Origin of the sequence: Cryobacterium soli (assembly GCF_003611035.1) — a bacterium.
Lineage (GTDB): Bacteria > Actinomycetota > Actinomycetes > Actinomycetales > Microbacteriaceae > Cryobacterium > Cryobacterium soli.
In genome coordinates, this window is the sequence record NZ_CP030033.1 from 4210909 (window position 1) to 4326251 (window position 115343).

The window sequence follows — 115343 nt, forward strand, 5'->3', positions numbered from 1 at the left end:
GTGGCCGTCGATTACCTGCATGTCGATGCGGCGACGATCTTCCTCGTCACAAATCCGGGTAGATTTGATGTCATCGTCACGGACAACCTCTTCGGCGACATTCTCACTGACCTGGCAGCGGCAATCAGCGGCGGCATCGGCCTGGCGGCATCCGGAAATATCAACCCGGACGGCCGTTTCCCCAGCATGTTCGAGCCGGTACACGGCTCGGCACCCGACATCGCGGGCCGGCAGTTGGCCGATCCCACGGCGGCGATCCTCTCGGTCGCGCTCCTGCTCAACCACCTTGGGCTCCAGGATGCGGCGGCTCGGGTGAGCGCGGCCGTCACGGCCGACATCGTGGCCCGCAGCGCCAACACGGGCAGTGTCGACACCGGCAGCGCCGCCTCGGGTTCACGATCCACCAGCGCCGTCGGCGATGCCATCGTGGCCCGCCTCACCGGCACGTCCGCTTAATCGCATTCCCGTCTACTCACAAGGGACTCCCATGAGCCAGCAGAGCACCACCTTCCCCCTCGAATTCGAACTGACCCCGTCTGAGACGGCCCGATCCAGCGCCGAGCGCGAGACGATCCTCTCCGACCCGGGTTTCGGCAAGCACTTCACCGACCACATGGTCACGATCGACTGGACCGTCGAGGCCGGCTGGCAGAACGCTCGGGTCACCCCGTACGGTCCGCTGCTGCTCGACCCGGCCTCCTCGGTGCTGCACTACGGCCAGGAGATCTTCGAGGGCATGAAGGCCTACCGCCACGCGGACGGTTCCATCTGGACCTTCCGGCCGGAGAAGAACGCTGAACGCCTGCAGAGCTCCGCTCGCCGGCTCGCGTTGCCCGAGCTGCCTGTGGCCGACTTCATCGAGTCGATCAAGCAGATGATCGCCGTCGATGGCGCCTGGGTGCCCAACGCTCCGGAGGCCAGCCTGTACCTGCGCCCGTTCATGATCGCGAACGAGAGCTTCCTCGGGGTGCGGGCCGCGCACAAGGTGGGCTACTACGTCATCGCCAGCCCGGCCGGAGCCTACTTCACCGACGGCGTCGCCCCGGTGAGCATCTGGCTTTCCACTGAGTACTCCCGCGCCGGCCGCGGTGGCACCGGTGCCGCAAAATGCGGCGGCAACTACGCCGCCTCACTGCTGCCCCAGCGTGAGGCCTACGACAACGGTTGCGCCCAGGTACTCTTCCTCGACGGCGAGACCGGCACGCACATCGACGAGCTCGGCGGCATGAACGTGTTCTTCGTGCACGGCACCGACACCCTCGTCACCCCGCGCCTGACCGGCACGATCCTCGAGGGTGTCACCCGCGACAGCATCATGCAGCTCGCCCGGGACCGCGGCATGACCGTTGAGGAGCGGGACGTGACCGTGGACGAGTGGCGCGACGGTGTCGCATCCGGTGAGATCACCGAGGTGTTCGCCTGCGGAACGGCCGCCGTGGTCACGCCCATCGCCCAGCTCAAGGGCGTCGGCTTCGAGATCGGGTCGGCCGATGCTCCGGCCGGGGAGATCACCATGGCGCTGCGCCAGGAACTCACCGACATTCAGTACGGCCGCCTGCCCGACCGGCACGGTTGGCTGATGCGGCTGGATGCTGCGCCGGCAGATGCAGCGACCGAAACTGAGGTGACCGCGTGAAGATCGCACGGTTCAGCCACGCCGGCACCATCGCGTTCGGCATCATCGACGATGACGAACTCGTCGTGCTCACCGGCGACCCCATGTTCGCCGGTTACAACCCCACCGGCCAGCGCCTTCCTCTGGTGGATGTGGCCCTGCTCGCTCCCGTGATCCCGCGGTCCAAGGTCGTCGGCCTCGCCGGCGCCTACTTCGCCGATGCCGTGGAGAAAGCCGCCGCGCAGGACGGCGGGGCCGTCGAGCCGCGCTTCTTCCTCAAGCCCAACACCACAGTCGTTGGCCCGAACGACCCCATCGTGTTGCCCGCGCAGTCCGACGACGTGCGCGTGGAGGGTGAACTGGCCATTGTGATCGGCCGGGTCGCCAAGAACCTCAGCGTGGCCGATGCGGCCGGGGCCATCTTCGGTTATACCATCGCCAACGACGTCACAGCGGTCGACGTGCAAGCGCTGGAGGGGGACGGTGCCCGGGCCAAGAGCTTCGACTCGTTCTGCCCGCTCGGCCCGGTGATCGATACCGAGTTCGACCCGGAGAGCGCCCACATCAACGGGCGGGTGAACGAGACGGTCTTCGAGAACAGTGACGTGTCACTGCTCGCATTCTCGATGGCCGAGATCGTGGCATCCGTGTCCAGCGCCTTCACCCTGCTGCCCGGAGACGTGATTCTTACCGGCTCACCGAGCGCCGCCCAGCGAGTGACGCACGGCGACAGCGTGAGCATCGAGATCCCGGGTCTCGGCGTGCTGACCAACCCGGTGCGAAGCGCGGCCTAGCCGTCCGCGTACGGCAACTGTTGCCACAGCGGACGAGTGCGCCCGGCGCACCGGGCGCACTTGTCCGGACGAGGAACAGTTAGAGCGGGAACCAGGCGCGCACCTGGTCGGCGGCCGTGGAGAGCAGCGCGGCCGATTCGGTGGCGTTGACCCGGGCCAGGAGCATGGCGCTCATGGAGAGGGACGCAAGAGTGCGCACCCGTTCCTCCGCGCGGTCGGCCGGGCTTCCGGCGCCGGCCAGCGCATGGCCGAGGGCGGCGGCGAGGTCGGTGCGGTACCCCTCCACGACCTCGCGGGCCGGTTCGTCGTGGGTGGCGAGGCCCGTGGCGCAGTTGACCAGAAGGCATCCGCGGCGGGGGGAGTCCAGCGGCAGAGCGGCGATGGCCTCCCGCAGCCTGTCGAAGTAGGCCAGCAGGGCGTCGCGACCTGCATCCGGTGCCTCAAGGACGCTCAGGCGCGGGCGGATGACGGTGTCCCGATAGTCGGCGACCGCGGCGTCGAAGAGCCCGCGTTTGCTGCCGAAGGCGTGGTACAGGCTCGACCGGTTGAGCCCCGTGGCTGTCTCGAGGTCGGCCAGCGAGGCACCCTCGTAGCCGAGGTCCCAGAAGACGTCGCGGGCGGATTGCACGACCGTCGTGCTGTCGAACGTCTGGAGCCGTCCCATGAGCTGCCTGCCTTCCGCCCGCGGACGTCTGGTCCGGGTGTTTCGCGGTTTCGCTCCGCGGGTGTTCCTGTGAATGTTCTGTACTGCTCGTTTCACTATAACCGATAGCCCGGCTATAGTAAAACGATCGGTGCAGAAAACGAGCGGCGCCTCAAGCGCCCGGCACCCACCACGAACAGTTAGGACGTTTCGCATGACGACAGCCACCAGTACCCAGATCCAGCTCGCAGCCCGGCCGACCGGCTGGCCCACCGACGCGGACTTCAGCACAGCCGTCGTCGAGCTACCCGAGTTGACCGCCGGTCAGGTGCGCGTCGTCAACGACTTCATCTCGGTCGACCCGTACATGCGCGGCCGCATGAACGACGTCAAGTCCTACATCCCGCCGTTCGTGCTCGGTGAGACCATGGGCGGCGGCGCCGTCGGCCACGTCGTGGCGTCCACCGTCGAGTCCGTGCCCGTCGGCAGCCTCGTCGTGCACCAGTACGGCTGGCGCGATGTCGTGCAGGAGGACGCCGCCGGCTTCCGTGTCGTTCCCGAGATCCCGAACGTTCCGGCATCCGCCTATCTCGGTGTGCTCGGCATGACGGCACTGACCGCCTATGTGGGCCTGCTCGAGGTCGCCAAGTTCAAGGAAGGCGACACCGTTTTCGTCTCCGGTGCCGCAGGCGCCGTGGGCAGCATGGTGGGCCAGATCGCCCGGCTCAAGGGTGCCGCTCGCGTCATCGGCTCCGCCGGAACCGACGAGAAGGTGGCCCTGCTCACCGAGAAGTACGGCTTCGACGCCGCGTTCAACTACAAGACCGGTGACATCGCCGCGCAGCTGGCCGAGGCCGCACCCGAGGGCATCGACGTGTACTTCGACAACGTCGGCGGCGACCACCTCAGCGCCGCGCTCGGTGCTTTCAAGGACGGCGGCCGCGCGGCACTCTGCGGTGCCATCTCACAGATGAACCGCACGGATGGCCCCACCGGCGTGCAGAACATGGTCAACATCGTCACCCGCGGGCTCACCCTCACCGGCTTCACGGTCGGCAACTACCTGCAGCACTTCCCGGCCTTCACCGAGCAGATGGGCACCTGGTTCGCAGCCGGCGACATCGTCTTCGACGAGACCGTCGTCGACGGAATCGAGAACGCGGTCGACGCGTTCCTGGGCATGCTCCGCGGCGAGAACACCGGCAAGATGGTCGTCAAGACCTCCGTCGCCGCCAACTGACCGGCCGCGGCCCACCGGCCGCCCCGGCATCCGTTTCACTGAATCCGACTCTTGGAGAGAATATGACTTCCGTACTTTTTGTCGTCAGCGCCGCTGACCACTGGACCCTCAACGACGGTTCGCTGCACCCCACCGGCTACTGGGCCGAAGAGCTAGCCGAACCGCACCGCCTGTTCACCGAGGCCGGCTGGTCGATCACTATTGCCACGCCGCAGGGCGCTGCTCCCACGGTGGACCTGGGCAGCCTGGCCGCCGGCGCGACCGGTAGTGACGAGCGCTCCGCCGAGCTGCGCAGCTACCTCGAATCCCTGCCCGCGTTGCAGAGCCCGAACTCGCTCGACGACGTGACGGTGTCCGACTACGACGTGGTCTTCTACCCCGGCGGCCACGGCCCCATGGAAGACCTCGCTGTCGACGCGACCAGTGGTCAGATCATGACGGATGCCATCAGCTCCGGCAAGATCCTCGGCGTGCTCTGCCACGCCCCGGCGGCACTGTTGGCCTCGGTCGACGCCGACGGCACCTGGCCGTTCCTGGGCTACCGCATGACCGGTTTCACCGACGCCGAGGAGGCCCTGGGCGGACTCGCACCGAAGGCCAAGTGGCTCGTGCAGGCGCGTCTGGTCGAACTGGGTGCCGACTTCGTCGAGGGTGCGTCCTTCGGGGAGCACATCGAAATCGACCGCAACCTCTACACGGGCCAGAACCCGGCGTCGTCGGTCAAGCTCGCCACGGCGATCATCGACGCGGTGGCCGCCCAGAAGTAGTGGCGCCCGCGCGGTTCGCGCTGAGCAGTTCGCACTGAGCAGTTCGCATTGCGCAGTTCGCACCGAGCAGTTCGCACTGCGCACGACGCATCACCCAGTCTCGCGAAAGCGGTCCTGTGGTCACCTCCCGGATCCGGAGGCGACCGTGGGGCCGCTTTCGTGCGTTCCCGCTCTCATTTCCACCTTCAGACCTTCAGTGCCCACGCTAGAACGGTGGGTTTTCGGGGACGGGCGCCGTGGGGCGGCGCGTGGGTTGGTGTCGGGGCTGTAGGTAGCTGTCGTCGGCGGGGCGGGTCCGGGTTTTCGGGCCGGTGGTCGGCGGCAGGGGCCGGGGTGGTGCCACGGGGTTGGCGGGGTCGGTGCGGTAGCTGCGTTGTCCGGGCGAGGTCCAGAGCAGGATTCCACCGGGCTCCTGGGTGACCCGCCACCGGGACAGGTGCTTGAGCCGGTGGTGGGCTTCACAGAGGTGCGCGAGGTTGTCGCTGTCGGTGGTGCCGCCGCCGGCCCAGGGGTCGGTGTGGTCGACGTCGCTCTTGACGGCGGGGCGGGAGCAGCCGGGAAAACGGCAGGTTTCATCGCGCATCCGCAGCCATTTGCCCATGGCTTTGGTCTTCTTGTACTGGGTTTTGCCCAGGGAAAGCACCACCCCGGACTCCGGGTGGGTCAGCAGCCGGGTGAAGCCTGGTGCGTTCCCGGCGATCTCGCGGGCGGTTTCGGGGGAGATCGGTCCGTAGCCTTCGAGGGTGGCGGGTTCATCGTCCAGGCCCAGGAGGGTGAGGACGGGAACGGTGATCATGACCTTGCCGCGGATTCCGACGCCCATCCCGTCAGGGGTGACGCCGTCCAACAAAAGGGCGCGGGTGATGTCGGCGCGCAACTGGTCGAGCGTGCGCCGCTTCTCCTCCTCGTCCCTCATCGCGGCCGTGCCCAACCCGAAGCCCGTGCCGGCACCCGGGCCGAAGCTCTCGCCAGCTCCGGCGGCTGCTGTCGCTGTCGCCTCCGCCGCGGTCGAGGCGTCGGTCTTCTTCAGCCGCACGGCCATCGAGTCGATGCGGTCGAAGGCGGCTTTGGTGTCGTGGGCGGTGCCGTACCAGTGCAGCCAGCCCATCCCGTCGGGTGCGGCCTCCCAGTAACTGCGGCGGTCGGCGAAAGCGTTCCTGTTACGGATCGCGATCGATTCCGGGTGCGTGCGTTCCCGCACCCGGCGGGCTCTGTCGTTGAAGCGGCCCACGGGTAGCTTCTTCGCGGCCGGGAGGACCGCTTCCACGAACGCGGCCTGGTCTTCGTCCGGGAGGGTGCGCATCTGGTCCAGGAGCACGGTCGCGTGGCGGTAACTGATCTCACCGGCGGAGAGGGCCTGAAACGCGGCGGGGGTCGACAGCAACCACAGGGACTGGTCCAGCAGCCGTTCCACGGCCCGTTCGGCGAGCTTGAGCAGGCACGCGAGTTCGCTCACGATGGTGCGGCGGGCCACTTCCCCGTCCTCCCACCGTGAGTACGCGGCGGCGCGGGCTTGGTACGTGGTCATGGTCGCCGTGTTCCGGGCGGCCGCCCGGATGAGATCCGGGCTGCCGTGCAGGCGGGAAGACACCCGCGGATCCTCGCTCCACGTCTGCAGGTCGACCATATGCTCGGCCTGCCGGGCCTGGACCTGGGCGATCAGGCGGGCGTCGGCCGCGATGAGTTCGGTGCGTCGGGCGAGCTCCGTCTTCACGAACTCGTCCAAAGCTACATCGGGCACGTATTCGTCGGGCTCAGCCGCCTCGGCGTGCGGTGTCTGTGTGATCGGGTCGGTCGGGGTGATAGCGGTGGGGGTGATGCCGGGTGGAGCGGACTCCGGAGAGTAGTCGTCATCGTCCGGAGTGGGCGGTGGAGCCTGGTCTGGGCTACTCATAGTGAGATCGTCTCACCGACCACTGACATTCGAGCGACCCGCACACGCGCCTAGAGTGCCCATCCGCGAACTGTGACATAGGCCCCCACAACGCGACGGGTCGGTGCTTGAGTTACAGCTCGCGATTGGTGCGTAGGGAGATGGGGTGGGACAGCCTGGCGAGAGGGGCCAGCGGGCGGAAGGGGTTAGCGGGCGAGGGTTATCAGAGCTGCTTCGACGTCGGAGGCGTCGTTCCAGAGATGGAAGGCGACTCGGGCTCGGCCCGCGCGTCCGGAGGCCGTGATGCCGGCGGCGGTCAGGCGGGCCAGGTCGGCGCCCGATGGGTCCGCCCACGTGACGATGGCCTGGGATCGTTGCGGCAGCCCGAGTCCGGCACAGAGCGCATTGCCGAGGCCTGTGTCGTGGGCGTAAACCGCGGCCGGATCGAGCCGCGCGAAGAATTCCAGGGCAACCCTCGTGCCCACCCACGCCGGCCAAGCCGGAGAAACGTCGAAGCGGCGCGCATCCGTGGCCAGTGTCATGGTGGGGCCGTAGCAGGATGCCCACGGGTCGTCGCCGGCGAACCAGCCGGCCTGCACCGGGCGCAGAAGCTCCGCCAGCGCGGGCTGCACGGTGAGGAACGCGGCCCCACGCGGCGCCCCCAGCCACTTGTAGGCGTGGCAAATGGTGGCGTCGAAGTCGCCGGCCGCCACGGGCAGCCAGCCGGTGGCCTGGGTGGTGTCGCAGAGCGTGTAGGCGCCCACCTCGGCGGCGGCCGTGCGGATCGCCGGCGCATCCGCGATCTCGCCGGTGGCGGATTGCACGAGGGAGAAGGCCACCAGCCAGGTGCGCTCGGTGAGCGACGCCGCCAGCTCGGCCACCGGCACGTGGCGCACGGTGACGCCGCGGTGTTCCTGCTGCAGGAACGGGAAGACCATGGAGGTGAAGTCCCCGTCGACGCAGACTACTTCCCGGCCGTCGGGCACGGATGCCGCCACAACCGCGGCCATCACCGACGCCTGCGACCCGATCGCCACCCGGTCGGCACCGACCCCGACCAGACCGGCGTAGAGTGCCCGGGCGCGGTCGATCTCCACCTGGTAGTGGGCGGGGGAGGCCTCGCCGCGAGCCCAGATGTCGGCGTCAACCTGCAGCGCCCGCACGGTTTCGATGGTCGGCCGGCCCGAGGTGCACGCCGCCAGATAGCGGGTCGTGCTGGGGGAGTACGCGGCCCGCGCCTCCGTCAGGCTGAGGGTGGCGAGTGGAGTACGGGGCGGAGCGGTGGAACTCATGCTTCCAGCGTCCCGCGCCCCGATCCATTCGGCAATGGCCAGTGCTCGATCTTTCCCATAACGAGCGGTTATGCTTCGAGCATGCCCGACACCGTTCACCGTGCACTCGACGTAGATTCCCACGCGCTGCGCATCGTGCACCGCATCAACGAGCTCGGCTCGATCACCGCCGCCGCGCGATCCCTCGGCTACAGCCAACCGGCGGTGAGCCAGCACCTCAAACGCCTCGAGGCTCGGCTCGGGCTGCCCCTGGTGGCCAAGTCGGGCCGCGGCGTGCGACTCACCGAGGCCGGCCGCATCCTGGCCCGGCACGCGGCCACGGTGACCCAGGCGCTGGATGCCGCGGCGGGCGAACTCAGCGACCTGGCCGGCCTGCGCAGTGGCCGGGTGACACTCGCCGCCTTCCCTTCCGCGTCGGCCACGGTCATCCCCACCCTGTTGCGCGGCCTGTCCCAGCGCCACCCCGGCGTGCAGCTGAGCTATCTCGAGGCCGAACCGCCCGAGGCCGTGCGCGCCGTGCGGGACCGCGCCGCCGACCTCGCGATCACCTTCAGCTATACCGGCGACCAGGCCGACCCGCACCGGCAGAGCGCCCAGGGGCTCACCGTGGTGCCGCTGTGGCGCGATGAGATGCTCGTGGTGCTTCCTCGCGAGCACGCTCTGGCCGGTCACAGCCGCATAGATCTGGCCCGGCTGGCCGAGGACCAGTGGATCGGCGGCTGCCCGCGCTGCCGGGCGCACCTGCTCGACCTCGCTGCCCGCAGCGGCTTCACGCCGGGTATCTCCTACGAGACCGACAACGTCGTGGCCGTGTTCGGTATGGTCGCCGCTGGCCTGGGTGTGGCCCTGGTGCCCGCCCTCGCGATCGCGGCCTCCCCGCTGCCCGCCGGCATCGTGGCCCGGCCCACCACAGCGGGTGACTTCCGCACGATCCACCTCGTCGGCGCCGAGGGCGCGGAGTCGGTTCCTGCGGTGGCCGCCACCATCCGCGCCATCGGTGTGATCGACGCGGCACCGTGGTCGCTGTTCGGCGCCGGCCCTGGGCCACATTCCGCACACGCCGGTGCGGGCCACCCTCGGTAGGATGAATGCCGTATGTCTACTACAACAGCGCACCCGTTCTCGACCGCAACCGGCACTGATGTGCGTGTGCGGTTCTGCCCCTCGCCCACCGGCACGCCGCACGTCGGCCTGATCCGCACGGCCCTGTTCAACTGGGCCTACGCCCGGCACACGGGCGGCAAGTTCATCTTCCGCGTGGAGGACACCGACGCCGCCCGCGACAGCGAGGAAAGCTTCACCCAGCTCCTCGAGGCCATGCGCTGGCTGCGCCTGGACTGGGACGAGGGTGTGGAGACCGGGGGACCGCACGAGCCGTACCGCCAGTCCCAGCGCTACGACATCTACCGCGACGTGATCGCAAAGCTTGTCGAGTCCGGCCATATCTACGAGAGCTTCGCCACCGGCGAGGAGATCGCCGAGCGCAACATCAAGCTCGGCCGCGACCCCAAGCTCGGCTATGACAACTACGAGCGCGACCTCACCGACGAGGAGAAGGACGCGTTCCGCGCCGAGGGGCGCCAGCCGGCGCTCCGCCTCAAGGTGCCCGACACCGAGCTCTCCTTCGACGACCTGGTGCGCGGCGAGATCACCTTCCCGGCCGGCTCGTTCAGCGACTTCGTCGTGGTGCGGCCCAACGGGCATCCGCTCTACCCGTTCGTGAACCCGGTCGACGACGCGCTCATGGGCGTCACCCACGTGCTGCGCGGCGAGGACCTGCTCTCCTCCACCCCGCGCCAGATCGCCCTGTACCACGCGCTGATCGACATCGGACTCACCACCTTCGTGCCCCGCTTCGGCCACCTGCCCTACGTCATGGGCGACAAGAACAAGAAGCTCTCCAAGCGTGACCCCGAGTCGAACCTGTTCCTGCACCGCGAACGCGGCTTCATCCCCGAGGGCCTGGTCAACTACCTGTCCCTGCTGGGCTGGTCACTCACGCATGACCGCGACGTGTTCTCCATCGAGGAGATGATCGCCGCGTTCGACGTCGTGGACGTGAACCCCAACCCGGCGCGCTTCGACCTCAAGAAGGCCGAATCGCTCAACGGCGACCACATCCGCCTGCTCGAGCCGGCCGACTTCGCCTCCCGCGTGGTGCCGTACCTGGTGCACGCCGGCATCGTCACCGAGCCGCTCAGCGACGCCGAGCAGGCCATCCTCACCGCCGCCGCCCCGCTCGTGCAGGAGCGCATCGCCCTGCTCGGCGAGACGCCCGACATGCTCGGCTTCCTGTTCCACAGCGCCGACACCCTCGAGTTCCAGGCGGATGCGCTGAAGTCGCTTCCGCAGAACGCCGCCGAGATCCTCGCAGCCGCCACGGACGCCCTCCGCAACATTCCCGAAGCGGAATGGAAGCACGAGCTCCTGCACACGACCCTCGCGGACACCCTGATCGAGGGCCTCGGCCTCAAGCCCCGGGTCGCGTTCGGCCCGCTGCGCGTGGCCGTGTCCGGCCGCAAGATCTCGCCGCCGCTGTTCGAATCCATGGAGATCCTCGGCCGGAGCGACACCCTGGCCCGCCTGGACCGGCTCTCGGCGACCCTGGTGTCATGAGCCCGGACGGTTCAGTGAACGCCGGCGGCGGCGCCTCCGCTGCCGGCGCCGCCGAGACGCCATACGACGTCGTCATCATCGGTGCCGGCCCAGCCGGCCTGGCCGCGGGGCTCAACCTGGTGCGCGCCCGCCGGCGCACCCTGATGATCGACAGCAACCGGCCCCGGCATTCGGCCACTCTCCGGTCGCACGGTTTCATCACCCGGGACGGCGTTCCGCCCCTGGAGCTGAGGCGCATCGGCCGTGAGGAGTATGAGGCTTATCCGGCCGCCGAGTTCCACATGGGGCTCGTGCGCGCCGTGGAGGCCCTGGCGGGCGCCGAGGCGACGGACGCCACAGTGGCCCGCTTCACGGTGTCGACCAAGGGCATGCGCGGCGAGAAGAACCGGGTGGTCACGGCGCGCACCGTGCTGATCGCCACCGGCCTGGCCGAGACGCTGCCGGCGCTGCCGAGCATCCGCGCCTGGTACGGCACCAACCTGCACAGCTGCATCGCCTGCGACGGCTACGAAGAGGCCGACCGCGCCCTCGCCCTGATCGGCGAGACCGACGACCTCGCCGAGCACGCCCTGCTCATCTCGCAGTGGACCGACGACCTCATCGTCTTCACGAACGGTGTCGGCCAGGTCACCGACGCCGACGAAGCGGCACTTGCCGCACGCGGCATCCGTGTCGACCGGCGCGCCCTCACCGACGTGGTGGGGGAGCGCGGCGCCATGACTGGTATCGAGGTCGCCGACGGTGAGTTCGTGGCCAGGGAGGGCGGTTTTGTGCGTCCCCGGTACGAGGCAGCCGCGACGTTCGCGGGTGCGCTTCATCCGGCCACGGATGCGTCCGGCCTGATCGTCGTCGACCCGCAGGGCCGCACCTCGGTGCCCGGTCTCTTCGCCGCGGGCGACACCACCCCGCCCGGACCGGAGCAGTTGCTTGTCTCCGCAGGCGAGGGTGCGCGCGCCGCGGTGGCCATCAACCGCGAGCTTCTCGGCCCGCTCGCGACACACCCTCCACTCAATTTGGCTGGTCGCACCGAAGTGGGCTAGAGTTACTTTTCGGCGCGGTTCTCGGACTACGCCATTGGGGTATGGTGTAATTGGCAACACGGATGATTCTGGTTCATTTGTTCTTGGTTCGAGTCCAGGTACCCCAGCAGTAGCAAAACCCCCGGTCATGCGGGGGTTTTTTCATGTGGACTCCGTCGTTGGGTCATGTCCGAAAACCGCTAGAGCGACGGGCCGGTTTGGGGCGCTTCTCATCATTTATGCCGGTCAGTAGTGAATTGACGTTTCGGATCCTATGAGAAGTCTGAATGGTTGCGAGGTTCTTGGTTCGAGTCTTCCGACAAAGTGGCGCTCATCAGGGAATGCTGTGCCCGGGTAGAGAAGAATATTGGCTCGGCCCGCCCACGATGCCTGGTATTCCGGGCGTTTGTGTGACCAGAAACGCACCACAATCGACGTTGGTTTCTGGTGTCGCATTCGGCCGTGGCTGTTAGCGCTGAGGGGTGCGTGTTACCTGTTGGTTGTTCGGCGCATCCAGCGGACTGCCTGCTGCGAACTGGTAGCAGCCGTCAGTACGTTCGCCATCCTTATGTTGATGTGTGCGAGTAGAATATGTTCTAGGAGTCATATTGCGATTGGGAGGTGGTGATCGTGGCAGCGTCATCCACCCTGGTTAGGGCCGCCCGACGGAGCCGTAATCTCACACAGGCGCGCCTTGCAGAGTTGACCGGCATCGACCAGGCCAGCGTCTCTCATCATGAACGGGGAAGAGACGCCGCCTACAGCACCGTTGATCGGCTCCTCGCTGGCACCGGGCATCGACTGTACGCCGCTCCCACACGACGGGACGACGCAGCCAGTTCGGCAGTGGCAATTCGTGAACATCTGCGCGCCCGTGACACAGACCGGGCCCTGCGGGCGCTCCTCCAATTGAATGACAACCTCACCGCCGAACACGGACTCGTCCGAGGAATCCTCGGCCTGACAGAGCCGGAAAACACCGGGGATCGGGTGTGGGACGCGGCGATCGCGGCCCTGGTGGCTTGGCGACTCAACCAGGAAGACATCCCGCTCCCTGGATGGGTCAACAACCCCGATCGCACGCTCACCGTACCTGTCGTTTTCCGGGTCGACCCGGCCGACCCGGCGCCTGAGCGTGATGACGTGCCGGTTGAGTTCGCCGAACGCGGTGTCTTCGCTTGGGCAGATACCTTCGCAAGTGTGTGATGACAGCCACTCCGCTAGATCGTGACGCGATCATCCTGGGCCTTTGAGATCTCGTCGCCGAGCTACACGATGCGGGCGAGGTCGCTGGCATCCGGCTCGTGGGCGGCGCTGCACTCGCCCTGCGCTACTTCGACCGGGGGACGACGCAGGACCTAGATGTCCTTCACGTCAATCCCGGCTCAGATGAGCCAGTCGCCGCCGCCGAGAGGGTCGCCTATAAGCGCGGATGGGACGCGAAATGGCTGAACTTCGAGGTCACAAAGGCCGACGCCCTCCCCACTCTCGGCCGCGCCGTTGAGTGGGAAACGATCCACGACGCGGATGGCATCGTTATCGAAGTGGCATCCAAGGAGGCGATGCTGGCTATGAAGCTTCGAGCGAACCGACCCGGGCGCGACACCCGCGACATCAGGCTCCTCCTCGCACTGTGTGACGTCCACACGCTTGAGGACGCGGGCGAACTCTACGAGCAGTTCTACCCCGGCGATGTTCTCACGCCACGTGCGGAGAAGATCGTGAACGCCATCCTCGACGGTGAACCCACGGTAGCGCCGCATTCGCCAGGTCCGATCAACATCTGATCCGAGGTCCGTCCCCTCCTTGCAGGCTGGTCAGCGGGGGAAGCCAGTTTCACCTGCATTCTGGTCGCGCATCTGACGCACCTTAGGACCGTCAGGTCTGAAACTCTGCTGGACGCTGGAGCGGACCTTCAGGCGGTGCTCGCCGCGGGCCAGGAGGCAGGCCGCCGGGCCGGCGGGGTACCGCCAGACGCAACAAGAGCGCATACTGGCCAAATGCCCCGCGCCGCCACGAGCTACAGAACGCTCGCCTCCATCAGCAGGATCACCCTGCTCTGGCACCTTCAGCGCCGCGGCACCATGACCGTGACCGACCTCGCCGACGCCGCCGGGCTACACCCGAACACCGCCAGGGAACACCTGCAACGACTGGTCGACGACGGCTTCATCACCTGCCAGCCCGAAAACCGCGAGACCAAGGGTCGTCCCCGGATGCTGTACAGCGCGGCCGCCCGCGCCATCGAACCCGGGTCAGTGCGGGCCGCCAAGGCGGAAGCCGCACACCGCCGCGGCGAACTGGTGCGCAAGCTTCTGCCTCTTGAGGCCATCACGAGCACGCCTCGTCAGAACCAGATCGATGCGCTCGACGACCATCTCGACCAGAGCGGCTTCGACTCCGACCACGACCCTGACGGCACCCACGTGCATCTCCACGACTGCCCGTACAGCGAGATGGTGAAGCTGCACCCCGAGGTCTGTGCGGTGCACTACGGCCTGATCCAGACACTCCTCGAGCAGACGGACGGCCCGCTCGAGGCCGAGCGGATGCATCCGCTGGTCGGCCCGGACACCTGCACCCTTGACTTGCTCGTTCGGGTGCTGGAGCCGGCGAGAGCCCCGGTCCTGGGTCCGCCGCCGATTATTCACGGTGTTTCGCGGTTGTAGCGATTTTCAGCAACGGTCAGGCTTACCCCCGAGGGTGTCACTGACCGTGGTGACTCCCACAGGGCAAGGGGATCACCGTGAAATCACTGAAGAACTCCATCTTCGCGAGGTCTGGTCAGGCCAGCGCTCGGGCCGCCAAGCCCGGCACCGACGGCCCCCTCACAGACACGATCCTCAACTTCGGCCGGTTCCTCCGCCGCGGTGAGACCTCGCCAGACCTCCGCTCGGTGTTCCTCGAGGGCGGCCGCGACGCCGACTCCTTCTACCGTGACCGCTGGACCCACGACAAGGAAGTCCGCTCCACCCACGGCGTGAACTGCACGGGCTCCTGCTCCTGGAAGGTGTACGTCAAGGACGGCATCATCACCTGGGAGACCCAGCAGACCGACTACCCCTCCGTTGGCCCGGACTCGCCCGAGTACGAGCCGCGGGGCTGCCCCCGTGGTGCCGCGTTCAGCTGGTACACCTACTCGCCCACCCGGGTGCGTTACCCCTACGTGCGTGGTGTGCTGCTTGAGCTGTACCGTGCGGCCAAGGCCCGCACCGGTGACCCGGTTCTCGCTTGGGCCGAGGTCACCGACAACCCCGAGAGCGCCAAGGCATACAAGAGCGCCCGCGGTCAGGGCGGCCTGGTGCGCGCCAGCTGGGACGAAGCCTCCGAGATCGTCGCTGCCGCACACGTGCACACCATCAAGAAGTACGGGCCGGACCGCATCGCCGGCTTCTCGCCGATCCCGGCCATGTCGATCGTGTCGCAGGGTGTCGGCAACCGGTTCATCTCCATGCTCGGCGGCACCATGCTCTCGTTCTACGACTGGTACGCCGACCTGCCCGTCGCCAGCCCGCAGGTCTTCGGCGACCAGACGGATGTGCCCGAATCGGCCGACTGGTGGAACTCCAGCTATCTGATCATGTGGGGCTCGAATGTGCCCGTCACCCGCACCCCCGACGCGCACTTCATGGTCGAGGCCCGTTACCGGGGCCAGAAGGTCATCACGGTCTCACCCGACTACGCCGACAACTCCAAGTTCGCCGACGAATGGCTCGCCGTTCACCCCGGCACCGACGGCGCCCTCGCCATCGCGATGGGCCACGTCGTGCTCAAGGAATTCCTGGTCGACCGCCGCACCACCCGCTTTGTCGACTACATGAAGCGCTACAGCGACTCCGCCTACCTGATCAGCCTCACCCCGCGCGGCGACGCCTACGTGCCCGGCAAATTCCTCACCGCGGATGCCCTGCCCGGTCTGGCCACGACAGTCGCCAGCGCCGCTTTCAAGACAGTGATGCTCGACCAGAACGGCCAGGCCGTGGTGCCCAACGGCTCCATCGGACACCGCTTCAGCGAGACCGACGCCGGCAAGTGGAACCTCGACCTCGAGGGCATCGACCCACTGCTCTCGATCGCGGATGCACCCGGCTACGACCAGGCATCCGTCGCCATCGACATGCCCCGCTTCGACGTGGCTCCGGAGACCGACGAAATCGGCGAACAGCACGCCGGCGGCGCCGGTATCGTGCGCCGCGGCGTGCCCGTAAGAATGGTGGCCGGCCAGCTGGTCACCACCGTGTTCGACCTGCTGCTCGCCCAGTACGGCGTGGGCCGGGACGAACTGAACCTGCCCGGCTACTGGCCCACCGGCTACGACGACGCCACCTCGCCCGGCACCCCCGCCTGGCAGGAGAGCATCACCTCGGTGCCACGCCAGGCCGCCGAACGCATCGGCCGCGAGTTCGCGCAGAACGCCGAGGACTCCGACGGTCGCTCGATGATCCTGATGGGTGCCGGAACCAACCACTGGTTCCACTCCGACACCATCTACCGCGCCTTTCTGGCGCTGACCACCATGACCGGTTGCCAGGGGGTCAACGGCGGCGGTTGGGCTCACTACGTGGGCCAGGAGAAGGTCCGCCCGCTCACCGGCTACGGCCAGTACGCCTTCGGCCTGGACTGGGTGCGGCCGCCGCGTCAGATGATCGGCACCGGATTCTTCTACCTCGCCACCGACCAGTGGCGCTACGACGGCCTCTCCGCCGACACCCTCTCCAGCCCGCTCGGCTCCGGCGTCTTCAAGGACCGCACCACGGCCGACTGCCTGGTCGAATCCACTAAACGCGGCTGGATGCCCGGCTACCCGACTTTCAACCGCAACTCGCTCGACCTCGTCGATGACGCCGCGGCGGCCGGAGTCGAACCGGCCCAGTACGTCGTTGACTCCCTGGGCGACGGCAGCCTGGAGTACGCCATCGAAGACCCGGATGCGCCGGAGAACTTCCCGCGCGTCATGGTCGTCTGGCGGGCCAACATCATCGGCTCCTCGGGCAAGGGCAACGAGTACTTCCTCAAACACCTGCTCGGCACCAAGAGTGCCGTGCGGGCGCCGGAGTCGCCGCCCCAGAAGCGCCCGAAGACCATGAAATGGCACGAGTCCGCCCCGGAGGGCAAGCTCGACCTGATGGTCACCAGCGACTTCCGCATGACGTCGACCACGATCTACAGCGACGTCGTGCTGCCGCCGGCCACCTGGTACGAGAAGAACGACCTGTCGACCACCGACATGCACCCGTTCATCCACTCGTTCAATCCGGCCATCGACCCGCCGTTCCAGTCCAAGACCGACTTCGACATCTTCCACATCCTGGCGGAGAAGATCTCCCAGATGTCGGTGAAGCACCTCGGTGTGCGCAAAGACCTCGTCGCGATCCCGTTGCTGCACGACACCCCGGATGCCATGTCGAGCCCGCACGGCATCGTCGAAGACAACCTGCCATTGGTCCCCGGTGTCACCATGCCCAAGCTCGTGGTGGTCGAACGTGACTACCCGGCCTTCTACGAGAGGCTCGGCTCGCTGGGTCCGCTCACCGAGAAGCTCGGCATGGTCACCAAGGGCGTCAAGTTCAATCCCGACGTGGAGGTGGCCTACCTCGGCCAGAAGAACGGCCTCATCGCCAGCGGCCCCACCGCAGGCCGGCCGCAGCTGAAAACCGCCATCCAGGCCTGTGAAATGGTGCTGGCCCTTTCGGGAACCACAAACGGGCGGCTCGGTACCCAGGGCTTCCGCGACATGGAGAAGCGCACCGGTGTGAAGCTGGCGCACCTGGCCAGCGACAACGAGGGTCGTCGGTTCTCCTACCCGGACGTGCAGGGCGCGCCGGTTCCGGTGCTCACCTCCCCGGAGTGGTCGGGTAGCGAGCACGGCGGCCGCCGCTACAGTGCCTTCACGATCAACGTTGAACATCTCAAACCGTGGCACACCCTCACCGGGCGGCAACACTTCTACCTCGACCACGACTGGATGGTGGAGCTCGGCGAGCAGTTGCCGATCTACCGGCCGCCGCTGGACATGCACCGCCTGTTCGAGGACTCCATCGTCGGCTCTACCGCCGCCACCGGAGCCCCTGGCTCGAAGGGTCGCGCCGAGGTTGCCGTGCGATACCTCACGCCGCACTCCAAGTGGTCGATCCACTCTGAGTACCAGGACAACCTGCTGATGCTCTCGCTGTCCCGCGGTGGTCCCACCATCTGGATGTCCCCGCAGGACGCCAACAAGATCGGCGTGCGCGACAACGAGTGGATCGAGTCCTACAACCGCAACGGTGTGGTCGTGGCCCGGGCCATCGTCTCGCATCGGATGCCCGAGGGCACGGTGTACATGTATCACGCGAAGGACCGCACCATCAACGTGCCCGTCGCCGAGACCAGCGGAATGCGCGGTGGCACCAACAACTCGCTCACCCGCATCCTGCTCAAGCCTTCTCACCTGATCGGCGGCTATGCCCAGCTGTCGTTCGCTTTCAACTACCTCGGCCCGACCGGGAACCAACGCGACGAGGTCACCGTGATTCGTCGACGCAGCCAGGAGGTTGAGTACTAAATGCGCGTAATGGCTCAAATGTCGATGATCATGAATCTCGACAAATGCATCGGGTGTCACACCTGTTCAGTCACCTGCAAGCAGGTCTGGACCAACCGCACCGGCGTCGAGTACGCCTGGTTCAACAACGTGGAGACCAAGCCCGGCGTGGGCTACCCGCGCCAGTACGAAGACCAGGAGAAGTGGAAGGGCGGCTGGGTGCGCAACAAGCGCGGCCGGCTGAAACTGCGCGCCGGCGGTCGGCTGAGCAAGCTGCTGCACATCTTCGACAACCCCGATCTTCCCGTGATCGACGACTACTACGAGCCGTGGACCTACGACTACGACATGCTCACCACGGCTCCGGCCGGAACCCAGAGCCCGGTCGCCAGGCCCAAGTCGCTCTTGACCGGCAAGAACATGGACATCAAGTGGTCCGGCAACTGGGATGACAACCTCGGTGGCTCGCAGGAGACCGCGGCTGACGACCCCATCCTCGCCACCATGAGCGAGCACGTGAAGATGGAGTTCGAGAACACCTTCATGTTCTACCTGCCGCGCATCTGCGAGCACTGCCTCAACCCCGCCTGTGTCGCGGCCTGCCCCTCGGGTGCCATGTACAAGCGCGAAGAAGACGGCATCGTCCTCGTCGACGAGGACGGCTGCCGCGGCTGGCGCATGTGCGTCTCGGCGTGCCCCTACAAGAAGGTGTACTTCAATCACAAGACCGGCAAGGCCGAGAAGTGCACGCTCTGCTACCCCCTGATCGAACAGGGTAAGCCCACCATCTGCTCCGAGACGTGCGTGGGACGCCTGCGCTACCTCGGTCTGATGCTCTATGACGCCGACGCCGTGCTTGCGCAGGCCTCGGTCGAGAACGAGCACGACCTGCTCGACGCCCAGCGCGCCTGCTTCCTCGACCCGTTCGACCCCGAGGTCATCGCGGCGGCCAAGGCCGAGGGCATGGAGGACGACTGGATCCTCGCCGCGCAGAACAGCCCGATCTACAAGATGATCTCCGAGTACAAGATCGCGCTGCCGCTGCACCCCGAATACCGCACCATGCCCATGGTCTGGTATATCCCGCCGCTCTCGCCGGTCGTCGACGTGGTTTCCACCACCCAGGCCGACAGCGAGGACGCCCGCACTCTGTTCGCCGCGATCGACCGCCTGCGCATCCCGGTCGAGTACCTGGCCGGGCTGTTCTCGGCCGGCGACGTGCGGCCCGTGGAGGCGTCGCTGAAGAAGCTCGCCGCCATGCGCTCCTACATGCGCGACATCAACCTCGGCAAGCCAGCAGACGAGCGGATTCCAAAGGCCGTGGGCATGACGGGCGAGACGATGGAAGCCATGTACCGGCTCCTCGCGATCGCCAAGTACGAGGACCGCTACGTCATTCCCAAGGCTCACGTGGAAACCGCGCGCGAACTCGACGAGCTCGCCTGCTCGCTCGACACCGACGGTGGCCCCGGAATGGGCGGACCCGGCCAGAATGCCGGACCGTTCGGCCAGGAACCCGGCATGCCACTGGCCGGCACAGTCTCGAACTACAACGAGATGACCGGCCGCGGCGGTGAGAAGACCAAGCCCACCACGCCGGGCCGGGTCAACCTGCTCAACTGGACCGGCGGCGCCGTGCCCCAGGGAATGTTCCCGCCCAAGAAGAGCCCAGAGGCCACAGCGTGAGAATGCCCAAGCTCGCGCCCCGGCGGGTGACGGCGCTCACTCTTGGCGACGGCGACCGCCACATCGCGCACATGGCGGCATCTTTGCTGATGGACTACCCCGACGAGGCGCGCCGCGGCCGGTTCTCGGCCGTGGCCGCGTCGGTCGAGAAGCTTCCGGATGGCCTGCGGGCCGCGTTCGGCGCCTTCCTCGACGCCGCGGGGGAGATGAACCAGCAGGAGTTGGAGGTGCACTTCACCGCTACCTTCGACCTCAAACGCAAGTGCTGTCCGTACTTGAGCTACTACGCGGCCGGCGACACCCGTCGCCGCGGGATGGCTCTGGTGCGCTTCGTCGAGGCCTACCGGGCCGCCGGCTGGGAGGTTGCGGCCGACGAGTTGCCCGACTACCTGCCGATGGTGCTCGAGTTCTCGGCGCTGAGCGATTCACCGATCGCCGGCGAGCTGCTCTCGGCGCACCGGGACGGCATCGAGGTGCTGCGTTCGGCCCTCGAGAAGGTCAACAGCCCCTACATGCACCTCGTCGAGGCCGTTTGCCTTTCGTTGCCGCCGATCGACGACGCCACCCGCCAGCGCTACCTCGACCTCGTCAACGAAGGTCCCCCTACCGAAACGGTCGGCATGACGTTCCTCGGCAATCTCAAACCATTCTCCGCCGATGGCGGTTCCAGTGAGGACGTAAGGGTATGACCCCGCTCGACTATCTCCTGTGGGTGGCGTTCCCCTACATCGCCGCCGCCACCTTCGTGGTCGGCCACATCCTGCGCTACCGGTTCGACCAGTTCGGTTGGACCTCCCGTTCCAGCCAGACGTACGAGAACCGGCTGCTGCGCTGGGGGTCGCCGATGTTCCACTACGGCATGCTCATGGTGATCGGCGGCCACGTGGTCGGTCTGTTCATTCCCAAGCCATGGCTGGAATTCTTCGGGGTCACCGAGCACATCTACCACATCGGGGCCACCTGGCTCGGGAGCATCGCGGCCGTGCTGACCATCGCTGGACTGGTCATCCTGATCATCCGCCGGCGTCTGGTCACCCGGGTACACCTGGCCACCACGGTGATGGACAAGGTGATGTACATCTTCCTCGGCGGCACCATCCTGTTCGGCACCACCGCCACCGTCCTGCACCAGGTGCTCGGCGCCGGCTACGACTACCGCGGCTCGATCTCACCGTGGATCCGCAGCCTCTGGGGTTTCCAGCCGCAGCCGGAGCTGATGAGCGATGTACCGTTCTTCTTCCAGCTGCACGTGCTCACCGCCACCGCGCTGTTCCTGCTCTGGCCGTTCACCCGCCTGGTGCACGTGTTCTCGGCGCCGATCGGCTACATCTGGCGCCCATATGTGATCTACCGCTCCCGCGACACCCACAAGGGCTCCGGCGCCCGCACGGTCAAGCGTGGTTGGGAGAAGGCCGAGCTGCCCAATGTGCGCGTCTCTCCACGCGCCGATGAGCCCGCCCGGCCGTCCCGTTCCCGCACGAACATCCGCCGCTAACCGCCCGGCGCGGAGCTGGTCGAGCTTCTCAGCCGGCCAGCTCCGACGCCTCATACAGGAGGTCGGACGCGTCGGCATCGCCGCGAGCGGCCAGGGCGACGACCTCACCGATCACCACGACGGCGGGGGAGCGCACGCCAGCGCCGGTCGCGAGCGCGGTTATGGTGTCCAGCCGGCCAAAGGTCGAGCGCTGGTCGTGAGCGAAGCCGCGCTCCACAATGGCGACGGGCATGTCGGCCCGCATGCCGAGCCGGTTCAGCCCGGCGATCATCTGCAACAGGGTACCAATGCCCATCAGCACCACGATGGTGCCGTCCAGGCCGATGAGGTGGGTCAGTTCAGTATCGGTGATCGGGGCGTGACCGGAGATCACGGTGAATGACCGGCTCACCTCGCGATGCGTCACCGGGATACCGGCGGCCGCGGGCACGGCGATCGCGCTCGTCACTCCAGAGATCACGCTCACCGGCACGCCGGCGGCACGGCAGGCGAGCACCTCTTCGCCGCCCCGGCCGAACACGAACGGGTCACCGCCCTTGAGCCGCACGACGGTGCGCCCGGCAAGGGCGGCGGACACCATCATCCGTTCGGCGTCACGTTGGGGGATCGCGTGGTGCCCCGGTGCTTTGCCGACGTCGACGAGTTCTGCCCCCGGAGCCCACTGGGCGAGCCGGGCGGTGGGACCAAGCCGGTCATAGAAGACAACGTCGGCGGTGTGCAGAGCGGTCATGGCGCCGACCGTGAGCAGGCTCTCGAGGCCGGGGCCGCCGCCGACCAGAGTGACCGACCCGACCGGTGCGGTCGACGCGGCGGCCTCCCGGGTGAGCCAGGTGCGGTGCCGGGCGCATGCCGCGCTGATGCGCGCATCGATGTCCGGCGAGGCCTGCACGACGGCCACCAGGTCAACGGCGGCTATGAGCGCGTTCCACGCACCCGCGGACCGGGGAAAAGCGGGGGTGCTGACCCCGGATACGGGGCGCCCCACCAACGCGGGGCCGGGCCCGGTCAGGTGGTAGACGTGTGCGCTCGAGGCCAGGTAGCGCGCGATAACGCGCCGGGCCGCCTGGGCACCGCCCACCACGAGCACCCGCTTGCCCGTGTAATCGAGACCGAGGTCCACGGGCTACTCCGCGCCGGTCGACGGAACGCGGGAGATGTCGACGCCGTCGATGCTCACCGGAATACGGCGGCCGGTGCGCCTGATCGACCCGGCAATGGTGGCGTGGTCACGCTCGTCGGGCCGGGCCGGGCGCGGCTGGTCGCGCTCGATGACCTGCAGGAGCGACGGGTCGGGGGTGTCGGAGTTGACGAACGGACGGAACCGGCGCAGCCGATCCGGGTCGGCCAGCGTGGCCGCCCACTCGTCTTCGTAGACGTCGACGTGGGCGGCCATTGCCGCCTCGAGGTCGGCGGCAATGCCCAGGTAGTCGTTCACGACCACGTCGCGCACGTGGTCGATGCCGCCTTCCAGGTCTTCTTGCCAGCGCGCGGTGCGCTGCACACGGTCGGCGGTGCGGATGTAATACATCAGGTAGCGGTCGATGTATTGCACCAGGGTGGCCTCGTCGAGATCCTTGGCCAGCAGTACGGCGTGTACCGGCTGGAAGCCGCCGTTGCCGCCGACGTAGAGGTTCCAGCCGAGCTCGGTGGCGATCACGCCGATGTCCTTGCCGCGGGCTTCGGCGCACTCGCGGGCGCAGCCGGAGACACCGATCTTGAACTTGTGCGGCGATCGCAGCCCGCGATACCGGTTCTCCAGCATGATCGCCAGGGCCACGGAATCCTGCACGCCGAAGCGGCACCAGGTCGACCCGATGCATGATTTCGCCGTGCGCAGGCTCTTGCCGTAGGCCTGGCCGGATTCGAAGCCGGCGTCAACGAGGGCGCGCCAGATGTCGGGCAGCTGGTCGAGCCGAGCACCGAAGAGGCCGATGCGCTGGGCGCCGGTGATCTTGGTATACAGGTTGAATTCCGCGGCGACCTGGCCGATCACGATGAGCTTTTCCGGGGTGATCTCACCGGCGGGGATGCGGGGCACCACCGAGTAGCTGCCGTCCTTCTGCATGTTGCCGAGGGCCCGGTCGTTGGTGTCCTGCAGTCCGCCACGGCCGGCATCCAGGATGTAGGCGGAGGACTGCGAGGCGAGGATGGAGGCAATGGTGGGCTTGCAGACGTCGCAGCCGAGGCCGGTGCCGAAGCGTTCCATGATCTGGTCGAACGAGCTCAGCTGTAGCACTCGCACCGACTCGAACAGTTCGCTGCGGCTGATCGAGATGTGCTCGCAGAGTGCCTTCGAGATCTCGAGGCCCGCGGCGAGCAGCTCGGTTTCGAGCACCTTCTTGAGCAGCGGCACGCACGAGCCGCACTGGGTGCCGGCCCGGGTGCAGGCCTTGAGGGCGCCGAGCTCGGTTATGGGGTCGCCGTGGTCACCTCGGATGGCGGCGCGCACGGTTCCGAAGGAGACGTCGTTGCAGGAACACAGCTGGGCGTCATCGGGCATGTCCGAGCTGGAGGGGAGTTCGGCGCCGGACGCGGAGAGGTACGCGCCGGGTTCGGTGGGCAGTTCCCGACCGAGCAGCGGGCGCAGTGACAGATACGGTGACGCGTCACCGACGAAGATGCCGCCGAGCAGGGTCTTGGCATCGTGGGAGACGACGACCTTCTGGTACAGGCCGCGGGCGGGGTCGGCGTAGACCACCTCGAGGGCGCGCTCACCGGTGCCGAAGGCGTCACCGAAGCTGGCCACCTCCACTCCGGAGAGCTTGAGCTTGGTGGCGTCGTCGATGCCGGGGAACACGGCTTCGCCGCCGTTCAGCCGGTCGGCGACGACCTCGGCCATGGCGTTGGCCGGGGCGACCAGGCCGATGCAGCGCCCATCGACGCTGGCGACCTCGCCGATCGCCCAGATGCCGGGCACCGAGCTGGCGCAGTCGTCACCGATCACGATGCCGCCGCGCGGGCCGATCTCCAGGCCTGCTGCGCGGGCGAGTTCGTCGCGGGCACGGATGCCGATGGACCAGACGATCAGGTCGGCGTTGATCTGGCGATCGTCGTCGAGGGTGAGGCCGAGAACCTGCCCGGTCTCGGCGACGAGGATCTCGGTGGGGCGGTGGCCCAGTTCCAGCTGGATGCCCTGCGCGTCGATGAGACGGCCGAGGGCCATGCCGGCGCCCTGGTCGAGCTGGGTGGGCATCAGCCAGGTGGCGCCATCCACGATCGTGGTGTTCGCGCCGAGGCGCTGCACGCCGCCGGCGGCCTCGAGCCCGAGCAGCCCGCCGCCGATCACGGTGACGTTCGCGGGCCGGCCGAACTTCGCCTTCAGGCGGGCGGTCTCGCTGACCAGGAAGTCCACGTCTTCAATCGTTCGATAGACCACACCGCTGTCGGCGCCGGGCACCGGCGGCACGAAGGCGCTCGAACCGGTGGCGAAGACCAGGTCGTCGTAGGAGAGCACGTCACCGGCGTCGAGGGTCACGGTCTGGGCCGCGGGATCGACGGCGGTGACGCGGCCGCCGCCGCGATAGTGCATGGTCTCGGACTGCCAGAAGGACGGGTCGCCCAGCGTGAGGTCTTCGGGGCCGCCGAGTCGGTGTGAGAGGGAGACCCGGTCATAGGGGAGGTGCACCTCTTCGCCGATGACGGTGACGTCGATCGGGCGAATGTTGTCACCGGCGGCGCGGGCGCGGGCATCCATCGCCTCGGCGAAACGGTGGGCGGCGGGACCGCCGCCGATCACGAGCACGCGGCGGGGTTGCTGGGGGGTGTTCAGTGTCATCGCGGCACCTCTCGGAGTGGATCAGGCCGCGGAACCCCGATGGCGTAAACCCGCCACCAGGCCGACCTCATGGCGTCTCTCCAGTAAGTCATACGCGCGCGCGCCATATAAGGGTCCTAGGTCCCGCGTCAGGCGCCTGGTGCGTGGGTAACCTGAAGGGGCGCCGCACGCATCCACCGGCCCGGCGCCGGAATCGAAGGGCATCATGTTCACCACACACGACACGACCACGCTGAGCACCGAGGCCGGCGCCGGCTGGGTAGAGGTCTGCGCGCTCTCTCAGCTCGAACCGCTGTGGGCAGAAGCCGCGATCGTCGACGGCGAGCAGCTCGCCCTGGTGCGGATGCCCGACGGAACCGTGTACGCCGTCTCCAACGAGGACCCCGCCACGGGCTCGTACGTGATGTGCCGTGGCATCGTCGGATCGCGCGGCGATCGCGTGACGCTGACCTCACCGCTGCACAAGCAGGTGTACGACCTCGCTACCGGGGAATGCCTCAACTCGCCCGACCTGCGTCTGCGCACGTTCGAAACCAGTGTCGAGTCTGGCTCCGTGCGGGTGCGTCTCGTCTCGGAAGCGCCGGCGCACGCCGCAGCCTGATGGCTGCCGAATCGGCTGTGAGGGTCGCCCCGCTCCTGCTGCTCGCCTCGCACGGCTCCCGCGACCCCGTCGCACAGCGCGCCGTGCTCCAGCTGGTGGCCGCGGCGACGCGCGGACTGGCCGCCGCGAGACCCGAGACCCCAGTAGTGGGCGGATTCGTTGACGTGCAGCAGCCGGATGTGCCGCAGTGCCTCGCCGAAGCCGAGCCCGGGCGAGACACTGTCCTCGTGCCGCTCCTGATCTCCGCCGGCTACCACGTGCGATTCGACCTCGCGAACGCCGTGGCAGACGCCGCGCCGCGCCGGGTCACCGTGACGGCCGCCCTCGGACCCGATACCCGGATCACGGCTATTGTGGCCCGCCGCCTCGCCGAATGCGGTCTCCGCGACGGGGACAGGGTGATTCTCGCCGCAGCCGGGTCCAGCGACGCGAACGCCGTGGCGGATTGCCACGCCGCGGGTGCGCAGCTCTCGGCGCTGCTGGATCGTGCGGTCACGGTCGCCTTCATCACCGCTGCGGAACCCCGCCTGCCGGAGGCTGTCGCCGATTCCCGCTCCGAATTTCCCGGGGCGCGTGTGGTTGTCGCCAACTACCTCCTCGCCCCGGGCACCTTCGCGGCCATGGCCCGGAGGGCGGGCGCCGACATCGTCAGCGAGCCCCTCCTCGTCGACGGTGAGGAACCTCCCGTCACTCTCGTGGACGTCGTGCTCGACCGCTACACCAGCGCCGCCGCCGAGTGACCCCACCACCCGCGGGGAGCGGGTGGTGTGAAACCACGGTACGCGCCGACCGTCGTTGCGCTAGCCGGGGTAGGGGGCGTTGGGACGCGCGTAGTAGACCCACGCCAACACCGTGCAGAAGACGCAGAACACGGCGCAACCGATGAAGAACGCGGTGGGACTGATCGCCGTGAGCGCGATGCCCACGATGAACGGACCGAACGCCGCGATCGCCGAGGTCCAGGCGATGGCGCCGCCAGCCTGACGCTTGGGGAAGATCATCGGCATCTGCTTGAAGGTGCCACCGTTGGCCAGGCCGGCGAAGAAGAAGATGATCAGCATGCCGGTGAGGAAGCCCCAGAACTCACCGACAGTGGACGGGGTGAGGAAGAAGGACGTGAGGATGGTGCCCACCACCATGCCGGCGCCGCCGACGAAGGTGAAGATCGCCCCACCGAACTTGTCGCAGAACGGGCCGCACGCGGCGCGCACGGCGGCGCCCACCACGGGGCCAATGAATGCGAACGCCAGCGGGTTGGGCGCATCCGGGAAATCACCGTAGACGTTGAGGATGATCAGGCCCATCTGGGCAGCCAGGCCGCTGTAGGCGCCGAAGCTCATCAGGTAGATGGCGGTCATGATCCAGGTGTGCTTGACCCGAAAGATGTCGATCTGCTGGGCGAAGTTGGCCGTGATCGGCACCCGACGCAGGTACAGAATCGAGAGCACCATGGCAAGCACGGCCCAGGGGATGAGCACCAGCCCACCATTGTGCAGCCACACGAGTTCCCCGTTGGCACTTGACTGCGGGGTCAGCGCGGCCGTGCCGAGCAGGCCGAAGCCCACCACCCAAGGCAGCAGCAGTTGGATCAGACCGATACCGAAGTTGCCCAGGCCCGCCTGCAGACCGAGCGCCGTACCGGCGAGGCGCTTGGGAAAGAAGTAGCTGGTGGACGCCATCAGGCCGGAGAACGCGCCGCCGCCGATGCCGGCCGAAAACGACAGGCACAGCAGCACCCAGAACGGGGTCGACGTGTCGCGCACGGCGAGGGTCCAACCGAGCATCGGAAGGATCAACAGCCCAGACGACATCGCCACCAGATTGCGGGTTCCCATGATGGGCGGAAGGAACATGAAGACCAGGCGCAGGATTCCGGCTGCCAGGCCGGGCAGCGCCACCAGCCAGTACAGCTGGCTCGACGAGAGCGAATAGCCGATGTCGTTGAGCCGAGGCGCGATCGCGCTCACCAGGTACCAGGAGGCGAACGCGAGGGTGAGGCTGAACGTGGTGATCCATAGCGTTCGCCAGGCGAGTTTGGAATCCCAGGTCTCTTCGTTCTCCGGGTCCCAGTTGGACAGGTCCGGTTCGAGACGGCTGCTAGCGGCGGTGGAAGCGGCTGACATGAGAGCTCCTGGTTTCCGTTGGATGTGAAAGCGCGCCCTGATGGTGTGCCCACGGTCAGCCTGACCGCCGCCGGAGAACCCGACAACGAGTGAACACCGTGAAAAATGATTAACGACCGATACGGCGATTGTCTGGGAAGTGGCGGGAACGGTAGTAGGCGGTGGCGAGGCCACTGATGCCAGCCCCGATGATGGCGACGGTGGTCGGCTCTGGCCGGGACTGTTCTGGCACTGGATGTCCTTTGGTTGCTGGCGGATTCGGGTTACGCGTGTGCGGGTTCATAGGCACAGCTGGGATCGGCGGCGAGTGGATCGCCCGTGACCGCGTACGCGTGCGACCGCGACCCACCGCAGACCGCCCGGAATTCGCAACGCCCGCACCGACCCCCGAAGTTGTCGGGGGAGCGCAGGTCCTGCAGAAGGTCTGCTCCGCGGTAGATGTCAGAGAACGGCTGGTCGCGCACGCAGCCGACCGCGATCGGCAGGAACCCGCTGGGGCAGACCATGCCGACGTGGTCCACAAAGGCGAAACCGCGACCGGAATTTACGTCGATCGGCGCCCTGGCCGCGCGGCGTTTCGGCTCCTCGCCGGTCAGCTGCGTGGCGGTTTCAACCCGAAGGGAGGCTCGCAGCGGGCCGACCGGGAACGCCGCATCGACATCCGTCACGGCCGCGCGTTGGATCGCAATACGACGGTGATGCGGTGCCTCGGTTGCCTTGATCGCTACGAGCTCGGAGACGTCGTGCATCCAGTGCAGTACTTCTTCCTCCTGCTCGGCGGTGAGGGCGTTCAGCAACGTGCCGCGCCCGGTCGGTACCAGGAAGAAGATGCTCCAGAGTGTGGTGCCGAGCTCGAGCACGGTCTTTAGAATGGCCGGCAACTCGTGTACGTTGTCGGCGGTCACGGTGGTGTTGATCTGGAGGCGGTAGCCCACCTCGCGTACTTGCCGGGCGGCGATCATGGTGTCGTCATACACCCCGGCTACGCCGCGGAAGGTGTCGTGGGTGCTGGCGGTCGCGCCATCCAACGACAGCGAGATGGCCTTCGCGCCGGCATCGTGCAGGTTGACGAGCACCTTGTTGGTGAGCTTCGGGGTGACCGAGGGGGAGAGGGCCATGCTCAGGCCGAGAGCGGTGCCGTGGGCGACGAGTTCGGGCAGGTCGGGGCGTTCGAAAGGATCGCCTCCGGTTGGTACGATCAGCGGGCGGGGTGTGCCGAAGGCGGCAAGGTCAGCGAGTAGTGCCTTGCCCTGCTCGGTGCTGAGCTCGAGGGGGTTGCGGCTGCGGATCGCATCGGCCCGACAGTGAGTGCAGACCAGCTGGCATGCGCGGGTGACCTCCCAGATGACGATGAAGGGCCGCTCGGCGGTGTCGTGATGCAGAAGGCGCACGGGGCGTTTGCGGGGTGAATCGGTCATGCGGAGTTCCTCGCTCAGGCGTCGGAGCCCCGGAAGTCACCGGTAGGTCGTGCCTGTGGTCGCGAGCTGCTTCGGGGATTCCGCTCAGCGTGGACTCGGGATCAATGTGATCTCCCTAATATCTAGCAGGATCATCCTTTCAAAGCGCGAGTCAAGTTCCGTGTTTAACCAGACGGTGACCGGACACCCCTGGAACAGGCGAGATTCGCGGGTGGACTGGTCGCCGCCGGTGGCCCCGTACATGCCGGCAGCGAGCGCTGCGCTGACCGACTCGATCCAGGCTTGACCCCTTCTATAGTTCGAGATGAGTGCGTTCCAATGTCGCAACACCAATCACCCGGGTACCGAACCCTCGCGTCTTTCAGCAGGATCACCCTGCTCTTCCACCTGCCTCTTTGCGCCGCTTGGTGAGCTCCTAAGCGCCGAGAACGAAGTAGAAGAAGTAAAATCTGCGGTCGGTCGCTCGTTCAAAATAGTGTCGGCGTGAAGGAGCGGTTGTCGTGAAGGGGTGGGGTGTCCAAAGGGGTACGCACTAGATTGACGTCAGACTTGTCCCCGGTGCCGGCTTGTGACAAAGGTCCTGGCTTACTCCGCGTACCGTAGACCTGTGGGATGCATGACGATGTGATGGGCAGGCCGCCCTCACGCCTGATCCGCCCGCGAGGAGACATGCGCATGACATCCGCCCCGCGGCTAACCGCCCGCGACGCCGCCCGGGCCCCCCTCAGTAGTCTCGGCATCCCGTTCGGGCTCTCCGGCCTCGCCGGCACCTGGACCATGGCCGGCGTGACCTCGCTCGCGCCTACGCTCATCGCCGAGGGGCTCTGGATACTCGCGGTCGCGGCATGGATCGCGGTCGTCGCGAACTACCTCTGGCGATCCCGCAACTGTGGTGGCAGCATCCGCGCCGACCTGCGCGACCCGGTGCAGGGGGCTTTCGCGTCGCTCGCCCCAACGTCGGCGATGCTCATCTGCACGCACTACTCGCAGCAGCTCCCCACGGCAGGACGGGTCGCCACGGCAGTATTCATGGCCTTCGGGCTCCTTTTCGGCGCCTGGTTTCTCGCCCAGTTGGCGTTGCGCGAGCGAAGCATCGACGCCATCCATGCCGGGTACCTGTTACCCACCGTCGCGGCGGCCTTCATCGTCGGGCAGAGCGCTGGCACTTTCGGCTGGACCCTCTTGGGCGAGGCCGCCATCGCCGTGGGCATCCTCTTCTGGCTGGTGCTCGGCACGATCATCCTGGCACGGATAGCGTTCCGACCGGTTCCGCCGGCCGCGCTCCTGCCGACGTTCGCGATCTTCTCTGCACCGCCGGCCGTCGCCGGCAACGCCTGGTTCGCGGTGAACGGCGGACGCATCGATCTGGTGGAGACGATGCTGCTGGGAACCTTCGTCGTGCTGATTCTCGTGCAATTGATGATGCTGGGCGCATACTGGCGACTGCCCTTCACCCTCGGGTTCTGGGCCTTCACCTTCACTGCTGCGTCCAGTGGAACCTACGCGGTGCACTGGCTCGCCTTGTGGGGCGGCCCCGGACACGCAGCGTGGGCCTGGCTCGCCATCGGACTGGTCACACTGCTTATCGGGAGTATCGCCGTACGATCCGCTGCATTGCTCGCCGCTCGTAACCGAACCAGCGTGCCCGGTGTCGGGCCGTCAGCGCAGCTGCTCTGAGCCGACACCCCGACTCGGTACGTTACTGAAGGGCGTCGATGACGGCCGCAACCCCGGTCATAAGCGAGGCGCGATGCTGCCGAAGACGCAGTTCTGCTGGTTCGTTCATGGATCGGACTGACGGGCTCGTTGTATTCCAGGCTTGCGCCATGGCGAGAGTAAGCATGAGAGCGTCCATGCCGCGGGTATCGTCGACGCCCATCGCTCGAGCGAGAGCCTGCGCTTTCGACACATGGGAGTTCAGTTCCATGTCTGTGGCGTCAGGCCGCTCTAGCTGTTTCCACTGCGTGAGTCGGACTAGTTCGGGATGCTCAACCATGTGGTCAAAGAGGGCGCCGATATAGCCCGTGAGGTCCTCCGGGGTATAGGGGACCAAGTCGGCCAGCACGCCCAGGCGGTCTTCCAGGACGGCGTCAAACAATCCCTCTTTAGAAGCGAAGTAGAGATAGATCGCCTGCTTGTTCGCGCCTGACTCTGATGCGATTCGGTTCACTCGCGCACCGGCAAATCCTCGATCGGCGAACTCCTCATATGCGGCATCCAGCAGGCGGGCGCGTGTTGCGGCGGAGTCGTAGGACATGCCCGAATTCTAAACCAAACGTTCGGTTGACATGAACGCACACAGGCTGTACGTTAAATAAACCATCCAGTTGGATTAGTGACTTTGCAGGGAGAGAAACATGAGAACGTGGCTCATCACGGGGGCGTCATCCGGAATCGGTCGTTCCGTTACGTCGAGATTGTTGGAGCAGGGGGACCGTGTGGCTGCGTTCGTTCGCCGGCCAGAAACCCTCAACGAACTGTCCGAGACGTACCCGGGGAAGCTGTGGGTGGCGCCGGTCGATGTCACCGACACGCGCGCCCTGCGCGACGCCGTAGACCGGGCATTCACTGATCTGGGAAAGATCGATGTCATCTTCTCGAATGCCGGAGCAGGAGCATTCGGAGCCGCCGAAGAGCTCGACGATATCGCGATCGAGCAACAGATCGCGCTCAACCTCGTCGCGCCGATCCAGCTCATCCGGGCCGTCCTCCCGCACCTCCGGGCCCAAGGTGGGGGTCGGATCATCCAGATGTCCACAATGGGTGGCCAGATCACCAGCACCGGAGGCAGCATGTATCACGCCTCCAAGTGGGGGATCGAAGGGTTCACCGAGTCGGTGATGGGCGAGGTCGCCCCGTTCGGCATCGGCATCACCCTGGTCGAGCCCGGAAATGTGCGCACCGCGTTTGGCGCGGCACTCACCATCGCCGCGCCCATCGAGGCCTACGCCGACACTCCCGTCGGCCACGTACGGCAGTACATCGAAGCTGCCGGTGGCAACCTCACCGGCGACGCCCTGGGAGACCCGGCCCGCGTCGCAGAAGCGATCATCGCCGTGTCGGTGCAGTCACCCGCCCCTGAGCGTCTGGTCCTGGGAAGCGACGCCTACTCGGCAATCCACGCCGCACTCACCTCCCAGCTCAGTCAACTCGATGCGGGCCGGGCGGTCTCCGAGAGCACCGACTTCCCCGCAAACACCTGAGCGGCAGCCGCACCCTAATCCGACGGGTACTCAGTGCCTGTGGGCTCAACCTGACCACACCAATACGACCAAGCACATCAAGGAGAAGCATCATGACAACCACGCCTGCTAAGACCATTGCCCGCGAATTCTGGGAGAGCTGGGGGCGCGGCGATCTGGACGCGACCTGGCGCCAGTACGTCGCGGACGATATCGTCATCCACCCGTCGTCGGGATACGAATTCACGCGGCAGAGTTGGTTGGAGGCCGAAAAAGCACTCCATGCCGCGTTCGAGGACATCAAGGTCACCGTCGTCGATCAGATCGAGGACGGCGACATGGTCGCGACCCGATGGGCCGTCACTGCCCGGCAGAGCGGAGAGTTCTTCGGCGTGCCCTCCAGCGGACGGACCGCCACCCTTACTGGAACCACCTTCGACCGCGTTCAGGACGGCAAACTCGCCGAGCACTGGGCCGAAGTAGGCGTTCCGCAGTTCCTCCAGCAGCTCTCCGCCTAGACCCACCCCTCGCTGAGAAAGAAGATCGACATGCCTCTAGAACAGATCGGCAGCCTCGTCGCTGATTCCGACCACATCCAACTCACGCGCCTCGCCCTCGAAGTCGCCTGGCGCGTCGACATCGGCCAAGCCGAAACGCTCCCGGAGCTCTTCACCGAAGACGGCTGGATCGCGACCCTGGGCGAACCCAACGTCGGACACGCCGCCATCCGCAGCTGGGGGCAGATGATGGACACGGATAGCCCCATACCCGGGGTACGCCACGTCCTGACAAACTTCCGGTTCACGGCTGAGGGACCTGACCAAGCTGTCGGCACGATGTACATCACCGCCTACTTGGCCGGGGCCCCGGAGGGGCAGACTACCGTCCCCTTCGCGATGGGCACTGGCACCGACCACTACCGCCGTACCGCCGACGGCTGGAAGGTCACCTCCCGAACCTTCACACCACATTTTCTCCGCGAATAACACGAACCCGTCGGGGGAGTGCGCCCCGCATAAGCCTCGATCCGCCGGTCAGTACGTGACCGGCGGATCGAGGCGAAGGACGTAGCCCGCCTAGTGTGAGTGTCTGGCGCTATTCGCTCCAGGCGGAGTCACGGATCACGTCGACGAAGTCGATGTGCCGGAAGTCGGCTCGAAAATGCTCCAGAACGTCGGCGTTGACGGTGCCGAAAGTTGTGTCCGGGCGGTCGGAAAAGCCGTCGAAAAACGCCTGCAGAATGCGCTTCTTGAAGTCCGGACGCGGATGCGCGGCCGTGATGGCGCCGATCTGGCTCTCTGAGAGCGAGCCGAGGTTGATCCCGAGCACATCGGCCTCAACCCCGGCCGTTGTCGCCGCGATCACCGGGCTCATCCGGTACGGAACTTCAGGCGTGGTGTGCAGGGCAATCGCGGTCCACACCTCATCCGCGTTGGCGTCGGAGATGCCGTGCGAGGTGAGGAACTCGCGGGCGTGCCCGGCACCATCCAATTCGAAGCGTTGGGTGACGTTCTTGTACGGGGCGACCAGTCCGAGATCGTGGAACAGCGCAGCGACATATAACAGCTCGGGTTCCGGCCTGATATTCAGCGCCTGCGCGCGCAGACTACCGAAGAGAAACACCCGGCGGGAGTGGTTGAAGATGAGTTCATTGGTCGTATCGCGCACCAATTCGGTGGCTTCGACGGCAAGGGAGCTGTCGGGAATGGCGATGCCGGCGATGGTCTGTGTCATGTGCTTCTCCTGGTTGGCCGGGCGACGCGATCATGCGGCGTCACGGGATTGTGTTGTACTTGCCTCAAGCGTGCCGACCCGCGGGCGTCCGCGCCCCACCGTGCGGGGCTCGAATCCCACTGAATCGGACATCTACGAAGGGCCTCTCCGTGTCTGCCGCACCTCATAGAGTCGGGATTCTCGTCTTCGACGGAATGAAACTTCTCGACATGGCTGGGCCCGCCGAAGTGTTCACTGAGGCGAACCTTTCCGGGGCGAATTACCGCATCAGCATGGTGTCCACCGACGGCAGCGATGTCCGATCCTCCATCGGCATGCGTGTGCCAGTCGATGCTTCCGCCAACGACGCCGGTCGTTTCGATACCATCCTGGTCGCGGGCGGCGAGGTGTTCCCGGCACGCCCCGTCCCAGAATCCCTCGCCGGCGCAGCGCTCCACCTTGCCGACAGGGCGTCGCGCACCGCGTCAATCTGCACCGGTGCGTTTGTCTTGGCGGCGGCAGGACTGCTGGACGGCAAGCGGGCGACCACGCACTGGAAGCACACTCGAGAACTCGCACTGCGGTATCCCGCAACACAGGTAGAACCCGATGCCATCTTCGTTCGGGATCAGAGTACATATTCATCCGCCGGAGTCACCGCCGGAATCGATCTCGCCCTCGCGCTGTTGGAGGAAGACGAAGGCGACGGACTCACCCGGACCGTCGCTCGCTCGTTGGTCGTTTACATGCAGCGCGCCGGAGGACAATCCCAGTTTTCCGCGACCCTGCAGGGCCCGGCGCCCCGCACGGCCTTGCTGCGCGGTGTCGTGGACATTGTGAACGCCGACCCGGCCGCCGAGTACACCGTGACCCGGCTGGCGGCGATCGCGCAGGTGAGCCCACGCCACCTCACCCGTCTCTTCCATGACGAACTCGGGACCACTCCGGGCAGGTACGTCGAGCTGATCCGCTTCGATAAGGCCAAGGCGTTGCTGGATACCGGAATGAGCGTCACGGATGTGGCCCAGTACTCGGGCTTTGGCACATCCGAGTCGCTCCGGCGTGCCTTCATCGCTCACCTGGCGATCCCACCGTCTAAATATCGAGGCCGGTTCTCCCCGATGTCGGGAACGATAAAACCTGCCGCCTGAGCACTTCTGGTCAGTTGTCCCAAACCGTTGGCTTCATGTCTGCCCTGGCGGGGCGGGTCGTCGCAGCGGTCGCAAAACTGGGGTACCGCTTCAGGAAGGAAGCCACCAGATGCCCAACGCCCAGAACCAGCACATCGTCGACATCCCGCTGTCGAGCACCCCACGATTCATCGCCAGCGGCACCCTGCTGAGCAGTCTGCAGTCGGTGCTCGTGGATCTGATCGAACTGAACCTCCAGGGCAAGCAGGCGCATTGGAACGTCGTCGGGCCGAACTTCCCCGACGTGCACCGGCAGCTCGACGTGATTGTGTCGACGGCCCGGGACGCCGCGGACGGCGTAGCCGAGCGCATGCGTGCGGTTGGCGGAATTCCCGACGGGCTGAGCTCGACGGTGGCCGAGACGACCGGACTGCGGGCCTATCCTCGGGGCGAGGTGACCACTCGGCAGACAATCGACCTCATCTCGGAACGCATCTACACCATCGTGGCAAATGCCCGCGCCGTGCACTCAGCCGTCGACGACGAGGATCCGGTGTCCGCGGACCTGCTCAACGGCACGATCGCCCAGCTCGAGCAGCACGCCTGGTTGTTGTCGTCCGAGAACCGCACGCCGAGCTTGTGAACCGGCCGGCCTGACACCGGCCGCAGTCCCGTTGACCTCGGGCGGATGCTGATCGCTCCGACGATTGCCGCATTTTTCATTCACCCATCAACCATCAGAACCATTGGAGCTCCACATGACGGTCACCACCGCCACCCTCGCCCCCATCCAGCCCGAGGACGCCACGGGCGTCGCCAAAGACCTGCTCGCGCAGGTGCAGAAGGGCCTCGGCCGCGTGCCGAACATGACCAAGGTCATGGCGAACAGCCCCGCACTTCTCAAGAGCTACCTCGCTTTGTCTGCCGCCGTGGGCTCCGGCACCCTTCCGGCCGCCGTTCGTGACCGCCTCGCGATCGCGACCGCCCAGCTGAACGGATGCGAATACTGCCTCTCCGCACACACCTACATCGGCAGCAACGTGTCGAAGGTGACCGCCGATGAACTCGATTCCGCACGACGCAGCGACTCGACCAACCCCCACGTTGCCGCGCTGCTGACGCTTTCCAGCGCGATCGCGGAGAATGCCGGGGATGTGGCTGAGGACACGATCGCGAAGGCCCGCGAAGCCGGGGTGACGGACCAGGAGATCGGGGAACTGGTGGCTAATCTGGCGTTGAATGTGCTGACGAACTACTTCAACGTCCTGGCCCGGGTCGAAAACGACTGGCCCGTTGTGGCGTTATAGGCGGATACCGGTGCCACGGGCTTCGTCAGCTCAAAACTTCGATGTTGCGTCGCACTACAGGCAGCTACATCGAATTGGAATCATGTCCGTATTCGAGGGCAGTCTGGCCGGAGACGCGGGGCGGCTGAGGCCGGGCATCTTCAGACTGAATATACGGCCCGACCCAGAGCGGGCCACAGCGAGAACCTTTCTTCTAGCGGATAGGAACACCATGTCAGTCATCACCGTCGGCACCGAAAACAGCACGTCGATCGACCTGTACTACGAAGACCACGGCAGCGGCCAGCCTGTCGTGCTCATCCACGGCTACCCTCTCAGCGGGGCCTCGTGGGCACCGCAGACCCGTGCACTTCTCGAGGCAGGTTACCGGGTGATCACCTATGACCGCCGCGGTTTCGGCAAGTCCAGCCAGCCGAGCGAGGGCTACAACTACGACACCTTCGCCGCCGACCTCGACGTTGTCCTCACGACCCTCGACCTCAAGAACGTGCTGCTCGTCGGCTTCTCCATGGGCACTGGCGAGGTCGGCCGGTACACGGCGACCTATGGCACCGACCGCCTGGCGAAGATCGCGTTTCTGGCGCCGATCGAGCCGTTCCTGCTCAAGACCGACGACAACCCCACCGGGCTCCCGCAGGAGGTTTTCGACGGCATCGCTGCGGGCGCGCAAGCTGACCCGTACGCGTTTTACACGTCGTTCTATGAGAACTTCTACAATCTCGATGAGAACCTCGGCACCCGCGTGAGCCCCGAGGTCGTTCAGGGGAGCTGGAACGTCGCAACCGGCGGTTCGCTGATCGCGGCCTACGCTGTCGTGCCGTCCTGGCACGAAGACTTCCGCGGCGATATCGAGAAGATCCGCGCGACCGGGATTCGCAGCCTGATCATGCAGGGTGTGCTCGACCGCATCCTCCCGATCGACGCGACCGGGCGCGCCTTCCACAAGGCGTTCCCCGAGAGCGACTACGTGGAGATCGAAGGCGGGCCACACGGCTTCGGCTGGAGCCACGCCGCCGAGGTCAACGAAAACCTGCTGCGCTTCCTCGCGAGCTAGTACTGCAGTGTTCCGCCGTCGGAAAGGCGGCGGGACACTGGAGCGCGACACATTGACTTTGAGGAGAACGCGCCGATGGGCGAGGAACTGAAAACACTACGGGTGCATGGCAGCGTCGCTGACGCGACCGCTCGACTCCGCGAGCTGTTGGAGCGACGAGGCGTGGCAGTGCTCGCGATCATCGATCACGCCGCAGGAGCGCGGGCGGTGGGCCTGGAGCTAGCCGATGAAGTCGTCGTGTTCTTCGGCGACCCGGCCGTGGGTACGGGGGTGATGCAGGACGATCCGAGAGCCGGAATCGATCTCCCGCTTCGGATGCTGGTCTGGGACGACAACGGTTCCACGTACATCGGCTACCGTGACCCGCACGTGCTCTCCGACCTGTTCGACCTCGACATCCATCGCGACGTGCCGGCGAAGCTGAGCGGATTCATGGAACGACTTGCACACGATCTGTCGGCCGAGCAGTGACCGCCATGGACGCCGACGACATTCGAGCAGCGTTCCTCACCCATATGGAGAGCACCGGACACGAACGCATCCCCAGGTCGAGTCTTGTCCCGACGGACCCGACCACCTTGTTCACCGGCAGCGGTATGCAGCAGCTGCTTCCCGTCCTTCTCGGCGAACCTGATCCGCGGGGCACCAGGCTCACCGATAGCCAGCCCTGCTTTCGAGCCCAGGACATCGACGAGGTCGGAGACGAGCGACACACGACCTTCTTCGAGATGCTGGGCAATTGGAGCGTCGGCGACTACTTCAAGCAGCATCAGATCGACACCTTCTTCCGATTCCTCACCGACGTCGTCGGTCTCGACCCACATCGCCTGTATGTCACCTGCTTCATCGGTGACCCTCACCACAACATCCCCCGAGATGACGAGGCCGCTCTCATTTGGCAGGCAGCATTCGCGTCACGGGGTATCGACGCCGGAATCGCGCAGATCGGTTCGGCTGCCGCGGGAGATGCCCGAGGGATCATGGGGAACGAACGCATCTTCTTCTACGATGCCGACGAGAATTGGTGGAGTCGCGGCGGGAATCTCTCGTCGACACCCATCGGCGACCCGTGTGGACCCGACAGCGAAGTCTTCTACGACTTCGGCCCGCAGCACCAGGATCCGAGCTACGGACTTGCCCATCCGGCGAGCGACGGAGGCCGGTTCCTCGAGATCGGGAATCAGGTCTTCATGCAGTATCAGCGTGAAGAGAACGGTACTTTCTCTCCGCTGAACCGGCGAATCGTGGATTTCGGCGGCGGGCTGGAACGCATCGCCGCCGCCGCCCTGGGCGTACCCGACGTGTACGCGGTCAGCGTGCTCGCACCGTTGCTCAAGGTCGTCGAAATGCTGTCCGACACCACCTACGCGGCTGCCCCCGGGCCCATGCGCGTGATAGTTGACCATGTGCGAGGAGCGTACTTCTTGGCGGTCGACGGCGTCATACCCGCGAACAAAGAACGAGGCTACGTGATGCGACGGTTGATTCGTCGAGCCATCACAACCGCGAGAACAATCGGGCTGCGCGAGCAGTTCTTCGCGCCCCTCGTCGCGGAACTGGGCGCCATCTACGCGCGGGCGTATCCGGAAACAGTGGAGCGTGGGGACGCGATTCTCGCGACTCTGCGCCGGGAGGAGAAGGCGTTCCGCCGGACACTCGACGGCGGCCTGCGCGCGCTCGCTCGGTTTCAGGGCAGAACGCTCACCGGGGCCGACATTTTCATGCTCTCCGACACTTTCGGATTTCCTCCAGAGATCACCATCGAGGAATCGGAGAAGTTGAACATTGCGGTGTCGAAGGACTGGGACCTCGTCTACCGGCGCGCACTGCAGGAACAGCGAGAACGTTCACGGGCCTCGTCAAAGCTCGGCGCTGAGAACATGCCGCAATAGAGCCAATTGACGGCGCTACCGCCGAACCTTCACGGCGGCCGAGGAGAAACGTCCTCGGTACTTGGACGGCGGGATAGCGAGGTGCAGCACAAAGGCTCGCCTCAACGTCTCGGAACTGCCGAATCCCGAAGCCTCGGCGGCTTCGGTGACACTTCGCCCGTCATCGAGCAGCTGCTTTGCCCGGTTCAAACGGGTGACCTCGACGTACTTTCCAGGGGTCATTCCCAACTCTGCTTGGAACAGGCGAGAGAGATGGCGAGGGCTAATCCGGGCGATCTCCGCAAGGACACTGGTCGAATACTCGGCGGCAGGATCGGCTCTCACCACGTCGATGACGGTGCGGAGTAGCGATGCACGCGGCACCTGCTCTACCGTCGCTCCGGAGAACTGTGACTGGCCGCCGTCTCGCTGCAGATAGACGACCAGCGAGCGTGCGACGTTTCTCGCGAGCTCCACCCCTTCGTCCTCCTCGAGGAGAGCCAGAGCGAGATCGATTCCCGCAGTCACGCCAGCCGACGAATACGTACTGTCGTCCTTCACGAAGATCGCATCAGGTTCCACTCGAATGCCGGGGTAGCGAACGGCCAACTCTGCGGCGTGCTGCCAGTGCGTCGTCGCTCGTTTGCCCTCGAGCAGCCCGGCCGCTGCCAAGACGAATGCGCCCGTGCAGATTGACCCCGTTCGAGTCGCCCGCTGCGACAAATCGAACGCACCGGATGCCAGACTGTCCGAGACGGGACCAGCGGGGAAGACTTCACCGCCGGCGACGAGTACTGTGTCGAAGCTTCCCGCGTCTGAAGCGGCGAGGTCGACAGGGAGGGCCAGGCCCATTGAGGTACGCACGTCGCGTCCATCGATGGAAACCATGCTGATCCGGTAGTGGCCGCCGAAATTGTTTGCTTCTGCGAATACCTCAGCAGGCCCGGCAAAATCGAGGAGTTTCATCCCGTCGAAGACGAGGATTCCGACGGTGTGTGGATATGGAGTCACGCGACGTCCCTTCGATACCTCGTCGATGTCGGGGCATCGGCTTCAGCCGCGTCGGCTGCGCGATGATGGAAAGTAAAGCACATCCGGGCTCGACGGGTGAATAATCTGGCGAGGACGAGAGCAATGAGCTGGCGTCAAGACTCAGCCGTGCGATACCAAGCTCCCTGAGATGCCTCTGCTGACTGCTTCGAGCCGCGGTGCAGTGGAACGCCATGACTCTGGTTGCGAACTGGGGGTCGTGCTGAAGGTCACGATGCGGGACATGGGAGGGCGCGCCACCCCTTACAAATCGTGACCAGAAACGAACCAGGTACCTCGCTGCGTGACCAGAATTAGCCCGTATTCGACCGTGCCAGCGCGTGCACTTGACCCCATGAAAACCGCGGAAATCCGCGGAAGTCCGCCGCAGTTGCGGGGGAGTGGCACAGCCGAGATCGCTATCATTTGTTGTTGGTTCGAGTCGAGGTACCCCAGCACAAGGTAAATCCCTGCTCAGGCGGTTTTTTTGCGTATAGGATCTGTCCCGCATCGATGCCTGCCGCACCCGGATATGGCCAGGTAACCACACTCCGGCCGTTTTCCGAAAGCGCCGGTCTGGCGCAGCGGCGGATCGAGAAAGACAGTGGGCCCGTCTCTCAGTACGTGTCGAGCGGGCCCTCGATGGAGCGCCAGCCGATCAGCCCGCGGGACATGCTGGCCGCTTCGAAGCCGAGTTCGATGAGCATGTTCGCGGCTCCCGTGGACGGGAGCCCGCCCGTGCAGAAGGCGATCAGCAGGCGGTCCTCGGGAAGCTCGAGGGCGCGAGCGGACAATTCGGCGAGCGGGATGTGCACCGATCCGGGGATGTGCGTGCGCGCCCATTCCCGATCGCCACGGACGTCCACAATGACCGCGCCCTCGGCCACGGCCTGTTGAGCGGCCTCAGCGGTCAGTGCAGGCGGACGTCGGAAGAACGGGCCGGCCCTCACCGGCCGGCCCGGCGTCGGATACGACGTGCGGCCCGAACCGCCCGGATGGTCGTTTCGGTCATCGAGCCGGATCGCGGGTGCCCGACACCGCGGTTCGCGGCAGTCTGCCGGCCCGCGAGTGCCCCGTCATACGTTCATCGTCGACCACGACGTCGAAGTCGAGGTTGAGCCTCAGCGGGGTGGTGATGGTTTGCGACCAGGTGACGTGTTCGCCATCAGCTGTCGACTCTGTGCGGATGTCGCGGAGCGGGATGGCGGGTCCACCGTCTCCGCCGACGGCGCTGCCGGTCCAGGTGCCCTCCACGTTGTCGAAGGTCATGGTGGCGTGCATCGTGCCGATCGGGGTGCGCATGGAGAGTCTCCAGGTGCCGGGAAGGGTGCTCATAAGAGTGTCTCTTTCTTGGTGCGGGATGTCGTCGTGGTCGGGGTCTCGATCAGACGGTGAGTGCGGCATGGCCCTGCGCCCGCCACACCGTGCCGCGACGCTCGTACTCGAAGAGTTGCTCAACGGCGTACGCGATGCGCGGGCCGAACTCACGCTCGAGGAGGTACAGGGCCAGATCCAGCCCGGACGTGACGCCGCCGGCGCTGACGAGGTTGCCGTCGTCGACGACCCGGGCCCGCACCACGGTTGTGCCCGTTGCCTCCAGCACGTCATTGCCCAGAGTGTGTGTCACAGCCGTGCGTCCCTCGAGCAGGCCCGCCATCGCCAGGGCAAGCCCCCCGCCGCAGACGGTGGCGACGAGCGTGTCGGGCGCCGCGAACGCACGGCGGATCAGGTCGGGGAGGGCGGTGCCCGCGAGGCCCGCGAGGATGACCGGGATGGTCCTGACCAGATCGGGGTCGCCCACGGTCGGACCGGAGGCGCCCGGGAGGATCACCATGCCGGGTGCCTCGGGCTCCAGGACATGCGTGGCGTTGAGTTCGAGGCCTCGGGTCCCGCTGGTCACGGGGCCGGCCGATTCGAGGCCGACGAGGCGAACGTCGATCGCCCCACCCAGGGCATCCGACCCCGCACTGAGCACCTCGAACGGTGCGATGACATCGAGCGGGTCGAACCCGTCGAAGAGAATGATCTGCGCAAGCATGGCGAGTCCTTTCGGTGATGCTGTCGACGGTACGGGGACGCCGGGTCGGCCACGAGTGGCGGATAAGACAACATTCGCCAGGATCTCGCCAATGACGGACTAGGGTCGCAGCATGCACCGAATCGTTGTTCTTGCGCTCGACGACGTCATCGCGTTCGACCTGTCCACCCCGGTCGAGATCCTGGGGCGGGTGGTCGACGACGACGGCATGCCGCTCTATCGGGTTCGCGTGGCAGGTCCCGCCGAGTCCGTGCGGTCGGGCCCCATGCGGATCGGCGTTCCCCACCGGCTCACGGAGCTGACGGATGCCGACACGGTCATCATCCCCGGGCGAAGTGACCCCACCGCCCAGCTCGACGACGACACGATCGCCGCCCTGCGGGATGCCGCGTCCCGCGGCACCAGGATCGCATCGATCTGCGTCGGTGCGTTGGACCTCGCGGTCACCGGGCTTCTCGATGGGTTGCGCGCCACCACGCACTGGCGGGCGGCCGGGCTGCTCGCCGCCCGGCACGAGAAGGTCGAGGTCACGCCGAACGCGCTGTTCGTCGACAACGGGCAGATCCTCACGTCGGCCGGAGCCGCAGCCGGCATCGACCTCTGCCTGCACCTCGTCGCCCAGGACTTCGGCGCGGCGGTGGCCGCCGACGCCGCCCGCACGACCGTGGTGCCGCTCACACGCGAGGCCGGCCAGGCGCAGTACGTCAAGGACGACACCCTGGGCGATTCAGGCCTCACCTTCGCGCTGCGGTGGATCGACGAGCACGCCCGGCAGCCGATCACCGTCGCTGATATCGCGGCGGCGGCATCGGTCAGCACCCGGACGTTGAACCGGCGTTTCCTCAACGAACTGCGCCTTCCGCCGTCCCGCTGGCTGGCGCGTGCCCGAGTGCGCATCGCCCAGCAACTCCTCGAGACGACCGAGTACCCGATCGAGCGCGTGGCCGCCGAGTGCGGCCTGGGGTCGACCTCCAACCTCCGTGCCCGGTTCACCGAGATCGTGGGCACCAGCCCCAGCCGATACCGGCGCGCGCTGACCGTGCAGTGACCGTGCGGTGACCGTGCACTGACCGCTATCCGGGATCGCTGGGGTGATCGGGCCGTCCGACCAGCCGGCGGCCGAGTCAGCCGGCAGTCGAGTAGACGCCGACCGCGCCTGTGGCGGTCAGGGCGACGGCGGTGCCGACCGTGTAATCATCCGGTTGGGCGGTCATGAGGTCGAAGGTGAGCACCGAGTCGGCGGCAACGCCCAGATCGGTCAGTCGAAGGTCGAGTCGCACGGTCGACCCACTGAACGACGAGCGCACGATCACAGCGTTGGTGCGCACCGGGTTCAGGTCGAGACTCAGTTGGGTCGGGCGCAGCAGGGCGCGGGCCCCGGTGCCGCCGCCACGGTGGTCGTGGGCGACGGTCAGACGCCCGAGCGCGCTATCGGCGACGGTGCCCTGCACGTGGCATGGAACAAAAATGGCGTCGCCGAGGAAGACCGCGGTCTCTGACGTCGACGGGTTCTGGAAGACGTGGATAGGTGAGCCGGCCTGGTCGATCCGGCCCCCGGAGATCACCGCGATCTGCTGGCCGAACGACAGCGCCTCGGCCTGGTCGTGCGTCACGAGGACCGTCGTGGTGCCGGTGTGTTCCAGCGCCTCCACAACCGCGTGCCTGGTCTGGCTGCGCAACCCTGCGTCCAACGCGCTGAACGGTTCGTCGAGCAGCAGGATACGTGGTTCGGGAGCCAGCGCCCGAGCCAGCGCCACGCGCTGTTGCTGCCCTCCCGACAGCTCATGTGGGTAGCGCTGCAAGAGATGCTTGTCGAGGCCGACGAGCTCGGCGGCGACCTCCGCCTCGTGACGCAGCCGCTGAGGGCCACGCAGACCGAAGTGGATGTTCTGTGCCACCGTCAGGTGAGGAAAAAGGGCCCCGTCCTGGGCGACGTACCCGATGCCGCGGCGATGGGCGGGCACGAACACTGAATCATCGGAGACCAGCGAATTGTCGATGCGCACACTGCCGGCATCCGGTCGATCGAAGCCCGCGATCAGCCGGAGCAGCGTGCTCTTGCCGCTCCCGGAGGCGCCCACCACGGCCAGGCGGCTGCCCGCCTCCAACGACAGTGAGACGTCGCGCAGTACGGGCACGCCGCCAAGGTCCTTGGAGACTCCTGAGATGGTGAGGGACGTCATCCGCGCTCCCGCTTTCTGGACTGGGTGAAGAGAATCGCAACCGCAGGTGCGGCGAGCAGGATCAGCAGTACGGCGTAGGGTGCCGCGTTCGCGTAGGCCACCGACGAGCTCGCCGACCAGAATTGTGTGGCCAAGGTCCTGGTGCCGTTGGGCGCCAGGAGAAGGGTTGCGGTGAGCTCGTTGGCGGCTCCGAGACCGACCAAGGCGGCGCCGGCGCCGATGGACGGCAGGATCAGCGGAAGCGTGACGTGGATCCGGGCGGCGAGCGGCGAGCGGCCGAGCGCTCGTGCGGCCTCCTCGAGAGCGACCGGCGCCTGTGCGAGGCCCGACCGCAGGCTGACCAGTGCGCGCGGCATGAAGATGACGACGTACGCGAATATGACAGTCCACGTCGTTTGGTACAGCGCCGGTACCGTGCGCAGGGTCACTGTGACCAACGCCAGCGCGACGATGATCGCCGGCAGGCTGCTGGACACATAGGTGGCGCCCTCGAGGACCCGAGCCATCCGTCCGGGATGACGCACCGCGAGCCAAGCCACCGGCAGCGCCACGGCAATCGCGGCTGCAGCGCCGCCGCCGGCCAGGAACATCGTCTGCAGTACGGCGGTGCCCAGCTCCGGTTGGGCCCAGGAAGCCGCTCCGCCGGCGACCAGCCACCGGGTGAGGCTTGCGAGGGGGACACCGAGGGACAGCGCCACCAGCACGCCGAGGGCGGCCACGGCGAGGGGCGCGAAGGCGCCCAGCGGCAGGCGCACTCCCGGACGGCCGCTGCCGGAGCCGACCTTGGCATATCGGGCGTGACCTCTGGTCGATGCCTCGAGAACCAGGAGCACCAGACAGATCATCGCCAGCACGACGCCGAGCGCGCTGGCCGCGGGTCCGGCGAACGTTGACTGGTACTGGACGACGATGGCGGTGGTGAACGTGTCGAAGCGGATGAGGGCGAAGGCGCCGTACTCGGAGAGGAGATGCAGCGCGACCACGAGCCCGCCACCCCAGATCGCCAATTTCAGCTGGGGGAGGACCACGGTGAAGAACACTTTCCAGGTACCGTGCCCCAGGCTGCGTGCCGTCTCTTCGAGTGCCGGGTCGAGTCGGCGGATGGTCGTGGCCGCGGGCAGGTAGACCAGGGGGAAATACGCCAGTGTCGCCACCAGCAGGCCCCCGCCGAGGCCCCCGATCGACGGAACGGCGCTCACCCAGCCGTAGCTGCTGACGAAGGCCGGCACGGCGAGTGGCGCGGCGAGGAGCACCGCCCACAGACGTCGGGCCGGAAGGCGCGTGCGTTCCACCAGCCAGGCCCCTCCGACGCCGATGGAGACGCACAAGGGAACGCCGATGGCCACCAGAAGTACCGAATTGACCAGAAGCTCACCGACCTTGGGCCGGAAGATCAGCGGCGCCAGAGTGGGCCAGCCAACCTGGGCCACAACCGAGACGACGAAGCCGACGGGAATCAGCAGTGCAACGACGATGACGCACACGAGAGCGAGCAGCAGGGGGGAGGGCCTCGAGCCGGGGCTCGCGATCCGCCTACGCTGCCCGCTCGGGGCCGTCGACGTGGTCACGTTGTCTATCCTCTCGCCCCGACGAGGCTACCTGATGCCGGTTAGAGGATCCCGGCTTCGGTCATCAGGTCGGTCACCTTGGTGCTGTTCAGCGTGGCAGGGTCCACCAGGGGGGCTTCCAGGGAGTCCAGCGCGGGCAGCGCCGGGTTCGGCGTCACGTCGCTGGCGACCGGGTACTCGAAACTCGTGCCGGTCTGCAGGATGCTCTGGCCGGTCTTTCCTGTGATGAACTTCAGAAAGGCCTGCGCCGCTGCCTGGTTCTTGCTCGACGCGAGCACGCCGCCACCGGAGACGCTCACGAATGCCCCCGGGTCCTCGTTCTTGAAGTAGTGGAGAGCCGTGTTCGCGCTGTTCTCCTTCGTTCCGGCCTGGTCGATGTACCAGTAGTAGTGGTAGATCACGCCCAGCGGGATCTCGCCGGCGTTGACCGCCTTCATCACCGTGCTGTTGCCCTTGTACTCGACGGAGTTCGTCTTCATCGCGGTGAGCCACGCCGCCGTGGCGTCGGCGCCCTTCAACTCGAGCATCGCCGAGACGATGGCCTGGAAGTCGGCGCCGCTGGGCGACGCGGCCCATCGACCCTTCCAAGCCGGGTCGGCAAGGTCTTCCAGTGATGCCGGCAACTCCGCTTCGGTGATCAGCGCAGGGTTGTAGACCACGACGGTCGAGCGCGCGGCGATTCCGGTCCACGTTCCGGTGGACGGCTTGTAGGCATCCGGCACCTGGTCGAGCACGTCGGCGTCCAGATCGGCGAACAGACCGGCATTGTCGACGAGCGACATCGCGGGCGAGTTCTCGGTGAGGAACACATCGGCCGGGGATGCCGCGCCCTCGGCGATGATCTGGTTGCCAAGCTCGGAGTCCGACCCGTTCCGGAGAGTGATAGTGACCCCGGTCTCCGCGCTGAACTCGTCGGCCCATTCCTGGGTCAATTCCTCATGCTGGGCGTTATAGACCGTCAGGCTCGAGCCGGCCAGCGAATCGCCGGCGGCCGACGTCGAGGGCGTGGTCCCGGCGGATGTGGCACATCCAGACAAGGCCACAAGAACTGAGGTGGCTGCGGCGACGGCGACGATCGTGGAAGGCGGAATTCTCATGGGTTCCTTGCTGGAAGAGCGAAAAACGAACAATAGGGAAGCCTACCCTAACTCGCTCCACGCCTTGACTCCCGGTGGCATCAGTCCGCCGTCGAGGGCGTTCCCACGTTTCAGCCGTATTCGGCGAACGCCGATGCCTCCGAGTACGTCAGATCGCGGGGAGCCGCCAGGGTGCGCATGCGATCACGCAGGTAGGCGACGGTCTTGACGGTGTCCGGTTCCCGCGCCACGGATTCTTCCGGCACGCTGATCAGCTCGCTACGGGGTCCCACCACGACCCGCACGACCATCTCGTCGCCGGCACTGTTGACCGCCGGCAGATCGAGCAGCTCCGAGTCGTGGCCGGTCGGGAAGGTGACGACCAGCTCCAGGAGCGCATCCGCGGCCCCATCCGTGGTCAGGAACGAATCTCCGCAATACGAAATTCTCTTCATGGTCGTACCGGTTCCTTGCCTGGTCGACACGAATCCGCCGAGGCTGACGGCAACCTGACGCGGACGCCTCGAATCAGGCGGAGCGCCAGGAGGTGTGTCATCGGTCACAGCCGTCAGGAACGGATGCGGTCCTCTCCCGAGGGACCGACTGTCGATGCGTCACGCTACCAGGGGCGGGGCACCCACCGCTGTCGGCGCAAAAGGGGACCTCGCCCGGAGGGGCGCCACCGTGGGCGACTAGCGGCCGGCGGGTTCCCGGGCGATCATGGCCGGATGGTGCACTTCACTGATCGAGTGCAGGCCGGGCGTCTGTTGGCTCGGCAGTTGCTCTCCCTGCGCGACCAGGACGTCGTCGTTCTCGGCATTCCGCGCGGGGGAGTTCCGGTAGCGTTCGAGGTCGCCTCGGCGCTCGACGCCCCGCTGGACGTGATCGTGGTGCGGAAGCTCGGCGTGCCATTCCAGCCCGAATTCGCGATGGGCGCCATCGGCGAGGGTGGCGAGGAGCTCGTCGACGAATCGATCGTGGCGCTCACCGGCGTCACCGACGCGGAGGTTGAGGCGGTCGAGGTGCGCGAACGCGTCGAGCTCGACGCCCGGGTGGCCCGCCTCCGGCCCGGCCGTGACCGGATTGACCTGCAGGGGCGCACGGTCGTGATCGTCGACGACGGGGTCGCCACCGGCTCCACCGCCCAGGTGGCCTGCGACGTGGCCCGGCGACTCGGCGCCGAGCGCGTGATCCTCGCCGCCCCCGTGATCGCCGCCAGCACGCTGCCGAATCTCACCGGGGCCGACGACATCGTCTATGTGGATGCGCCGGAGTCGTTCTGGGCGGTCGGGCAGTTCTACTCCGATTTCTCGGCCACCGAGGACGACGATGTCGCCCGGCTGCTGGAGGAAGCGCACCGGCGGATGGCCGGTCGTGCCGGGCCCGAAGCGACGCCCGGCGCCGATACGGATACCGACCTGGATATCCCGCTGTCCGACGTGACCCTGCGCGGCCACCTGCACCTGCCCGCCTCCCCGAGCGCTGTGGTGCTTTTCGCCCACGGCAGCGGCAGCAGCCGGCACAGCCCGCGCAATCAGTACGTGGCCGAAGTGCTGTTCCGGGCCGGGCTCGGTACGCTCCTGTTCGACCTGCTCACCCCGGCCGAGGAGCTCGACCGCGCCAACGTGTTCGACATCGACCTGCTCGGCGGGCGTCTGAGTGCGGTCACCCGGTGGCTGACCGCCCGCGCCGATGCCTCCGGATGCCGCGTCGGCTACTTCGGAGCCAGCACCGGTGCCGCCGCGGCGCTGTGGGCGGCCGGCGAGCCGGACCTCGAGATCGGAGCGGTGGTGTCCAGAGGGGGCCGACCCGACCTGGCCGGCGACAGGCTGCCGCAGGTCACGGCGCCGACCCTGCTCATCGTCGGCGGTGCCGACCTCACGGTGCTCGAGCTCAACCGGGACGCGCAGCGACTCCTCCATTGCGAGAACCGGCTGGCCGTCGTGCCCGGGGCAGGCCATCTCTTCCAGGAACCGGGCACCCTGGGCGAGGCCGCCGACCTGGCCGCCGAGTGGTTCGCCCGCCACCTGCTGCCATGACCCTCTTCACCGATCGGGCGGATGCCGGCCGGCAACTGGCCCGGCTCCTCCAGGGTCTCAGGGGCCACAACATCGTGGTGCTCGGACTGCCACGCGGGGGAGTGCCCGTGGCGGTCGAGGTCGCCCGGGCGTTGCACGTACCCCTGGACGTGATCGTCGTGCGCAAGCTCGGTCTGCCCCTCGACCCTGAGGTGGCGATGGGTGCCATCGGGGAGGAAGGGGTGCGTGTGCTAAACCCGCGCGTGCTGACCCTCGCCGAGGTCACCGAGGCTCAGATCCACGCCGCCGAACGGCGCGAACGCGCGGTGCTCGACGCCCGGGTCGAAGAATTGCGTCGTGGCCGGGCCCGGCTGGACCTGACCGGCCGCACCGCTCTGATCGTCGACGACGGTGTCGCCACGGGGTCCACCGCCCGCGCGGCGTGCCGGGTGGCGCGCCACCTGGGCGCCGAGCGCGTGATCCTGGCCGTGCCCGTCATCGCCGCCCAGGCGGAGGGAGAACTTCAGAGACCCGCAGGGGAGGCGGCCGACGAGGTCATCGCCGTCGCAGCGCCGTTCGGGTTCGCCGCCGTCGGACAGTACTACCGCCGTTTCGACCCCACCGAAGACGCCGAGGTGACGGCGCTGCTCGCCCGGGCGGCGGACGGCCGCGACGACACCGACTGAGCAGGGGTTCAGTATCCGGTTCAGTGCTCGCGCCAGCGTCCCTCCCGGAACGACACCGCGGCCTGGCGCACCTCGACCACGGCGTAGAGGGCCGCCGGGCACTTCTCGGCCCAGGCCAGCGCGGCGGCGCGATTCGGCACGTCGATCACAAAACAACCGGAGAGCGTCTCGACCGCGTCGAGGTAGGCGCCGTCCCTGACCTCCCGGCTCCCGCCGCGGAGGGTCACCGTGGTGGACTCCGCGGCGGGCCGGAAGATGTCCGCCGCAACCAGCGCACCGGACTCCTGGAGCGACGCGGCGTAGGCGTCGAACAACTCGCGGAACGGCGGCAGCTCCTCCTCGGAGACGTCGCCCTCCCCGCTCTCGGCCTTGATGATGAGCAACGAGAAGCGCATGAGATCTCCTTCGATCCGAGCAGCGGTCAGGTGGTGCGTGGCGCGGTTACAGGTCGAGCGTTTCGTGCGGTTCGAGAGGGAAGAAAGTGCCGCCGTTCTGCTCGGTGGCGGCCTTGATCCGGGAGTTTGAGAGGTCCTTGCCGCTTCGCGACAGACCCATCTCATGGGTGGGGAAGCTACGCAGCGGCTTGACCGCGAGCACGTAGTCGATGACCTCGGCGATCTTCAACCATGGTGCACCGGCCGGTACGGCAAGGGTCTTGACCTTCACACCCTCTGGGATCGTGAACGAGTCTCCCGGGTAGAACAGCTCGTCGTTGACGAGCACGCCCACGTTGTCGATCACCGGTATCGACGAGTGGATGACGGCGTGCTTCTCCCCGAAGAACCGGAGCGTGAACGGACCCGCCTCGACGGTGTCGCCGGCGGACACGACAGTCACGGGGATATCGCCGGCGGCTGCGGCAACGCCGGCGGGGCCGTAGATGGGAACGCCCGGGTTCATGGCTGTCACCCGGTTCAGCTGTTCAGGCGTCCAGTGATCGGCATGCTCGTGCGTGATCACCACGGCCGCCGCATTGGCCGTTTCGGTGAGCGCTGTGGTGAACGACCCCGGGTCGATGAACAGCTTCTGCCCGGAGGCTTCGAGGACGAGTGCGGCGTGCTCCAGTTTGGTCAACTTCATGTTCCGAGCTAATACCCAAACAGGGGTGTGGACAACGCGCGACACGCGCATCCTGTGAGCACCCGCAGCCCGGTGCAGCACTCTGTCAGGCCCCGCGGATACGTGCACGTGCGCGGCGCGACGCGCGGACACGCCACTCGATTTGAACTGAGTATCCAGGATGTGGCATACTCGTGAAGTTGCAAAAACGGCCCCATCGTTTAGCGGCCTAGGACACCGCCCTCTCACGGCGGTAACACCGGTTCGAATCCGGTTGGGGTCACAAACGCCCGGTCTCCTTCTTCGAAGGGGGCCAGGCTTTTTTGTATCCGGGAGTGGGACGTTCGGCCCTGTCGTTGCTGAAAAATGGCTGGGAGTCTAGAACTCACAGTCCAGTGTCAGACGGCACCGGCATCCCGATACAACTCGAAGGACACCATCCCATGGCCAGCACCACCACCCGCGGGGCAGCAGTTACCGCCCCCGCCGCGACGACCGGCACCACCCTGCTCCAGCGTCGCACCCTCGCGGTGCTGCGACTGGCCACCGGGTTCATCTTCCTGTGGGCCTTCCTCGACAAGACCTTCGGCCTGGGCTTCTCCACTCCGTCCGAGCGTGCCTGGCTGAACGGTGGAACCCCGGCGCAGGGCTTCCTCAACAGCCCCGGCGTCACCGGACCGCTGCAGCCGTTCTTCGTGGGCATCGCCAGCCCGCTGGTTGACTTCCTCTTCATGCTCGGCATGATCGCGGTCGGCCTGGCCGTCATGCTCGGCGTGGGCCTGCGCATCAGCGCCGTCGCCGGCAGCCTCATCATGGTCTTCATGTACCTGGCCGAATGGCCCTTCACGGCCGGCGCCGCCTCCACCAACCCGCTCGTCGACTACCACATCATCTACGCGCTGGCCCTGATCGTTGTCGCGGTCTTCGCCGCCGGCGACACCTGGGGCTTCGGTAAGACCTGGAAGGCCCTGCCGATCGTGCAGAAGTACACCTGGCTCGTCTAGGGACCCAGCGATACAGCAGTACCGGCCGGCCACCCCACGGGGTGGCCGGTTCTGTCGTCCCGGCCGGCGGTCAGTTCGGCCCGCCGCGCGGGTTCGATCGGGTGATGCGGGCCACCTCGTTGTCGATGTCCTCTTCAGTGATGAATCTTCGATTGGGGCCGTAAGCGTCCAAACCGATGAAGAAGGCGGCGATACCCATGCCGCCGATCGGGAAGATGGGCCAGAAGTAGGCACCGGGGGTGGCTAGAAGCCAGATGGCGACGACGATGATCGAGACGCCCAGCCATACGCCGCAATAGTTCCAGAAGTCGCGGCGCGCCTTGAGCCGCCTGGTTGCGAATTGCCGCAATTCGTCACTGTTCATGCCCAGACACTATCGCCGGTCCCAGAGCCCGGCCATCCCTCGACCGGTTGACAGCCGGGACGAGCCGGTGTGGGCGCACGCGGGTAAGATCGGAGGGTCGAAGGGGAGTATCCCTGTGGGCTCCCTTCGGGCGGGCCCTATGCCGTGGTCGTCAACACGGACCGCTCTGAGCTGGTCCCGGCCGCGGTGGTACCGGGCATCCGGTACGGGAGAGACTTTCGGGTTATCGCTGGCTCCAGCACCCGCCGCATTCTGAAAGGCCCCTTTCTCGTGAATCTTGAGCTGCCCATCGTGTTCGAGGTGGCCTCGCTGGTCATCCTGACGCTGATCCTCGTCGCCGACCTACTGATCGTCTACAAGCGCCCACACGTGCCGTCGGTGCGCGAGGCGACCCTCTGGGTGGTGTTCTACGTCGGCCTGGCGCTGATCTTCGCGCTCTTGATGCTCATCTTCGGCGGCGGCGAACATGCCGGGCAGTTCCTGGCCGGCTGGCTCACCGAGTACAGCCTGTCGATCGACAACCTGTTCGTTTTCGTCATCATCATGGCGAGATTCTCCGTGCCGCGGAAGTACCAGCAGGAAGTGTTGATGGTGGGCATCATCATCGCCCTCGTGCTGCGCGGCATCTTCATCCTGCTCGGCGCCCAGCTGATCGAGAACTTCAGCTGGATCTTCTACATCTTCGGCGCCTTCCTGCTGTACACGGCGATCCACCAGGCCTTCGCCAAGGAAGGCGGCGATGACGACGCCGAGAACGGCCTGGTGCGCTACCTGCGTCGCCACATCCGCATCTCGCCCAGCTTCGACGGCTCGAAGATCCGCACCACCATCGACGGCCGCAAGCTCTTCACCCCGATGCTGATCGTCTTGATCGCGATCGGCACCACGGATCTGATCTTCGCCCTCGACTCGATCCCGGCGATCTTCGGCATCACCCAGAGCCCGTTCATCGTCTTCACGGCCAACGTCTTCGCCTTGATGGGCCTGCGTCAGCTGTACTTCCTGCTCGGCGGCCTGCTCGAACGCCTCGAGTACCTCAAGTACGGCATCGCCTTCATCCTGTTCTTCATCGGCGTCAAACTCGTCTTCCACGCCCTGCACACCAATGAGGTGCCGTTCCTCAATGGTGGCGAGGGCTTCGAGTGGGCGCCGGAGATCGACACCTGGACCTCGCTCGCCGTCATCATCGTGTCGATGGCCGTGGCCACGATCGCCAGTCTCATGAAGACCCGGCGGGACGCGCGCCGAGCCGGCGCGAGTGTCAGCCAAGAACTGGGCGGGCCGACCGGCCAGTGAGCGCGGGCCGAGCGCCGCGGCCGGGAATCTCCCGGTCAGCGCGCGTCTGATCCGACCGATGGTATTGGTACGGTGGTAGCTCCACTTCCCCCGGACGGGGTGGAGCGCTCGCTCGGAGCAAGGACGCGATTCGTGGAGTGCACATGGCGGTGAATGGCGAGAGTGCGATCACTCTCGGGGACTCGAGTGTGCAGTTCAGCTTCAGCGCCGGCAGTGATGTCGGCCGCGTGCGCAAAGTGAACGAGGACAGCTACCTGGCCCAGTCGCCGGTCTTCTTCGTCGCAGACGGCATGGGCGGCCACGCCCACGGAGACGCCGCCAGCCAAACCGTCATCCGGGTCTTCGTCGAACACATCGAACAGGACATCCCCTCCACTCCCGAACGTATCCTGGACGCCATCCACTCCTCGAACGACGCCGTTCGTGACCTCAGTTCGGCCGACGACTTCGGCACCGCCGTCAGCGGCACCACCCTGGCCGGCGTGGCCTTCGTGGACGCCGGTGACGATGTCGGTTTCCACTGGATGGCGTTCAACATCGGCGACTCCCGTATCTACACCTGGGACGGTCGCACCCTCGAGCAGCTCAGCGTCGACCACTCGGCCGTGCAGGAGATGGTCGACGCCGGCCTGATCAAGGCGACGGACGCCGAGAAGCATCCGGACCGTAACGTCATCACCCGTGCCATCGGCGCCGACGAATTCGTCGACGCTGACGTCTGGCTGCTGCCGGCGACCGGACGCCACAGCTTCCTGATCTGCTCCGACGGCCTCACCAAGGAATTGAGCGTGGCGGAGATCGCCGCGCTCCTGGCCTCGCACACCGTGCCGGAAGACCTCGGTTCGCTGGCCGACGTGCTCGTCGCGGCTGCTCTGGCCAAGGGCGGCCGGGACAACGTCACCGTGGTGATCGTGGAATCCACCTGGGGCGACCCCGGTCCGGACTCCGGGGTCACCCGGGAGCGTTCGAGCGGTCTGCACGAGCACCTCGAAGACACGCGCCCACGCGACGCGAATCCGCAGTAGGCAGGAACAGGAAAGGCTATGGGGGGATCTGTGCTTTCGTACGACGACGATGATTCGGGCGGCTGGCTGGCCGCGGCGACGGGGGATCGCGTGGTGCTGCTGCCGGCCGACGTGCTCGCTGCCCTGCGCATCTGGGCGGGTCTCACCGCGGAGGGATCCGGCGACGCCGGCGCCCGCACGGTCTTGGACGAGCTCACCTCCGGCGGACTCTCCCGCACCCCGCCGTTCGCCCTGCTCGCATGGGAGCAGACTGTACCGGCCACGGTGCGCGTGTTCGTGCGCGGTGACATCGTCGTGGTCCTACAGACCCCGGGCGGGGAGGTCTCCATCGGCGGGCTGGGAATCTCCACCTGGGTGGAACGGTCCGTCGCCGACGTTTCCAGCGCGTCGGTCACGGCGACCCCGCTGACCGAGGCGGGAAACGGCACGGCTGCCGACGACCAGGCCCCTCTGCCGCTCGCCGCTGGGCTTCCGCTGGTGGCGGGCCTGGTGCGCACCCGGCGTCTGCGCCTGGCCGTCGACGCGGCCTCCCCGATGACGGCCTCCGCGGCGGCCTCGGCGGCCGCCGTGCCGCCGCCCGCCCGCATCGTGCTGCCGCCCGCGGTTCTCGGCTCCGCGGCCACGGTTCCGGTGGGCCCGACCGACGCGGCCGCCCCCGCCCCCGCCCCGGTGACGGCTCCGGCACCCCTGCCTGTCCCGCGGAGCGACATCGCCGAGCCCGCCAGCGAACAGACCATCACCGACATCGTGTCCGTGGACCCTGGTGCTGCCGTCTCGGCTCCCGCGGACTCCGCTCCGGGCCGCGCGGGCGGGGCGCCCGGCGCCGATTCTGCCGCCGACCTCGGCGGCTATGACCATTTGTTCGGCGCCACGGTCATGCGCGGTGTCGAACAGGCCGCTGTGCGACCCGATAGCGAGACGAGCGACGACGCCGGTCCCGCAGCCGGGCCGGGCGCCGCCCCGGCGCGCACACAGCCCGACGCTGACGAGGAACTGGCGGGAGACCACGACGGTCACACCGTCATGAGCGGAGACCTGCAGAAGCTACGCGGCTCCCGGCGCCGCCCGGAGGCAGCCCCCGCCGCCGCAGAGTCCCCGAGGCTCTACCTTGTGCTGCCCAGCGGTGTGCGGGAACCACTGAGCCAGCCGATCCGCATCGGCCGGGCACCCAGCGTCAGCCAGATGTCCGGCGGACTCGTGCCCCGCCTCGTCAGCCTGGGCGGCGCCGACCAGGACGTCTCCCGCAACCACGTGCACTTCACCGTCGAAGGCGACACCGTCGTCGTGACCGACCTTCACTCCCGCAACGGCACCCTCGTGGCGCTGCCCGGAAAACCGCCGCAGAAACTCCGGCAGGGTGAACCCACCGCGGTCATCGTGGGAACCGTCGTCGACCTCGGCAGCGGCATCACCATCACGGTCGGGCAGGAGTGATGCGCCGCGCCCCCTCCGTCGCCCCCGAGCTGCCCGGCTACGAGTTCGTCTCGGTCCTCGGTTCCGGCGGGTTCTCCGACGTCTTCCTCTACCAGCAGCGCCTGCCGCGACGCAGGGTCGCGGTGAAGGTGCTGCTCACCGAACAGCTCAACCCCTCCACACAGGCCCAGTTCGTCGACGAGGCCAACCTCATGGCGCAGCTGTCGACGCATCCGTATATCGTCACGATCTATCACGCCGACGTCGCCGGTGACGGCCGGCCGTACTTCGTCATGGAGCACTGCTCGGGCCCGAGCATGGCCGAACGATACAAGCGGGAACGATTCCCTGTCGACGACGCCCTGCGCACGGGCGTGCGCCTGGCCGGCGCCGTCGCCACCGCGCACGCGGCCGGAATCCTGCACCGCGACATCAAACCGGCCAATGTGCTCACCAACGACTTCGGCTGGCCCGCGCTGACCGACTTCGGTATCTCGTCGAGCCTGGACGACGAACTGCCCGTGCACACCGTCACCGGCGGGAACCTCCCGACCGGCGCCGAGGCCACCGGAACCGGGGAAAGCCAGTCGGTGGGCATGAGCGTGCCATGGTCGCCGCCGGAGATGTTCGAGGACGACCCGCGCCCCGACGTGCGCAGCGACGTGTTCTCTCTGGCCGCCACCATCCACACCCTGCTGGCCGGGCAGACGCCGTTCGAGATCCGCGGCCGGTCCAACGGCACGCTCGACCTGATCGGACGCATCGAACGCGGCGCCATCACGCCCATCGGCCGGGACGACGTGCCCAGCTCGCTGGTCGCCGTGTTGGCCAAGGCCATGGCCAGCCGCCGGGACGACCGGTTCGCCACCGCCGTGGACTTCGCCCGTGCCCTGCAGCGGGTGGAACTCGAACTCGGCTACGCGCCCACCGGCATCGACATCCCCACCATCGCCGGACCCCAGCATTCCCGACCGGATGCGCCCGCCGGCGACGACGAGACCCGGGCCCGGTCGGTCGTCTCCATCTCCGCCCAGGCGCCCGCAGCGCCGCCCGTACGTCCGGTGGCTCCGCCTGCCCCGGCGACCGCGCCGCCCGCGGCAGTCGAACCCGACCGGGCCGACGCCACCCGTCTCCGCGGCGCCCGGGTCATCGAACCGGTACGCGAACGCACCGTCGTGCGCCCGCGCGGGTCCCGGCCGGCGCCCGCCCCCGTGACGACTCCCGTCGCACCCGTCGAGGAGGCCATCCAGCCGCCCACCGACCCCCCGGCCCGGCGGCGACCGCTCATACTGATCGGATCCATCGTCGTCGGCATCCTCCTGATCGGAGGCGTGGCCACGGCCGTCACCCTCACCGGCGCCGACGGGTCCGCGCTGACCCCCACCCAGTCCGCCGCGCCCGCGAAACCCGCCGGCATCAACGCCGTCGCGGGCGTCCCCGCCCCGGTCCTGGACGATACCGCCACCTCGGAGGACGGCACCCAGGTGACCTTCACGGTGAGCAACCCCAGCCCGCAGAAGGGCGATGTCTTCCGGTGGGCCCGAGCCGAGAACCCGGACCAGCCCACGCTGAGCAAGACCGCGGACATCACCGTCGAGGGCATCGTGCCCGGATCGACGGTGTGCGTGGACATCTACCTGCAGCGCGCCGACGGCAAGATCTCGGAGGCGAATCGTGCCTGCAACCGGTGAGACCGTGGTGGTGAAACCGCTGCGTGTGGAATTCTGCGGCGAGTGGTACTCCGTCGACTCCGGCGCACCGTTCTCCATCGGCCGGGAATCCGATCTGACCATCGACGACAACCCGTATCTGCACCGCACGTTCCTCCGGCTCTACGAGGACTTCGGGCTGTGGTGGATCGCCAACGTGGGGAACCTGCTCTCGGCCACCGTCTCGGACAGCACCGGGACCGTGCAGGCGTGGCTGGCTCCGGGCGCCAAACTGCCCATCGTGTTCCAGACCATGCACGTCATGTTCAGCGCCGGGTCCTCCACCTACGACTTCACCATCCACGCCGAGGACGACTTCTACAACACCTCACTGTCGGCCTCCCACGAGGGAGGAACCACCACCATCCTGCCGGTGACCCTCACCACCAGCCAGCGCCTGCTCATCGTGGCCCTTTCCGAGAGTATCCTCACCCAGGCCGTCCCCGGCCGGGGTGCCATCCCCAGCTCGGCCGAAGCCGCCGCCCGGCTCGGCTGGAGCATGACGACCTTCAACCGCAAGCTCGACAACGTGTGCAGCAAGCTCGACAAACTCGGCGTGGCCGGTCTGCGCGGCGGCGCCGGTCACCTCGCCACCAACCGGCGCGCGCGCCTGGTGGAGTACGCGGTGGCGACGCGGCTGGTGAGCCTGGACGACGTCGTGCTCCTCGACCGCGCCGCAGAGGAATCCAGGCTGTCGGCGTCCGGCGCACCGGTCGGAACCGACGCGAACAACACCGATGCGGGCAGCGCCGTCGATGGGGAGCAGTCCCCATAGGAGTGGCACCCGTTCGCGTGCTAGCGTGAAGCCGGTCAGGAGCCTGTGCTGAACGTCCCGCGGCAGCGGATGACGGGCACGGGTCCTGCGGCCGGGCCTCGGTTACAAGCGGACCGGCAACACACGAGGGGATAACGGGTGGGGACCCTCAGTTCGTGGTTGCGTGGTCGGCGGATGTCGGCGTCTGTGGTGGTGTTGTCGGTGTTGGCGGGTGTGCCGTTGACGTTTGCGGTGTTGCACGAGGGTTTTCCGGTGACGGATGTGGATCTTGCGGCGCGGGATGTCTGGGTGACCAACGGTAAGCAGCTTCTGGCGGGTCGGTTGAACCGGCAGATCGAGGAGTTGAACGGCTCGGTCAATGCGGCCTCGAGTGCGTTCGATGTGTTGCAGGATGGCGATGATGTTTTCCTCGTCGATGAGAGTGTGGGGTCGATCGAGCGGATCGATCCGGCGTTCACGACGTTGGGTGAGCGGGTGGATGTGGCGCCTGGGTCCGAGATGGTCTATGGCGGTGATTCGATCGCGGTGATGGCGCCGTCTGGTGATGTGTGGGTGATCAATGCGGCGGGTGAGTTGAGCTTCGACCCGAAGGCCACCGATCCGGTGCTCAGCCTGGGTAAGGGCGGCCACATCGCCGTGTCGCCCGACGGTGTCGTCTTCGGCGCCTCCGCCGCCGAGAAGACCCTGTCCCGCTACGACCCCACCGCACAAGACGGGTCAGAACCCACCACGAGCGAGCTGCCCGACCTCGGCGACTTCCAGATCGCCGCCGTCGGGGAGACTCCCGTCATCCTGGAGCCGGGGAAGGACCGCGTCCTCGTCGACGGCAAGACCCTGACGGTGCCGTCGGGAACCATGAAGCTGCAGCAGTCCGGCGCCGACAACGAGCGCGCCATCGTGGCCACCGGCGCCGAGCTACTGGAAATCCCCCTCGACGGTGCCGAGGACGGTTCGGATGTCGTGACTATCGACGCTTCCATCGAGAAGGCGGAGACCGATCCTGCCGGGGTCTCCTCTCCGGTGTGGTTGAACGGGTGTGCGCACGGTGCGTGGGGCGGTGTGCAGCGGTATGTGGCCGCCTGTGACTCCAGCGACGTGTTGACGGAGACGATTGAGCAGCCGACGCGGGGGTCGGTGTTGGAGTTCCGGGTGAACCGGGATGTGATCGCGTTGAACAACCTGTCGAACGGGAATGTGTGGTTGGTTGATTCGAATATGCGCTTGGTGGAGAACTGGGAAGAGGTGACTCCGCCGGAGGAGGAAGAGGCTGAGGACGGGACGGAGAAGGCGGCGCAGCAGTCGTTCGAGGACACTCTGGCGGAGCGGACGACTGTGAATCGGGCGCCGTTGGCTCGGGATGATGAGTATGGGGTGCGGCCGGGTAAGACGACGGTGTTGCCGGTGTTGGAGAACGACACGGATCCTGATGGTGATGTGTTGACGGTGACGAATGTGAGTGGTTTTTCGGCGTCGCAGGGTCGGTTGGATTTCATTGATGGTGGGCGGGCGTTGCAGTTCACGCCGGCGGTGGCGGTGGCGGGGACGGTGTCGTTCCGGTACACGGTGGCCGATGGTCGGGGTGCGGTGGCTGAGGCGCAGGTGGATGTGTCGATGCGTCCGTTGGATCAGAATGTGGCGCCGGTGTCGAACCGGGTCGGTGCGATCAGTGTGGAGCAGGGTCAGCTGGTCAGTTACAACGTGTTGTCGGATTGGATTGATCCGGACGGCGATGACATTTACCTGGTGTCGGCGTCGCCGACGACGGGCGATGGGGTGCGGTTCGGTCCGGAGGGTTTTGTCACGTTCGAGTCCAAGACGGCGGAGTTGGGTGTGAAGGAGGTGCAGTTCGTGGTGTCGGACGGCACTCTCACGGCCACGGGTGTGTTGACGGTGGATGTGAAGGCGGCGGGGTCGTTGAACCCGGTGGGGACTCCGGATTTCACGACGGTGTTCGTGGGGGAGACGGCGTTGATCGAGCCGTTGAAGAATGATGTGACGCCGTCGGGGGCGCCTCTGGCGTTGATCGGGGTGAATGAGGTTCCCAACGATGTGACTGCGGTGGCGAATCTGGAGCGCGGCACGGTTGCGGTGTCGTCGGGCAAGGCGGGCAGTTACGTCTTCACGTACAGTCTGGGTGCCGGGGCGGCGTCGAGTGTGGGTTTGATCCGGGTGGATGTGGTGGAGGACCCGGATGAGGTGTTGCCGCCGATCGCGGTGAAGGACACCGCGTATTTGCGGGCGGGTGAGCCGGTGACGATTCCGGTGTTGGATAACGATGTGTCGCCCAGCGGCCGGGTGCTGGCGGTGCAGTCGGTGGATCTGAGCACCACGGATGACCTTGTCACGGTGGAGATCCTCACGAACACGGTGTTGCGCGTGACGGCATCCGCGGCGTTGACGCAGCAGGTGCAGTTCACCTACACGATCAGCGATGGCGAGGGGTCGTCGACGGCCGGCGTGACGGTGGTGCCGGTGCCGCCGTTGATCAAGCATCAGCCGCCGGTCGCGGTCGATGACACCGTGTCCGTCCGCGCGGGCGACATCGTCACCGTCCCGGTGCTCGACAACGACTACCACCCCGACTCCGCCACCCTCACGGTGCTTCCGGAACTGGCCGACACGGCCAACGCCGGCGGACTGGCCTTCGTCACGGGCAACCAGGTGCGTTTCCAGGCCCCGACAGAGCCCGGCGGCTACAGTGTCGTCTACACGATCACGGATGCCTTCCAGGAGACCGCGACCGCCACGGTGCGCTTCACCGTGATCGGTCCCGACGACGCCGGTAATCAGGCGCCGACACCCGTACCGCTGACCATGCGTACCTTCGCGGACTCCACCATCAAGGTGCAGGTGCCGTTGGACGGCATCGACCCCGACGGCGACTCCGTCTACCTCACCGCAGTGACGAGCGCTCCCACCCTGGGCCGCATCGTCGACCAGGGCAGCGACTACTTCATCTACGAGGCTTACCCGGGCACCGCGGGAACCGACGTGTTCACCTACCAGGTCGCCGACACTCTCGGTGCGACGGCCGAGGGCACCGTGCGCATCGGCGTGATCGCGCGACCGGTCGAGTTGCTGCCGCCGAACGCGGTGGATGACGCCATCGAGATCAAGCCCGGCCGCACCGGGTCGATCCCCGTGGTCCTGAACGACTCCGACCCGAACGGGTACAAGCTCACCCTGACGAAGAAGCTGCCCGAGGTGGACCCGGGCCTGACCGCGAAGGTCGACGGCAGCCGCGTCATCGTGGAGGCCCCGGTCGAGGAGGGCACCTACACGCTGCGCTATGAGATCACCAACGGGCACGGCGGCGCCGACACGGCGTTCGTGCAGGTCAAGGTGACCGAGGACGCCAAGCCGCAGTACCCGGTCGCGATCGACCACTTCGTCGAACCCGAAGAGGTCCTCGCCGGCACGCCCATCGACGTGCCCGTTCTCGACGGCGCGGAGAACCCCAGCGGCCTCATCGAGGACCTCGTGATCAGCCTCGAAGGCCCCAACACCGGGTCGGGCACCATCCAGGCGGACGGTACGGTTCGCGTCAAGCCGTCGGATGACCGGCAGGCCATCGCCTACCGGCTCACCAACGAGATCGACAAGCTCGGTGCCACGGCGTTCATCATCGTGCCGCCCACGCCGACGAACGAACCGGCCCAACCGTCGAATCAGCCCTCCACCGAGCCCACGCCCGAGGAAGAGCAGTTCCCGCCGCCGTTCCTGCGCGATATCGGTCCGCAGGTCGTCAAGATGAACGGTTCCAAGTCCTGGAGCCTCGCCGACATCGTCGAGGTGCCCTCCGGCAAGCCCGCCCTGCTGCTCAGCGCGACCGCCACGAACAGCGACGGCTCGAACGCCATGACCGGGTCCGCGTCGCTGAGCTTCGTCGCCGCCCGCGACTACCGAGGCCCCGCATCCGTCACCTTTGTCGTCACCGACGGCACCGGCGCCGGCGACCCGAAGGGACGCCAGGCGACGCTGACCATCCCGATCACGGTCGGCGACCCCGACTTCGAAGACGTCGCGCCCACCTTCACCCCGCCCAAGGTGACCGTCGAAGCGGGCGAGGCCGCCCAGGTCGTGAACCTGCGTTCCTCCAGCGGGCACCCGAACCCTGACATCATCGACAAGCTCAGCTACGGCGGGCTGGCCGGAGCGACGGCGGATGTCGCGGCCACGCTCGACGGCGGCTCCCTCTCGGTCTCGGCTCCGCTCGGCACCCAACCCGGCACCAAGGTCACGCTGACGTTCACGGTCACCTACAAGGAGTTCACGGTGCCGGGCTCCGTCACCGTCACCGTCGTCTCCTCCAGCCGCGCCCTGGCCCAGGCCGTCGATGACGCCGGACCCAACGGCACCGGCATCGAGACCACGCCGAGCTCGACCGTGCAGGTGGCTGTCCTCGACAACGACTACAACCCGTTCGCCCAGGACGGCAAACCGCTCACCGTCGTCTCCGCCGCCCTCGAACAGGACGTCAGCGGCGGAAAGGCATCCGTCGCCTTCACCGCCGGCGGCGTCACCATCACCACCGGGCCAGGCGCCACCGGAACCCTCACCGCGGTGTATCGCATCCAGGACGCCACCCGGGATCCGGCCCGCGCCACCCAGGGACGCATCACCCTGGTCATCCGCGACCGCCCGGACGCGCCCAATGCACCGGCCGCCGCCGAGGGGGACGGGATGGCCACCGTGAGCTTCACCGCCCCGTCGTCGAACAACTCGCCCATCACCGGCTACACCATCAGCTGGACCGGCGGCGGCAGCAAGGACGTCACCGACGCGACCAGCTACGACATCACCGGGCTGACCAATGGGTCTAACTACGCCTTCCGGGTGGTCGCCCACAACGCCAAGGGCACGTCGACGGTATCGGCACCCAGCAGCACCGTCACGCCCTACGGAGTACCGGGCGCGCCCGCCAGCGCCAAGCTCACCGCCTCCAACACGGGCAACGGCGCACTCGGACTCAGCTGGGCGACCCCCGGGAGCACCGGCGGTCGCGGCGTCACGAGCTACGAGTACACGTGGCTGGAAGGCACCGGAGTCAGCGGCGGCTCGGCCGCCGACCGCACCGCATCCGCCACCGGCAACGCGAACGAGCGGTACCGTTTCCAGGTCAAGGCCTGTAACGCGCGCGGCTGCGGCGCCTGGACCACCTCCGACGCGGCGACCCCCACGACGCCGCCGCCGCCCTGGGCGCCCAGCAGCAACGCCGCCACCGTGACCAGGACTACCTGCCCGGAAAACCAGGAGTCCTACGACACCAACGTCACGAACGCGTCGAGGGGATGCACCATGAATCCCAGCGGATACGTGCAGCCTGGCACGGTCATCGATGCGGTGTGCCACTCGGTGCGACGCGGGGTGCACTACTTCTACTTCCTCACGGAAGACGGAAGCTACAACGGCTGGTTCATCCCGTCGGCCGACACGTCACGTCCGGACTGGCAGAACATCGGGAACTGCTGACCCGGGGCAGCGCTGTCCATCACGGCTCGCCGATTCCGAACTGCTGATGAACACACCCGCATGGGCAGCGCTCCCCATGCGGGTGGCACCCGTTTGCGTGCTAGCGTAAAAGCCGGTCAGGGGGCAGTGCCATTAGTCCCGGCGTCGGCGAGTCCGGCCCGCACGAGTGGGCACAGCAGCAATTGCGCAGCACCGCATTTCAGTACAGGCAACAGCTACGAGGGGGACACGGGTGGGGACCCTCAGTTCGTGGTTGCGTGGTCGGCGGATGTCGGCGTCTGTGGTGGTGTTGTCGGTGTTGGCGGGTGTGCCGTTGACGTTTGCGGTGTTGCACGAGGGTTTTCCGGTGACGGATGTGGATCTTGCGGCGCGGGATGTCTGGGTGACCAACGGTAAGCAGTTGTTGGCGGGTCGGTTGAACCGGCAGATCGAGGAGTTGAACGGCTCGGTCAATGCGGCCTCGAGTGCGTTCGATGTGTTGCAGGATGGCGATGATGTTTTCCTCGTCGATGAGAGTGTGGGGTCGATCGAGCGGATCGATCCGGCGTTCACGACGTTGGGTGAGCGGGTGGATGTGGCGCCTGGGTCCGAGATGGTCTACGGCGGTGATTCGATCGCGGTGATGGCGCCGTCTGGTGATGTGTGGGTGATCAATGCGGCGGGTGAGTTGAGCTTCGACCCGAAGGCCACCGATCCGGTGCTCAGCCTGGGTAAGGGCGGCCACATCGCCGTGTCGCCCGAGGGTGTCGTCTTCGGCGCCTCGAGCAAGGACCGCACCCTCAGCGCCTTCGACCCCACGGCCGAAGACCCCGCGCCGGTGAAGAGCGATCTTCCCGAACTCGGAGATTTCCAGATCGCCGCTGTCGGCGAGAAGCCTGTGCTGCTCGACACCGAAAACGGCACCCTCATCGTCGACGGGACGGCCATCGAGCTGCCGGACGGTGCGGTCAAGCTGCAGCAGTCCGGGGCCGAACATGATTCGGTCCTCGTGGCCACGGGCAAGTCCCTGCTCGAGATTCCTTTCGACGGCGACACCGACGGCAGCAACATCGTGGCCGTCGACGCCGAGCTTGCCAGCACTGTGACCGACCCAGCCGGAGTTTCTTCCCCGGTGTGGTTGAACGGGTGTGCGCATGGCGCCTGGGGCGGAGCCCAGCGGTACCTTGCCGCGTGCGATGGTGCCGAGGTGCTGCGGGAGACGATTGAGCAGCCGACGCGGGGGTCGGTGTTGGAGTTCCGGGTGAACCGGGATGTGATCGCGTTGAACAACCTGTCGAACGGGAATGTGTGGTTGGTTGATTCGAATATGCGCTTGGTGGAGAACTGGGAAGAGGTGACTCCGCCGGAGGAGGAAGAGGCTGAGGACGGGACGGAGAAGGCGGCGCAGCAGTCGTTCGAGGACACTCTGGCGGAGCGGACGACTGTGAATCGGGCGCCGTTGGCTCGGGATGATGAGTATGGGGTGCGGCCGGGTAAGACGACGGTGTTGCCGGTGTTGGAGAACGACACGGATCCTGATGGTGATGTGTTGACGGTGACGAATGTGAGTGGTTTTTCGGCGTCGCAGGGTCGGTTGGATTTCATTGATGGTGGGCGGGCGTTGCAGTTCACGCCGGCGGTGGCGGTGGCGGGGACGGTGTCGTTCCGGTACACGGTGGCCGATGGTCGGGGTGCGGTGGCTGAGGCGCAGGTGGATGTGTCGATGCGTCCGTTGGATCAGAATGTGGCGCCGGTGTCGAACCGGGTCGGTGCGATCAGTGTGGAGCAGGGTCAGCTGGTCAGTTACAACGTGTTGTCGGATTGGATTGATCCGGACGGCGATGACATTTACCTGGTGTCGGCGTCGCCGACGACGGGCGATGGGGTGCGGTTCGGTCCGGAGGGTTTTGTCACGTTCGAGTCCAAGACGGCGGAGTTGGGTGTGAAGGAGGTGCAGTTCGTGGTGTCGGACGGCACTCTCACGGCCACGGGTGTGTTGACGGTGGATGTGAAGGCGGCGGGGTCGTTGAACCCGGTGGGGACTCCGGATTTCACGACGGTGTTCGTGGGGGAGACGGCGTTGATCGAGCCGTTGAAGAATGATGTGACGCCGTCGGGGGCGCCTCTGGCGTTGATCGGGGTGAATGAGGTTCCCAACGATGTGACTGCGGTGGCGAATCTGGAGCGCGGCACGGTTGCGGTGTCGTCGGGCAAGGCGGGCAGTTACGTCTTCACGTACAGTCTGGGTGCCGGGGCGGCGTCGAGTGTGGGTTTGATCCGGGTGGATGTGGTGGAGGACCCGGATGAGGTGTTGCCGCCGATCGCGGTGAAGGACACCGCGTATTTGCGGGCGGGTGAGCCGGTGACGATTCCGGTGTTGGATAACGATGTGTCGCCCAGCGGCCGGGTGCTGGCGGTGCAGTCGGTGGATCTGAGCACCACGGATGACCTTGTCACGGTGGAGATCCTCACGAACACGGTGTTGCGCGTGACGGCATCCGCGGCGTTGACGCAGCAGGTGCAGTTCACCTACACGATCAGCGATGGCGAGGGGTCGTCGACGGCCGGCGTGACGGTGGTGCCGGTGCCGCCGTTGATCAAGCATCAGCCGCCGGTCGCGGTCGATGACACCGTGTCCGTCCGCGCGGGCGACATCGTCACCGTCCCGGTGCTCGACAACGACTACCACCCCGACTCCGCCACGATGACCGTGGACCCCGACCTCACCGACACCGAGGACGTGGGAGGCCTGGCGTTCGTGTCCGGCAACAGCGTGCGCTTCCAGGCCCCCGACCAACCCGGCGCCTACAGCGTGGCGTACCGGATCAGCGACGCATTCGCCGAAACGGCCACGGCGACCGTGCGCTTCACGGTCATCGGTCCGGATGACGCCGGCAACCGCCCGCCGACCCCGCTGCCGCTGACCATGCGCACGTTCGCGGACTCCACCATCAAGGTGCAGGTGCCGTTGGACGGCATCGACCCCGACGGCGACTCCGTCTACCTCACCGCGGTCACGTCGACTCCGGAACTCGGCCGCATCGTCGACCAGGGCAGCGACTACTTCGTCTACGAGGCCTTCCCCGGCACCGCCGGAACCGACGCCTTCACGTATCAGGTGGCCGACACCCTCGGTGCGACGGCCGAGGGCACCGTGCGCATCGGCGTCATTCCCCGCCCCGTTGAGCTGCTGCCGCCGAACGCGGTGGATGACGCCATCGAAATCAAGCCCGGCCGCACCGGGTCGATCCCCGTGGTCCTGAACGACTCCGACCCGAACGGATACAAGCTCACCCTGACGAAGAAGCTGCCCGAGGTGGACCCGGGCCTGATCGCCAAGGTCGACGGCAGCCGCGTCATCGTGGAGGCCCCGGTCGAGGAGGGCACCTACACGCTGCGCTATGAGATCACCAATGGACACGGCGGCGCCGACACGGCGTTCGTGCAGGTCAAGGTGACCGAGGACGCCAAGGCGCAGTATCCGGTCGCGATCGACCACTTCGTCACAGCCGAGGAGGTTCTGGCCGGTGAACCCATCGACGTGCCCGTTCTCGACGGCGCGGAGAACCCCAGCGGCCTCATCGAGGACCTCGTGATCAGCCTCGAAGGCCCCAACGCGGCGAACGCGGACCTGCGCACCGACGGCACCGTACGCGTCGAACCCTCCGCGCAGCGCCAGGCCATTGCCTACCGGCTCACCAACGACGTCGACAAGCTCAGCGCGACTGCGTTCATCATCGTGCCGCCCACGCCCAAAGCCGAACCGGCCAACCAGCCCTCCACCGTGCCCACGCCCGAGGAAGAGCAGTTCCCGCCGCCGTTCCTGCGTGACATCGGGCCGCAGGTCGTCAAGATGAACGGCTCCAAGTCCTGGAGCCTCGCCGACATCGTCGAGGTGCCCTCCGGCAAGCCTGCGCTGCTGCTCAGCGCCACCGCCACGAACAGCGACGGCTCCAACCCCGTGAGCGGCGGCGGCACCCTCAACTTCGTCGCGGCCCGCGACTACCGAGGCCCCGCATCCGTCACCTTCGTCGTCACCGACGGCGCCGGCGCCGATGACCCGAAGGGACGCCAGGCGACGCTGACCATCCCGATCACGGTCGGCGACCCCAACTTCGAAGACGTCGCGCCCACCTTCACCCCGCCCAAGGTCACCGTGCAGGCCGGGGAGGCTGCGACGATCGTCAACCTGCGCTCCTCCAGCGGGCACCCGAATCCGGCCATCATCGAGAAGCTCAGCTACGGTTCGCTGGCCGGCACCACCTCTACTGTCGCGGCGACCCTCGACGGCGCCAACCTCGTGGTCTCGGCCCCGCTGGGCACCCAACCGGGCACCAAGGTCACACTGACGTTCACGGTCACCTACAAGGAGTTCACGGTCCCCGGATCGGTGGACGTGAGCGTGGTCTCCTCGACCCGGCCCCTGCCGAAAGCCGTCGACGACGCCGGGCCCAACGGCGCCGGCATCGAGACCAGGCCGAGCACCTCCATCACCGTGCCCGTGCTCGACAACGACTACAACCCGTTCGCCCAGGATGGCAAACCCCTCACGGTTCTCTCCGCCGCCATCGAACAGCAGGTGGGCACCGCGTCGGTGAGCAATACCGCTTCAGGGGTGACGGTGAAAACCGGCTCGGGCGCCACCGGCACCCTTACCGTGGTTTACCGCATCCAGGACGCTACCAAAGACCCTGCCCGCCAGACCCAGGCGCGCATCACCTTCGTGATCCGCGACAATCCGGACGCCCCCAACCGGCCGCAGGCCGTGGAGGGCGACGGGAGCGCCACCGTGAGCTTCACGGCCCCCTCGTCGAACAACTCGCCGATCACCGGATACACCATCGCCTGGACTGGTGGCGGTTCGCTGGACGTTCCTCAGGCGGGCACCCACTCGATCACGGGGCTGAGCAACGGCTCCAGCTACGCCTTCACCGTGACCGCCCACAATGCGATGGGCGATTCGACCGCATCGGCGGCGAGCGCCACCATCACGCCGTACGGGCGTCCAGGGGCGCCCGCCTCCGCAACCCTCAAGGCGCCCGGCCAGGGCACCGGAGAGCTCAGCCTGAGCTGGGCAGCACCCGGCAGCGACGGCGGCCGCGGTGTGTCGAGCTACAACTACGAGTGGATCTCGGGCAGCGCCGCGAACGGGTCCACGAGCGGCGCCCGGACGGCGTCGGCCACCGGAAACGTCAACGAGCCGTACCAGTACCGGGTGCAGGCCTGTAATGCGCGTGGTTGCGGAGACTGGACATCGTCCGATGTCGCCACACCGCAGCCGAGCCCGCCGCCGCCGCCGCCGAGCGCAACCATCCAGAAGGGCCGCGCCGTCGCCGTAGACGGCTGCCCCAGCACTGCAGTGTGCGCTCGGGTGAACGTCGCGTATTCCAATTTCGAGGCTGGTGACTACCGGATCACCACCGAGGTGTCCACCGGCACGCTGACCAACAGCGTCTACTCACTCGGCACCGGTGGCACCGTCGAGATCACCAACACACTGGGTAGTCGCCCTGCAGACGAGCAGATCCGCGTTCGGCTCACCCGGGTGCGCGACGGCGCAGTGTTCTACAGCAACACGATCAGCGGGGCGCAATGGAATTCCATGTGATGCCCTCCAGCCCGATCGACCTGACCACGACCAACAGAACGGACACCATCGAATGAGCGTCACACAGGAACAGGCAGACTGGTTCGCCGAGGCGTTCGGCAAGCTCGTGGGTAACGTCGAGCAGGCCATTCTGGGCAAGGAGCACGTGATCCGGCTCGTCGTCGCCGCCATGCTCACCAACGGCCACGTGCTGCTGGAGGACTTCCCCGGAACGGGCAAGACCGTGCTCGCCAAGGCCCTGGCGAACACACTGGACGGCACGCACTCGCGCATCCAGTTCACGCCCGACCTGCTGCCCTCCGACGTCACCGGTGTGACCATCTACGACCAGGGCAAGGGTGTCTTCGAGTTCCACAAGGGACCGATCTTCGCGTCCATCGTGCTGGCCGACGAGATCAACCGGGCCAGCCCCAAGACCCAGTCGGCGCTGCTGGAGGTCATGGAGGAGGGCCGGGTCACCGTCGACGGCGTCAGCCACGAGGTGGGCAGCCCGTTCATGGTCATCGCCACGCAGAACCCCGTCGAGCAGGCCGGCACCTACACGCTGCCCGAGGCGCAGTTGGACCGGTTCCTGTTCAAGACCTCCCTCGGTTACCCGGACCATGACACCGCGGTCACGCTGCTGCTCGACTCCTCGAACCGTGCACGGGATGCCGGCATCACGCCCATCATCGCGTCCAGCTCCGTCGTGACCATGGCGCAGCTGGCCTCAGAGGTCTTCGTCGACGCCGCGGTGCTCGGCTACCTCAACGAGATCGTCACCGCCACCCGCACCGACGTGTCCTCCACCCTCGGCGTCAGCATGCGCGGCGCCCTGGCTCTCGCCCGCGCCGCCAAGACCTGGGCGCTGTCCCAGGGGCGCACCTTTGTCACCCCCGACGACATCCGCGACCTCGCCGTGCCCGTGCTGGCCCACCGCATCATGGTCGACCCCGAGGCCGACTTCGCCGGCGTCACGGCCGAAGAGATCGTCAACCGCATCCTGGTCGAGGTAGCTCCTCCCGCCTTCCGCGCCGCATGACGCTCCGCACCGAGCGTTCCCCCCAGAGACCCTCTCCGGCCGTCCACGCCCTGAGGTCGCTGGGGCGCGCGCTCGGGGCGGCTGCCGCCAATGTGTGGCGCCTGGCCCGGCAGCTGGCCGCACTCGTGCTGGCGCGCATCCGCCCGGTCACCGACGTGGTCGGCCCGGCCGGACGCTTGGTGTTCCTGGTGGCTGTGCTCGCCTTCGTCGTGAGCGTGATGTTCGGCTGGGTGGAATTCACCTATCTGGCCAGCACACTCCTCGCGGCGCTCGTGGTCGCCGTGCCGTTCATCGTGGGGCGGGCCACCTACAGCGTCGACCTGCAGCTCAACCCGCACCGTGTGGTGGCGGGGGAGCGGGCCCTTGGCCAGATGACCGTCACCAACTCCGGCGAACGCGCCCTGCTGCCGGCCCGGATGGAACTGCCCGTGGGCAGCGGTCTGGCGGAATTCGTGATCCCCGGCCTCGCGCCGGCGGCCGAACACGACGAGCTCTTCGCCGTGCCCACCCACCGCCGCGCCGTCATCGTGGCCGGGCCCGCCATCTCGGTGCGCGGGGACCAGCTCGGCCTGCTGCGCCGCACGGTGCGCTGGACCGAAGCCGTCGAGCTGTTCGTGCACCCGGTGACCACCCGGATCGCCTCCTCGGCCGCCGGCCTGATGCGAGACCTCGAGGGCGAGATCACCAAGAAGATCACCAGCGACGACATCTCCTTCCACGCCCTGCGCGCCTACGAACCCGGCGACGCCCTGCGTAATGTGCACTGGCGCACCTCCGCGCGCACCGGCCAGCTCATGGTGCGCCAGTTCGAAGAGACCCGGCGCACCCAACTCACCCTCGTGCACAGCGCCGAGAACCGCTATTACGCCTCCGAGGACGAGTTCGAGCTGGCCGTCTCGGTCACGGCCTCGTTGGCCCTGCGCGTCATCCGCGACGGCACCGGACTGAGCGTCGTGAGCGAGAAGCTGGCCCTGCGGACCGCCACCCCGGTGGCTCTGCTCGACGACTCGTCCCGCATCGAACCGGTGAGCGACCTCTTTCCGGGCCTGCGCGAGTTCGCCCGCGCCGCCACCCGCCGGCTCCCGCCGCCCAGTGTCGTGATGATCGTCGCAGGCTCCACGATCGACCTCACCGAGTTCCGCGCCGCGCAGACCCTGTTCGGCAAGGATGCGACCACGCTCGCCTTCCGGATCGAGCCGGGCGCGCAGTCCCGGTTGTCCACAGTGTCCGGCCTCACCGTCGTCACCATCGGCGATCTGGCCGATCTGCCCAAACTCCTCCGACGGGTACACCGATGAGCCGTTCAGATCCCACCCCGCGCACCTCGACGCCGCAGAGCACGACCGCACCGGCCTCGCCCGGCCCGGTCCGGGCCCGGCTGGCCGCCCTGCGCGCGTTCCCGTCCGCGGCCTGGGCGGATGTCGCGGTGCTCAGCCTGCTCTCGCTCCTCGGGGTCCTGGGCCTGGAGACCTCCTTCGGTGACTACAACTTCCTCGTGGCGGGGCTCGGCGGCCTGATCGTGGGCACCGGCGCCGCCGTTCTCGGCTACGCCCTGCGGTTGGGCGTCGTCACCAACGTCCTCCTGGCGATCCTGGTCTATTTCCTCCTCGGCACCCCGTTCACCATGCCCGGCGAGGCCCTGCTGGGCGTGCTGCCCAGCGTCTCGTCCACCGCCGGTCTCGCCCTCGGCGCGGTCTTCGGCTGGGCCGACATCGTCACCCTCGGCACCCCCGTCGAGGCCCCGTACTACATGCCGGTGCTGCCGTACTTCGCGGCCTGGCTGGTCGCGCTGGTCGCCACCATGCTCGCCAGCCGCTGGCTGCCCCGGCACCGCCGAACGGTGTGGCGCACGGGCCTGCTGCTCGTCGGCCCGGTGCTGCTGTACCTCACCGGCATCCTGATGGGCACCGATCAGACCTACTTCGCGGGCCTGCGCGGTGTGGCGTTCGCCGTCGTCGCCATCGTCTGGATCGGCTGGCGGCGCAGCAACCAGGGCTCCGCCGGCCGCTCGGGCGCCGCCCTCTCCGGCGCGGATGCGGCCGGCACCCGCCGGCTCTTCCGCCGCAAGCTCATCGGCACGGCCACCGTCATGCTCGGTGCGGTGCTCATCGGCGCCCTCGTCGGCGGCTTCCTCGCCCCGAACCCGAAGGACCGGTTCGTGCTGCGCGAGGAGATCCAGCCGCCGTTCGACCCGTTGGAGTTCTCCAGCCCGCTTGCGGGCTTCCGCCAGTACACCAAGACGCTGGCCGACACCCCGCTGTTCACCGTGACGGGCCTCAAGCCCGGCGAGGTGTTGCGGCTGGCCAGCATGGACGCCTACGACGGCAAGCTGTGGAACGTGGCCGCGCCCGACACCCTCGTCGGCGGGTCCGGCAGCTTCCGGCTCGTGGGACGCACCATCCCTGCGCCCGCGCTGGCCACCAGCATCCAGGACAGCACGGTCACCATCGACGTGCTCGGCTACGAGGATGTCTGGCTGCCCGGTGTGGGCTACCCGACCACGGTGGACTTCGACGACGCCGGCAGCCAGGCCGAGTCAGAGAGCCTGCGTTACAACAGCGACAGCGGTACCGCCGTGCTCACGAGCGGGGTGGAACCCGGCTACGAGTACACCGTGAACGCCCAGTTGCAGCAGACCTACCGCGACGAAGACCTCCAGAACGTTCCCGTCGCCGATGTCACCCTGCCGGCCGTGCAGAACATCCCGGATGTCGTCGTGGCCAAGGCCATCGAATTCTCCGGCGGCACCGACACCCCCATCGACAGTCTGCGCGCCATCGAACAGTCCCTGAAGACCAAGGGCTTCCTCAGCCACGGCCTGGCCTCCGACGGTATCCCATCCCGGGCCGGTCACGGCGCCGACCGGCTGAACGAGCTCTTCACCCGCACCCAGATGGTGGGCGATGAAGAGCAGTACGCGGCGGCCATGGCCCTGATGGCCCGCAGCCTGAACTACCCGGCCCGCGTGGTCATGGGCTTCGCACCCGAGGTGGCCGAGGACGCCGCGAGCGTGGAGGTCACCGGTACCGATGTGACAGCCTGGGTGGAAGTCGCGTTCGAGGGGATCGGCTGGGTGCCCTTCTACCCGACCCCCGATCAGACGGATGTGCCCCAGGACCAGACCCCGAAGCCCAAGACCGAGCCGCAGCCGCAGGTGCGCCAGCCCCCACGCATGGACAACGAGGCCGACGACCTGCTCACTGCCGTGGAGATCGACGACACCAAGAACGAGACCAAGGACAAGGACTTCGTACTGCCCGTCTGGGCGTGGATCGCCATCGGCGTCGTCGGCATCCCGCTGCTGCTCCTGGGCCTCCCATTGCTCATCGTGGCGCTGCTCAAGTCCCGGCGCCGGCGCCGGCGCAAGACCCGGGGAACGGGCGATCAGCGCGCCGCCGGGGCCTGGTCGGAACTGACCGACGGTTTCGCCGAGCTCGGCTACGACGTGCCCCGCGACTCCACCCGCCGCCAGGTGGCTGCGAGCCTGGACAGCCAGCTCATCGCTCAGCTCTCCACCCGGCCCGAGGCGGCCGGTGCTGAGTTGACGAGTGCTGAGTTGACGAGTGCCGAGCTGACGAGTGCCGAGCCGGCAGATGTCGAACCGGCACGTCTGGAGCCGGCGGGCGTTGCCCCGGTGGACGAGACACCCTCTGACGCGCCGGCCGCTGCCGCGCCGGCGGTACCCCGGACGAAGCCGGCCCGGTCTGCTCCGGCCCGAACGCTGAACCTCATCGACGCGGCCGAGGTCGTGGCGGCCCACCGGCTGGTGCCCGTGGCCGACGCCGTCGACAGCGCGGTGTTCGGCGGTCGCCAGATCGACGACGAGGCCGTTGACGAGACCTGGGCCCAGGCACTGGCGTCCCTCGCCACGGCGAGTGCGTCGGCTGGCCGGTTGCGCCGCCTGTTCGCCCGGTTCCGGCTGCGCTCCAAGCGCGACTGGAGCCAGGTCAATCTCCGCGGGTCCCGCGAGGGTTCCCGGGGCTCCGCACGAGGCCGAAGGTAGGGTTGCACGGTGGACACACCAGTGGATAAGCCGGATTTCATCGTTCCCCCTCCGGGCCTGTTCCCCGCCGTCGACGACCGATCGGACGCCCGCGGAGCCGGGTCCCCGGCCCAAGCCGCCGCAGCGCCTCACGCGGTGACCCCGATGCCGGGAGAGCTGCCGCCCGTCGAGCCCGCCCGGAGCCCGGCAGACGGACCCGCAGCGGATACCCGTATCGCACCGCCGGCCGTTTCTGTTGCGCCCGCACCGGCCGGAGGCCCAGCCGGAACGCCAGCCGCAGGTTCGCCGTCGATGATGACCATCCCGGCGTTCCTTCCCGCGCCGCTCGGCACCCTCCCGGTGCCGCCCCGGGCCGCGCCGATCGCACCCGTCGTCCCGGCCGCACCCGTCGTCCGTGCCGGACCCATGACCCCGGCAGGCCAGGCCGCACCTCCCGCACCATCCGTCGCAGCCTCGGCCGCAGCGCCGCCGACGGCTCCGCACACCATCACCCCTGCAGCGCCGCCGGCTGCCCCGCCCGCCACCCGGGCCGGGTGGACGCTTCGGCTCGCAGACGGGCAGACCGTTCCGGTGACGGGGTCCCTCGTGCTCGGTCGCGACCCGGTGCCGGTCACCCGGCGTGCGGCCACCATGGTCAGCGTGCAGGACCCGGCGTTCTCGGTCTCCAAGTCGCACGCCCTGGTGGAACTCTCCGCCTCGGGCGAACTCACGGTCACCGACCTGCACTCCACCAACGGGGTCAGCCTGGCCGACGCCGCCGGGCAGCGCCTGCCGCTGGACCCGGGCATCCGCACGGTCCTCAGCGACGGCGCCCACCTGCTGCTCGGCGAGTTCGGGGTCGAGGTCTCCCGGGCCTGACTGCTCCCGAAACGGAAACGTGGGCCCGGTGCGCCGGGCCCACGTGTCCGAACGGGGACCGGTTGTTCCTACGGCTCGGTGTCCGCTTCCGCTCCGTTCTGCGGCGACGATCCTGCCGGTGTCGGGGTGTTCGAGAGCGGCGGTGTCCTCGGCAGTCTCAGGGCGGCGCCGAAGCCGAGCAGGCCGGCCAGAGCGAGGCCGGCATAGACCACGGTCAGCGCGGTCTGCCTGGCCTCGGCGTTGATCGTGATCATCGCGTCCTGCTGATCAGCGGGGTACTCCGAGATCGCGGTGCGGAGTTGGGTATCGCTGATGATCTGCGCTTTTTCCGTCACCGCGGTGTCCAGCTGTGACTGCTCCGACGAGGTGAACGCCGGGCTCTCGTCGATGAGGGTCGTAGCGGTCAGTACGAATACCGACAGGATCAGCGCCCCGGCAATGGCCGTGCCGAGGGACGCGCCGATGTTCTGCGCGGTGTTGATCACCCCGGATGCCTCATTGGACCGCTTCGGCGGCACCGACGACATGATGAGATTCTGGTTCTGGGAGGCGATGGTGCCGGCGCCGAATCCGACCAGCGCCAGTCCGAGGACGAACTCGGTGCCGCTCGTGGCATCCCGTGCCAACAGGCCCATCGCTGCGGCACCGAGCACGATGATGGCGAACCCGGCGAGGATGACCGAACGAGGGGCGAAGCGGCGGCTGAGCAGCCGCCCGCTGACCGCGGCCGCGAGCAGAACGGCCAGGGACAGCGGCAGCAGGGTGAGCCCGCTCTGGATGGCCGAGTAGTTGAGCTCCATCTGCACATAGAGGGACAACGCGAAGATCGCCCCGGTCAGTACGAGGTACTGCAGCAATTGCACGGACGTTCCCGATGAGACCGCCCGGACGCTGAACAGCGTCAGGTCGAGGAGGGTGTCGTGGTGATGCCGGTCGCGGCTTCGTTCCACCAGGATGAAGGCGATGAGGACGAGCAATCCGATCGAGACGAGGATGACGGTGGGTGAGATCTGGCCGGCGGTGAGGACGACCCGGCCGAAAATCTCCACGTCGACGCGGCTGACGAACAGGCCGTACGCCGAAGCCAGCACGATGCCCAGAACCACGGTGATGAGGCCGGCGGAGCTGAGGCTGAACCCAGCCCAGTCGAAGCGCGGTTTGCGGCCGAGGAACGGCGCATCCTTGATGATCTTCAGTTGGGTGAAGATGTACAGCGCCACGAGGAGTTCGCTGGCGAAGGCCAGCCGCCAGGACAGGTAGGAGGTGAACAGGCCGCCGATGATGGGCCCGATGCCGGCCGCGATGCCCGCGATGGCGGCAAATCCGGCGTAGGCCTTGGCCCGGGCTGGGCCTGCGGTGAAGTTCGACACGATCAGCGACATCATGGCCGGGAGCATCATGGCGGCGCCGAGACCTTCGAGGATCGACCAGCCCAGGATGAAGACACCCAGGGTGGGGGAGAGCGCGGTGATGGTCGTCCCGACGGAGTAGACGGTGAGACCGAGAACGAAGGCGCGTTTGCGGCCGATGATGTCGCCCAGCTTGGCGCCGGCGATCATGAACGCGGCCATCACCAGGGTGTATAGCGTGATGGCGTTCTGGATGCCGGTGACCGTGGTGTCGAAATCCGCCACCAGGGTCGACAATGACACGTTCATGAAGGTCGAGTCGACCACGATGATGAACTGGGCGAGCAGGATCACGACCAGCACTCGGCCGGTCTTCGCTGGAGCGACTGTCTCCGTCATGCGCACACCATACGTCGACCGGGCGCGAACTGTGAGCACAGCACCGGAACACGCGAATCAGAGGTGCTCAGGTCACAGTTCGCGACGGGTACGGGGTGCAGTGTTAGCCTATGGTGTGCTGTTTAGTCGACTTCTTCTTCTGTGCCGCGACGAGTCCCGTTTCTAAAGGCCTCACTCGTCGCGGAGTCTGTCGTTGGCTGACCACCGTTCCCGAGGAAGACGCACAAACATGACTACTGCAGTGATCACCGACGCGGCGATCGAGAGTTCCCGTCCGCGCACCCTGGCCGAGAAGGTCTGGGACAAACACCTGGTTGCCAAGGGCGAGAACGGCACGCCCGACCTCATCTACATCGACCTGCACCTCGTGCACGAGGTCACCAGCCCGCAGGCCTTCGACGGTCTACGGCTGGCCGGGCGCCCGGTGCGCCGGCCCGACCTGACGATCGCGACCGAGGACCACAACACGCCGACCCTGGCGATCGACCGGCCCATCGCCGATCTCACCAGCCGCACCCAGATCGAGACGCTCCGCAAGAATTGCGCCGAGTTCGGCATCCGCCTGCACTCGCTGGGCGACATCGAACAGGGCATCGTGCACGTGGTCGGCCCGCAGCTGGGCCTCACGCAGCCGGGTATCACCGTCGTCTGCGGCGACTCGCACACCTCCACCCACGGTGCCTTCGGCGCCATGGCGCTGGGCATCGGCACCAGCGAGGTGGAGCACGTCATGGCCACGCAGACACTGCCGCTCAAGCCCTTCAAGACCATGGCCATCACGGTCGACGGCACGCTCCGCCCCGGGGTCACGGCCAAGGACATCATCCTCGCCGTGATCGCCAAGATCGGCACCGGCGGCGGCCAGGGTTACGTGCTCGAATACCGTGGCAGCGCCATCCGCGCGCTCTCCATGGAGGGCCGCATGACCATCTGCAACATGTCGATCGAGGCCGGCGCCCGCGCCGGCATGGTCGCCCCGGATGCCACCACCTACGCCTACCTCGAAGGCCGCGCGCACGCGCCGCAGGGCGCCGACTGGGACGCCGCCGTGGAGTATTGGGACACCCTGGCCACCGACGAGGGCGCCACCTTCGACGCCGAGGTCATCCTCGACGCCGACACCCTCGAACCCTTCGTGACCTGGGGCACCAATCCCGGCCAGGGCGTGTCCCTCAGCGACACCGTGCCCAACCCCGCCGAGATCGACGACGCCAACGAGCGCAGCGCCGCCGAACGCGCCCTCGAGTACATGGACCTGGCCGCGGGAACGGCTATGAAAGACATCCACGTCGATACGGTGTTCCTCGGCTCCTGCACCAACAGCCGGGTCGAAGACCTGCGCGCCGCCGCCGAGATCATCAAGGGCAAGACCATCGCCGACGGCGTCCGGATGCTCGTGGTTCCCGGCTCCGCCCGCGTGCGGATCGAAGCGGAGGCCGAGGGCCTCGACAAGATCTTCCTCGCCTTCGGCGCCGAATGGCGCTTCGCCGGCTGCTCGATGTGCCTGGGCATGAACCCGGACCAGCTCGCCCCGGGGGAGCGCTGCGCGTCCACCAGCAACCGCAACTTCGAGGGACGCCAGGGCAAGGGCGGGCGCACCCACCTGGTCTCCCCGCTCGTCGCGGCGGCCACGGCCATCCGTGGCACCCTGTCCAGTCCGTGGGACCTCGTGCAAGACGGCACGGTTCCCGCCGGCCTCGTCCCGGCAAGCCTGTAGGAGGTCCGACATGCAGAAATTCACCACCGTCACCGGCGTGGCCGTGCCCCTGCGGCGCTCGAACGTCGACACCGACCAGATCATCCCCGCGGTGTTCCTCAAACGTGTCACCAAGACCGGATTCGAGGACGCCCTGTTCTACGGTTGGCGTCAGGATCCTGAGTTCATTCTCAACCAGGGGGCCTACCGCAACCCGCGGGTGCTGGTCGCCGGAGCCGATTTCGGCACGGGATCCTCCCGGGAACACGCCGTCTGGGCGTTGCGCGATTTCGGCTTCGACGTGGTGCTCAGCCCCCGGTTCGGCGACATCTTCCGGGGCAACTCGGGCAAGCAGGGCCTGCTCGCCGGCCAGATCAGCGAGGCCGACGCGGAGACCCTCTGGGCCGTTCTCGAGGCCGACCCCGGAATAGAATTGACGGTCGATCTGGTTGCCTGTACTGCCAGTGTCGGTGACCTCACAGTCTCATTCGAGGTCGACGAATACACTAGATGGCGACTGCTGGAAGGCCTCGACGACATCGGCCTGACTTTGCGCGACGAAGCGCGGATCGCAGAATTCGAATCCCACCGGGAGCCTTGGCGCCCCCGCACTCTCCCCGCAAGGCAGGTAAATTTGTGATCATCGTCGGCGAAACCAACCAGGTCCGCGAGACCGTCAACGACCTCTCAGAGCGTGGAAACGCGCAAAGTCACGGAGCCAATGTGGGCCTGATCGGCGACAAGATCACCATCCGCGGCGGCCGCCCCCTGGTGGGCCGCATCGAGGTCAAGGGCGCCAAGAACCTGGTCACCAAGGCCATGGTCGCGGCGCTCCTCGGTGAGACGCCCAGCATCCTGCGCGACGTGCCGAACATCAGCGACGTGCGCATCGTGCGCGGCCTGCTCGAAGCGCACGGCGTCAAGGTCACCGAGGGCGACGAGCCCGGCAGCCTGCAGCTGGACCCCGTGGACGTGGAGAGCGCGCACTACGCCGACATCGACGCCCACGCCGGCTCCTCCCGCATCCCGATCCTCTTCTGCGGCCCGCTGCTGCACCGTCTCGGCGAAGCCTTCATCCCTGAACTCGGTGGCTGCCGTATCGGCGACCGACCGATCGACTACCACCTCGAGGTACTGCGCAAGTTCGGCGCCGTCGTCGAGAAGCAGCCGGACGGCATCCGCATGTCGGCGCCGAACGGCCTCAAGGGCACCAAGGTCGAGCTGCCGTACCCGAGCGTCGGGGCCACCGAGCAGGTCCTGCTCACCGCCGTGCGCGCGGAGGGCATCACCGAGCTCAAGAACGCCGCGATCGAGCCCGAGATCATGGACCTGATCAACATCCTGCAGAAGATGGGCGCCATCATCACGGTCGACACCGACCGCGTCATCCGGATCGAGGGTGTCGACAGCCTGCAGGGCTACCAGCACCGCGCCCTGTTCGACCGCAACGAGGCCGCCAGCTGGGCCGCGGCCGCGCTGGCCACCGACGGCGACATCTTCGTCGGCGGCGCCAAGCAGGCCGAGATGCTCACCTTCCTCAACGTCTTCCGCAAGGTCGGTGGCGCTTTCGACATCCACGACGACGGCATCCGGTTCTACCACCCGGGCGGCGACCTCAAGCCCGTCATCATCGAGACGGATGTCCACCCCGGCTTCATGACGGACTGGCAGCAGCCGCTCGTGATCGCGCTCACCCACGCCCACGGCGTCTCGATCGTGCACGAGACCGTCTACGAGCAGCGCTTCGGCTTCGTCGACGCTCTCGTCGAGATGGGCGCGACCATCCAAATCCACCGCGAATGCCTCGGCGGCCACCCGTGCCGGTTCGGCCAGCGCAACTTCAACCACTCCGCTGTCATCGCCGGACCCACCAAGCTCGTCGGCGCCGACATCGAGGTCCCCGACCTCCGCGGTGGCTTCAGCCACCTCATCGCGGCCCTCACGGCCGAGGGCACCTCCACCGTGAGCAACGTGGGAATCATCAGCCGTGGGTACGAGAACTTCATCACCAAGCTGCGTCTGTTGGGGGCTGACTTCGATCTCGAAGGATAATGGCACCGTGCCAGATGCAAACGTGCCAGAGTCGACCGTGCCCGATCCCGCCTCCTCGTCGTCCCCGGTGACCCGGAAGGTCCGCTCCGAGAAGAGCAGACCGTCGATCTTCTGGCTGCTGGCCGCGTTGGTCGTTCCGGCGATGAACGTGGCGGCCCGCTATAAGATCACCGACGGCCACAAGTTCCCCCGGCAGGGCGCGTTCGTCTTCTCGCCCAACCACTACAGCGAGATCGACCCGATCGTCATGGGCATGGTGAGCTGGAAGCTCGGCCGCCTGCCGCGCTTCCTGGCCAAGGCGTCGCTGTTCAAGCTTCCCGTTGCCGGCTGGCTCCTGACGAAGTCGGGCCAGATCCCCGTGCAGCGCGGCGGATCGGTGCGCGGCAGCGAACCCGTCAAGGCGGCCAGACGCCTCGTCGAACGCGGCCAGATGGTGGTGGTCTACCCGGAAGGGTCGCTCACCCGTGACCCGGAACTGTGGCCGATGCGCGGCAAGAGCGGCGCCGTGCGCATCGCGCTCGAGCAGGGCATCCCCATCGTCCCCGCAGCGCACTGGGGTACCCAACAGCTCATGGAGCGCTACTCCAACAAGCTGCACCTGTTCCCGCGCAAGACCATCCTCGTGAAAATCGGCGACCCGCTCGACCTGGCCGAATTCCGCGGCCGCAACCTCGACACGGCAACGCTGAACGAAGCGACCGCCGTGGTGATGGATGCCATCACCGCCCTGCTCGAGGACCTCCGCCAGGAGAAGGCGCCGGTCAAGCGCTGGAACCCGTCCGAGCACGACCAGAAAGAGACCGGCCGCTTTGAAGCCTAGAGTCCAGCCAGGAACCCGGGTAGCCGTTCTCGGCGCGGGAAGCTGGGGCACCACCTTTGCCAAGATCCTCACCGACGGCGGCGCCGACGTCGTTCTCTGGGCCCGCCGCCCTGAGCTGGCGCGGGAGATCACCGAGGGCCGTCGCAACAGCGACTACCTGCCGGGCATCAACCTGCCGGTCGGGTTGCGCGCCACGTCCAGGCTCGACCTGGCCCTGGCGGGAGCCGAACACGTCTTCGTCTCGGTGCCGAGCCAGTCCCTGCGTGAGAACCTCATCCAGGCCGAACCGTTCCTGGCGCCCACCGCGACCATCGTGTCGCTCATGAAGGGCGTCGAGCGGGCGTCCGGTCTGCGGATGAGCGAGATCATCGAGCAGGTCCTGCCCATCGACCCGGCCCGCATCGCGGCCATCTCCGGACCGAACCTGGCCCTGGAGATCGCCAAGGAGCAGCCCACCGCCGCCGTGGTCTCCTCGTCCAGCCTCGAGACGGCCCACGCCGTGGCCCTGCTGGCCACCACGAAGTACTTCCGCTCCTACGTCAACACGGATGTCATCGGCACCGAGTTCGGCGGCGTGCTCAAGAACCTCATCGCCGTGGCGATCGGCATCGTCGACGGCGTCGGCTACGGCGAGAACACCAAGGCGTCGATCATCACCCGCGGGCTCGTGGAGATGACCGACTTCGCGGTGGCGTACGGCGCGCAGCCCGAGACCCTCGCGGGTCTGGCCGGCCTCGGCGACCTCATCGCCACGTGCCAGTCGCCGCTCTCCCGCAACAACACCGCTGGGCGGCTGCTGGGCCAGGGCTACAGCTACAACGACGTCATCGCCCAGATGCAACAGACCACTGAAGGGCTCGCCTCGGTCAGCCCGATCCTCGAACTCGCCCGGGCCAAGGGCGTCGACATGCCCATCGTCGAACAGGTGCGCCAGGTGCTGGCCGGTACGCTGAAGCCGCGGGATATTGCGCCGCACCTCACGACGGACTCCGGCGCACCGCAGGGTGAAAGGACCATTGATGACGGACAAACTCACGGTAGCGCTGCTGTTTGGGGGGCGGTCAAGCGAACATTCGATCAGCTGCGCCACAGCGGGCGGAGTGCTGGCCGCAATTGACCGTGACCGCTACACCGTCATCCCGGTGGGCATCACACGTGACGGCGCCTTCGTTCTCGAAGACGACGACCCGGAGAAATTCGCGCTGACCGCATCGGCCCTGCCCGAGGTGACCGACAACGGCACCAGGGTGCTCTGGCCCGACAGCGCCGGCAACCGGGAACTCAGCATCGTGGACGCCTCGGGGCGCCGCAGCCTCGGCACCGTCGACCTGGTCTTCCCGATCCTGCACGGCCCGTACGGCGAGGACGGCACTGTGCAGGGCATGCTCGAGCTCGTCGACCTGCCGTTCGTCGGCTCCGGGGTGCTCGCCTCGGCGCTCGGGATGGACAAGCACTACACCAAGACCGTGCTTCAGCACGCGTCGCTGGCCGTTGCGCCGTGGCGCACCATCACCGCCGACGACTGGGCCGAAGCGCCCGGCATGGCCTATGCGGCACTCGAGGAACTGGGCCTGCCCGCCTTCGTGAAGCCCGCCAGGGCCGGCTCGAGTGTGGGCGTGAGCCGGGTATCCAGCCCCGACCAGCTGGCCGAGGCCATGGCCGTGGCGCTGGCCGAAGACGACAAGGTGCTCATCGAGGTGGGCCTGGTGGGCCGCGAACTCGAGGTCGCCGTGCTGCAGGGCCGTCCCGGCGAGCCTACCCACGCCTCGGTCGCCGGAGAAGTCGTGGTCACCGGTCGCGACTTCTACGACTTCGCCGCCAAGTACCTGGATGCCGCCGGTATCGACCTGGTCTGCCCCGCGGTGCTGCCCGCCGATGACCTGGCCGAGATGCAGCGCATCGCCGTGCGGGCCTTCGAGGCCATCGACGCCGACGGCCTCGCCCGGGTGGACTTCTTCCTCACCGAGCAGGGCTGGGTGATCAACGAGATCAACACCATGCCCGGCTTCACGCCGATCTCGATGTTCCCCAGCTGTTGGCTGGCCAGCGGCTACACCTACCCGCAGCTGATCGACGAGCTCATCGAGGTGGCCCTGGCCCGGTCGGCGCGTCGCCGTCGCCCCGAGGCGGTCGCCGCGACAGCCGAGTAGGCACCGGCGCCGCCCGAGCGGGCGGCGCCGGTCCCGCCGGTCTAGGGGTCGTTAGTGCGCGGCGCCCAGTTCCACGAGCAACACGCCACCCATGATGAGCGCCATCCCTGCGGCCATCAGCCAGGTGAGCGGCTCACCGAAGAGCACCTTGCTGGCCAGAGCCGTCAGGGCCACGCCGACAGCGGCCCACACCCCGTACGCCACGCCGAGGGGCAGACCCGCACCGAGGGCCAGCGAGAGCAGCGAGAACGCCGCGAGGTAGCCGAGAGCCACGACCAGGTACCAGGCGCGCCGGCCGTGCACGGCCGCCCGCAGGGAGAGCGTGGCCGTGACCTCGGTGAGGATCGCGCCGGCCAGGAACAGCCAGCCCATCATGGGGCCGCCTCGGGAGGCACCGGCGGGTGACCGGCCCGGGGCCCTCTCGCTGCCGCACGTCGCACGGCCTGCTGCGAGCCGAGCTCCACGCACAGGACGCCGCCGATGATCAGCGCCATCCCGGCCAGCATCAGGGGCGTGAGTGCCTCACCGAAGATCACGGCCGCCAGCAAGGCGGTCGCGGCAACGCCCACGGCGCCCCAGATGCCGTAGGCCACCCCGAGCGGGAAGCCCCGGCGCAGCACGGCAGCCAGCAGCGCGAAGGAGCAGGCGTAGCCGGCGACGACGAGCACGTACCAGACGGGCTGGTCGAGAGCGCCCTTGAGTGACAGCGACGCTGCGACCTCGCTCGCGATCGCTCCGGCCAGGAGCAGCCAGGTCGTCACGGTCAGGGAGCGTTGCCGGGCAGGGTCACGTCGTCGGCTCCCACGCACTGCGTGGTCGCGGGCACGTTTGCGATGGCGGAGGCGAGATCCACCAGGGTGGTCGAGCCGCTCACCAGCTCGGAGTCGATGTAGACCTCGGTGGCCGGGTCGCGCCCGTAGGTCGTGTAACGGTAGCGGGGCTTGTCCGAATCGTCCTCGATCCAGTCGACGCCGTTGATGCTCACGCAGGGCAGTGTCGTGGGGCCGGGCACGTCGACACCGCAGGTGAGCAACACGGCCGTCGGGTCGCCCCAGGCACCCGTGGCCTGGGCGTTGGTCTCACGCTCTGGCTGGTCGGCCACGGTGGTCGGCAGCCGCACGATGATGTCGGCGCAGGCCGGATTCACGGCATCCGCTGCGGGCTGCATGGGGACCGCGGCAGAACAGCCGGTCAGCAGGATCGCGCCGAGCGCGACAACCCCGGCGCACGCCGTGCGCAGGCGGATGCGCCGGGGGCGGCCGGCGGCACCGCCGTGCGTCAGAGGCCGGGCCGGGCCGGGTGCCGGATGCGGTGCCGGGAACAGGGTCGTGAACGGGGGAGTCATCGCATTCAGGTTACCGTTTGAAGTATGACGAATGCCGCAGCCGTGCCCTCCTGGGCGACGGAGGACACCCTGGCCGACCTGAGCGAGGGCGAGGTTCTCGCGCGCATCTTCCCCCGGCTGCCGCAGGCGGACACCGAGCTGCTCGGCCCCGGCGACGACGCCGCGGTGCTCAGCGCCGCGGACGGCCGGTTCGTGGTGACCTGCGACATGATGATCCAGGGACCCGACTTCCGGCTGGCCTGGTCCACCCCGCACGACCTGGGCTGGAAGGCCGCCGCGACCAACCTCTCCGATATCGCCGCAATGGGAGCCCGGCCGACCGCGCTCGTCGTGGCGATCGCTGCCCCGCCGTCCACGCCTATCTCGGTGATCCTCGGCATCGCCGACGGACTCCGCGACGGCTGCGAGGCTCTCGCGCCGGGCTGCGGTGTCGTCGGAGGCGACCTCTCGGCCGCTGACGCGCTCACCCTGTCGATCACGGCGTTCGGCGACCTCGAGGGGCGGCCGCCGGTGCTGCGCTCGGGGGCCAGGCCCGGCGACGTCGTGGCGCACGCCGGGCGACTCGGCGACGCCGGCATCGGCCTTGGACTGCTGTTCCGCTTCGGCGTCGACGAGCACGGCGTGCCGAGCCGGGAGCAGGCCGATCTGCTCAAGGACCGGCACGGCGCCCTCGTCGCCGCCCAACTCGCTCCGGTTCCCCCGATCAACCTGGGGCCCGTCGCGGCCGCGGCCGGGGCGACAGCGATGCTCGACGTCTCCGACGGCCTGGCGATCGATGCGGGCCGGCTGGCGCGCGCCAGCGGTGTGGGCATCGACTTCGACTCCGCTGCACTCGGCGACAACCGGGAACTGGCGTTGGGCGGCGGCGAGGACCACGGCCTGCTCGCAACCTTCCCGCCGCACCGCCGGCTGCCCGACGGTTTCCGGCGCCTCGGCGCGGTGACCGGAGAGGCGGGCACGGTGCTCGTCGACGGCCAACCGCACACGCAGGGCGGCTGGGATCCCTACCGGGGATGGGACGGCCAGGCAGGCTAGACCGGCGCCAGACGCGGCTCGACCACCTTAGAATCACGCCTGGGCGGCAGGTCTGACCAGGCTGCGGGCGATCTCACGACCCCAGGCTTCGATCTGCGGCCAGTCGCGGAAGTCCCCGGCCGGGATCTTCTCCGCCGCTCCCGGGAACCGGCGAATGGTGCGGTGGGCCAGGCTCAGGGAGTCCGGGTCGATCGCACCGAAGAAGACCCGGTGGCCCACCGGGCGCACGGTGCTGCCGAAGTCGGCGATCTCCGCCGGAACCGTGTCGGCCAGGATGTCGGTGGCCTCGGCATCCGTCGCCGGAGTGCCCAGCGGGCCGCTGCTGAACAGCCAGACCGGATGCTCGAGCAGGGTGGGCTGGTAGCGGCGCACGAACGTTGTGGCGTCCCGGAGCCAGTGGCCCATGTACACGGCGCTGCCGATCACGAAGGCGTCGACACCGGCGACGTCCTCGGCGTGCGGGGGCTCAGCGGCGTCGTAGACCCGTACCGTGAGCCCCGCGGCCCGCAGTTCGGCGGCGATCCGCTCGGCGATCCCTCTGGTGGCGCCGTAATGGCTGGCACAGACCACGGCTACGCGCACGGGCTCGACCTTTCGGATGCGGCGGACCAAGCTGTCCACACACCACACGTTAGGCCTAAAAACGGTTGCTGACCAGCCCTCTTTGGGGGCTGGTCAGGCGGGCACCGCGACGTCGGCGTACCAGAGGGTGGTGTCACCGTAGTCCTTGCGACGTACGAGTTCGAGGCCTGGTCCCCAGACGGGTTCGGGGGAGCGCGAGGACCGCTCCACCACGACGAGGGCGTCGGGATCCAGCAACGGCACCAGCGCCGCGAGGTTGGCCGCCAGTTCGGTGTCGGGGAGGTCGTACGGCGGGTCGAGGAAGACCAGGTCGAAGCCGTCCGGCGTGCCGGCCAGGAACGACTGGACGGCCTGGCTCGACACCGAGATGGTCAACCCGGAGTTCTTCGGGGCGGCTTTCTGCACAGCCTGAGCGTTCTTGCGGCAGGTCTGGCTGGCCGCGAACCCGTTCTCGACCAGAGTCACCACCCGGGCGCCGCGGCTCGCGGCCTCGAGGCCGAGGGCGCCGGAGCCGGCATACAGATCGAGAACCCGGTAGTCGCGCACCGCGTCGCGCGCCTCGAGCGCGGAGAAGAGCGCCTCCCGCACCTGGTCGCTGGTGGGACGGGTGCCCTTGGCCGGCACGGTGAGGGTGAGGGAGCCGGCGAACCCGGCGATGATTCGCGTCATTTGTCTTCGAGCCTAGCCGCCGGGCGCTGTCCACATCCTTCGGCATCGACGGCGGGTGTCGGTGGCGACCTTTAGCATCGAAGTATGACCGGTCCGGATGCCGCCGCCACCCCGCACGGGGAGCCCGCCGCCGACGGCGCCGGCGCCCTCACCCTCGACTCCGGCCTGCGCGGAGCACTCGGCGCCGGCCCAGCGACGGCGTTGGCCAAGGCCTTCGGCATGACCACGGTCGGCGACCTGCTCAGCCACTACCCGCGCCGCTACGCCAGGCGAGGCGAGCTCACCACCCTGGCGGAGCTGCCGCTCGACGAGGCCGTCACCGTGCTCGCCGAGGTGCTCTCGGTCAGTGTTCAGGACCACGGCCGGGCGCAGCCGGGCAAGAAGGCGGTGCACCGCACGAAGGTCGTCATCTCGGACGGGCGCGGCATGCTCACCCTCACCTTCTTCAACCAACCCTGGCTGATCAAGACCCTGCGCCCTGGGATGCGGGCCATGTTCTCCGGCAAGGTCACGGTCTTCAACAAGACCCGGCAGCTGGCCCACCCCGCCTACGAAATCGTGCCGGGCAGCGACGACCCGCTGGACGCCACGATCACGCCCGCCGAGGCCATCGAGGCCCGCCTCTGGGCGGACCGGCCTATCCCGATCTACGCGGCCACCGCGGCCGTGACCAGCTGGACCATCGCGAAACAGATCGTGAAGGTGATCGAGCAGCTCGGCCCCATCGACGACCCGATCCCCGAGCGGCTGCGCCGTGAGCGCGGCCTGCTGGACCACCGGGACGCGCTCGTGCGCATCCACCGGCCGATCTCCGACGAAGAATGGAACGAGGCCAGGGACACGCTGCGCTTCACCGAGGCTTTCGTGTTGCAGTGCGTGCTCGTGCAGCAGCACACCGAACACCGCGCCCGGCGCACCCGCGCGCGGCTTCCCGTTCCCGGCGGGTTCCTCGAACGGTTCGACGCGTCCCTGCCGTTCTCCCTCACGGTGGACCAGGAACTCACGGGCGCCGAGATCCAGCGCGACCTGGGACTGACCGCGCCCATGAACCGGCTCGTGCAGGGGGAGGTCGGATCGGGCAAGACCGTCGTGGCCCTCCGCGCCATGCTCGCTGTGGCCGACTCGGGCGGGCAGTCCGCGTTGCTCGCACCGACCGAGGTGCTCGCCGGGCAGCACCTGCGATCGATGGCGCGCATCCTGGGCCCCGACCTCACGGCCGAGCTGATGCCGACCCTGCTCACCGGCCAGCTGCCCGTGGCCGAGCGACGCAAGGCACTGCTGCGCACGGTGTCGGGCCAGGCGCGCATCGTGATCGGCACGCATGCCCTGCTCAGCGACACCGTCGGATTCTTCGACCTCGGCCTGGTGGTCATCGACGAACAACACCGCTTCGGCGTCGACCAGCGTGAGGCTCTCCGGCTCAAGGCCGAACTGCCGCCGCACGTGCTGGTGCTCACCGCCACACCCATTCCCCGCACCATCGCCATGACGGTGTTCGGCGACCTCGACGTGAGCACCATCGCCATGCTGCCGGCCGGGCGCCCGGGCATCGAGACCTTCGTGGTGCCGCTCGACGAGAAGCCGGCCTGGGTACTGCGCGTCTGGCAGCGCATGGCCGAGGAACTGGCCCTCGGCCGGCAGTGCTTCGTGGTGTGCCCGGCCATCGCCCCGAAGAAGCTGGAGCAGGGCGAGGAGATCGACTTCGACGCCACCCCGATGACCACGGTCGAGGAACTGCTCGCGGACCTGAGGCGGCATCCGCTGCTCGCCGCCGCCCGCATCGAGCCGCTGCACGGCGCCATGACCGCGGACGAGAAGGATCACACCATGCGGGCGTTCGCGGCGGGGGATATCCAGGTCCTCGTCGCCACGACGGTCATCGAGGTCGGCGTCGACGTGCCCAACGCCTCGGCCATGGTCGTGATGGATGCGCACCGCTTCGGCGTGTCCCAGCTGCACCAGCTGCGCGGACGGGTGGGCCGCGGGGGAGTGCCGGGTCTCTGCCTGCTCGTGACGGCGGCACCGATCGGCAGCCCTGCCCGGGAGCGCATCGAAGCTGTCGCGAAGACCCTGGACGGCTTCGAACTGGCCCAGGTCGACCTCGAGCAGCGCCAGGAGGGCGATGTGCTCGGCCGGTTCCAGTCCGGCGGGCAGTCGTCGCTGCGGCTGCTGCGGGTCGCCACCGACGGGGACATCATCGCGGCCGCCCGTACCGCGGCCCGAGAGCTCATCGGTGGGGACCCGGAGATCCGCACCATTCCTGCGCTGCGGGCGGCCGTGCGCCGCCGGCTCGACGACTCCGAGCGCGCCTCCCTGTCCAAGGGGTGAGGCTGAGCCGCAGCCTCCGCCAGCCTGACAAAGGCCTTGACGTCCGGCCAATCCGGCCGCCCCGGGCAGCGGCTGGTGCGTGCTGGCGCTAGGGTGAACCGTATGCGCAGGATCGCCGTCGTACCTGGTTCGTTCGACCCCGTCACACTGGGGCATCTCGACGTGATCCAACGGGCGGCCGGGCTGTTCGACGAGCTCCACGTGCTCGTGGTGCACAACCCGGGGAAGTCCGCGCTGTTGCCCATCACCCAGCGGGTCTCGCTCATCGAACGGGCCATCGCCGAGGCGGGGGTGCCCGGCAACGTCATCGTCAGCTCGTGGAGCATGGGGCTGCTCGTGGACTACTGCGTCGACGTGGGCGCCAGCGTGCTCGTCAAGGGCATCCGTTCGCAGATCGACGTGGCGTACGAGACTCCCATGGCGATCGTGAACCGCAATCTCGCCGGGGTCGAGACCATCTTCATGCTGCCCGACCCCGCGCACGCCCACGTGTCCAGCTCCCTGGTGCGCCAGGTCGCCGCGCTCGGCGGCGACATCGCCCCGTACGTGCCGCCCGCCGTCGCCGCCTTCCTGAATCGGCCGCTGGCATGAGCGCCTTCCCCGGTCGTCTGGCCTCCGATGCGCCCCCGGCGGCGCACGCGGCCGTCGATGTGGCCGGGCGCGACCGGGCCGGGCCGCACGGCCTCGCCGCCGAGGCAGCCGAGACCGTGGTGGAGCTGGCCGACGTGCAGCACGCCGCCGTGGCCATCATGCGCAACGTCGAATCGGTCATCGACGGCAAGCACTCGGCCGTGCAGATCGCCCTCACTGTGCTCCTGGCCGAGGGGCACCTGCTCATCGAGGACGTGCCGGGCGTGGGCAAGACCATGCTGGCCAAGGCCCTCGCCACCTCGGTGGATTGCACGGTCAGCCGCATCCAGTTCACCCCCGACCTGCTGCCCTCCGACGTCACGGGCGTCTCCGTCTACAACCAGGCCGAACGCCGGTTCGAGTTCAAGCCCGGCGCCATCTTCGCGAACCTGGTGATCGGCGATGAGATCAACCGCGCCAGCCCCAAGACCCAGTCGGCCCTGCTCGAGTGCATGGAGGAGCGGCAGGTGACCGTGGACGGGCACAGCTATCGGCTGGCCCGCCCCTTCACCGTCGTGGCCACCCAGAACCCGATCGAGATGGAGGGCACGTACGCGCTGCCCGAGGCACAGCGCGACCGCTTCATGGCACGCATCTCGATGGGATACCCCGACCCGGCGTCCGAGCTGGCCATGCTCGACTCCCGCGACACGAGCAGCCCGCTCTCCCGGATCTCCGCCGTGGTCACCGAGGCGCAACTGCGCGGCATGATGACCGCTGCCCGCGGCGTGTTCGCCTCAGCCGCCGTGAAGGAATATGCGGTCGCCGTGGTGCGGGCCACCCGGGACGACCGCGACCTCCGGCTGGGCGCGAGTCCCCGGGCCACCCTCCAACTGATCCGGGCGGCCAAGGCCCAGGCCGCGCTGCACGGCAGGGAATACGTGCTGCCGGACGACATCGACTCGCTGGCCGTTGCCGTCCTCGGCCACCGGCTGGTGCCCACGTCCCGGGCGCTGGGGCACCGGTCGCAGGACAGCGCCCTCCTCATCGAAGAGACGGTCAGGCGGATCCTCGCGGCCACTCCGGTGCCGACCGGGTCCTCGGGCCGGCCCTAGCGGCGGTCGGGCGGCGGGATCGAGCGTCATGAGCGGATCGCAGGCAGTCAGGATGCGCCCTGGACAAGTCCCGGCCGGGCGCCGGGCCGTCCGCCGGCAGGTGCGCCCGACCCTGCGCGGGGCCCTGTTCCTGGCCGTCGGGGTTGCTGTGTTCATCACCGCCTGGGCCTACGACATCCGGGACCTCCTGTTCCTGGGCTCGGTGCTGCTCCTCGTGCCGCTCCTCTCGCTCGGGTACGTCCTCGTGCACCCGCTGCGGGTGGCCGTGGCCCGCACCTTCCGGCCGGGAACGGTCTCGGCCGGGCTGCCGGTGACCGTGGCCGTTCAGGTGCGCAACCTGGCCTCGGTGTCATTGCCCGGCCTCCGCTGGCGGGATGTGGCGGCGGGCGGCATCACCGTTCCCGCCGTGCAACCGCTGCCCGTGCTGGGCCCGGCCCGCCGGGGCCGCGGACCCGGCAGCGACACCGCGAGCGTGAGCTACCAGGTCCGTCCGCTCCGTCGCGGGGTCTACGCGGTGGGCCCCCTCATGCTCGGTCGCGCCGACCCCTTCGGCCTCGCCTACAGCGAGTGGCCGGCCGGGGCACCGCACGACCTCACGGTCACGCCCACCGTCTCGCCGCTGCCCGGCAGCGGCGTGTCCATCACCCGGGGCGAGGGCTCCCGTCACGAACGCCTCCGGCACCTCAACAACGACTCCGACGAACTCATCGCCAGGGAATACCGGCCGGGCGACCCGATGCGCCGGGTCAACTGGCCCGCCACCGCACGGCACGGCGAGATCATGATCCGGCAGGAAGAACAGCGCAGCCACCCGGAGGCCCGGGTGGTACTGGACACCGGCCGGGGCGGCCGGGCAGAGGGCCGGGAACACGATGCCGAGTTCGAGCGGGCCGTCGAGTTGACGGCGTCGATCGCGGTGCACCTCATCGACGCCGGATTCCGGTTGGATGTCGTGGAGCTCGGCCCGAGCCAGCTCGCCCCCGGCCGGTCTCGGGCGGCCGGCACCCTGGTGCCTCTGGACCCGGACGCCGGGCGGCGCGGAGGCCTGCACGGCGACGACCCGGTCTCGTTCACCGGCCCGGAGGGAGCCCTGGCCTTGGTCGACGCGCTGGCGCAGATCGCCCCGCAGGACCACGTCCCGCACCCCGACGGTGAGAACGGCCCGGGCGACGCCCGCCGGAACGCTGCGGCGTTCGGGCGGCAGATTCCGACCTTCGCCGTGCTCATCGACCTCGACGACCTGGATGCGGCGGCCCTGGCCGCCCTGCGGGGCCTGTGCCAGCCGGCCGTCGCCTTCGTCTTCGACACCCTGCGCGGCACCGTCCTCGAGCGGCTGGCCGAGGCCGGCTGGCAGTGCGTGGCGGTGACGGCCGCCACGCCCGTCGATGCGGCCTGGGCGCGGGTCGGCCAGGACCGGGCGGAGGTCCGATGACCGCGCCGGGTCGCACCCTGCCGCCCCCGGGCATCCGCCCGGGCGGACCGCCCCGGGCTGCGCCGTCAGCCAACGCGCGACGGCCGGCCCGCCGCCGGGTGCCGCCGTTGCGGTGGCCGCTCTCCGCTGCGCTCCTTGTGCTGCTCCTCGCCGGGTGCACCGCCCTGGGCGCCGTCCTGGCCGGGTCCGGCTGGTGGTGGGTGCTCCTGGTCATCGCGGCGGCGGTCCTGTCCGCCGCCGCCGGGTTCCGGCGCGCCCGGGTGCCGGCCGCTCTCGTGCCGATACTCTCGGCGGGCGCTCTGGTCGTCCTGCTCACGCTGGTCTTCGGCGGGGGAACCGGCGTGCTGTGGCTGATTCCCACCGGCGACACGTTCGCACGATTCACCGACCTAGCCACGTCCGGCGTGCGGTCGATCCAGACGCAGGGCACCCCGGCGCAGGTGCTGGACGGCATCCTGTTCCTCCTGGCCTGCGGGGTGGGCCTGCTGGCGATCCTGATGGATGTGCTGGCGATCGGGCTGCGCTGGCCCGCACTGGCGGGCATCCCCCCGCTCGTTCCCCTGGCCGTGCCCGGCTTCGTGATCGACACCGGCGCCGAGTGGGGCAGCCTCGTCGCCACCGCCGTGGTTTACCTGCTGATGCTGCGCGTGGACGCCCGGCTGCGCGGCATGGAGGCGATCCGGCAGGGCGGTTCGCTCGGCTGGAGTGCGACGTCACCTCCGGGCGCGGTCCGCGGCGCCCTCGCCATCGGCGCCATCGGTATAGCCGGCGCTCTCGTCATCGGCCTCACCGCCCCGATCGTCTCCGGCGTCACCGGCGGCTCCCGGCCGAACAGCGCCCTCTTCGGCGGGGGAGTGAGCCCGATGATCAATCTCGGCCAGGACCTGCGGCGCCCCGCGCCCACGCCCGCCCTGCACTACCGCACGACGGCCAGCGAACAGCCGTACCTGGCGCTGCTCACCCTCGACGACATCAAAGGGACTACCTGGCTGCCCCGGCCCGTGGAGATCGACCCCGAGAAGACCGTGGAGGCGATCGACGATCCGCCCGGCCTGTCCGAGGCCGTCACGCGCACCTCCGCCACCACCACCATCGCCATCGACGGCGTGAGGACCGACCTGTTGCCTGTGCCGGTGCCTGCCACCTCGGTCGACGGGCTCACCGGGGAGTGGTTCTGGAACAACGGCACCCGGGCCATCACCAGCCCGGACAGCTCCACGAGCGGTCAGCGCTACACGGTGACCTCCCTGGAGGTGCAGCCCACCCGTGAGCAGCTGCGCCAGGCCGGCGGACGGTATCCGGCGGGGATCGAGTCGAGCCTGGCCCTGCCGGAGGACACGCCGGGAATCATCGCGGAGACCGCGGGCACAGTCACGGCGGGCGCCGAATCGAACTACGACGCCGCGGTGGCCCTGCAGGACTACCTGCGCGGCAACGACTTCAGCTACGACACCGAGGCTCCCGTCGAAGACGGCTATGACGGTGGGGGCGGGGCGGTCATCGCGACCTTCCTCGAGGTGAAGCGGGGCTACTGCGTGCACTTCTCCTCGGCCATGGCCCTGATGGCTCGCAGCCTCGGCATCCCCGCCCGGATCTCCCTGGGGTACCTGCCCGGCACCCGCACCACCACGGTGGTCGGCGGGCTCAACCGGTACAACGTCGACTCAGACGACCTGCACGCGTGGCCCGAGCTGTACTTCACCGGGGTCGGCTGGGTGCCCTTCGAGCCCACGCCGGGCCGGGGGAGCGTTCCCGATTACGCGCTGCCGGAGAGCTCCGCGGTGGCGGGCGCTCCGGAAAGCGGTGGTGCCGCGCCCGTCGCCCCGCGCCCCAACGACAACCCCGGCATCACGGGCGGCCCCAGCGGCACGGTCACCGCGGCCGAAGACGACCTGCCCGGCATCTTGGCCCGGGTGGGCCTGCTCGTGGCCGCGGCCCTCGTGCTGCTGGCGGTGCCCGGCACGCTACGCGCCGTGCGTCGCCGTCGCCGGCGCCGTCTGCTGGCCGCCGACCGGGCCGGCGCCGTCCTCGCCTGGCGGGAGTTGACCGACACAGCCCTCGACCACGGTGTTTCCGTGTACGACACCCTCACCGCACGCGAGCTGGCCGCGGCCATCCGCGACCGCACGGGGGTCGGCGACACGCCGCAGGTGCGCGACGCGCTCGAACGGATGCTCGTCGCCGTCGAGCGCGCCCACTACGCCCGGCAGGCGTCAACGGCCGCCGGGGGCGCCGAACTGCTGGACGACCTGGACGCGGTCATTCGGGCGGTTCGGCAGGGAGGCAGCGCTGCCGAGCGCGTGCGGGCCACCGTCGCCCCGGCGTCCCTGGGCTCGCCCGCCCTGCGCCGCATGGGACTGGCGCGGGATACCGCGGCCGGTCCCGACGAGGGGGCGAACCAGCGCACCCCGACGGGCGCGTAGAATTTTCCCTTGTGAACAAGTTCAAGAAGACCCCGTACAAGGTTGACGTACGTGACATCATCAACCGCCCGGGAACGCTCTACGAGCGCGACATCGACATCCTTGTGCCCAACGACCTCGGCGAAGCGCTCGTGGCCGTCAAGGCCGGCTCCACCCTGCAGGCCGAGCTGCGCCTCGAATGCATCCACGAAGGCATCCTGGTGACCGCCGATGTGACCGGAAAAGCCGCCGGAGAGTGCGGAAGATGCCTGATTGACATCGAATTGCCTGTCCGAGTTCATTTTGTCGAGCTTTTCGCGTACGATCTAGACGAAGCTTATGAGTGTGCGGTTCAAGATGACCACGTGGATCTTGAACCACTAATCAGGGATGCAGTGGTGTTGTCACTGCCGTTCCAGCCGGTTTGCCGGCGGGATTGCCCAGGTCTCGACCCAGAGACCGGGGAACGGCGTGCCACTTCCCCTGAACTTGAACCGAGTGACGTGCAGGATCCCCGCTGGTCCGCACTATTGGAATTCCAAGCTTCCGAAAGCATCAGCACGGATGAAGACATCCGTGCTGTACCGGATAGAGAAGAGAAGTAGTCATGGCAGTCCCGAAGCGCAAGCAATCACGCTCCAACACCCGTTCACGCCGTTCCTGCTGGAAGGCCGAAGCCCCCACCCTGGTGAAGACCATGGAGAACGGCAAGGTCGTCTACAGCCTCCCGCACCGCGCGAAGGTCGTCACGGATGCCGCCGGAACCGCACTCTTCATGGAGTACAAGGGCCGCAAGGTCGCTGACGTTTAGTCAGAGGATGGTGCGCTGCCGTGTCGAAGTCTGACGCCGGTTCCCGTCACGCCGAATCTCCCGCAGCCCGCGCTGCGGGAGTTTCTGCTGTGCGGGCCGAAGCGGTGACCAAGGGAACGGCCGGGACGACCGACGCCGTGTCGATGTCGGCTCTGCAGGAGATCCTCGGCCTGCAGATCGATCCCGGCCTCCTCGAGCTCGCCCTGACGCACCGTTCGTACGCGTACGAGAACGGTGGCCTCCCCACCAACGAGCGCCTGGAGTTCCTGGGCGACTCGATTCTGGGCCAGGCCGTGACGGTGATGCTGTACCGCAACTACCCCGGACTGAGCGAGGGTGACCTCGCCAAGCGCCGGGCCAGCCTGGTGTCCAGCGCCGCCCTGGCCGGCATTGCCCGAGGCCTCGGCCTCGGCGCTTTCGTGCGCCTGGGGCGTGGGGAGACCCTCACCGGAGGACGCGAGAAGTCGTCGATTCTGGCCGACACCGTCGAGGCCCTTATCGGGGCTGTCTACCTCGACTCGGGCGGAGACCGCGCGACCGAGTTCGTGTTGCGGCTCGTGCAGCCGCTGCTCGCCGACCCCGGCCACTTCGGCGTGTCGATGGACCCGAAGACCAGCCTGCAGGAGGCCGCCGCCCGGCTGAACGCCGGTGTGCCGGTCTACGCCGTCGCCGAGAGCGGGCCGGACCACTCCAAGGTTTTCGTCGCCACGGTGTCCGTCGGCGACAGCGTCAAGGCCACCGGAACCGGGACCAGCAAGAAGCATGCCGAGATGGCCGCGGCCCTCGAGGCCTGGACTCAGTTGCGCGCCCGACGCTGAGCCGGCCGGATGTTTCTGGATGGCGCTGAACGGCGACCGGTGACCCATGCCTGAATTGCCCGAGGTCGAGGTCGTCCGCGCCGGACTCGAGCCGGCCGTCTCCGGCGCCACTGTCACGGGCGTCGAGGTCTTCGACGATCGCTCGCTGCGGCGGCACGATCGCTCGCTGGGCGAGTTCGAGGCGTTGCTGACCGGGTCCAGGCTCCTCGCCGCGGTACGCCGGGGCAAGTTCCTCTGGTTCCCGCTCGCCGGGCGCGCCGGCGGAGCCGACCGTGCCCTCGTGGCGCACCTCGGCATGAGCGGCCAGGTGCTGCTGCGCACCCCGGGCGAAACGGCGGAGAAGCTGCTGCGCATCCGCTTGGCCCTCGAGCACCCGGTGCACGGCGAACTGGCGCTGCACTTCGTGGATCAGCGCATCTTCGGAAGCATGGCCGTCGACACCGTCCTGCCCACCGGCGACCTGCGCCCGGCCGGATACTCAGGACCCGGGCTGGCCCCGGGGCGGGCCCCGGGCGGCGACCGGGTCCCCGCAGGCTGGGAGGCCCTGATTCCCAGCCAGGTGGCGCACATCGGCCGTGACCCCCTCGACCCCGCCTTCTCAGCGCCGGACTTCTACCGCGCGCTGGCCCGCACCCGCTCGGGCATCAAGAGGGTGCTGCTCGACCAACAGGTCGCCAGCGGCATCGGCAACATCTACGCCGACGAAGCCCTGTACGAGGCCCGGGTGCACTTCGACCAGCCGGCCGCGTCTCTGTCCACGTCCACGGCACGCCGGCTTCTCGCGGCGGTGCGCGCCATCCTGCTGCGCGCCCTCGCAGAAGGCGGCACGAGCTTCGACGCCCAGTACGTGAACGTCAACGGCCAGTCCGGCTACTTCTCGCACAGCCTCAACGCCTACGGGCAGCACGGCCGGCCGTGCCCGCGCTGCGGCACCGAGCTCGTGCGCGCCCGGTTCATGAACCGGTCGTCACACTACTGCCCGCGCTGCCAACGCCTGCGCTGATTCACACTGTGCTGACTTCACACTGTGCTGACTTCACACTGTGCTGACTTCACACTGTGCTGACTTCACACTGTGCTGACCCGGCGCCAGGCGCCCTCGTAGCCCAGCGGCACAAAGCCGAGAGCCTCGTTCACGTCGAGCATGTACCGGTTCTCCTCGGCGTTGAACGTGGTCACCATCGTCTGCTCCGGATGCGTCAGCGCCAGCTGCCTCAGATTGGCCGCCTTGAGCAGCATCCCCAGCCGGTGCCCCCGATGCTCCCTGAGCACGAGGGTGTCCTCCTGCTCAACGGCCCGGCGCGGGTCCGCGGGAACGGACAACTCGGTGAATCCGGCCAGCCGGCCGCTGGGGCGGTGCAGGGCAGCGGCCACGAGTGTGGCGCGCGGTCCTGCGGCCGCGGCATCCTGCTCGCTCCGGAGTCGCTCGACGGTCCAGACGTCCTCGGGCTCCTCCAGGCCGGCGCTGGGCGCATCCGTCGACATCCGCGTGTACAGCCGGGCCAGGTCGTCGAGCCAGCGCTCGGGCGTGCGTCCGATCCAGGTCAGCACCGCGTAGTCACCGCCGGCGCGGGCCTGGGCGTCGTCGAGGTGCCGGTTCAGCAGGTGAGGGTCGATCGGAAGCGCCAGCGCGCTTCCGCGCTCGACCTGCTCGAGGGTGTACCCGTGCCGGAGTAGGAAACGCACCTCGGGGTTATCGGCCGGCACCGAGCCGAACCCGGTCGGGGGTGCCAGCCGGGGCCCAGGACCTTCCGGCGACATCGCGTAGACGATCCGGATGCTGCGCCCGGCGGCGTCGGCCAGGCCGTCGAGGCGCGCGGTCAGGGCGCCCCCGATCCCGCGGGTGCGGTGCTGCGGCAGAACCTCCACCGTGAACCAGGCGAACTCGGACTCCGGATCGGCGAGAGTCTCGTAGACGCCCCGTCCCACGATAGCGCCGCCCACCCGGGCCACGAAGAGTCGCCTGGGGGAGTGCTCTGGCGTGAGCCAGGCGGGCCAGAGCTCTTCGGCCGTCTGGTTCAACACGGCCGTTCCGTACGCGTGGGCCTCAACCCTGTTTCGCACCTCGACGGCCGCGGCGAAATCATCCCAACCGGGCCCGGAGATCTCCGATGGAATCGTCAGTTCGTCGATGGTGAATGCCGCGGTCCCCACGGGTCAGAGCCTAGACGGCGGCCGGCCCGCGCGACAGGCCCCCGAACGTCCCTTCCGACACGGTGCGCCCGAAGGTGGGATGAGAGCTAGCCTGTCGTCGTCCGCACCGCGAGGAAACCGCAGCGCGCGGAGACCGCAGTGCGAGAAGGAAGGCCGGCCATGACGTCGCAGATCTACGACACCGCCACTGAACTCAGACGTATCATCGCCGCCGGTCAGATCTCCGAAGACGCTGTGCTGGCCATCACGGGTATCCCGCCGGAGAAGTTGCGGTCGTTCCTGGACGGCGCACGGGCGCAGGCCACTGGACTCAGCACGGAACGGCTGGTGCTCTCGAACGACGAGAGTACGAGACTGACCGTCCTCGCGGCGCAGCTGACCGAGGGTCTGCCGATCGGTGACGACGAACGGCTCCGGGCGGCCCTCGAATCGCTGACGATCGAGTGCCGACTCACGACGGGGAACATCGCCCGGCTGACCGGGCTCGCCATCGACGACGTGGAGAGCGCCCTGCGGGACCCGCGGAGCATTCCGATGGAGACGAAGTATCACCTCGCGAGCAGGGTTGCGTACCTCATCAACGCCGTCACCCGGGCACACGACGGGAAGCCCTGGCCGACCACCCGGACCGGGCAGCCGAAGTAGGGCCGTTCAGCGGGCCGTTCCCAGTAAACGACCGGCAATCCGGTACCGTGGACTGACCGATGCCGTCATGGTCGGCCGTGACGGCCGACCAGCCGGCCGAGGAGAGAAGGGACGGGCGCGTTGTACCTGAAGAGTCTCACCCTCAAGGGCTTCAAGTCGTTCGCCCAGCCCACCACCTTCGCCTTCGAACCGGGTGTCACCTGCGTAGTGGGCCCGAACGGTTCGGGCAAGTCCAATGTCGTCGACGCCCTCGCCTGGGTCATGGGTGAGCAGGGCGTGAAAACCCTGCGCGGCGGCAAGATGGAGGACGTCATCTTTGCCGGGACCTCCACCCGCGGGCCGCTCGGGCGCGCCGAGGTGACCCTGTCGATCGACAACAGCGACGGCGCCCTGCCCATCGAATACGCAGAGGTGACCATCTCGCGCACCCTCTTCCGCAACGGCGGCAGCGAGTACGCCATCAACGGCCGCACCTGCCGTCTCCTCGACGTGCAGGAGCTGCTCAGCGACTCCGGACTCGGCCGGGAGATGCACGTCATAGTGGGCCAAGGCCAGCTGGATGCCGTGCTGCGCGCGAGCCCCGAGGAACGCCGCGGGTTCATCGAGGAGGCCGCCGGAATCCTCAAGCACCGTCGCCGCAAGGAAAAGACCGTACGCAAGCTCGAGGCCATGCAGACCAACCTCACCAGGCTCAGCGACCTCGCCGGGGAGATCCGGCGTCAACTCAAGCCGCTCGGCCAGCAGGCCCAGGTGGCCAGGGAAGCCCAGCAGATCGCCGCCACGGTGCGGGATGCGCGGGCGCGGTTGCTCGCCGACGACGTCGTCACCCTGCGCACCGCTCTGGACGCCCACGGCCGCACCGAGAGCGAGCGGCACTCCGAGCGCATTGTCATCCAGGACCAGCTCGACCACAACCAGGCCCGCATCCGCCGGCTGGAAGAGGCCCAGGTGGGTGACGCCGTCGACGTGGCCAGGCGCACCGCGTTCGCGCTCGAATCCGCCCAGGAGCGGCTGCGCGGGCTGTACTCGCTGGCCAACCAGCGCCTGGCCCTGCTCGGTAGCCAGGCCGAACCGGCCGAGCGAGCCTCGAGCGTCACCCCGCACCGCGTCGCCGAGGCCACGGCCGAGGTGGGACGGCTCGAACGCGGCATCGTCGTCGCCGAGGACACCTGGACCCGGACCCGGGCCGTCACGGCCGCCCTCCGGCGCGACCTCGACGCGCTCGACGACGAGATCTCGGCGCAGTCGGCCCTCGTCTCCCGCCACGACCTCGAGGTCTCGCAGCTGGCCGGACAGGCCGACACCGCCGCCTCGCGGCTCGCCGCGGTGCGCGGCGAGGTGCTGCGCCGGCACGGAGCCCTGTCGGCCGCGCGCGAGCGCCTCGCCGCCGCCCAAGCCGAACTGGCAGGGTTGGATGAGACCGAGCTCGACGATGCCCACGGCGGCGTCCCCGAGGGCCTGCCGGACGGGATCGACCCGGCAGACCTCGACGAGATCGTGGAACAGGCCCAGGCACAGATACTCGAGGCCGGAGCAGAGATCGAGCGCCTGCGCGACCTCCTGCACGGCCACGAACGGGAACGAGACGCCCTCGCAGCCCGCCGGGGCGCCCTGACGTTGGCCCTCGGCCAGAAGGACGGCTCCTCCGCCCTCCTGGCGGCGGATCTCGCGGGTATCGGCGGCCTCGTCGCCGAACTGATGAGCGTGCAACCGGGCTTCGAACGCGCCGTCGCCGCCGCCCTCGGTTCCCTCGCCGACGCCGTGGCCGCCGACGACCGCACAGCGGCCGTTCATGCCGTCGACCACTCCGACCGCCATCACCTCGGCCGGGTCGAATTCGTGCTGACCGGCGCGGGCCCGGCCTCACCGGCTGCCCTGCCGGTCCTGCCGGGCGCGGTGCCGGCCGCGAGCGTTGTCGACGCTCCGCCCGGAGTGCTCGGCCTGCTCGCCCGCACCCTCATCGTCGACGACCTGGCCGCCGCCGCCGCCGCGGCCGACGCCCTGGCCGGCACGGCGTCCGGCGGCCCCGTGACGCTGATCACCCGCGCCGGCGACGTGCTCACCGCGCACTCCCTGCGAGCCGGCACCGGCGCTGCACCGAGCAAGCTCGAGCTCGTCACGGAACGCGACACCGCCGAGAGCCGCCTGGCCGAGGTGACCAGCCAGATCACGATCGTCACCGCTGACCTGGGCGAACAGCGCACCCTGCACGCCGCAGCGAAGGCGCAGGCCTCGGCGGCAGCGGCCCTCGTGCGCGACCGGGACGCCCGCGAGAGCGCCAGGGCCGCACAACGCGGCCGGCTCACCGTGCAGATGGATGCCGCATCCGCCGACCTCGACCGCCTGTCGGCCGCCGCGGAGCTGGCCGCGGCGGGAGTGGCCGAGGCCGAGAGCGCGGCGGCGACCAGCGCGGCCGCGCTGGAGACCCGGCGCTCCCAGCCACGCCCCATCCTGGATGTCAGCGCGCGGGATTCACTCGCTGCCGAACTGGATGCCGCCAAGGAACGTGAGATCGAGGCCCGTCTGCAGGTGGACACGGCCAGGGAACGGGTGCGTAGCGGACACGGACGGGTGGCCGCCCTCACCCGGCAACTCGAAACCGACCGGGCCGAGGCCGACGCCGCCGCGCGCCGGGCGGTTCTGCGGCGCCGACAGGTGGATGCGGCCTCGGCCGTGGCCGACGCGCTGCCCAGGGCGCTGGGCTCCATCGACGCATCCGTCGCCGAGGCCCGGGCGCTCCTCAGCACGGCCGAGGCCGAACGGGCCAGCCAGAACGAGGAACTCGGCTCGTTGCGCCGGGACGAAAGCACCCTGCGCACCCGTCTGCAAGCCATCACCGAGAACGTGCACGGTCTGGAATTGCAGATCTACGAGAAGAAGCTCCAGCTGTCCGCCCTGCTCGAGCGGGCCGCACACGAACTGGGTCTGGTGGAGGACGTCCTGGTCGCCGAGTACGGGCCGGCCCAGCCCGTGCCGGCCACCGCGGCCGGGCGAGCCGACGTGTCACAGCGGGGCGCGTCCGAGGCGGATCCGGGCACGCCGTACGACCGGGACGAACAACAGGCGCGACTCGCGGCGGCCGAACGCAAGTACGCCCGCCTGGGCCGGATCAATCCGCTCGCCCTCGAGGAATTCGCCGCCCTCGAACAGAGGCACCTCTTCCTCACCGAACAGCTCACCGACCTCACCAGGACCCGGGCCGACCTGCTCACGATCATCGACGACATCGACGACAAGATGGGCACCATCTTCTCCAGCGCGTTCGACGACACGCAGGCCGCGTTCGCCGAGGTGTTCCCGATTCTGTTCCCCGGTGGCAGCGGCAGCATCCAGCTCACCGACCCGTCCGACATGCTCACGACGGGCATCGAGGTGTCGGTGAAACCGGCCGGGAAGAAGATCGAGCGCCTCTCGCTGCTCTCCGGCGGGGAGCGGTCCCTGGCCGCGGTCGCGCTGCTCATCGCCATCTTCAAGGCGCGGCCGAGCCCGTTCTACATCATGGACGAGGTTGAGGCGGCGCTCGACGACGCCAACCTGGGCCGCCTGCTGACCATCTTCGAAGACCTCCGGCGCAGCAGCCAGCTCATCGTGATCACCCACCAGAAACGCACCATGGAGATCGCCGACGCCCTGTACGGCGTGTCCATGCGGCAGGACGGCGTGTCGGCGGTCGTGGGACAGCGCGTGGTGCGGGACGACGTCGAGCAGGCCTCCTGAAGGCAGCCTGCTCTGATCAGCGGTCCTCCTCCGGGAGCGGTCGATTGCTGCGGAACAGGTTCTCGGGGTCGACGGTGCGTTTGAGCGCGGCCAGCCGCGTCAGCACGTCGGGTGCGAAGGCGAGGGAGAGATCCTGCCCCGCGGTCAAAAAGCTCGGCACCGTGCGCGGCACACCCACGCCCTGCAGGGTGTCCTCCAACGGTTGGAAGAGCAGGTGCCGATCGGCGGGTGCCGGGATCGGGGCGCCAGGAGGCAGGATGGCCGCCGCGAAGAGCAGATAACCGGTATCCAGGTGCCCGGCCACCCCGTCTTCCCCCACGGTGGGATCGCCGATGAGGCCCCCGAGCGGGCGCAGCTGCAACATGGTCAGACCCGCGTAGCTCGCGGTGCGGAACGCGGCCACCAGGCCCGCCATCGTCGCCGGGTCCAGGTCGGTCACGTTCCTGGACCAGTCCAGCGTGGGGGAAGGGTCCTGGGGCTCGCCGGACACCTCGCCGAGCTGACCGATCGGGAACGGCCGGGTGAGGTCGGCGATCACCGGGGCGATGGTGTGCAGGGGGGCGAGAAGGGCCTGGCCGGCCTCGGCAGATCCGACGAAGACCGCGTCCACCTGGGCGAAGCTGCGGCCGCGCAGAAGTTCGGGCACCTGCTCGATATCGGGCATGTTGATCAGACCGAGCATCAGGCTCAACTCGGGCGGCGCATCCAGCAGGATGTCGGTGGCGGCACCGAACACGACCTCGGCCGACTCTGCGGGAAAGAGGAGCTTGCCGCCGAAGAGGTCGGGGGCGCTGAACAGGTCGATCTCCAGGGCCGTGACCACGCCGAACAGCCCCGCGGCGCCGCGGAGCGCCCAGAGTAACTCGGGGTCGGTGTCGCGGCTGACCCGCCGCAGCACGCCGGTCGCGTCGAGGAGTTCGACCGCCCGGATGGAGTGCGCGGCCAGGCCCTTCCACCGGCTGAACCACGAGTGGCCGCCCGAGAGCAGGTATCCGGCCACGCTCACATCGGGGTTCGAGCCGGCCAGCGCCACGAGCCCGCTGCCGTCGAGCCGGGTGAGCAGGGTTCCCCAGGGCACTCCGGCGCCGACGCGGGCGTACCGGCCCACCACGTTCACCGTGATCTCGTCGAACGCCGTGGTGCGCACGAGGATCTGCCCGGTCAGGGTGCCGGAGGCGCCGTGCCCGCGCGGTTGCACGGTCACTCCGAGCCCGTCCTCTCTGGCGGCGACGATCACCTGCCGCAGATCACGCACCGAGCGGGGCAGGACGACGGCCGCCGGATGCTGGTCGACGGCAAGATTCCAGGCGGCACGGGCGTCGTCCCAGCCGGCGTCGCCGGGCAGCACGATATCGCCGTCGAGCCGACCGGCCAGCGTCGCCAGTGCCGGCGGCGACTCCGCGTCGCCTCGAGCGGTGCCTGAGGGTTCGAACGGGGCCCGGCCGGCCGGCCGGGCGTCGGGAGTGGGGGACATCGGGCATCCTTTCGACGAGGTGTCTCTGGTGCTACCGCTCTGATGGTGTCGCTCTGGTGCTACCGAGAAGATACCCAGCACCGCACCGATACCGCCACCCCCGGCGGTGGTGCGCCGGGACACGACAGCGGCCGGTGCGCGCGGTGGGTCAGCGCCGACTAGCCTTGGACCATGGCAGAACGCACCCCGTGGTCCCTCTCCGGCGCATTGCGCGGAGTGTTCGCGAAGAAGACGATCGACGCAGATACCTGGGACGACCTCGAGGACTCGTTGATCACGGCCGACTTCGGGCCCGATATCACCGACGGCATCGTCGCCGAGTTGCGGGCGAAGGTGTCGCGGTACAACACCACAGACCCCAAGGACCTGCACCGTATGCTGCGGGAAGGCATCGAGGAGCGTCTGTCCAAGCTGGATTCCACCCTCAACCTCAGCGCCCGGCCGGCCGTGGTGCTCGTCGTGGGCGTGAACGGCGTCGGCAAGACCACCACCATCGGCAAGTTCGCCAAATTCCTGCGTGTCTACGACCGCAGTGTTCTCATCGGCGCCGCCGACACCTTCCGGGCCGCGGCCGTCGAGCAGCTCGCCACCTGGGCGGAACGCGCCGGCGCCGAGATCGTGCGCCCGCAGGCGCAGGGCCAGGACCCGGCCTCGGTGGCCTTCCAGACCGTTGAACGGGCCATCAACACGGGCACCGAGATCGTCATCATCGACACCGCCGGCCGGCTGCAGACCAAGGGCGGGCTCATGGACGAGCTCACCAAGATCCGCCGAGTGATCGAGAAGCAGACCCCGATCTCAGAGGTGCTGCTGGTGCTCGACGCCACCACCGGCCAGAACGGCCTGGCTCAGGCAGAGGCGTTCATCGAGCACGCCGGCGTGACCGGACTGGTGCTCACCAAGCTCGACGGCTCCGCCAAGGGCGGCTTCGTGCTCGCCGTGCAGGAGAAGACCGGAATCCCCATCAAACTCGTCGGGCAGGGTGAGGGCATCAACGACCTCACCGGATTCACCCCGCACGTCTTCGCGCAAAAACTCGTCGGATAGGACGCCCCATGACCATCGAACACGACTTCTTCGGAGTACTCGGCAGCGACGACGAGAGCGGTGAGCTGTACTGGTCGGACACGGCCGAGCTGGGCGACCAGAACGTCGACGTGGACGTGAGCTCCCCCGACGAGGAGTCGGTGTCGTCAGAGGCCCTCGACATCGTCGCGGCCATGATCAACGCGCTCGAGGAGCTCGACTCGCAGGCCAGGGAATCCCTCGTGGCCGACCTGAGCGCCGAGGTCTCTGTGACGAGCCAGTTCATCACGGCCCAGTTCGACGAGCTCGACGACGAGGTGCTCGAGGACGCCCTGATCTGGGATTCCGGCGACAAGCAGATCGACTTCCTGCGTTCCATCCAGCTGCAGCGGATCGGGTTCCACCCGCACCACATCGGCGCGGACCAGCACTTCGCCGTGCTCGACTACTCGATCAGCCCGCACGAGACGGATGCGCTGCTCGTCGTCACCCTGGACGTGCATGGGGACACCATCGGCATCGCCGCCGACAGCTGAGCTGTCGCGGAACGAGCGAAGGCCCCCGGAGCGATCCGGGGGCCTTCGTTCGTACGTGCGGCCCGTGAGCCGGGGAGACTAGCCCAGGTGCAGGGCCGGCTCGGTGCCGAGAAGCTCCGAGCGCTGGGGGCGCACCATGAAGAAGGCCACCGGTGCGGCGACGAAAACACCGACGGCCGCCCAGAAGAACGCCGCCTGATAACCGTCGACGAGAGCACCCAGCTGGGCGACGGGAGTACCGTCACCGGCCGCCAGCGAGCTTGCCACTGCCGTCGTGTAGAGCACCGTGAAGACCGCGGAGCCGATGGATCCGCCGATCTGCTGCACGGCGGTGACGGCAGCACTGGCCGCGCCGGCGTCGTGGGCGTCGATACCGGAGAGGGCCACATTCTGCAACGGCACGAAGATCAGTGCGAGGCCTGCGCCCATCAGGATCAGGCCGGGCAGCACCTCGACGGCGTAGCTCCCGCCGACGGTGATGCGGGAGAGGTAGAGCAGGCCTGCGGCGACTACAAGAGGACCCACCGTCATCGGCAGTCGAACGCCAACGCGCGGCAGGAATTTGGAGAGCACCGCGGCGCCGACCATGATCGTGGCCGTCATCGGCAGAGACGCCAACCCGGATTCCAGCGGCGAGAACCCGAGCACGATCTGCAGGTGGAAGGTGAGGAAGAGCAGTCCGCCCAGGAGCGCGGCACCGGTGAGCAGGCCCGTGATGAACGCACCACCGCGCACCTTGTCCGCCAGGATCCGCAACGGCAACAGGGGGTGGTTGGAGCGGCTCTCGACCAGCACGAAGAGGGCGAGAAGGACCACGCCCAGCGGGATGAAGACCAGGACCTGCCAGGCATCCCAGCCGTTTTCGGCCTGAGCGAAGCCGAAGACCAGCGAACCGAGGCCGAGGGCCACGAGAATCGCGCCGGGGACGTCATAGCGAGTGTTGCCGTGCGCCTTGCTCTCCCGGATGATCGGGATGGCTGCGGCGATGGCGACGATCGCGATCGGCACGTTCACCAGTAGGCACCACCGCCAGCTGGCGTATTCGGTCAGAACGCCACCGAGCACCAGTCCCACCGCGGCGCCACCACCGGCGATCGCACCGTAGACCGAGAAGGCCTTGATCCGGTCCTTGCCGCCGGGGAAATTGACGGTGAGCAGCGCCAGCGAGGCCGGGGCGAGGAGGGCGGCGAAGAGGCCCTGCAGACCGCGGGCGGCCAAGAGCTCCCAGGTGCTCTGTGCCATGCCACCGAGGACCGAAGCCACGGCGAAGCCGGCCATGCCGACGATGAAAGAGCGCTTGCGCCCCCAGTAGTCGGCGATGCGGCCGCCCAGAAGCAGCAGGGCGCCGAAGACCAGTGCGTACAGGGTGACGACCCAGGTGCGATCGCCGTCACTCATGCCCAGATCGCTCTGCGCGTGGGGGAGGGCGATGTTGACGATGGTTCCGTCGAGCACGACGGTGAGTTGGGCGAGGGCGACGATCGCCAGAAGCCACCACCGACGGGGGTTGTGACCGGCCGTGTCTCTGGGGTGTTCGGAGGGGGAAGTGGGGGTGGAAACCGGAGATACGCCGGTCGCGCTCGATTCTGACATGCCGAGAACTCTACCAAACGAACTAGTTCGTTTTGCTACGATAAAGAGATGACTTCCGAGATTTCTCCCACGGGCCCATCGGCGAAGGAGCCGGAGCCCACCCGTCAGCGCATCCTCGAGGCAGCCAGAACCGAGTTCGCTGCCTTCGGCCTGGCGGGCGCCCGGATCGATCGCATCGCGCGCAACGCCGCAGCGAGCAAGGAACGGCTGTACGCCTATTACCGCCACAAAGCGGAGCTGTTCAGCGCGGTCCTCGAGCTCAACCTGGGCGAGTTCGCTGCGGCGATGGCCGGGGCCGGGGGAACCCTGCCCGAGTTCGCGGGGGCGCTGTACGACCACTCGGTTGCGCATCCGGAGCACCTGCGGATGATCGACTGGGCGCGGCTGGAGCGACAGGACGTCGTGGATCCGTCCTGGGCCCTCATGGACCGCTTCCACGCGGAGCAGCTCCGCGGGATCGTGGCCCTGCAGCGGGCCGGCACCGTGGATTCGTCGTGGGACCCTGAGCACGTGTCCGCGCTCATCTTCGGGATCGTGACGTGCTGGAACCACGAGCCGGCCGAGGCATTGGCCACGCCGCCCGTGGTGAACGCGAGCACGATCGCAACCCGGCGGGCCACGGTGGTGCGCGCTGTGGAGCGTCTGATGATCCCTGAGGCCGGGTGAACGGCGCCTACTGAACGGCGTCTACTGAACGGTGCCCTTGACAGGGTCACCCAGCGGAACGTTCTCGAGCACGCTCACCACGCTGGGGCCGGTGACATGGTCGGCCAGGAGCGCGTTGAGCTGGCCGATCGGCGCTCCCGCTGCGTGCGCGGCGAGGTCCTCCTTGGTCGTCCAACGCTCGATCATGACCACGGTCTCTGCGTCGTGATGCAGCGCGTAGAGCTCGCACCCGGCCTCGTCGTGCACCCGGGGGGAGACGAGGGCGAACGCATCCACCACATTCTGGCGGTGCCCGTCGAGCGGGGTGATCACGGCGACGACGACAACTGGCATGGCTGCTCCCTGTTTCGGTGGAGCCTCCACCGTACGCGCCCCGGCACGGATTCCCGCCAGTGAGAGCGGGAGCCCCCGGAGCCGGTTAAACTAAGACCACAATGGCTACTTTTGGAAACCTCTCAGATCGCCTCGCCGAGACGTTTAAAAATCTCCGCACCAAGGGCAAGCTCAGCGCTGCGGATGTCGACGGCACCGTCCGCGAGATCCGTCGCGCCCTCCTCGACGCCGACGTGGCGCTCGAGGTGGTCAAGGACTTCACCGGGAAGGTGCGCGAGCGCGCCCTCGGCGACGAGGTCAGCAAGGCCCTGAACCCGGCCCAGCAGGTCGTGCAGATCGTCAATGAGGAACTCATCGAGATCCTCGGCGGCCAGCAGCGTCGTCTGGAGTTCGCGAAGAAGCCGCCGACCATCATCATGCTCGCGGGCCTCCAGGGTGCCGGCAAGACCACCCTGGCGGGCAAGCTCGCCAAGTGGCTGGCCAAGGACGGCCACACGCCGATCCTGGTGGCGGCCGACCTCCAACGCCCCAACGCCGTCACCCAGCTCGAGGTCGTCGGAGCGCAGGCCGGCGTGCCCGTCTACGCGCCCGAGCCCGGCAACGGCGTGGGCAACCCGGTCAAGGTGGCCAAGGACGGCGTCAAGTACGCCCAGCAGAAGCTGCACGATGTGGTCATCGTCGACACCGCAGGGCGTCTCGGCGTCGACGCCGAGATGATGAAGCAGGCCGCGGACATCCGCAAGGCCATCGACCCCGACGAGGTGCTCTTCGTCATCGACGCCATGATCGGACAGGACGCGGTGGCCACGGCCCGCGCCTTCCAGGACGGCGTCGACTTCACCGGCGTGGTGCTCTCCAAGCTCGACGGTGACGCCCGCGGTGGCGCGGCACTGTCGGTGGCGTCCATCACCGGCCGCCCGATCATGTTCGCGTCCACGGGCGAGAGCCTGGACGACTTCGAGCCATTCCACCCCGACCGCATGGCCAGCCGCATCCTCGACCTCGGTGACATCCTCACCCTCATCGAGCAGGCACAGGGCGCATTCGACGAGGAGGAAGCCCGCAAGATCGCGGAGAAGTTCTCCACCGACACCTTCACCCTCGACGACTTCCTCGGCCAGATGCAGCAGCTGCGCAACATGGGCTCGATCAAGAAGATGATGGGCATGCTGCCCGGCGCCGGCGCCATGAAGCAGCAGCTGGACAACTTCGACGAGCGCGAGATCGTGCGCACCGAGGCGATCATCCAGTCGATGACCAAGGCCGAGCGCGTCACGCCGAAGCTGCTCAACGGGTCCCGTCGCCTGCGCATCGCGCGGGGTTCCGGCTCCAGCGTGACCGAGGTCAACCAGCTCGTGCAGCGGTTCGAACAGGCCGCGAAGATGATGAAGACTGTCGCCAAGGGCGGCATGCCCAACATCCCCGGCATGGGTCCGGTGCCCGGGGGCATGGGCGGCAAGCGCCCGCAGGTGCAGCAGAAGAAGAAGGGCTCGAAGTCGGGCAACCCGGCCAAGCGTGCGGCAGAGAACGCCGCTCTGGCCTCGGGCGAGAAGCTCGGTGGCGCCCCGGCGGGCGGCGGTTCCGGCTTCGGTCTCGGCAATGGTGCGAAGGCTCCGGCCGGTGGACCATCGGCCGAGGAGATGGCGGCCCTGCAGAAGATGCTCGGCCGGTAGCGGCTATCGCACGCGGGCGCGGGCGGGCGAGGGGATTAGGATTCTCCAATGACCTCTCCCCAGCCCCGCCCCGTGCGCCTCGGCGTGCAGATCGCCCCTCAGCACGCCGACTACACGTCGATCCGGAACACCGTTGCCGCCGTCGAGGCGCTCGGCGTGGACATCGCCTTCAACTGGGACCACTTCTACCCGTTGTCCGGTGACCCCGCTGGGAAGCACTTCGAGTCCTGGACGCTGCTCGCCGCGTGGGCGGAGCAGACCAGCGTCATCGAGATGGGCGCGCTGGTCAACTGCAACAGCTACCGCAACGCCGACCTCCAGGCCGACATGGCGCGCACCATCGACCACATCAGCGGCGGCCGGTTCATCTTCGGCACCGGCTCAGGCTGGTTCGAGCGTGACTACGACGAGTACGGCTACGACTTCGGCACTGTAGGCAGCCGCCTGGACGCCCTGGCCGCGAACCTGCCCCGCATCGAAGAGCGCTGGGGCAAGCTGAACCCGGCACCCGTGCGCGACATCCCCGTGCTCATCGGCGGAGGCGGCGAGAAGAAGACCCTGCGCATCGTGGCGCAGCACGCCGACATCTGGCACTCGTTCTCCACGCCCGACGTGCTCACCCACAAGCTCGGGGTGCTCGGCAGCTGGTGCGACACCGTGGGCCGAGACATCGGCGAGATCGAGATCTCGACGGAGCTCCGCGGCAAGACCGCCGCGGAGGCCGACGAGCTGCACGCCCTGGGCACCACCCTGTTCACCCTCGGCATCTCCGGCCCGGACTACGACCTCGCCCCGGTCGAGGACTGGCTGGCTTGGCGAGACGCCAAAAACGCCTGACCTCCGTCGGGCTACGGGACGAGTCCCTCGCGCAACTCGCGGCTGAGGGAGGCGACAACGGCGGGCAGGCTGCCGTTGTGCGTTGCGGCCACGGCGAGCTGCCGCTGGTAGCTCGCACCGTGGTCGAGGATCAGGTGCAGCTGCTGCAGTTCCGGCAGGCAGCCCAGGCGTTCGGCAGTGGGGGAGAGCACCTCGACGAGGCGGCGGACCTCGTCGGTGACCATCCGCTGGGAGCCGTTGGAGCCCACGATGATCTCGGCGGCGAGCCCGTACCGGGCAGCGCGCCACTTGTTCTCCCGCACGAACCACGGTTGCATCGTGGGAACCGGCCGGCCCGCGTCGATCTCGCTCGACATCCACTCGACCAGGCACTGGATGAGCGCGGCGATGGCGCCGAGTTCCTCGACCGTGGACACCCCGTCGCAGGCGCGCACCTCGATGGTGCCCCAGCGCGGCGACGGACGGATGTCCCAGCGCACCTCGGTGGCGTCCTCGATGATCCCGGTCAGCGTGAGGTCGTGCACATACGCCTCCCACGCGGCCCAGTCCTCGAGCCGCCACGGCAGCCCCGCGGTGGGCAGCTGCTGGAACATCTGCGCCCGGTTGGAGGCATAGCCGGTGTTCACCCCGGCCCAGAACGGGCTCGACGCGCTGAGCGCCTGCAGGTGCGGCACGAAGGTGAGCAGGCCGTTGAGGATGGGGATGACCTTGTCGCGGTCCTCGATGCCCACGTGCACGTGGATGCCCCAGATCATCATGTTGCGCCCCCACCACTGAGTGCGGTCGATGAGCTTGTGGTAGCGCTCCTTATCGGTGACCTGCTGGTCGAACCACTGGCCGAACGGATGCGAACCGCTGCAGATCGGGTCGACACCGCGCGGGTCCGTGATGGCACGCACCTCGGCAACCTGGCCGGCGACGTCGGCGACGGCGCCGGCCACCGTCTGGTGCACCCCGGAGACGAGCTCCACTGTGTTCAGGAGCAGTTCCCCGGTGATGTGCGGGTGCGGGGCGCCATCCGGGCCCCGCAGCGCCTCGAGGACCTCGTCGGCGATCGACACGAGGTCGCCCGTCTCACGGTCGACGAGGGCCAGTTCCCACTCGATACCGACTGTCGAGCGTTCGGAGCGGGCGAAGTCGATGCGCACGGGTTCGCCGCCCACGGGGTCGCCGTCCACGGTCTGGCTGCTCACGGTGCTTTCCTTCACGTTCCGAGCCCCCGAGCGGGGCGATGTGGCACAATCCTGACAGCTAATAGCTGCGCCCGCCGTGCGCCGCGCTGCAGAACGTCATCTGCCGCAGTGGCCCTGGTGGAACTCGATTATCACAAAGTGGTCGATGTCTGACACAATGATTAGTCGAGTTCCGTTGCGCCCGACCCTCTAATCCGGCGCAGCACGAACCTTATTGAGCTTGTGCCGAGTGTGCCCCCACGCTCACGGCTGTCAGTTCGCCAAACATCTAAATCACAGGAGAATTGTGGCTGTCAAAATCCGTCTGAAGCGCATGGGCAAGATTCGTGCGCCGTACTACCGCATCGTTGTCGCCGACTCGCGCACCAAGCGCGATGGTCGTGTCATCGAAGAGATCGGCATCTACCACCCCACGCAGGAGCCCTCGGTCATCGAGGTCAAGTCCGAGCGTGCCCAGTACTGGCTCTCCGTCGGCGCACAGCCGACCGAGCAGGTCGCGGCACTGCTCAAGCTGACCGGCGACTGGGGAATCTTCAAGGGCGACAAGAACGCCGTCTCCACCGTCAAGATCAAGGAGCCCAAGGTTCCCTTCGTCGCCGACGAGAAGAAGAAGCCGGTTCTCAAGCCGAAGGCCGAGAAGCCCGCGGCCAAGGTCGAGACCGAAGACGTTGCCGCCCCGGCAACCGAAGAGGACAAGGCGTAATTTTGCTCGCTCCCGCGCTTGAGCACCTCGTCAAGGGGATCGTTGATCACCCGGACGACGTGCACGTTGTAGCCCAGAACTCACCTCGTGGCGAGGTGCTCGAGGTTCGTGTGAACCCCGAGGACCTCGGCCGGGTGATCGGCCGCGCCGGTCGCACCGCCAAGGCGCTGCGCACTCTCGTGGCCGCGCTGGCCGACGGCAAGCGCGTGCGGGTCGACGTTGTCGACACGGACTTCTGAAGCGGTAGTGACTAGCCCCTCATGAGCGACGACAGCACGACCCCGGCCACCCAACTGCGGGTGGGGCGCCTCACCAAGGCCCATGGCCTCAAGGGCGCCATCAAGCTGGAGCTGTTCACGGATGACCCGGGACGACGTTTCGTCCCGGGCGCCGTGTTCACCCTCCAGGTGCCGACCAGTTCCCCCTGGCACGGCAAGACCATCGAGCTCGTCGAGTTGCGCTGGTACAACCAGCACGCCGTGGGGTTCTTCAAGGATGTCCCCGACCGCGAGGCCGCGGAGACCCTGGCCAAGGCGATCCTCTGGATCGATCAGGACCCGACCGAGCAGACCGACGAGGAAGACGCCTGGTACGACCACCAGCTGGTCGGCCTCGCCGTCGTGCGCGACGGGGTGCAGATCGGCACGCTGACCCGCCTTGAACACCTGCCTGCGCAGGACCTTCTCATCGTGAAGACCGCCGCCGGCGAGGTGATGATCCCCTTCGTCAAGGCGATCGTTCCCTCCGTCGACGTCAAGACCGGCGTCATCACGATCACACCTCCTCCCGGACTGCTCGAAGAGCTCCCGGAGGAACCGGACACCGATGAACCGGCAGCGACGCCGACTACTCCCGACGCCCAGGACGCATAGACGCGCCTCGGCCAATTCACGGGGAGAGGCGCGCCGCGCCACACCTACTTCACGTTCGTAGCGATCGCGGCCGTTGAAGAGGAGTACCGTCGCATGTCCTATGTGAAACCCGACCAGCTGATCGATTCACTCGTTCACTCCGGGGTCGTCAAGACCAACCTCACTGCCCAGCAGATGTTCTTGCGCGGCACCCTGTCCGGCGCCATCCTCGGTGCGGCCACGACGCTGGCCCTCACCGCGGCCGCTCAGACCGGTCTGCCGATCGTGGGCGCGCTCGTCTTCCCGGTGGGGTTCTGCGTGATTCTCATGCTCGGCCTCGAACTGGTCACCGGCAGCTTCGCGCTCATCCCGCTCGCTGTGCTCGAGGGGCGCACCACCATCGCGAAGGCCGCGAAGAACTTCGCCGTCGTCATCCCGGCGCACATCT

Annotated in this window: 100 protein-coding genes and 2 tRNA genes (2 of these 102 only partly in view); 71 read left to right on the forward strand and 31 right to left on the reverse strand. The window is 68.0% G+C overall.

The window, feature by feature from the left end; all coding sequences use genetic code 11:
- The 3 genes in view from DOE79_RS19615 to DOE79_RS19625 are tightly spaced (at most 31 nt apart) and all read left to right on the forward strand, a layout consistent with a single transcriptional unit that may run on beyond the window.
- Nucleotides 1-456, forward strand: partial view of a 3-isopropylmalate dehydrogenase gene (locus tag DOE79_RS19615; protein WP_120339935.1) — the 3' portion only. Its footprint begins 645 nt before the window's first position; 456 of the gene's 1101 nt are visible here — the last part of the coding sequence; its start codon lies beyond the left edge, outside the window; its stop codon occupies nucleotides 454-456.
- 31 nt (nucleotides 457-487) lie between these two features.
- Nucleotides 488-1636, forward strand: coding sequence for a branched-chain amino acid aminotransferase (locus tag DOE79_RS19620; RefSeq protein ID WP_120339936.1), 1149 nt, complete (start codon nucleotides 488-490; stop codon nucleotides 1634-1636).
- Nucleotides 1633-2409 (forward strand): fumarylacetoacetate hydrolase family protein, encoded by a 777-nt coding sequence (locus tag DOE79_RS19625; RefSeq protein WP_120339937.1) that lies wholly within the window; start codon nucleotides 1633-1635, stop codon nucleotides 2407-2409. The genes DOE79_RS19620 and DOE79_RS19625 overlap by 4 nt, the downstream gene beginning before the upstream one ends.
- A 79-nt stretch (nucleotides 2410-2488) precedes the next feature.
- Here the strand turns inward: DOE79_RS19625 and DOE79_RS19630 are convergent, their stop codons facing one another.
- Complete coding sequence (locus tag DOE79_RS19630; RefSeq protein ID WP_120339938.1) at nucleotides 2489-3073, reverse strand: TetR/AcrR family transcriptional regulator; 585 nt, start codon at nucleotides 3071-3073, stop codon at nucleotides 2489-2491.
- A 193-nt stretch (nucleotides 3074-3266) separates the two neighbouring features.
- Between DOE79_RS19630 and DOE79_RS19635 the strand changes: the two genes are divergently transcribed.
- A complete protein-coding gene (locus tag DOE79_RS19635) occupies nucleotides 3267-4292 on the forward strand; it encodes an NADP-dependent oxidoreductase (protein ID WP_120339939.1) in 1026 nt (341 codons plus the stop codon).
- Between the two features lie 62 nt (nucleotides 4293-4354).
- Nucleotides 4355-5059 (forward strand): type 1 glutamine amidotransferase domain-containing protein, encoded by a 705-nt coding sequence (locus DOE79_RS19640; protein WP_120339940.1) that lies wholly within the window; start codon nucleotides 4355-4357, stop codon nucleotides 5057-5059.
- Between the two features lie 205 nt (nucleotides 5060-5264).
- On the opposite strand, the gene DOE79_RS19645 is transcribed toward DOE79_RS19640, so the two are convergent.
- Both DOE79_RS19645 and DOE79_RS19650 read right to left on the reverse strand, forming a co-directional pair.
- Nucleotides 5265-6953 (reverse strand): HNH endonuclease signature motif containing protein, encoded by a 1689-nt coding sequence (locus tag DOE79_RS19645; protein ID WP_120339941.1) that lies wholly within the window; start codon nucleotides 6951-6953, stop codon nucleotides 5265-5267.
- Nucleotides 6954-7138: 185 nt separating this feature from the next.
- A complete protein-coding gene (locus tag DOE79_RS19650; RefSeq protein ID WP_120339942.1) occupies nucleotides 7139-8224 on the reverse strand; it encodes an aminotransferase class V-fold PLP-dependent enzyme in 1086 nt (361 codons plus the stop codon).
- Between the two features lie 81 nt (nucleotides 8225-8305).
- On the opposite strand from DOE79_RS19650, the gene DOE79_RS19655 reads away from it, so the two are divergent.
- The 11 genes from DOE79_RS19655 (at nucleotide 8306) to narI (ending at nucleotide 21563) form a co-directional block, all read left to right on the forward strand.
- Nucleotides 8306-9307 carry a LysR family transcriptional regulator gene (locus DOE79_RS19655; protein WP_120339943.1) on the forward strand — a complete coding sequence of 334 codons (1002 nt, stop codon included), beginning with the start codon at nucleotides 8306-8308 and terminating at the stop codon, nucleotides 9305-9307.
- 12 nt (nucleotides 9308-9319) lie between these two features.
- Nucleotides 9320-10840, forward strand: a complete 1521-nt coding sequence (gene gltX, locus DOE79_RS19660; protein WP_120339944.1) for a glutamate--tRNA ligase — start codon at nucleotides 9320-9322, stop codon at nucleotides 10838-10840.
- Nucleotides 10837-11880: an NAD(P)/FAD-dependent oxidoreductase gene (locus DOE79_RS19665; protein ID WP_120339945.1), complete on the forward strand. Its 1044-nt coding sequence runs from the start codon at nucleotides 10837-10839 to the stop codon at nucleotides 11878-11880. Before gltX ends, DOE79_RS19665 begins: the two co-directional genes overlap by 4 nt.
- Nucleotides 11881-11915: 35 nt before the next feature.
- Nucleotides 11916-11987: transfer RNA gene (locus DOE79_RS19670), tRNA-Gln, on the forward strand.
- A 574-nt stretch (nucleotides 11988-12561) separates the two neighbouring features.
- On the forward strand, nucleotides 12562-13065 hold the full coding sequence (locus DOE79_RS19675) for a Cro/Cl family transcriptional regulator (RefSeq protein WP_245977030.1): 504 nt from the start codon (nucleotides 12562-12564) through the stop codon (nucleotides 13063-13065).
- Between the two features lie 98 nt (nucleotides 13066-13163).
- A complete protein-coding gene (locus tag DOE79_RS19680; protein WP_120339947.1) occupies nucleotides 13164-13646 on the forward strand; it encodes a hypothetical protein in 483 nt (160 codons plus the stop codon).
- 213 nt (nucleotides 13647-13859) lie between these two features.
- Nucleotides 13860-14528 carry a helix-turn-helix transcriptional regulator gene (locus tag DOE79_RS19685; RefSeq protein WP_120339948.1) on the forward strand — a complete coding sequence of 223 codons (669 nt, stop codon included), beginning with the start codon at nucleotides 13860-13862 and terminating at the stop codon, nucleotides 14526-14528.
- A gap of 86 nt (nucleotides 14529-14614) precedes the next feature.
- Nucleotides 14615-18403, forward strand: coding sequence for a nitrate reductase subunit alpha (locus DOE79_RS19690; RefSeq protein WP_245977348.1), 3789 nt, complete (start codon nucleotides 14615-14617; stop codon nucleotides 18401-18403).
- Entirely contained in the window at nucleotides 18404-20068 is a 1665-nt protein-coding gene (gene narH, locus DOE79_RS19695) for a nitrate reductase subunit beta (protein WP_120339949.1), read from the forward strand.
- Between the two features lie 2 nt (nucleotides 20069-20070).
- A complete protein-coding gene (gene narJ / locus DOE79_RS19700) occupies nucleotides 20071-20757 on the forward strand; it encodes a nitrate reductase molybdenum cofactor assembly chaperone (RefSeq protein WP_120339950.1) in 687 nt (228 codons plus the stop codon).
- The gene (gene narI, locus DOE79_RS19705) at nucleotides 20754-21563 is read left to right on the forward strand and encodes a respiratory nitrate reductase subunit gamma (protein WP_120339951.1); all 810 of its coding nucleotides are present in this window, start codon (nucleotides 20754-20756) and stop codon (nucleotides 21561-21563) included. The genes narJ and narI overlap by 4 nt, the downstream gene beginning before the upstream one ends.
- Nucleotides 21564-21591: 28 nt before the next feature.
- On the opposite strand, the gene cobA is transcribed toward narI, so the two are convergent.
- Together cobA and nirB are read right to left on the reverse strand one after the other, a co-directional pair.
- Complete coding sequence (cobA, locus tag DOE79_RS19710) at nucleotides 21592-22683, reverse strand: uroporphyrinogen-III C-methyltransferase (RefSeq protein ID WP_120339952.1); 1092 nt, start codon at nucleotides 22681-22683, stop codon at nucleotides 21592-21594.
- Between the two features lie 3 nt (nucleotides 22684-22686).
- Nucleotides 22687-25338 (reverse strand): nitrite reductase large subunit NirB, encoded by a 2652-nt coding sequence (gene nirB / locus DOE79_RS19715; RefSeq protein WP_120339953.1) that lies wholly within the window; start codon nucleotides 25336-25338, stop codon nucleotides 22687-22689.
- A gap of 205 nt (nucleotides 25339-25543) precedes the next feature.
- Here nirB and nirD point away from each other — a divergent pair, with 205 nt between their 5' ends.
- Together nirD and DOE79_RS19725 are read left to right on the forward strand one after the other, a co-directional pair.
- Nucleotides 25544-25939, forward strand: a complete 396-nt coding sequence (nirD, locus tag DOE79_RS19720) for a nitrite reductase small subunit NirD (RefSeq protein WP_120339954.1) — start codon at nucleotides 25544-25546, stop codon at nucleotides 25937-25939.
- Between the two features lie 17 nt (nucleotides 25940-25956).
- Nucleotides 25957-26679 (forward strand): sirohydrochlorin chelatase, encoded by a 723-nt coding sequence (locus tag DOE79_RS19725; RefSeq protein WP_245977031.1) that lies wholly within the window; start codon nucleotides 25957-25959, stop codon nucleotides 26677-26679.
- Between the two features lie 60 nt (nucleotides 26680-26739).
- On the opposite strand, the gene DOE79_RS19730 is transcribed toward DOE79_RS19725, so the two are convergent.
- Both DOE79_RS19730 and DOE79_RS19735 read right to left on the reverse strand, forming a co-directional pair.
- Nucleotides 26740-28062: an MFS transporter gene (locus DOE79_RS19730; RefSeq protein WP_120339956.1), complete on the reverse strand. Its 1323-nt coding sequence runs from the start codon at nucleotides 28060-28062 to the stop codon at nucleotides 26740-26742.
- 263 nt (nucleotides 28063-28325) lie between these two features.
- Nucleotides 28326-29480 carry a TIGR04053 family radical SAM/SPASM domain-containing protein gene (locus DOE79_RS19735; protein WP_120339957.1) on the reverse strand — a complete coding sequence of 385 codons (1155 nt, stop codon included), beginning with the start codon at nucleotides 29478-29480 and terminating at the stop codon, nucleotides 28326-28328.
- 675 nt (nucleotides 29481-30155) lie between these two features.
- Between DOE79_RS19735 and DOE79_RS19740 the strand changes: the two genes are divergently transcribed.
- On the forward strand, nucleotides 30156-31157 hold the full coding sequence (locus DOE79_RS19740; protein ID WP_162942860.1) for an SLAC1 family transporter: 1002 nt from the start codon (nucleotides 30156-30158) through the stop codon (nucleotides 31155-31157).
- A 22-nt stretch (nucleotides 31158-31179) separates the two neighbouring features.
- Here DOE79_RS19740 and DOE79_RS19745 read toward each other — a convergent pair whose 3' ends face one another.
- Nucleotides 31180-31737 (reverse strand): TetR/AcrR family transcriptional regulator, encoded by a 558-nt coding sequence (locus tag DOE79_RS19745; RefSeq protein WP_120339959.1) that lies wholly within the window; start codon nucleotides 31735-31737, stop codon nucleotides 31180-31182.
- A 100-nt stretch (nucleotides 31738-31837) separates the two neighbouring features.
- Between DOE79_RS19745 and DOE79_RS19750 the strand changes: the two genes are divergently transcribed.
- From DOE79_RS19750 to DOE79_RS19760, 3 genes are all read left to right on the forward strand, one after another.
- Entirely contained in the window at nucleotides 31838-32683 is an 846-nt protein-coding gene (locus DOE79_RS19750; RefSeq protein WP_120339960.1) for an SDR family oxidoreductase, read from the forward strand.
- A gap of 92 nt (nucleotides 32684-32775) precedes the next feature.
- Nucleotides 32776-33180, forward strand: coding sequence for an ester cyclase (locus DOE79_RS19755; RefSeq protein WP_120339961.1), 405 nt, complete (start codon nucleotides 32776-32778; stop codon nucleotides 33178-33180).
- Between the two features lie 30 nt (nucleotides 33181-33210).
- Nucleotides 33211-33648 (forward strand): nuclear transport factor 2 family protein, encoded by a 438-nt coding sequence (locus DOE79_RS19760; protein ID WP_120339962.1) that lies wholly within the window; start codon nucleotides 33211-33213, stop codon nucleotides 33646-33648.
- Nucleotides 33649-33757: 109 nt separating this feature from the next.
- On the opposite strand, the gene DOE79_RS19765 is transcribed toward DOE79_RS19760, so the two are convergent.
- A complete protein-coding gene (locus tag DOE79_RS19765) occupies nucleotides 33758-34396 on the reverse strand; it encodes an HD domain-containing protein (RefSeq protein WP_120339963.1) in 639 nt (212 codons plus the stop codon).
- A 194-nt stretch (nucleotides 34397-34590) separates the two neighbouring features.
- On the opposite strand from DOE79_RS19765, the gene DOE79_RS19770 reads away from it, so the two are divergent.
- From DOE79_RS19770 to DOE79_RS19795, 6 genes are all read left to right on the forward strand, one after another.
- Nucleotides 34591-35526 (forward strand): GlxA family transcriptional regulator, encoded by a 936-nt coding sequence (locus DOE79_RS19770; RefSeq protein ID WP_245977032.1) that lies wholly within the window; start codon nucleotides 34591-34593, stop codon nucleotides 35524-35526.
- Nucleotides 35527-35635: 109 nt separating this feature from the next.
- Entirely contained in the window at nucleotides 35636-36148 is a 513-nt protein-coding gene (locus tag DOE79_RS19775; protein ID WP_120339965.1) for a Dps family protein, read from the forward strand.
- A 115-nt stretch (nucleotides 36149-36263) separates the two neighbouring features.
- Nucleotides 36264-36812, forward strand: a complete 549-nt coding sequence (locus DOE79_RS19780) for a carboxymuconolactone decarboxylase family protein (protein WP_120339966.1) — start codon at nucleotides 36264-36266, stop codon at nucleotides 36810-36812.
- A gap of 211 nt (nucleotides 36813-37023) precedes the next feature.
- The gene (locus DOE79_RS19785) at nucleotides 37024-37866 is read left to right on the forward strand and encodes an alpha/beta fold hydrolase (RefSeq protein WP_120339967.1); all 843 of its coding nucleotides are present in this window, start codon (nucleotides 37024-37026) and stop codon (nucleotides 37864-37866) included.
- A 75-nt stretch (nucleotides 37867-37941) separates the two neighbouring features.
- Complete coding sequence (locus tag DOE79_RS19790; protein WP_120339968.1) at nucleotides 37942-38337, forward strand: DUF302 domain-containing protein; 396 nt, start codon at nucleotides 37942-37944, stop codon at nucleotides 38335-38337.
- A 5-nt stretch (nucleotides 38338-38342) separates the two neighbouring features.
- The gene (locus DOE79_RS19795; protein ID WP_120340454.1) at nucleotides 38343-39758 is read left to right on the forward strand and encodes an alanine--tRNA ligase-related protein; all 1416 of its coding nucleotides are present in this window, start codon (nucleotides 38343-38345) and stop codon (nucleotides 39756-39758) included.
- Between the two features lie 15 nt (nucleotides 39759-39773).
- On the opposite strand, the gene DOE79_RS19800 is transcribed toward DOE79_RS19795, so the two are convergent.
- The 4 genes from DOE79_RS19800 to DOE79_RS19815 form a co-directional block, all read right to left on the reverse strand.
- A complete protein-coding gene (locus tag DOE79_RS19800) occupies nucleotides 39774-40703 on the reverse strand; it encodes a GlxA family transcriptional regulator (protein ID WP_120340455.1) in 930 nt (309 codons plus the stop codon).
- 680 nt (nucleotides 40704-41383) lie between these two features.
- The gene (locus DOE79_RS19805) at nucleotides 41384-41632 is read right to left on the reverse strand and encodes a rhodanese-like domain-containing protein (protein WP_245977033.1); all 249 of its coding nucleotides are present in this window, start codon (nucleotides 41630-41632) and stop codon (nucleotides 41384-41386) included.
- A gap of 142 nt (nucleotides 41633-41774) precedes the next feature.
- A complete protein-coding gene (locus DOE79_RS19810) occupies nucleotides 41775-42101 on the reverse strand; it encodes a hypothetical protein (RefSeq protein WP_120339970.1) in 327 nt (108 codons plus the stop codon).
- A gap of 49 nt (nucleotides 42102-42150) precedes the next feature.
- The gene (locus DOE79_RS19815; RefSeq protein WP_120339971.1) at nucleotides 42151-42804 is read right to left on the reverse strand and encodes a DJ-1/PfpI family protein; all 654 of its coding nucleotides are present in this window, start codon (nucleotides 42802-42804) and stop codon (nucleotides 42151-42153) included.
- Between the two features lie 112 nt (nucleotides 42805-42916).
- On the opposite strand from DOE79_RS19815, the gene DOE79_RS19820 reads away from it, so the two are divergent.
- Nucleotides 42917-43852: a GlxA family transcriptional regulator gene (locus tag DOE79_RS19820; protein ID WP_120339972.1), complete on the forward strand. Its 936-nt coding sequence runs from the start codon at nucleotides 42917-42919 to the stop codon at nucleotides 43850-43852.
- A 76-nt stretch (nucleotides 43853-43928) separates the two neighbouring features.
- On the opposite strand, the gene DOE79_RS19825 is transcribed toward DOE79_RS19820, so the two are convergent.
- The 4 genes from DOE79_RS19825 to DOE79_RS19840 all read right to left on the reverse strand — a co-directional run bounded on the left by DOE79_RS19825 (nucleotide 43929) and on the right by DOE79_RS19840 (nucleotide 48086).
- Complete coding sequence (locus tag DOE79_RS19825) at nucleotides 43929-44987, reverse strand: ABC transporter ATP-binding protein (protein ID WP_120339973.1); 1059 nt, start codon at nucleotides 44985-44987, stop codon at nucleotides 43929-43931.
- Nucleotides 44984-46555 (reverse strand): ABC transporter permease, encoded by a 1572-nt coding sequence (locus DOE79_RS19830; protein ID WP_245977034.1) that lies wholly within the window; start codon nucleotides 46553-46555, stop codon nucleotides 44984-44986. The genes DOE79_RS19825 and DOE79_RS19830 overlap by 4 nt, the downstream gene beginning before the upstream one ends.
- Nucleotides 46556-46596: 41 nt before the next feature.
- Complete coding sequence (locus DOE79_RS19835; RefSeq protein ID WP_120339974.1) at nucleotides 46597-47652, reverse strand: iron ABC transporter substrate-binding protein; 1056 nt, start codon at nucleotides 47650-47652, stop codon at nucleotides 46597-46599.
- 110 nt (nucleotides 47653-47762) lie between these two features.
- Nucleotides 47763-48086 carry a hypothetical protein gene (locus DOE79_RS19840; RefSeq protein ID WP_120339975.1) on the reverse strand — a complete coding sequence of 108 codons (324 nt, stop codon included), beginning with the start codon at nucleotides 48084-48086 and terminating at the stop codon, nucleotides 47763-47765.
- A 273-nt stretch (nucleotides 48087-48359) separates the two neighbouring features.
- On the opposite strand from DOE79_RS19840, the gene DOE79_RS19845 reads away from it, so the two are divergent.
- Nucleotides 48360-49670: a phosphoribosyltransferase family protein gene (locus tag DOE79_RS19845; RefSeq protein WP_120339976.1), complete on the forward strand. Its 1311-nt coding sequence runs from the start codon at nucleotides 48360-48362 to the stop codon at nucleotides 49668-49670.
- Entirely contained in the window at nucleotides 49667-50335 is a 669-nt protein-coding gene (locus tag DOE79_RS19850; RefSeq protein ID WP_120339977.1) for a phosphoribosyltransferase, read from the forward strand. The genes DOE79_RS19845 and DOE79_RS19850 overlap by 4 nt, the downstream gene beginning before the upstream one ends.
- Nucleotides 50336-50355: 20 nt before the next feature.
- On the opposite strand, the gene DOE79_RS19855 is transcribed toward DOE79_RS19850, so the two are convergent.
- Both DOE79_RS19855 and DOE79_RS19860 read right to left on the reverse strand, forming a co-directional pair.
- Nucleotides 50356-50730, reverse strand: a complete 375-nt coding sequence (locus tag DOE79_RS19855; protein WP_120339978.1) for a YciI family protein — start codon at nucleotides 50728-50730, stop codon at nucleotides 50356-50358.
- 46 nt (nucleotides 50731-50776) lie between these two features.
- Nucleotides 50777-51415, reverse strand: a complete 639-nt coding sequence (locus DOE79_RS19860; RefSeq protein ID WP_120339979.1) for an MBL fold metallo-hydrolase — start codon at nucleotides 51413-51415, stop codon at nucleotides 50777-50779.
- A gap of 189 nt (nucleotides 51416-51604) precedes the next feature.
- Between DOE79_RS19860 and DOE79_RS19865 the strand changes: the two genes are divergently transcribed.
- Both DOE79_RS19865 and DOE79_RS19870 read left to right on the forward strand, forming a co-directional pair.
- Nucleotides 51605-51677 (forward strand) — tRNA-Glu (locus DOE79_RS19865).
- 160 nt (nucleotides 51678-51837) lie between these two features.
- A complete protein-coding gene (locus tag DOE79_RS19870) occupies nucleotides 51838-52398 on the forward strand; it encodes a DoxX family protein (RefSeq protein ID WP_220094266.1) in 561 nt (186 codons plus the stop codon).
- Nucleotides 52399-52468: 70 nt separating this feature from the next.
- On the opposite strand, the gene DOE79_RS19875 is transcribed toward DOE79_RS19870, so the two are convergent.
- A complete protein-coding gene (locus DOE79_RS19875) occupies nucleotides 52469-52762 on the reverse strand; it encodes a 2TM domain-containing protein (protein WP_120339981.1) in 294 nt (97 codons plus the stop codon).
- 270 nt (nucleotides 52763-53032) lie between these two features.
- On the opposite strand from DOE79_RS19875, the gene DOE79_RS19880 reads away from it, so the two are divergent.
- From DOE79_RS19880 to DOE79_RS19930, 11 genes are all read left to right on the forward strand, one after another.
- On the forward strand, nucleotides 53033-54058 hold the full coding sequence (locus DOE79_RS19880) for a TerC family protein (protein ID WP_120339982.1): 1026 nt from the start codon (nucleotides 53033-53035) through the stop codon (nucleotides 54056-54058).
- 143 nt (nucleotides 54059-54201) lie between these two features.
- A complete protein-coding gene (locus DOE79_RS19885) occupies nucleotides 54202-55083 on the forward strand; it encodes a PP2C family protein-serine/threonine phosphatase (protein WP_120339983.1) in 882 nt (293 codons plus the stop codon).
- A gap of 18 nt (nucleotides 55084-55101) precedes the next feature.
- On the forward strand, nucleotides 55102-56517 hold the full coding sequence (locus DOE79_RS19890; protein ID WP_120339984.1) for an FHA domain-containing protein: 1416 nt from the start codon (nucleotides 55102-55104) through the stop codon (nucleotides 56515-56517).
- On the forward strand, nucleotides 56517-58187 hold the full coding sequence (locus tag DOE79_RS19895; protein ID WP_120339985.1) for a serine/threonine-protein kinase: 1671 nt from the start codon (nucleotides 56517-56519) through the stop codon (nucleotides 58185-58187). The genes DOE79_RS19890 and DOE79_RS19895 overlap by 1 nt, the downstream gene beginning before the upstream one ends.
- Entirely contained in the window at nucleotides 58171-58980 is an 810-nt protein-coding gene (locus tag DOE79_RS19900; protein WP_425455664.1) for an FHA domain-containing protein, read from the forward strand. Before DOE79_RS19895 ends, DOE79_RS19900 begins: the two co-directional genes overlap by 17 nt.
- Nucleotides 58981-59154: 174 nt before the next feature.
- Nucleotides 59155-64452: an Ig-like domain-containing protein gene (locus DOE79_RS21095; RefSeq protein WP_120339986.1), complete on the forward strand. Its 5298-nt coding sequence runs from the start codon at nucleotides 59155-59157 to the stop codon at nucleotides 64450-64452.
- A 268-nt stretch (nucleotides 64453-64720) separates the two neighbouring features.
- Entirely contained in the window at nucleotides 64721-70039 is a 5319-nt protein-coding gene (locus DOE79_RS19910) for an Ig-like domain-containing protein (RefSeq protein WP_162942862.1), read from the forward strand.
- Between the two features lie 52 nt (nucleotides 70040-70091).
- The gene (locus DOE79_RS19915; protein ID WP_120339988.1) at nucleotides 70092-71060 is read left to right on the forward strand and encodes an AAA family ATPase; all 969 of its coding nucleotides are present in this window, start codon (nucleotides 70092-70094) and stop codon (nucleotides 71058-71060) included.
- Nucleotides 71057-72358, forward strand: coding sequence for a DUF58 domain-containing protein (locus DOE79_RS19920; protein ID WP_120339989.1), 1302 nt, complete (start codon nucleotides 71057-71059; stop codon nucleotides 72356-72358). Before DOE79_RS19915 ends, DOE79_RS19920 begins: the two co-directional genes overlap by 4 nt.
- Nucleotides 72355-75063 carry a transglutaminase TgpA family protein gene (locus tag DOE79_RS19925; RefSeq protein ID WP_120339990.1) on the forward strand — a complete coding sequence of 903 codons (2709 nt, stop codon included), beginning with the start codon at nucleotides 72355-72357 and terminating at the stop codon, nucleotides 75061-75063. The genes DOE79_RS19920 and DOE79_RS19925 overlap by 4 nt, the downstream gene beginning before the upstream one ends.
- A 291-nt stretch (nucleotides 75064-75354) precedes the next feature.
- Nucleotides 75355-75921 (forward strand): FHA domain-containing protein, encoded by a 567-nt coding sequence (locus tag DOE79_RS19930; RefSeq protein WP_162942863.1) that lies wholly within the window; start codon nucleotides 75355-75357, stop codon nucleotides 75919-75921.
- A 68-nt stretch (nucleotides 75922-75989) separates the two neighbouring features.
- Here the strand turns inward: DOE79_RS19930 and DOE79_RS19935 are convergent, their stop codons facing one another.
- Entirely contained in the window at nucleotides 75990-77669 is a 1680-nt protein-coding gene (locus DOE79_RS19935) for an MFS transporter (protein WP_120339992.1), read from the reverse strand.
- 229 nt (nucleotides 77670-77898) lie between these two features.
- On the opposite strand from DOE79_RS19935, the gene leuC reads away from it, so the two are divergent.
- From leuC to DOE79_RS19965, 6 genes are all read left to right on the forward strand, one after another.
- Nucleotides 77899-79386, forward strand: coding sequence for a 3-isopropylmalate dehydratase large subunit (gene leuC / locus DOE79_RS19940; RefSeq protein WP_066596255.1), 1488 nt, complete (start codon nucleotides 77899-77901; stop codon nucleotides 79384-79386).
- A gap of 10 nt (nucleotides 79387-79396) precedes the next feature.
- Nucleotides 79397-80005, forward strand: coding sequence for a 3-isopropylmalate dehydratase small subunit (gene leuD, locus DOE79_RS19945; RefSeq protein WP_120339993.1), 609 nt, complete (start codon nucleotides 79397-79399; stop codon nucleotides 80003-80005).
- 83 nt (nucleotides 80006-80088) lie between these two features.
- Nucleotides 80089-81417, forward strand: coding sequence for a UDP-N-acetylglucosamine 1-carboxyvinyltransferase (gene murA / locus DOE79_RS19950; RefSeq protein WP_120340457.1), 1329 nt, complete (start codon nucleotides 80089-80091; stop codon nucleotides 81415-81417).
- A 7-nt stretch (nucleotides 81418-81424) separates the two neighbouring features.
- Nucleotides 81425-82237, forward strand: a complete 813-nt coding sequence (locus DOE79_RS19955; RefSeq protein ID WP_245977035.1) for a lysophospholipid acyltransferase family protein — start codon at nucleotides 81425-81427, stop codon at nucleotides 82235-82237.
- Entirely contained in the window at nucleotides 82227-83354 is a 1128-nt protein-coding gene (locus DOE79_RS19960) for an NAD(P)H-dependent glycerol-3-phosphate dehydrogenase (protein WP_245977036.1), read from the forward strand. The genes DOE79_RS19955 and DOE79_RS19960 overlap by 11 nt, the downstream gene beginning before the upstream one ends.
- Entirely contained in the window at nucleotides 83257-84387 is a 1131-nt protein-coding gene (locus tag DOE79_RS19965; RefSeq protein WP_120339994.1) for a D-alanine--D-alanine ligase family protein, read from the forward strand. The genes DOE79_RS19960 and DOE79_RS19965 overlap by 98 nt, the downstream gene beginning before the upstream one ends.
- 51 nt (nucleotides 84388-84438) lie before the next feature.
- Here DOE79_RS19965 and DOE79_RS19970 read toward each other — a convergent pair whose 3' ends face one another.
- The 3 genes from DOE79_RS19970 to DOE79_RS19980 are packed head-to-tail and all read right to left on the reverse strand — an operon-like array spanning nucleotide 84439 to nucleotide 85732.
- Nucleotides 84439-84759, reverse strand: a complete 321-nt coding sequence (locus DOE79_RS19970) for a DMT family transporter (RefSeq protein WP_120339995.1) — start codon at nucleotides 84757-84759, stop codon at nucleotides 84439-84441.
- A complete protein-coding gene (locus DOE79_RS19975; RefSeq protein ID WP_120339996.1) occupies nucleotides 84759-85148 on the reverse strand; it encodes a DMT family transporter in 390 nt (129 codons plus the stop codon). The genes DOE79_RS19970 and DOE79_RS19975 overlap by 1 nt, the downstream gene beginning before the upstream one ends.
- A gap of 2 nt (nucleotides 85149-85150) precedes the next feature.
- Nucleotides 85151-85732, reverse strand: a complete 582-nt coding sequence (locus DOE79_RS19980) for a DUF3515 domain-containing protein (protein ID WP_120339997.1) — start codon at nucleotides 85730-85732, stop codon at nucleotides 85151-85153.
- Between the two features lie 24 nt (nucleotides 85733-85756).
- Between DOE79_RS19980 and thiL the strand changes: the two genes are divergently transcribed.
- Nucleotides 85757-86767: a thiamine-phosphate kinase gene (gene thiL / locus DOE79_RS19985; RefSeq protein WP_120339998.1), complete on the forward strand. Its 1011-nt coding sequence runs from the start codon at nucleotides 85757-85759 to the stop codon at nucleotides 86765-86767.
- Nucleotides 86768-86800: 33 nt separating this feature from the next.
- Here thiL and DOE79_RS19990 read toward each other — a convergent pair whose 3' ends face one another.
- Both DOE79_RS19990 and rsmD read right to left on the reverse strand, forming a co-directional pair.
- The gene (locus DOE79_RS19990; RefSeq protein ID WP_220094267.1) at nucleotides 86801-87388 is read right to left on the reverse strand and encodes a flavodoxin domain-containing protein; all 588 of its coding nucleotides are present in this window, start codon (nucleotides 87386-87388) and stop codon (nucleotides 86801-86803) included.
- A 54-nt stretch (nucleotides 87389-87442) separates the two neighbouring features.
- Nucleotides 87443-88018, reverse strand: a complete 576-nt coding sequence (rsmD, locus tag DOE79_RS19995; RefSeq protein WP_120339999.1) for a 16S rRNA (guanine(966)-N(2))-methyltransferase RsmD — start codon at nucleotides 88016-88018, stop codon at nucleotides 87443-87445.
- An 84-nt stretch (nucleotides 88019-88102) separates the two neighbouring features.
- On the opposite strand from rsmD, the gene DOE79_RS20000 reads away from it, so the two are divergent.
- The 9 genes from DOE79_RS20000 to mutM all read left to right on the forward strand — a co-directional run bounded on the left by DOE79_RS20000 (nucleotide 88103) and on the right by mutM (nucleotide 98497).
- On the forward strand, nucleotides 88103-90346 hold the full coding sequence (locus DOE79_RS20000) for an ATP-dependent DNA helicase RecG (protein WP_120340000.1): 2244 nt from the start codon (nucleotides 88103-88105) through the stop codon (nucleotides 90344-90346).
- A gap of 102 nt (nucleotides 90347-90448) precedes the next feature.
- A complete protein-coding gene (gene coaD, locus DOE79_RS20005) occupies nucleotides 90449-90937 on the forward strand; it encodes a pantetheine-phosphate adenylyltransferase (RefSeq protein WP_066596241.1) in 489 nt (162 codons plus the stop codon).
- Between the two features lie 158 nt (nucleotides 90938-91095).
- Complete coding sequence (locus DOE79_RS20010) at nucleotides 91096-92031, forward strand: AAA family ATPase (protein WP_245977351.1); 936 nt, start codon at nucleotides 91096-91098, stop codon at nucleotides 92029-92031.
- 52 nt (nucleotides 92032-92083) lie between these two features.
- Nucleotides 92084-93463 (forward strand): DUF58 domain-containing protein, encoded by a 1380-nt coding sequence (locus tag DOE79_RS20015; protein WP_162942864.1) that lies wholly within the window; start codon nucleotides 92084-92086, stop codon nucleotides 93461-93463.
- Nucleotides 93460-95886 (forward strand): transglutaminase TgpA family protein, encoded by a 2427-nt coding sequence (locus DOE79_RS20020; protein ID WP_120340003.1) that lies wholly within the window; start codon nucleotides 93460-93462, stop codon nucleotides 95884-95886. The genes DOE79_RS20015 and DOE79_RS20020 overlap by 4 nt, the downstream gene beginning before the upstream one ends.
- 11 nt (nucleotides 95887-95897) lie before the next feature.
- Nucleotides 95898-96470 carry a YceD family protein gene (locus DOE79_RS20025; RefSeq protein WP_120340004.1) on the forward strand — a complete coding sequence of 191 codons (573 nt, stop codon included), beginning with the start codon at nucleotides 95898-95900 and terminating at the stop codon, nucleotides 96468-96470.
- A gap of 2 nt (nucleotides 96471-96472) precedes the next feature.
- Complete coding sequence (gene rpmF, locus DOE79_RS20030) at nucleotides 96473-96676, forward strand: 50S ribosomal protein L32 (protein ID WP_066596228.1); 204 nt, start codon at nucleotides 96473-96475, stop codon at nucleotides 96674-96676.
- Between the two features lie 143 nt (nucleotides 96677-96819).
- Nucleotides 96820-97494, forward strand: coding sequence for a ribonuclease III (gene rnc, locus DOE79_RS20035; protein ID WP_120340460.1), 675 nt, complete (start codon nucleotides 96820-96822; stop codon nucleotides 97492-97494).
- 46 nt (nucleotides 97495-97540) lie between these two features.
- Nucleotides 97541-98497 (forward strand): bifunctional DNA-formamidopyrimidine glycosylase/DNA-(apurinic or apyrimidinic site) lyase, encoded by a 957-nt coding sequence (gene mutM, locus DOE79_RS20040; RefSeq protein WP_120340005.1) that lies wholly within the window; start codon nucleotides 97541-97543, stop codon nucleotides 98495-98497.
- Nucleotides 98498-98562: 65 nt separating this feature from the next.
- On the opposite strand, the gene DOE79_RS20045 is transcribed toward mutM, so the two are convergent.
- A complete protein-coding gene (locus tag DOE79_RS20045; protein WP_120340006.1) occupies nucleotides 98563-99648 on the reverse strand; it encodes a GNAT family N-acetyltransferase in 1086 nt (361 codons plus the stop codon).
- Nucleotides 99649-99807: 159 nt separating this feature from the next.
- On the opposite strand from DOE79_RS20045, the gene DOE79_RS20050 reads away from it, so the two are divergent.
- The gene (locus DOE79_RS20050) at nucleotides 99808-100293 is read left to right on the forward strand and encodes an HTH domain-containing protein (RefSeq protein WP_120340007.1); all 486 of its coding nucleotides are present in this window, start codon (nucleotides 99808-99810) and stop codon (nucleotides 100291-100293) included.
- 120 nt (nucleotides 100294-100413) lie between these two features.
- A complete protein-coding gene (gene smc, locus DOE79_RS20055) occupies nucleotides 100414-104010 on the forward strand; it encodes a chromosome segregation protein SMC (RefSeq protein ID WP_120340008.1) in 3597 nt (1198 codons plus the stop codon).
- A gap of 16 nt (nucleotides 104011-104026) precedes the next feature.
- Here the strand turns inward: smc and DOE79_RS20060 are convergent, their stop codons facing one another.
- Entirely contained in the window at nucleotides 104027-105484 is a 1458-nt protein-coding gene (locus DOE79_RS20060) for an FAD-binding oxidoreductase (protein WP_120340009.1), read from the reverse strand.
- Nucleotides 105485-105655: 171 nt separating this feature from the next.
- Here DOE79_RS20060 and ftsY point away from each other — a divergent pair, with 171 nt between their 5' ends.
- Nucleotides 105656-106531: a signal recognition particle-docking protein FtsY gene (ftsY, locus tag DOE79_RS20065; RefSeq protein ID WP_120340010.1), complete on the forward strand. Its 876-nt coding sequence runs from the start codon at nucleotides 105656-105658 to the stop codon at nucleotides 106529-106531.
- 8 nt (nucleotides 106532-106539) lie between these two features.
- Nucleotides 106540-107046, forward strand: coding sequence for a DUF2004 domain-containing protein (locus DOE79_RS20070; protein ID WP_066596218.1), 507 nt, complete (start codon nucleotides 106540-106542; stop codon nucleotides 107044-107046).
- Nucleotides 107047-107124: 78 nt separating this feature from the next.
- On the opposite strand, the gene DOE79_RS20075 is transcribed toward DOE79_RS20070, so the two are convergent.
- Nucleotides 107125-108639 carry an MFS transporter gene (locus DOE79_RS20075; protein ID WP_120340011.1) on the reverse strand — a complete coding sequence of 505 codons (1515 nt, stop codon included), beginning with the start codon at nucleotides 108637-108639 and terminating at the stop codon, nucleotides 107125-107127.
- A gap of 48 nt (nucleotides 108640-108687) precedes the next feature.
- On the opposite strand from DOE79_RS20075, the gene DOE79_RS20080 reads away from it, so the two are divergent.
- Nucleotides 108688-109305, forward strand: a complete 618-nt coding sequence (locus DOE79_RS20080; protein WP_120340012.1) for a TetR family transcriptional regulator — start codon at nucleotides 108688-108690, stop codon at nucleotides 109303-109305.
- 21 nt (nucleotides 109306-109326) lie between these two features.
- Here the strand turns inward: DOE79_RS20080 and DOE79_RS20085 are convergent, their stop codons facing one another.
- Entirely contained in the window at nucleotides 109327-109638 is a 312-nt protein-coding gene (locus DOE79_RS20085) for a putative quinol monooxygenase (protein ID WP_120340013.1), read from the reverse strand.
- Between the two features lie 101 nt (nucleotides 109639-109739).
- Here DOE79_RS20085 and ffh point away from each other — a divergent pair, with 101 nt between their 5' ends.
- Nucleotides 109740-111311, forward strand: coding sequence for a signal recognition particle protein (ffh, locus tag DOE79_RS20090; protein ID WP_120340014.1), 1572 nt, complete (start codon nucleotides 109740-109742; stop codon nucleotides 111309-111311).
- 48 nt (nucleotides 111312-111359) lie between these two features.
- Complete coding sequence (locus DOE79_RS20095) at nucleotides 111360-112148, forward strand: LLM class F420-dependent oxidoreductase (protein WP_120340015.1); 789 nt, start codon at nucleotides 111360-111362, stop codon at nucleotides 112146-112148.
- A gap of 11 nt (nucleotides 112149-112159) precedes the next feature.
- Here the strand turns inward: DOE79_RS20095 and DOE79_RS20100 are convergent, their stop codons facing one another.
- Entirely contained in the window at nucleotides 112160-113296 is a 1137-nt protein-coding gene (locus DOE79_RS20100) for a glutamate--cysteine ligase (protein ID WP_120340461.1), read from the reverse strand.
- Nucleotides 113297-113627: 331 nt separating this feature from the next.
- Here DOE79_RS20100 and rpsP point away from each other — a divergent pair, with 331 nt between their 5' ends.
- The 4 genes from rpsP to DOE79_RS20120 all read left to right on the forward strand — a co-directional run.
- Nucleotides 113628-114044: a 30S ribosomal protein S16 gene (rpsP, locus tag DOE79_RS20105; RefSeq protein WP_120340016.1), complete on the forward strand. Its 417-nt coding sequence runs from the start codon at nucleotides 113628-113630 to the stop codon at nucleotides 114042-114044.
- Between the two features lie 2 nt (nucleotides 114045-114046).
- The gene (locus DOE79_RS20110; RefSeq protein WP_066596208.1) at nucleotides 114047-114283 is read left to right on the forward strand and encodes an RNA-binding protein; all 237 of its coding nucleotides are present in this window, start codon (nucleotides 114047-114049) and stop codon (nucleotides 114281-114283) included.
- A 21-nt stretch (nucleotides 114284-114304) separates the two neighbouring features.
- Nucleotides 114305-114916 carry a ribosome maturation factor RimM gene (gene rimM / locus DOE79_RS20115; RefSeq protein ID WP_120340017.1) on the forward strand — a complete coding sequence of 204 codons (612 nt, stop codon included), beginning with the start codon at nucleotides 114305-114307 and terminating at the stop codon, nucleotides 114914-114916.
- Nucleotides 114917-115009: 93 nt separating this feature from the next.
- Nucleotides 115010-115343: the beginning of a formate/nitrite transporter family protein gene (locus DOE79_RS20120; RefSeq protein ID WP_120340018.1), read on the forward strand. Its footprint extends 521 nt past the window's final position; the window shows 334 of its 855 coding nt (coding positions 1-334); its start codon is at nucleotides 115010-115012; the stop codon falls past the right edge of the window.

What these genes read in the sequence shown, in the direction of transcription:
- leuD (WP_120339993.1), top strand. Translation starts at nt 79,397, where the DNA reads ATGCAGAAATTCACCACCGTCACCGGCGTGGCCGTGCCCCTGCGGCGC.
- DOE79_RS19910 (WP_162942862.1), top strand. Translation starts at nt 64,721, where the DNA reads ATGTCGGCGTCTGTGGTGGTGTTGTCGGTGTTGGCGGGTGTGCCGTTG.
- coaD (WP_066596241.1), top strand. Translation starts at nt 90,449, where the DNA reads ATGCGCAGGATCGCCGTCGTACCTGGTTCGTTCGACCCCGTCACACTG.
- DOE79_RS19755 (WP_120339961.1), top strand. Translation starts at nt 32,776, where the DNA reads ATGACAACCACGCCTGCTAAGACCATTGCCCGCGAATTCTGGGAGAGC.
- DOE79_RS19815 (WP_120339971.1), bottom strand. Translation starts at nt 42,804, where the DNA reads ATGCTTGCGCAGATCATTCTCTTCGACGGGTTCGACCCGCTCGATGTC.
- DOE79_RS19860 (WP_120339979.1), bottom strand. Translation starts at nt 51,415, where the DNA reads ATGAAGTTGACCAAACTGGAGCACGCCGCACTCGTCCTCGAAGCCTCC.
- DOE79_RS19780 (WP_120339966.1), top strand. Translation starts at nt 36,264, where the DNA reads ATGACGGTCACCACCGCCACCCTCGCCCCCATCCAGCCCGAGGACGCC.
- DOE79_RS19650 (WP_120339942.1), bottom strand. Translation starts at nt 8,224, where the DNA reads ATGAGTTCCACCGCTCCGCCCCGTACTCCACTCGCCACCCTCAGCCTG.
- DOE79_RS19825 (WP_120339973.1), bottom strand. Translation starts at nt 44,987, where the DNA reads ATGACGTCCCTCACCATCTCAGGAGTCTCCAAGGACCTTGGCGGCGTG.
- mutM (WP_120340005.1), top strand. Translation starts at nt 97,541, where the DNA reads ATGCCTGAATTGCCCGAGGTCGAGGTCGTCCGCGCCGGACTCGAGCCG.
- narJ (WP_120339950.1), top strand. Translation starts at nt 20,071, where the DNA reads ATGCCCAAGCTCGCGCCCCGGCGGGTGACGGCGCTCACTCTTGGCGAC.
- ffh (WP_120340014.1), top strand. Translation starts at nt 109,740, where the DNA reads ATGGCTACTTTTGGAAACCTCTCAGATCGCCTCGCCGAGACGTTTAAA.
- DOE79_RS19730 (WP_120339956.1), bottom strand. Translation starts at nt 28,062, where the DNA reads ATGTCAGCCGCTTCCACCGCCGCTAGCAGCCGTCTCGAACCGGACCTG.
- DOE79_RS19965 (WP_120339994.1), top strand. Translation starts at nt 83,257, where the DNA reads ATGACGGACAAACTCACGGTAGCGCTGCTGTTTGGGGGGCGGTCAAGC.
- DOE79_RS20010 (WP_245977351.1), top strand. Translation starts at nt 91,096, where the DNA reads ATGCGCAACGTCGAATCGGTCATCGACGGCAAGCACTCGGCCGTGCAG.
- DOE79_RS19765 (WP_120339963.1), bottom strand. Translation starts at nt 34,396, where the DNA reads ATGACACAGACCATCGCCGGCATCGCCATTCCCGACAGCTCCCTTGCC.
- DOE79_RS19855 (WP_120339978.1), bottom strand. Translation starts at nt 50,730, where the DNA reads ATGCGCTTCTCGTTGCTCATCATCAAGGCCGAGAGCGGGGAGGGCGAC.
- DOE79_RS19745 (WP_120339959.1), bottom strand. Translation starts at nt 31,737, where the DNA reads ATGTCCTACGACTCCGCCGCAACACGCGCCCGCCTGCTGGATGCCGCA.
- DOE79_RS19740 (WP_162942860.1), top strand. Translation starts at nt 30,156, where the DNA reads ATGACATCCGCCCCGCGGCTAACCGCCCGCGACGCCGCCCGGGCCCCC.
- DOE79_RS19810 (WP_120339970.1), bottom strand. Translation starts at nt 42,101, where the DNA reads ATGAGCACCCTTCCCGGCACCTGGAGACTCTCCATGCGCACCCCGATC.
- DOE79_RS19930 (WP_162942863.1), top strand. Translation starts at nt 75,355, where the DNA reads ATGATGACCATCCCGGCGTTCCTTCCCGCGCCGCTCGGCACCCTCCCG.
- gltX (WP_120339944.1), top strand. Translation starts at nt 9,320, where the DNA reads ATGTCTACTACAACAGCGCACCCGTTCTCGACCGCAACCGGCACTGAT.
- rnc (WP_120340460.1), top strand. Translation starts at nt 96,820, where the DNA reads ATGTCGGCTCTGCAGGAGATCCTCGGCCTGCAGATCGATCCCGGCCTC.
- DOE79_RS20060 (WP_120340009.1), bottom strand. Translation starts at nt 105,484, where the DNA reads ATGTCCCCCACTCCCGACGCCCGGCCGGCCGGCCGGGCCCCGTTCGAA.
- DOE79_RS19850 (WP_120339977.1), top strand. Translation starts at nt 49,667, where the DNA reads ATGACCCTCTTCACCGATCGGGCGGATGCCGGCCGGCAACTGGCCCGG.
- DOE79_RS19970 (WP_120339995.1), bottom strand. Translation starts at nt 84,759, where the DNA reads ATGGGCTGGCTGTTCCTGGCCGGCGCGATCCTCACCGAGGTCACGGCC.
- thiL (WP_120339998.1), top strand. Translation starts at nt 85,757, where the DNA reads ATGACGAATGCCGCAGCCGTGCCCTCCTGGGCGACGGAGGACACCCTG.
- DOE79_RS19875 (WP_120339981.1), bottom strand. Translation starts at nt 52,762, where the DNA reads ATGAACAGTGACGAATTGCGGCAATTCGCAACCAGGCGGCTCAAGGCG.
- DOE79_RS19980 (WP_120339997.1), bottom strand. Translation starts at nt 85,732, where the DNA reads ATGACTCCCCCGTTCACGACCCTGTTCCCGGCACCGCATCCGGCACCC.
- DOE79_RS21095 (WP_120339986.1), top strand. Translation starts at nt 59,155, where the DNA reads ATGTCGGCGTCTGTGGTGGTGTTGTCGGTGTTGGCGGGTGTGCCGTTG.
- DOE79_RS19840 (WP_120339975.1), bottom strand. Translation starts at nt 48,086, where the DNA reads ATGAAGAGAATTTCGTATTGCGGAGATTCGTTCCTGACCACGGATGGG.
- DOE79_RS19735 (WP_120339957.1), bottom strand. Translation starts at nt 29,480, where the DNA reads ATGACCGATTCACCCCGCAAACGCCCCGTGCGCCTTCTGCATCACGAC.
- DOE79_RS19885 (WP_120339983.1), top strand. Translation starts at nt 54,202, where the DNA reads ATGGCGGTGAATGGCGAGAGTGCGATCACTCTCGGGGACTCGAGTGTG.
- DOE79_RS19770 (WP_245977032.1), top strand. Translation starts at nt 34,591, where the DNA reads ATGAAACTTCTCGACATGGCTGGGCCCGCCGAAGTGTTCACTGAGGCG.
- DOE79_RS20080 (WP_120340012.1), top strand. Translation starts at nt 108,688, where the DNA reads ATGACTTCCGAGATTTCTCCCACGGGCCCATCGGCGAAGGAGCCGGAG.
- DOE79_RS19920 (WP_120339989.1), top strand. Translation starts at nt 71,057, where the DNA reads ATGACGCTCCGCACCGAGCGTTCCCCCCAGAGACCCTCTCCGGCCGTC.
- nirB (WP_120339953.1), bottom strand. Translation starts at nt 25,338, where the DNA reads ATGACACTGAACACCCCCCAGCAACCCCGCCGCGTGCTCGTGATCGGC.
- DOE79_RS19760 (WP_120339962.1), top strand. Translation starts at nt 33,211, where the DNA reads ATGCCTCTAGAACAGATCGGCAGCCTCGTCGCTGATTCCGACCACATC.
- DOE79_RS20015 (WP_162942864.1), top strand. Translation starts at nt 92,084, where the DNA reads ATGCGCCCTGGACAAGTCCCGGCCGGGCGCCGGGCCGTCCGCCGGCAG.
- DOE79_RS20050 (WP_120340007.1), top strand. Translation starts at nt 99,808, where the DNA reads ATGACGTCGCAGATCTACGACACCGCCACTGAACTCAGACGTATCATC.
- DOE79_RS19645 (WP_120339941.1), bottom strand. Translation starts at nt 6,953, where the DNA reads ATGAGTAGCCCAGACCAGGCTCCACCGCCCACTCCGGACGATGACGAC.
- DOE79_RS20095 (WP_120340015.1), top strand. Translation starts at nt 111,360, where the DNA reads ATGACCTCTCCCCAGCCCCGCCCCGTGCGCCTCGGCGTGCAGATCGCC.
- DOE79_RS19795 (WP_120340454.1), top strand. Translation starts at nt 38,343, where the DNA reads ATGGACGCCGACGACATTCGAGCAGCGTTCCTCACCCATATGGAGAGC.
- DOE79_RS20000 (WP_120340000.1), top strand. Translation starts at nt 88,103, where the DNA reads ATGACCGGTCCGGATGCCGCCGCCACCCCGCACGGGGAGCCCGCCGCC.
- DOE79_RS19775 (WP_120339965.1), top strand. Translation starts at nt 35,636, where the DNA reads ATGCCCAACGCCCAGAACCAGCACATCGTCGACATCCCGCTGTCGAGC.
- DOE79_RS19870 (WP_220094266.1), top strand. Translation starts at nt 51,838, where the DNA reads ATGGCCAGCACCACCACCCGCGGGGCAGCAGTTACCGCCCCCGCCGCG.
- DOE79_RS19630 (WP_120339938.1), bottom strand. Translation starts at nt 3,073, where the DNA reads ATGGGACGGCTCCAGACGTTCGACAGCACGACGGTCGTGCAATCCGCC.
- DOE79_RS20075 (WP_120340011.1), bottom strand. Translation starts at nt 108,639, where the DNA reads ATGTCAGAATCGAGCGCGACCGGCGTATCTCCGGTTTCCACCCCCACT.
- DOE79_RS19620 (WP_120339936.1), top strand. Translation starts at nt 488, where the DNA reads ATGAGCCAGCAGAGCACCACCTTCCCCCTCGAATTCGAACTGACCCCG.
- nirD (WP_120339954.1), top strand. Translation starts at nt 25,544, where the DNA reads ATGTTCACCACACACGACACGACCACGCTGAGCACCGAGGCCGGCGCC.
- DOE79_RS19800 (WP_120340455.1), bottom strand. Translation starts at nt 40,703, where the DNA reads ATGAAACTCCTCGATTTTGCCGGGCCTGCTGAGGTATTCGCAGAAGCA.
- DOE79_RS19665 (WP_120339945.1), top strand. Translation starts at nt 10,837, where the DNA reads ATGAGCCCGGACGGTTCAGTGAACGCCGGCGGCGGCGCCTCCGCTGCC.
- DOE79_RS19750 (WP_120339960.1), top strand. Translation starts at nt 31,838, where the DNA reads ATGAGAACGTGGCTCATCACGGGGGCGTCATCCGGAATCGGTCGTTCC.
- DOE79_RS20020 (WP_120340003.1), top strand. Translation starts at nt 93,460, where the DNA reads ATGACCGCGCCGGGTCGCACCCTGCCGCCCCCGGGCATCCGCCCGGGC.
- leuC (WP_066596255.1), top strand. Translation starts at nt 77,899, where the DNA reads ATGACTACTGCAGTGATCACCGACGCGGCGATCGAGAGTTCCCGTCCG.
- rpmF (WP_066596228.1), top strand. Translation starts at nt 96,473, where the DNA reads ATGGCAGTCCCGAAGCGCAAGCAATCACGCTCCAACACCCGTTCACGC.
- narH (WP_120339949.1), top strand. Translation starts at nt 18,404, where the DNA reads ATGCGCGTAATGGCTCAAATGTCGATGATCATGAATCTCGACAAATGC.
- DOE79_RS19915 (WP_120339988.1), top strand. Translation starts at nt 70,092, where the DNA reads ATGAGCGTCACACAGGAACAGGCAGACTGGTTCGCCGAGGCGTTCGGC.
- DOE79_RS19935 (WP_120339992.1), bottom strand. Translation starts at nt 77,669, where the DNA reads ATGACGGAGACAGTCGCTCCAGCGAAGACCGGCCGAGTGCTGGTCGTG.
- DOE79_RS19790 (WP_120339968.1), top strand. Translation starts at nt 37,942, where the DNA reads ATGGGCGAGGAACTGAAAACACTACGGGTGCATGGCAGCGTCGCTGAC.
- DOE79_RS19895 (WP_120339985.1), top strand. Translation starts at nt 56,517, where the DNA reads ATGCGCCGCGCCCCCTCCGTCGCCCCCGAGCTGCCCGGCTACGAGTTC.
- DOE79_RS19820 (WP_120339972.1), top strand. Translation starts at nt 42,917, where the DNA reads ATGCACCGAATCGTTGTTCTTGCGCTCGACGACGTCATCGCGTTCGAC.
- narI (WP_120339951.1), top strand. Translation starts at nt 20,754, where the DNA reads ATGACCCCGCTCGACTATCTCCTGTGGGTGGCGTTCCCCTACATCGCC.
- DOE79_RS19835 (WP_120339974.1), bottom strand. Translation starts at nt 47,652, where the DNA reads ATGAGAATTCCGCCTTCCACGATCGTCGCCGTCGCCGCAGCCACCTCA.
- DOE79_RS20085 (WP_120340013.1), bottom strand. Translation starts at nt 109,638, where the DNA reads ATGCCAGTTGTCGTCGTCGCCGTGATCACCCCGCTCGACGGGCACCGC.
- DOE79_RS19925 (WP_120339990.1), top strand. Translation starts at nt 72,355, where the DNA reads ATGAGCCGTTCAGATCCCACCCCGCGCACCTCGACGCCGCAGAGCACG.
- DOE79_RS19685 (WP_120339948.1), top strand. Translation starts at nt 13,860, where the DNA reads ATGCCCCGCGCCGCCACGAGCTACAGAACGCTCGCCTCCATCAGCAGG.
- DOE79_RS19655 (WP_120339943.1), top strand. Translation starts at nt 8,306, where the DNA reads ATGCCCGACACCGTTCACCGTGCACTCGACGTAGATTCCCACGCGCTG.
- DOE79_RS19635 (WP_120339939.1), top strand. Translation starts at nt 3,267, where the DNA reads ATGACGACAGCCACCAGTACCCAGATCCAGCTCGCAGCCCGGCCGACC.
- DOE79_RS19890 (WP_120339984.1), top strand. Translation starts at nt 55,102, where the DNA reads ATGGGGGGATCTGTGCTTTCGTACGACGACGATGATTCGGGCGGCTGG.
- DOE79_RS19785 (WP_120339967.1), top strand. Translation starts at nt 37,024, where the DNA reads ATGTCAGTCATCACCGTCGGCACCGAAAACAGCACGTCGATCGACCTG.
- rsmD (WP_120339999.1), bottom strand. Translation starts at nt 88,018, where the DNA reads ATGACGCGAATCATCGCCGGGTTCGCCGGCTCCCTCACCCTCACCGTG.
- ftsY (WP_120340010.1), top strand. Translation starts at nt 105,656, where the DNA reads ATGGCAGAACGCACCCCGTGGTCCCTCTCCGGCGCATTGCGCGGAGTG.
- DOE79_RS19640 (WP_120339940.1), top strand. Translation starts at nt 4,355, where the DNA reads ATGACTTCCGTACTTTTTGTCGTCAGCGCCGCTGACCACTGGACCCTC.
- DOE79_RS19845 (WP_120339976.1), top strand. Translation starts at nt 48,360, where the DNA reads ATGGTGCACTTCACTGATCGAGTGCAGGCCGGGCGTCTGTTGGCTCGG.
- rimM (WP_120340017.1), top strand. Translation starts at nt 114,305, where the DNA reads ATGAGCGACGACAGCACGACCCCGGCCACCCAACTGCGGGTGGGGCGC.
- DOE79_RS20070 (WP_066596218.1), top strand. Translation starts at nt 106,540, where the DNA reads ATGACCATCGAACACGACTTCTTCGGAGTACTCGGCAGCGACGACGAG.